Here is a 114,937-nt window from a genome sequence, read left to right as displayed (position 1 = left end):
TGGACGTCGCCCGCGGGGACGAGGGTGGCGGCCGAGTAGCCGCCGAGCAGCAGCGGCAGGTTGCCGGAGTCGCTGGCGATGATGCGGCGTCCGCAGATGACGGCCTGCGCGACGGAGAGCGAGAAGGGCTCGCCGTGCGCGCCCCGGTCGATGGTCGGATGGATGATGATGTCGCTTGCGCGGATCGCGGCCCAGCTCTGCTGGGGACGGTAGTGGGTGAAATGCACGCGTCCCTTCTCCTGCCAGGCACCGGCCCGTTCCAGAAGGTCCTCGGGGATGCCGGGCGGCCAGATGAGGTGCTGGGTTCCCGCGTGGACGAAGTGCAGATCGGCGCCTTCGTCCAGCAGGGTCAAGGACGCCTCCAGGCTCAGGTGGGAGCCCTTCCAGCGGGTCATCCTGCTGGGTTGCAGCACGGTGGTGCCACCCGCGGCGGGAAGCCGGAAGGAGGCTTCTTCCAGGGGCAGGGCAAGAGCGAGGACGGTGACGTCGGCATCGGGCAGCCTGCGCCTGACCTCGTCGGCGACGAAGGCGGAGTGCGCGACCAGGGGGCCGGGGAGGGTGGCGAGGAACGTCCACTGCTCGGGCCGCTCGTCGATGTTGTGCAGGTCGAAGACGAGGCGGCCGCGCCACCGGCGCTCCCGCAGCCGCTCCACGACGGCGGTCACGGCCTCGGGCCTGTGCCACTGCGGGTTGTGCCAGTGCACGATGTCGGCGTCCAGACACCGTGCGGCGAGTGCGGCGGCACGGCCGGGGGCGAAGGGCTCGCCGATGTCGAGGACCGGGTCGTAGTCGCAGCCGGGTGAGTGCGGTGTGCCCACGACGGCATGGACCTCGCACGCCAGGGCGCCGAGCTGGCCGACGACCGCGCTCAGATGGCTCTCTACCCCACCGGTGACCGGCAGCCCGGTCCAGTGGACGTGGACGATACGCACCGCTCGTCAGTCCTCCCCGGACGCCGGAACGTCCTCGGCCAGCCGGAAGCCCATCGCATACAGCGAGCGCGGGTAGGGGCCGTGCCGGCGCTGGCACCTGGCCAGATCACGGAACCGGTTGAAGGCTCCGCCCCGGGCGATCCGGTAGGCGCCGAGCCTCACGTACAGGTCGTCGTGCACCACTTCCCCGCCCGGGTACGGTCCATAGGTGCTGCTGGTGTACTCCTCGACGTTGCCCGCCATGTCCAGTGCCCCGCACCATGACCGGCCCTCGGGGAAGGCCCCGACCGGGCTGGTCATGAGCAGGCCGGTCTCCAGTGTGTTGGCCGCCCGGGCGCTCCAGGTGTCGCCCCAGGGGTGGCGCAGTCCCTTCGGCCCTGCTGCGGCGTACTCCCATTCCTGCTCGGTGGGCAGACGGAAGCGGCGGCCGGTGCGCTCGCTGAGCCAGTTCGCGTAGGCGTCGGCGCAGTGTGCGGTGACCGTGTACACGGGATGGTTGGCGGCGGCGGGATCGAAGCGGCCGTAGTTCCAGTTGCTCGGGATCTCGGACCGGCCGGTGTCCTTGAGGAAGACCGCGAACTCCGCATTGGTCACCGGGTACTTGGCGATGCCGAAGGCCGGGATCGGCAGTGTGTGGCGGGGGCATTCCTTCTCCACCCAGGAGCGCTGCACGCCGAACTGAGCGGCGTCGGCGTGCAGTGCGTCGACCTCGCTGTCCGGCGTTCCGAGGAGTGCTCGGCCTGCGGGGACGTGCAGCATGTCCGGGGCGTCCCAGCAGATCCGGGGGTCGCCCGCGAGAGCCAGGACGGTGCCGGCCGCCAGACGGTGTTCGAGGGTGAGTGAGGCGTCCTCGACCAGCTCGGCCAGCCGGGCCGGCGGATGACCGGCCACCTGCGCGAAGTGCGAAAGACGCTCCGCTCTGGGTTCCACGTACCCTTCGGGCAGACCCATGGCCGCTCTGTCGGTCAGGGAGTTGATATCGGCGTCGACCAGGTTCGTGTGCGCCATGTGGGACGTCACGGTGCCCCCTGCGGTGAGACACCGACGGGGAGGGAGGTGAGCGGACGTGCCGTGCCCAGTGCGTCGAGGTGGCCCATCAACCGGTCCTTGACTTCGAGGTACGCCTCGTTGAAGGGGGTGCGGAAGCCTCCGAGCGGGACCCGGTCCTCGACCACGATCCCCTGGGCGGCGAGCTGTCCGACCTTCTCCGGATTGTTGGTCATGAGGCGGACCCGGGTGATGCCCAGATGCCGCAGGCAGTCGGCGGCCATCCGGAAGTCACGGCCCTCCGCCGGGAAGCCGAGGGCGAGGTTCGCGCTGATGGTGTCGTGCCCCGCCGCTTGCAGCGCGTAGGCGCGGATCTTGTTCGCCAGGCCGATGCCCCGCCCTTCCTGGCGGAGCATGTAGACGAGAACCCCGTTGTACGACTGGACGATGGCGGCCAGGGACGCGGACAGCTGGGGACCGCAGTCGCACTTCTCGGAGCCGAGGACGTCTCCGGTGAAGCAGGCGCTGTGGATGCGCGCGATCGGCGGGGCGGCGGATTCGCTCCACGGCGCGAGCGTCCGCAGGGTGACCACTTCCTCCGTCTCCTGGCCGTTCGCGCCGACCTGCCCGAAGACGGTCAGCTGCATGAGGGTGGAGCCGACCGGGACGGGAGCACTCGCCAGGCGTGCCACCACGATCTCATCGGATGTCGTCATCAGGCAGCTCCTACTTGCTCCGGCCGGCGGATCCCACGGCCGCAGGCGCCTCGATCTCATACACACGGCCGTCATAGGAGGAGGCCAGGAACCGCCCCGGCGCGCCGGCGGCGGCCAGTGCCGAGATGCCGGCGGTCGTCGGCCGCGCGTCGCGCACCCACTCACCGGCATCGGGGTCGTAGACAGCGACCCGGCCGTGGTAGCCGCCCGTCGCGATCAGACCGGTGTGCGGGTCGACCGCGACGCACTTGATGCTGTTGCGGTGCGGAGTCGGCACGACTTTCTGCTGCTCCCCGCCGGCGCTCCAGATCCTCAGGGTCAGGTCGCGGCTCACACTCACGAAACGTCCGTCCGGAAGACCCGCCGCACCGTTGGCTATGCGCGCGTGCGCCTCGTCGTCGCCGGCGACGGGTTTCAGGTCCGGCAGGGAATGCCACCTCGCGGCACCGGTGGCGCACACGCTGAAGAGCACGTCGCCCTGGACGGCCACGCCCTTGATGGCGTTCTCCTGGATGCGGTGCTCGCCGACCAGTTGCAGTCCGGTCCCCGCCTCGTCACGCAGGACGAGCGCCTCACCGGTGTAGGTGCCGACGACCAGCACCTCGCCGTCCGGTGTCGTGTGCACGGCCGCGCAGTTGAGCGGGGAGCGGTGCTGGTGCAGCACCTCCCCGGTGATCGCGTCGTACAGGGCGCCGAGCTGACCGCCGCTGACGACCGTACCCGCGACCGGGGTGACGAAGTTGCAGCAGCTGCCGAGTTCGGCCGACACCTCGTCATCGCGCCGGACCGTGCCGCTGTCACCGACCGTGAACCGCCCGAGGGGGGTACTCGCGACCGCGTTCAGGCCCGGCGTGGGCTCGACGCCGGTCAGGTCCCAGCTCCCGGTGTCCCGGTCGAAGACGGCGTAACTCGATCCGAAGGTCCCGAAGACCCAGCGGGTGGCGTCCAGTCGGGCGCACGACCGCAGCCAGACGTCGGCCGGCACCTCGCTCGTCAGGAGGTGGACGGGGTCCGTCTCCCGGTCCAGGCGCCACAGCCGCACCGTGCGGTCGTAGCTGGAACTGAGCAGAATGCCGCCCTCGGCGTCGTAGGCGAGCCGCTTGATCCCGGCGTCGTGCACACGGTGGCGTCTGGTGCCCGACGGGCCGGTCAGGATCAGCTCTCCCTCGTCATTGCCGAGCGCGAAGCGGTCCACGCCGAGCACCGCGACCGTGTCCGTCTCGGCGTCCCCGAGGTCGATGGCGCTCAACAGAGATCCGCCGGCTGCGTCCCAGCGGCGTACGGTGCCGTCGTCGCTGGTGGTCACCAACTCGGTGCCGTCCCGCACCCATTCGACCGACAGGACGTCGGCCTCGTGCCCCTCCAGGCGGTGGATCAGGCGTCCGTCCAGGTCGTAGATCCGGGCGAGGCGGTCGCGTGAGGCCGTGGCCACGCGTGTCTCGTCGGGCGAGACCACGGTCATCTCCACGTCGTCCTTCTGGTCCGTGAGGACCGTGATGAGACGCAGGTCGGGCACGGACCACAATCGGGCCGAATAGTCGCTGCTCGAGGTCACGACGATGCGGCCGGAGGCGGAGAACCGGCACTGATTGGCGAGGTGGTCGTGGCGTGCCTCGGTGAGGGCGGTACGGGTCGACGCATTCCAGAGAATGACCCGGTTGTCGTAGCCGGCGGTCACCACAAGTCCGCCGTGGGCATCGATTCCGCTGATCGGCGATGTGTGCTTGATCATGAATTCCTCTTGTCGTCACGTGTCAGCCCCTGCAAAGGGGCACAGGTGTGTCCCGTACGGAGCGATGACGCCACATGGGTGGTGCGGATGAATTCCGCTGACTGCATGGACAGAGAAAGGCGTTAGACGAAACGCGGATCGGCTTCGAGCCGGGCGTGGGCGAGGAGCCGCATTGTGGCCGAGGCAGGACTGTAGTTTTGGCAAATGCCCAAGTCAACGCCGTTCGGACAACTGTCTCGTTTTGACATATTTCCGCCAGCCTGAAAAGCCCTCTGGATTGAGCCAAGATCGTATGAGCGCGCCCCGCACGGCTCCTGCCGCTGCCTGCACGGGCCCGCGTAGATGCATGATCGCCGCTCTTCGTGTCCGCTGCCGAAACCCACCCGTCGGTGCCGGGCGGACGCCGGCCACGAGCCTGCCGACAGCCCAGGAATGAGCCAATGTGTATCCACCGTGTTGCCGAAGGGGGCGGCGCGGCCTTCCATGGAGGGCAGCGATCTCAGGGGGAACAGTGGACGATCTGGACGGCGCACTGCAGTACCTCAGCGGCTCCGGGCCTGAGTTCGGCCCCGGTGTGAGCAATCACGGCCCCATGGCTGCCGAAGCCCTGGGACAACTCGGGCACACCGACGCGATCGGCGCCTGGGTGTCCTCGTACCGGAAGATCCTCTACGAGGACACGTACGGGCGCTTCCACGAGATCACCCACGACAACTGGCGCCCCGCCCTCGGCAACATGCGACTCCTCGGGGACTGGACCGCATTCTTCCGGCGGGAACTCGAGGGCGCCGCCTGGACCGACGTCCTCGCCCGCTGGTGGCCGCGCCTGCTGCCGGGCTTCGCCGCAGGAGGAGGCCACGGCGTCATCCGCACCGGGCACGCGGTGCGGATGCTGACGGAGGCCCACACGCCGTGGCGCCTCGAAGAACTCGCCCGCGGACTGGGCTACTGGGCCGCCCGGTACCAGGAGCTCCCCGAGGAGCCGTCGACACCGCGCAAGCGGGACCTGACGCAGGCGTGGGAGGCGGTACCGAAGCTGCGCAGCGACCAGGGCATGGGCATGATCTTCAGGATCCGGCTCGAAACGGTATGGCTCGAACCGGACTTCGCGCCGGCCGTGGACTCCCTCCGCCCCGAGAACGACGCCGACGGGGTGCTGAGCCGGCTCACCCGGGCCGCCGCCGGGAGCTATCTCACGGATGATCACAAGACCCCCATGGCCTTCGTCCACGCGCTCACCACGCCTGCCGCGGTACGTCTGGTCCTGCCGAGTCTGCCCACCGAACTCCACTGGCCCAGCGTCGCCGCCGCGGTCCGCTTCTCAGCGGCCATCCGCAGCGCCTACGGCACCGGGCAACGCGAGCACCACCCCGAGGAGCCGGCCCAGGACTACGCCACACTCGCCGAACGCGCCCTGGCGACCGAGGACCCGCACGCCATCAAGTACGTGGAAGCCTGCCGGCGCGAAGACAAACTGAACCCCGCTCCGGCCTACGCCATCGCGGCGACCGACTGGGTCCGCCGCTGCGAGACCGGCTCCTTCTGAACGCGGCCCAGAAGCCCGGTCACGCGGGTGTAGTGGCCTGCTCCTGCCGTGGCCTGGCGCGCTGGTGCTGATCCGCCGGTCGTGCGTTCAGTGCGGGAATGACGGCATCGGCGTACGCGTCGATCACTGCTTCCTTCGCGTCGTGCATGGCGTACAGGGCGAACTGGTCGACGCCCAGCTGTCGCAGCCTGCGCAGCTTTTCGACATGTGCCGACGCCGGGCCGACGAGGCAGAAGCGGTCCACGATCCCGTCCGGGACGAATGCGGTGTCGGGGTTGCCGGCGCGGCCGTGGTGGGCGTAGTCGTAGCCCTCGCGGGCCGCGATGTAGTCCGTCAGCTCCTGCGGGACCATGCCGGAGTCCCTGCCGTACGTGGACACCAGGTCGGCCACGTGATTGCCGACCATGCCCCCGAACCAGCGGCATTGTTCGCGCGCCTGCGCGAGCGCCCCGGGTGAGTCGTCCTCGGTGACGTAGGCGGGGGCCGCGACGCAGATCTTGACATCGGACGGAGCACGGCCTGCCGCCGCTGCGGCCGCGCGCACCGCCTTCACCATCCACTCCGTGAGGAACGGGTCGGCAAGCTGCAGGATGAAGCCGTCCGCCTCCTCGCCCGCCATCTTGAGCGCCTTCGGCCCGTACGCGGCCATCCAGACCGGCAGTTGGGCGCCGTCCCGCACCCAGGGGAACTTCACCGTCGTGCCGCCGCCGAGGTCCGCCTCGTCGCCGCGGCCGAGCGCACGGATGACCTTCATGGCCTCACTGATCCGCGCGAGTGTATGGGGCCTGCGGCCCGCCACCCGCATCGCGGAGTCGCCGCGGCCGATCCCGCACACGGTGCGGTTGCCGTACATGTCGTTGAGCGTGGCGAAAGTGGAGGCGGTGACCTCCCAGGTGCGGGTGCCCGGGTTCGTGACCATGGGGCCGACCATGAGGCGGCTCGTCTCGGCCAGGATGCGGCTGTAGATGACGAACGGTTCCTGCCACAGCACGCACGAGTCGAAGGTCCAGCCGTAGGTGAACCCTCCGGCCTCCGCGCGTTTCATGAGGCTGACGACCTCGGAAGCCGGCGGATCGGTCTGCAGAACGAGTCCGAAGTCCATGGTGTTCCCCTCCTTGGTTCCTCAGTTCAGGTACTGGCAGGTGCCACGCGGGATGTACTGGCCGTGCCCCGCGTGGCCGGTGAACTTCCTCCCGTCGATGACGAGTTCGCCCCGTGAGAGGACCGTTTCGACCTGGCCGGTGAGCTGTTTGCCCTCGTACGCCGAATAGTCGACGTTCATGTGGTGGGTCTCGGCCGAGAGGGTCTGCCGGACGGTGGGGTCGTAGATGACGAGGTCGGCGTCGGCGCCGGGGGCGATGGTGCCCTTCTTCGGGTAGAGGCCGAACATCCGGGCCGGGGTGGCGCAGGCGATCTCGATCCAGCGGCGGCGGCTGATCCGGCCCTCCACGACGGCCTGGTGGAGGAGGTCCATCCGGTTCTCCACGCCGGGCATCCCGTTGGGGATCTTGGAGAAGTCGCCGCGCCCGAGCTCCTTCTGCCCCTGGAAGCAGAAGGGGCAGTGGTCGGTGGAGACCACCTGGAGGTCGTTGGTGCGCAGCCCGCGCCACAACGCCTCCTGATGCTCCCGCGGCCGCAGCGGCGTGGAGCAGACGTACTTGGCTCCCCCGAAGTCCGGCTCGGCGAGGTTGTCCGTGGACAGGAACAGATACTGCGGACAGGTCTCGCCGAAGACGTTCAGCCCCTTGTCGCGGGCCTGGGCGATCTCGGCCAGGGCCTCCTCGGCGGAGACATGGACGACGTAGAGCGGTGCGCCGGCCACCCGCGCCAGCTGGATGGTGCGGTGGGTGGCCTCGGCCTCCAGGAGGACCTTGCGGACCTCGCCGTGGTAGCGGGGATCGGTCTTCCCCTCGGCCAGCGCCTGTTCGACCAGGACGTCGATGGCGATGCCGTTCTCGGCGTGCATCATCACCAGGCCGCCGTTGTCGGCGGAGCGCTGCATCGCGCGCAGGATCTGTCCGTCGTCGCTGTAGAAGACGCCGGGGTAGGCGGTGAACAGCTTGAAGGAGGTGACGCCCTCCGACACCAGGAGGTCCATCTCCTTGAGGGTGTGCTCGTTGACGTCCGAGAGGATCATGTGGAACGCGTAGTCGATGGCGCACTGGGCGTCGGACTTGGCGTGCCAGGTGTCCAGGCCGGCCCGGAGGGACTTGCCGCGGGACTGGACCGCGAAGTCGATGAGGGTGGTGGTGCCGCCCCAGGCCGCGGCGCGGGTCCCGGTCTCGAAGGTGTCGGAGGAGAAGGTCCCGCCGAAGGGGAAGTCCAGGTGGGTGTGGGCGTCGACGCCACCCGGGATGACGTATCTGCCGGTGGCGTCGAGGATGCGGTCCGCCGCCTCTGCCCAGCGTTCGGCGGTGGGGTTGCCGTGTGCGGCGAGGGCGGCGATCCGCCCGTCCTCCACCAGGACATCGGCGTGGATCTCATCGGCGGCTGTGATCACCAGTCCGCCCCGGACGACCGTACGGCTCACCATCCTGCTCCTTCCACACCAGCGACATCGGCGGCACGGGAAGGCGGAGCCGACGCGCACCATCCCCTCGGCAGGTCCGCTCCGCTGACGCCACGCCACAACCGGTCTACACCCGTAGATCGCGGTCGAGAAGGAGACCGTAGAAGCATGTCACCCACGGTGGCAATACCGTGACCGTTAATCAGCGGAGACGTTCGTGTTGCACCGACGATCATCTGGACGGTTCAACGCGGGGCCTGCCGCGGCGGCCGCGGCGGCCGCGGGAGGGGTGCGGGGGCGGCCCGTTGGGCAGGTATGCGCCGACGCCGGCGGGCATTCCTCGCGAGCGCCACAGCATCCTGGCGGACGATGCAGAGAGGCGAGAGGGCATGGAGCACAGCACACCGTGGGAGTTCTCCGACGACCGGGGGCGCCTTGCGGTGGCCGGGGACCGGCCGTTGCGGATCGTGGCGTACATACAGGCGGGGGCGACGCTGTGGGACCACGGCATACGTCCCGTGGGGCTCTTCGGGTCCCAGCACGACGGCGCCGCCCCCGACCCGGCGAAGGGCGGTGAGCTGCCGCTCGCGGAGATCCCCTACCTGGGTTCGGGCGGCGCGCTGCACCCGGACACCCTGCTGGAGGCGGAGCCGGACCTCGTCGTGGCCGTGACGTACGACGGTGAGCAGGTCTACGGCCTGGAGCGGAAGACCGCGCTGGAGCTGGAGGCGCATGTCCCGGTGGCCACGGTCGCGGTGGGCCCGGGGCGGAGCCTGGCCGGGGTGCGCGAACGGTTCGCGGCGCTCGCCGGTTCGCTGGGGCGGGGCGAACCCCTCGGCGCCGCCCGCGAGTTGGACGCCGCGGAGGACGCCCTGCGGCAGGCGACCGGCGGCGCGGTGCGGCCGCGGGTGCTGGCGCTGTCGCCCGCGGGGCCGGAGCGGGTGCACCTGGCCCGGCCCGGTTCCTGGCCGGATCTGCGGGCGCTGGCCGAACACGGCGTCGGACTGCTGGCGCCGGCCGCGGGCGCCGGGGTGAACTGGTCCACCGTCGGCTGGGCGGAGGCCGCGGCGATGGACCCGGACATCGTGCTCGGGGACGTACGGGCCAATGCCGCCCGGCCGCAGGAGCTCCGGGCCGACGAGCACTGGCGCGCGATCGAGGCCCGGGCGCGGCTGCTGCCGTGGAACCCGGAGGCCCCGTGCAGCCGGCGCGCGCACACCCGGTTCTTCACCCTGCTGGCCGACACGGTGCGCGCGTTCGCCGGGACGGCGTGAGGCTGCCCCCGCCCGGGCCACCGCGGCGCCCGCTACGAGGCGGCCGTCATCCCCTGCACCGACCGCAGTGCGTCCGCGAGCAGTTCCGCGCCCTCTTCCGCCTCGGCGACCGTCAGCGTCATCGGGGGTGCGATCCGCAGCGAGGCACCGCCCTGGCCGCCCTTGCCGACCAGCAGACCGCGTTCCCTGGCGGCCTCCACGACCAGTGTGGCGGCCTCGGGTGAGCGCTCGTCGGTGCCGGGCCGGACCAGTTCGATGCCGATCATCAGGCCGCGGCCGCGCACCTCCCGTACGAGATCGATGCCGGCCGAGACCGCCCGCAGCCGCTCGATGAGCAGGCCGCCGACCCGCCGGGCGTTGCCCTGGAGGTCGTGTTCGAGGAGGTAGTTGAGGTTGGCGAGGCCCGCGGCCATGGTGACGGGGCTGCCGCCGAAGGTGGAGATGGAGTTCGCGGAGAGCGAGTTCATCACCTGGGCCCGGGCCACCACCCCGCCGACGGACATGCCGTTGCCGATGCCCTTGGCGAAGGTGAGCAGGTCGGGCGGGCCGTTGCCGTCGTGCGCCTGCCAGCCCCAGAAGTGGTCTCCGGTGCGGCCCCAGCCGGTCTGCACCTCGTCGCTGATCCAGAGGATGCCGTGCCGGGCCAGCACCTCGCGGAACGCGGCGTAGAGGCCGTCCGGCGGCATGGTGAACCCGCCGACGCCCTGGACCGGTTCGGCGATCAGCGCGGCGACGCCGCCCGCGGTCTGCTGGAGCATGTCCTCCAGGTCGGCGACGCAGGCGGCGATGTACGCGGCGTCGCTCAGCCCGGCGTACGGGCCGCGGCTGCGTACCCCGCCGTGCACATAGAGCGTCTGCAGCGGCGAGAGGCTGGTCGGGGACCAGCTCTGGTTGCCGGTGATGCCGACGGTGGAGAAGGAGCGGCCGTGGTAGCTGTTGCGCATCGCCAGGACCTGGTTGGAGCGGCGGTGCGTGGTGGCCAGCAGCAGGGCCGCGTCATTGGCCTCCGTACCGGAGGTGGTGAAGAAGACCCGGGCATCGGGGATGCCGGAGAGCGCCACGATCCGCTCCGCCAGCTCGACCATGGGGCGGGAGAGGTAGAGCGTGGAGGTGTGGAGGATGCGGCCGGCCTGCTCGCTGACGGCCTTGGTCACCTCGGGCAGCGCATGGGCCGTCATGGTGGTGAGGATGCCGCCGAAGAAGTCGAGGTAGCGGTTACCCTCGGCGTCCCAGACGTGGCGGCCCTCGCCGTGGGTGAGTTCGAGGGGCCGCTCGTAGTAGAGGCTGAGCCAGGAGGGCAGGACGGCCTGGTGGCGGGCGTGCAGGTCCGCGGGGTCATGGCTCATGGCTGCACCAGCCCGTCGTACGCGTCGGGGCGGCGGTCGCGGTAGAACGCCCACTGCTGGCGGACCTCGTCGATCAGGGCGAAGTCGAGGTCGCGGATGACCAGTTCCTCCTTGGAGTCGCTGGCCACGTCGCCGACGAACTGACCGCGTGGGTCGACGAAGTAGCTGGTGCCGTAGAAGTCGTTGTCGCCGTACTCCTCGACGCCGACCCGGTTGATCGCCGCGATGAAGTACTCGTTGGCGACGGCCGCCGCGGGCTGTTCCAGCTGCCAGAGGTAGGCGGACAGTCCGCGGGAGGTGGCGGAGGGGTTGTAGACGAGCTGGGCGCCGTTGAGGCCCAACTGCCGCCAGCCCTCGGGGAAGTGGCGGTCGTAGCAGATGTAGACGCCGACCTTGCCGACCGCGGTGTCGAAGACCGGCCAGCCGGCGTTCCCCGGCTTGAAGTAGTACTTCTCCCAGAAGCCCTTGACCTGCGGGATGTGGTGCTTGCGGTAGGTGCCCAGGACCGTGCCGTCGGCGTCGATGACGGCCGCGGTGTTGTAGTAGAAGCCGGACTGTTCGACCTCGAAGACCGGGACGACGATGACCATGCCGGTCTCGCGGGCGAGGTCCTGCATCCGGCGTACGGTCGGCCCGTCGGGCACCGGCTCGGCCCAGCGGTAGTGCTCGGGCTCCTGGACCTGGCAGAAGTACGGAGCGTTGAAGACTTCCTGGAAGCCGATCACTTTCGCGCCCTGCGCGGCCGCCGCTCTGGCGTACTCCTCATGCTTCGCGATCATCGATTCGGTGTCGCCGGTCCAGGTCGCCTGGACCAGTGCGGCACGCACAACATCGGCCATGAGCTGCTCCTTTGTCGATGCGTCAGCCTGCAGCCCGCGCGGGGTCTACGCGTGTGGAGGTGACCGTAAGCCCCGTCACGCACCGTGGCAAGACCATCTCCGCATGGCGCGTCCGGGATATCGACAGGAAAACTTGCAAGTTTGCCTGTCGATATTTACTGGAGATATGCCGGAAAAGGACCAGGAACGCCTGGCGACGGAGCTGGGCGCCACCGCCTCCCTGCTCATGCGACAGCTGCGCGCCGCCTCGCCGAAGGGGGAGCTCACCCCGCCCCAGCGCGCGGTGATCGGCCGGATCGACACCGACGGCGAGGCCACCATCGCCGCCCTGGCCCGCGCCGAGCCGGTCCGCCCGCAGTCGATGCGGCTGACCGTCGGGGCGCTAGAGGAGCGCGGCGCCCTCGCCCGCAGCCCGCATCCGACGGACGGCCGGCAGGTGGTCCTCTCGCTCACCGAGGAGGGCCGCCGGATGCTCGCCGTCGTACGGCAGGCCAAGCACAACTGGCTGGCCGAGGCCATCGCCGACCGGCTGACCCCGGAGGAGCAGCAGACCCTGGAGTCGGCGACCGCGCTGATACGGCGGCTGATGCCGGAATGAAGGCCGGGAGGTACGCCGGGATGGACGCCGGGATGGACGCCGGGACGAACGGCTCCTCCGCTTCCGGGCAGGGCGGCACGCCCACGACGGCGACGGCCCCGGCGGCCGTCACCACGCCGCGGGACACGACTTCACGGGGGCAAGGCTCGACCCGGACTTCATGGTTCCGCGCCTCACCGCGTCCATGGCAGATACCTCAGGTGCTGAGGCCGGCGCAGGTCAGCCAGATGTGTTCGCATGTCGCCGACGCCTCTTGGAGCGCCTCACGGGATTCCTGTGAGGCGTGGTAGAAGGTCCGCTCGATCATCCAGCACAGGGCGCGGGCCATCGCTGAGGCCTGGTCCGGTGCGGCGCCGGCCTGGATGCCGGCGCATTCAAGGACGGCGGTGATGGCCGCGATGAACAGGTCAGCCGTGTGGTTCCACAGCTCGCCGATCTCCGGCACGGTCAACGACAGGTCGATCGCCGTGCGCATGACCAGGCCGTGCTCATTCCACAGCTCGACCGTGCGCTGCATGGCCGCCGCGATGGCCTGACGCGGCTCGTCCGTCTGCGCGGTGACCCGGGACCGTTCCCACAGATGCGCGACGGTCCGGGCCACGAGTGCCGTGACCACTTCTTGCTTGGAGCCGAAGTAGAAGTACAGGGCGCCGCGTGTGATACCGGCGCCCTGGGCTACGTCGCCGACGGTCATGGCGTCGTAGCCCTTGTGCGCCAGCAGGGCCTCGCAGGTGTCGAGGATCGCCCGCTCCCGGATATCCCCTTTGCGCTCGGTGGTGCGACGGCCGCGCGCGGGGTGGTGGCCGGGCATCAGAGCTGAGCGCCCTCGGTGAAGTCGGTCGTACGGGAGAGTGCTTCCCATGCGTGGATGTCCTCGTCCACGGCCGTGCGGGCGGCGGTGACCAGCCGTAGCGCGTCCGAGCCCAGGACGAGGTGGGCCGGCGGCTGCTCGACCGAGGTGATGTGCACGAGGGCCTCCCCGGCCTTGGCGGGATTGCCCAGCTGGTTGCCGCTGGCCTTTTGCCGTGCTTCGCGGATGGGGGTGAACAGCTCGTCGTAGTCGCCGACGGTCCGCGCGGCGCGTGTCATGGACCGTCCGGCCCAGTCGGTGCGGAAGGAGCCGGGCTCGATCGCCGTCACATGGATTCCGAACTGCGCGACTTCCTTGCCCAGCGCCTCCAGGATTCCCTCCAGGGCGAACTTGCTGCCGCAGTAGGCGGACATGCCGGGCACGGCCATGAGCCCGCCCATGGAGGTGACGGCCATCAGGTGTCCGCGGCGGCGCCGGCGCATGTGAGGCAGCGCCGCCTGCAGGGTGGCCACCGCCCCGAACACGTTCACCTCGAACTGCCGGCGCACCTCGGCCAGTGGGGTTTCCTCGAAGGTTCCCTCCAGGCCGTAGCCGGCGTTGGCGACGACGACGTCCAGAGGGCCGACGCTCCGCTCGACCTCCGCGACCGCGCCGGAGACGGCGTCACCGTCCGTCACGTCCAGGATGCGGCCGTGAGCGTGCCCGGGCCTGAGCTCTTCGAAGGCCCGCAGATCCTTCTCGGAGCGGACGGTGCCGATGACGGTGTGCCCGGCGGCCAGGGCGGCTTGGGCGAAAGCGCGCCCCAGGCCCGTGCTGACGCCGGTGATGAGCCAGTTCCGCTTCTCCATTGTTCCTCCAGAGAGGTCTCGCGAGGAGCCGGGTCGCCCCCTTCAGCAAAAGTCTACACGGCGTCGATTTTTATCGTTACCGCGTCGATTCTGGTGGTGCTCACGGATTGGAGCCCGCAAGGTCATCCGTGTGCCGCGCACCGCCCGGACCGGCGCCGTCAAGGCCCAGCAGCCAGGCCGTCAACCAGAACCGCGTCAACTCCCTCACCCCTGCGCGGTTTCCTCGGGATCAGCCGGTCGTGGGACCGGCTCCGGCAGCGCGCACGATCAGCCGAACAGCTGGGAGCCGAGGGGGTGTTGCCCGTCGAAGCCGGGGAGGATCAGGAAGGTCGCGCTGGCGGTCGTGGTGGTGAAGGACAGCAGCGCGTCGGAGGTTTCCATGTGAGTGAGGGTGGCCGTGAAGGCCCGCAGGTCGTTCTGGAAGCTGAGGAAGAGCAGGCCGGGGGCGGGCTCGTCGGTGCCGTAGGAGCGGCGGAGCATGAGGCCGGCGCCGACGACGGCGGGGTTCGCCCTGCGCACGTGAGCATCCGCGGGGACGAGGTAGCGGCCGTCCGGTGTCTTGGCGCCGAGATCCGGGCCTGAGGCGACGGGGCCGCCGGAGAGGGGGACGCCGCTGGCCCGGCGCCGTCCGAAGACCGCCTCCTGCTGGGCCACGGACAGGGCGGCGAACCGCGGCAGGTCGAGTTCCATGCGCCGCAGTACGGCAAGGGTGCCGCCGGCAACCGCGGGGGGACCGGCCAGCCACAGGTCGCGTTGTTGTTCGGCGGTCGTGTGCGGGCCCACGATGCCGTCGATGAATCCGAGCGGATTTCGTGGCGCGGTGAGGCCGTTGCCGAGGGGCACGTTCGTACCGCGGCGTGCGGACTGCCGCCAGCGTTCGTGGATGCGGTCACCGGCCTGGTCCAGGAGCGCGGCGCCCACGACCGGCAGGAGCAGCGGGTCGCCGGCGCAGATCTGGATCAGCAGGTCTCCGCCGCGTGCCCGTGGGGCGATCCGCTCGCGGGAGAACCGCGGGAGGTCCGCCGCGCCGGGCAGCGTGGCACCGGCCGTGCGTACCAGCCGGGGGCCCACGCCGACGGTCACGGTGAGGTCGCCCGGCGGCAGGCCCAGCAGCCGGGGGTCGGTCCCCGCGGTGAGTGTGCCGATCGCCTGGCCGAGTTCGGCCAGTAACGGGCCGGCGTGCACGGTGGCGCCGAGGTCGGCCACCACGGCCAGCAGGTGGGGCTGGGCCGGCTGAGGGAGCGTGATGCCTGCCTGATGCCGGCCCGTTGCCACCACCGGCGCCGGCGTGGCCGCCGTGGTAGGGGCGGGCCGGTCTGGCCGGGCGGAGTCCGATGTGCACCCGGCGGTCAGACCGGCGGCCACCATGGCTCCGGTGACATCGAGGAACGCACGCCGCGACGGATGGTGATCGGCTCGGTGCATGGTGTGCAGAGTGCCACACCCGCCTCGCGCCTGCGGTCAACCTCCCGATTCCGGCGCGGAATTGGGCGTCATGCTGCCAAACTGGGATCATGCCTCGATCAGCTCTTCGCGTGTTGGCGGCGGTACTGGGCACGCTGACACTTGTGGTCGGCTGCGGCGGCGGTGACGGCGGAGCGGGCAGAGGCCGGCGACCGGCCGGTGCGCAGGTGACGATCCGTGTGCCCGCCGATGCGCCGACGATCTCGGACGCGGTGTCGTTGGCCCGGCCCGGTGATCTGGTGCTGGTCGCTCCGGGCGTGTACCACGAGTCGGTGAAGATCGACACGGCTCGCCTCACTCTTCGCGGCGCGTCCCGGGACAAGGTCGTCATCGACGGGCGGCTGCGGCAGCCGAACGGTGTCGTCGTCGCGGCGCCCGGGGTGGCCGTGGAGAACCTGACCGTGAAGAACAACACGCAGAACGGGGTCCTGGTCACCGGTTCGGCGAAAGCGGTCGCCGGGCTACCGGGGCGAAGCGGCGGCTACGACACCGGCGACGAGCCCGTCACCTTCCTGAAGTCGTTCCTGGTCTCGTATGTGACCGCGACCCGCAACGGGCTGTACGGCATCTATGCGTTCTCCGCACAGAACGGTGTCATCGAGCACTCGTACGCGTCAGGAGGGGCCGACTCGGGGATCTACGTCGGACAGTGCAAGCCCTGTCGCGTCGTGGTGCGGGACAACATCGCCGAACTCAACGCGGTCGGCTACGAAGGCACCAACGCCGGCGGAGACATGTACGTGGTCGGCAACCGCCTGGTCGGCAACCGGGTCGGCCTGACCACCGACTCCGACCACCAGGAGAAACTGCTCCCGCAGCAGAGCGCCGTCATCGCGGGCAATCTGATCGCCGCCAACCAGCAGCGGGCCACCCCCGTGCAGGCCGACGGCGGGTGGGGGCTCGGCATCGGCATCGACGGCGGCAGCGACAACCGGTTCGTCCGCAACCGCATCGCCGGCAACAGCAACGCCGGGCTCGTGATCACCGCAACCGCCGACCTGCCTCCGGTGGGCAACCAGATCGTGGACAACACGTTCACCGGTAACGGCATCGACGTCGGCTGGGCGTTCCCCACCGCCACGCGGGGACGGGGCAACTGCCTGCGCGGCAACGATCTGCGCACCACCGTGCCCGCCCGGCTCGCGACCACCGCGTCCTGCCCGCTTCCGGCCGAGTCGCCCTCGCCGGCCGGCCGGTGGGCGGTGCCGACGGCGCCCGGTGGCATCCCGTTCACCGAGGTCGCGGTGCCGGATCCGCAGCCGCAGTTCCCCCGTGCCACCACTACGGGCGCCACCGCTGTCCCGGCCGTTCCGGCCCTTCCGAAGACGGCAGGCGTCCCCCTGCCGCCGGCGTCCCTGCTCGCCGCGCACGCGCGGGTGCAGACGTCCTGAGCAGCTACCGGCTCGGGGTGACTCCGGGTACCGGCTCGACCGGAGCGTACTTCTGGGTGTCGAAATCGATGACCACCGGCTGCGGCTCGGAACCCACGCTGACGCGGACCCGGTACATGGTGCCGTCCGGGCCGACCCAGTAGCGCACGTTGCCCGCCGTACCGGAGCGGCCGGGGGAGGACGGCCCGGTCATGACGTCCACCCGATGCCCGGCCACCTGGTCTTGTCCCCACCAGGCGGCGCCGTTCTGCGGCAGCAGTTCGGCGTTGTCAGGCCGGTCGCTGCCGAGACCGAGCGCGATGGTCAGCGAACTGTCCAGCGCGCTGCCGGACGCCAGCAGCGGGCGACGGTACCAGGCCGAGCGGGGCGGCGACGCGGGTGCGTGCGCCGGGGCGTTCGCCATCGGATGGACGAACACTGAGGTGGCCGTCCACTCGATCAGCCCGTCGCTGGAGGTGTCGCGCCCGGTGCCGTGCACCACGCCGTAACCGAGCTTGGCCCGGTAGTCGACGGACCCGGTGACGGTCAGCCCGCCGGCGGTACCCGGCACAGTGATCGTCACCGCGCGGCCGTGCGCCTCGTAGTTACGGAACCGCGTGATCGCCAGCCGGTTCGCCTCCTCCGACGTCAGTGCGCGCGGACCGCTGGGGCCAAAGACGCCGTCGGCGAGAAGGAACGCGGCCACCGCGGCGGCCGCGGCGGCGATGACGGCTGCCGCCCGGCGTGGCCGCAGCCATCGGCGCCGGTCAGCCGCACGGTCCGGTGGAGCTTGCCGGGTTCTCACGCTCCGCACGCGGCTCGACGCTGACACTCTTCTGATCCACCTCTCGGTCACCACGCTGCTCGGCCACCGTTCGGTCGCGGCGGCACTCGGCAGTTTGGTGACAGACGACGCCGAGGCCGGCCCTCGTGGACCGGCCGGGAGGTGATCTGCCTGCCTGCGTCATCCGGACCGCGGGCAGGCAGATCGCTGTGGTGCGTTTCGTTCAGCGCTTCCGGGCGCGGCGCTTCCGGCTCATCAACGCGATGACCAGGCCCGCACCCACCAGCAGACCGGCGAGGGCGATCATCGTTGGCAGCCCGGACGTACCGGTGTGTGCCAACGAACCCGTGCTCCCACCGCCCGGGCCCGGGTTGTGGGCAGGCGGTGCGGGTGCCGGTGGCGTAGCGGCCGGTGGTGAGGCCGGGTTCGGCGTCGGGGGCAGGCTCGGCGCCGGGGAGCTCGGAGGCGACGTCGGGTTCGGGCTCGGCGTCGGGGAAGAGCTCGGGGGCACCGTCGGGGTCGGAGTCGGGGACGGCGTCGGGGTTGCCTTCGGGATGTACACCCCGGCGTCGATCGTGTGATCGACCCCGCCCGGCTTGTCCGGCGCCGTGACCGGCGCACGGCCGTTGCACAACGGACCGGTGGTCGGCGGAGTCACATTGGAGTCATGCGCACGGTGGGCACCGGCCCGCGGGAGCGTGAACCGCAGCGCGCTCGCCGGGGGCCGGCCGGGCACCTTGCCGGTGTCCGCGGTGCACACGTCGAACTGCACCGTGTATTTCGCCCCCGGTGTGAGCTGGTACTCGGCGCCGACACCACCGAAGTAGTACTCGCCGGCGGCATTGGTCCTGGTCGTGGCGACCTGTTTGCCGTCCGCGTCCAGCAGGTTGATCGTCGCCCCCGGCAGCAGCACGTGCCCCGGGTCCTGGATCCCGTTGTGGTCGCCGTCGAACCACACGACGTTGCCGATCTGGATCGGCGCGTTCGCCGCCGCGTACGCGATGTCGCCGAGCCCGCCGGCCTTGCCGAAACCGCCTTGTTGCTGGCTGACGAACTGGAACCCGTTGGCGGTCGGGTTGTTGCCCGGGCCCTGACCGGTCGTGATGTGGTGGTACCCGGTCCCTGAGGTCGCGACGTTGACGACCGGGTCGAACTCCGTGCTGACGACCCATTCCTGCTGCGGGATATAGGCCACCGACCCCAGCGCGGTCTCCTGGTGCGCGTTGGCGTAGAAGTCGCCCGGGAAGTATTCGACGACATCGGCGCCCTGGCCGCCACTGTTGGCGGGGGTGGCGTGGTTGGGACAGCTCCCGGTGCCTTCCCACTGGTATTCACCGGTGGGAGTGGCGCAGACCATGGTGATGTCACCACCGGACATGCCGAGTTCCGCCGTGTCGTTCCCCGGGCGGGGGTCCAGCCCTCCCCAACTGACCGCGTCCATGAACCGGTCGCGGAAACCCAGGATCATCGAGCCGTCCCGGGCGAAGGCGAGGGAGGCCAGCTCCGGTTGCGGATCGATGAAGACGCCGCCCGCCTTCCGGTCGTCCCACGTGTCCAGGCCGGTGTTCCACGGGTTCCAGTGGGTGGCCTTGTCGCCGGAACCGAAGACGCTGCCGCGTACACCCGTGAGCGGGTGGCTCAGCACCGTGGTGAACCGCTTGCCGTCGTAGGTGGAGACGAAGGCTTTCAGGTCCGCGCGCTGCCGCGTGCTCTCCGCGCTGCACACACCGCCGACGTACAGCGTGTTGTTGTGGACCTGGAGACCGAACGGCCGCCAGTCGCCGGGGCTCGCGCACCCCGGGTCCGGGATCGCGACCGTCGACTTGGGCGCCGCGGCGGTCGCCCCGGTCGCGTCGAAGCTCACCAGGCTGCGGGTCCGTAGGTTCACCGCGTACAGCGTGGCGCCGTCCTCCGACAGGGCCAGGCCACCGATGCTCTCCTTGCCCGGTGCGTCGGTGAACCCGGGATCCTTGATCATGTTGGCGGTGTCGTGCTGCGTCACCGCGGCGCCCGGCACCTGCGCGAACAGCTCCGGCGCACCCGAACCGCCGACCGGCACCGTGTAGATCGCGCCACTGCCCTTCGGCCCGTACGGGGCGTACCGGCGGGCGAACGCGCTCTGGAACAGCCGGGTCCGGTCCTTGTCGTAGGCCAACCCGAACGTCGTGCCCACCTGGTCCTGCGTGGCCAGCGTGGCCGGGCACGCCACATCGGTGGGACACGTGCCCCGGGTCTTCGTCCCGAACGCCACCAAGGCCCGGTTGTCGGTCCCGTTGGCGCCGTTGTGGACCGGCACGAAGTACCGCGAGTCCGGGAGCGTGTAGTCGGCCGGGTCCCACACCCCCGTCACCACCGAGTCGTTCTTTCCGTCCGACACCTCCACGAACGACGTGAAGCTGTCGAAGTGGTTCTCCGCCGTCGACGCGGGCGCCGCCCGCAGGTAGTCGCGGTACGGTGCCGGGATGCTGACGTCGACGCGGTACTGGCCGCCGCTCAGCACGGTCGACCGCGAGACCACGACCTTGCCCGTGGCATCCGTGACGCCGGTGACATGGTGCCCGGCGGGGTCGGAGACCTCCACCTTCATGCCCCGCTGCGGTACGTCCATCGCCGCGTTGATCACGCCGGTGCCGAAGAAGTCGCGCAGCACCTGCACCGTCAACGTGCCGTCGGCCGTCGAAGCGGCGGCCGGTCCAGCCGTCGCTCCCACGGCGCCGCCCGCCAGCAAAAGAACGGATAACGCCATGCGCGCCAGCGCCTCCACAAGCCTCCAGGCCGACCGGCGAGATTCTCTGCCGACTCGGTTCATGGCATCACACTCCACATTTTTCTTGTCGGGAAAACGAAGCACCCGCTTCTCGCTACCCGTCCGCTTCATGGTCCCGGAAGCGAACACCGAGGCGAACACCAGGCAAAAGAAAGACGGTCCACGCTGTTGCGTGGACCGTTTTGCGGTGATCGCTCGAGGATATTGCGGGCGAGCGGTAAGCGTCGCAGGCCAGAAATAGCGAACGCATGTTCAGGGCTTCGGGCAGGGCGGCTCTGGCTTGCGTGTTCCGGCAACTCCGTCACGGCGCCCTCGCCCCCCACCGCCGACCTCACCGACCGCCATCGCGAGCAGCGCGCGACATTCTATCCACCGGAGTCTCGCCGATACCGCAGAATTCCTGATGTCCCCTCGGGATCCGCGATAATCCCCGATTGCCCAGAAGACGGCGACCGGAAGAATGTGCGAGAGGGGTGTAAGGCCGGACCCGGTCGTATGGAGTGCGGGACACCCGAATGACGCGCGACGTAGCGCCATATCCGCTCCGCGGAAAGGGAATCCGGACCGACTGATCCGGATGACTCCCTAGCGGCGCGCCCCGTTGAGCGACGCCGGATGCTCCGCAGGCCGCCGCTCGTGCCAGCGCAGATCGTCCTGGAGCTGGGCGGCCAGCGAGATCAGCCGTGGCTCGCTGTGGGCCGGGCCGAGCAGTTGGGCGCCCAGCGGCAGGCCGCCGGCGCTGAATCCGGCGGGGACGCTCACGCCCGGCCAGCCGAGGACGTTCCACGGCCAGGCGTACGGACAGGCGGCGATCATGGCCTGGTCCGTACGCCAGCCGCTGAGCTTGGCGAGGGTGCCGATCCGCGGGGGCGGGGTGGCGGTGGTCGGGGTCAGCAGGACGTCGTAGGGGCCGAACAGCGCGCCGATCCGGCGCTGTTGACGCCTTTCGACGGCGCGCGCCCGGCGCAGTACCGGCCCGCCGAGCAGCCGTCCCATCCGCGCCGCCTCCCGCGTACGGCGGTCCAGGAGGGAGGGGTCGGGGACCCGGCCCGCCCACTCCCCCACCCCGGCCGTGGCGCGCGGGACGAAGGCCAGTCCGACCAGCCCGTAGTCCGGCTCCGCCTCCTCCACGAAGTGCCCCAGCCGGGCCAGGGTGCGGGCCACGCCCGTCACCGCCTCCCGGACATCGGGGTGCAGCGGCTTGGGGGTGAAGGTGAAGGCGGCCTTCCACGACAGCGCGATCCGCAACCGGCCCGGGTCGCGGCCGGCCGCCTCGCGCGCCGCGATGGCGGGCGGCCGGTGCAGATCGCCGTCGTGGTTGCCGCTGGCCACGTCCAGCAGCAGCGCCGCGTCCTCGACCGTACGGGCCAGCGGTCCGATACCGGTGATGCCCTGGAAGGACTCCGGGTCCGGCCAGGTGGAGATGCGGCCGCGCTGGGGTTTGATGCCGACGAGATGGGACCAGGCGGCGGGGATGCGGACCGAACCGGCGCCGTCGGTGCCGAGCGCGGCGGGTACCAGCCCGGCCGCGACCGCGGCGGCCGAGCCGCCGGAGGAACCGCCCGGGGTGTGGGCGAGGTTCCAGGGGTTGCAGGTGTTGCCGAAGGCCGGGCCCTCGGTGAACGGCCACTGGCCCAGTTCGCAGGCGTTGGTCTTGCCGACGATGATCGCCCCGGCCGCGCGCAGCCGCCGGACGACCTCGGCATCGCGCTCCTTGGGCGGGAACTCGCCGGCGCAGCCGAACGCGGTGGGCTCGCCCGCCACATCGGTGTCGTCCTTGACGGCGACCGGCACTCCGAGCAACGGCAGCCGCTCGCCGTGCGCCAGCCTGCGGTCGGCCTGTGCGGCCTCCGCCATCGCGGCCTCGGCCCGTACCCGGCGGAAGGCGTTGACGCCGGCCTGGGTGGCCTCGATGCGTTCCAGCGACCGCCGTACCAGCGCGGTCGAGGTCACCCGCCCCTCGGCCAGCGCCCGCGCCTGCTCGGCGAGGCCTTCCCACTCCCCGGTCTCGGCACCGATGTGCCGAGCCGGGGCCGGACCGGTCCCGCTGTCCTGACTCTCGTCAACGCTCACGCTGCGTGCCCTCCCTGGAACCGCTCATTCGAACGAACGGTCCCAGGAGGCTAATCCTCGCGGGGAGGGCCATCAACGATGCCGCGCGGTGCGCCACATAGACGACACACGGACGGCACACAGCGGCTCGCCGTGTTCCGGTGCTGTGACGCCCGGTCACGTACCCGGGGCGCGACGGGCGGTGCACACCGTGGCGGGACGAGCGGTGCACGCCGTGACGACGGGACGCTCGGTGCGCGCCGTTACGACGGGTGGACGACCCTTGCCGAGCCGCCGCCGCGCCGTACCTTCTCCGCCGCGGCCAGCCAGCGGCCGTCCGGCAGCCGCTGGACGCCGGTCGCCGCGCCGATCTCCGGGTTCTGCTTGAACGCATGTCCGATCGCCTCGAGTTGCCCGCGGACCGGGCTGTTCCACAGGCCGGGTTCGAGTTCGGTCGTCGCCGCGTTGCGCTGGCTGGCGCGCGGCGCGGCGATGGCGTCGACCAGCGGCATTCCGCGGTCGAGGTGGTTGACCAGGCTCTGCAGCACGGTCGTGATGATGGTCGCGCCGCCGGGCGACCCGAGCGCCACCACCGGCCGGCCGTGGCGCAGCACGACCGTCGGCGAGGTGGACGAGCGCGGCCGCTTGCCGGGCCCGGGAAGGTTGGGGTCATGCACCGCCGGATCCACGGGCGTGAAGGAGAAGTCCGTGAGCTCGTTGTTGAGCAGGAAGCCGCGGTGCGGGACGACGATGCCGCTGCCGCCGGTCTGCTCGATGGTCAGGGTGTAGGCAACGACGTTGCCCCACTTGTCGGCGACGGTCAGATGGGTGGTGTTCTCCCCCTCGTACGTCGTCGGGACGCCCTTGCCGCCGGTGGCGCAGCGCCGCGGATGGCGGGGGTCGCCGGGTGCGAGGGGGCTGGTCAGCGCCTTGTCGTCGCGGATCAGGCAGGCCCGGGAGTCGGCGAAGCGCTGGGAGGTGAGGGCCTTGGCCGGTACGTCCTCCTGCGACGGGTCGCCGACCCAGCGGCCGCGGTCGGCGAAGGCGATCCGGCTCGCCTCCAGGTACCGGTGGAGGTACTGCTTCTCGCTCAGCCGGGAGACGTCGCTCCGCTCCAGGATGTTGAGCGCCTCGGCGATGGTGGTGCCGCCCGAGGAGGACGGCCCGATGCCGTAGACGTCGAGGCCCCGGTAGCGGGTGTGGGTCGGCGCCTGGCCGAGCACCCGGTAGGCGCGCAGATCGGCTGCGGTCAGCTTGCCGGGCCGCACCCTGCGGGTGGCTCCGGAGCGCACCGGTGGCTTGCCGACGGTACGGACGATGTCCCGGCCCAGTGCGCCGTCGTAGAGCGCCCGTATGCCCTTCGTCGCCAACTCCCCGTAGGTGCGGGCCAGATCGGGATTCTTGAGCGTCGAGCCGACCGCCGGCGGCTTGCCGCCGGGCAGGAAGAGGTCTGCGGTCGCCGGGAAGTCCTTGAAGCGCGCCTCGTTTTCCGCGGTCTGCTGGCGGAAGGTCGCATCGACCGTGAAGCCGTCCGCGGCCAGCTGCCGGGCGGGCCGCAGCACCTGCCCCAGCGACCGGCTGCCCCAGGTGCGCAGGGCGGTGTCCCAGGTGGCGGGGGTCCCCGGGGTGCCGACGCTCAGGCCGCTGGTGACGGCGTCGGCGAACGGGATCGGGGTGCCGTTCTCCAGGAAGAGGTCCCGGCCGGCGGAGTGCGGGGCGGTCTCCCGGCCGTCGAGGGTGCGTACGGTCCGGGTCTTGGCGTCGTAGAAGACGAAGTAGCCGCCGCCACCGATGCCCGAGGAGTAGGGCTCGGTGACGCCGAGGGCGGCGGCGGTGGCGACCGCTGCGTCCACGGCGTTGCCGCCCTGTGCGAGCACCGCGATCCCGGCGGCCGAGGCATCCGCGTCGACGCTGGCGACGGCCCCGCCGGAGCCGACGGCGACCGGTGTCTTCTCCGGTGTGGCGGTGGGAGCGCGGTCCTGGGCCGCGGGAGCCGGCCGGACGGGTGCGGCAGGTGGTGCGGCGGGCGCGGCGGCGGCCGGGACCGCCACGAGGGAGCCGGCCAGCGCGGCGGCCGCTCCCAGGACGGTGAGGCGTCGGGCTCTGCTCATACCGGATATTCCTCCTGAGCGTGCGCACGGGGCAGCAGGGGGCGGAGCCTACTCGGCCCAACAGCCCGCGGACAGAGGGCTTTTGGCCTGCCGCCGCCCTGATGACGGCGGGGATCAGCTGCCCCCTTTTCCGTACGGAACAGGTAGGCCGGTACGGACCGGGGCAAGCCGCCCCGGGCCCCCGCCCCGCCCTCGAACACCCAGCCGGTGAGCCGCTACGCTCCCCGGCCATGGACGACACCCTGCTGCTCCTGACCGCGGCGGCCGTAGCCCTGATCGTGGGCCTGGCGGCCGGCTGGGCCGTGCACTCGGCGACGGTCCGGCGGAAGCTGACCCGCGAACAAGGCTTCTTCGGGCTGCCGGACGGTTCGGAGTGTGTGCTGGTCACCCACCGGGACAGCACCTCGGCGCACTGGAGCATCCCCCGTCATGACGCGCTGGCGCTGCTCGGGCTGGCCGCGGTGATCGAGAACTGTGGTGCGCACCCCGAGGTGGCCCCGCACGACACCGGCCTGCAGGGCTTCGGGGCGCGCACCGAGTTCTGTGTCGGTGACCCGACCGCGCACCGGCGGCTGGCGGCCCATCTGGCCAATCTGCTGCCGGGTGTCATGGTGCACCCGGGCGACTTGTCCGGCGCGGGCCGCGGCACCTTCACGATCGGCGGCACGGCGTACCGGATGGAGCCCGGCGCGGTCGAATATGTCCTGCTGGCGCGGCTGACCGCAGGTGAGGGCGGCGACCGCCCGGTGTTCCTGGCGGCCGGCCAGCGCCCGGTCACCCACCGGGCCGCGGTCCGTCATCTGGTCCGCAACCGGGCCCGGCTGGCCCGTAAGCACGGCGCCGACGGCCAGTTCTGTCTGCTGCTGAAGGTGGTCAACTCACAGGCGTACGGGCCCGATGTCGTCGAACTGGTCGCCGATGTCACCAAGTCCGCGCTCACGGCCGCGGAACCGAAGGGCCACCGGGCGGCGGCCTGAGACCGGCAGCGCGACAGCCCGGCGGGCCGGTCTCGGGCGCGGGGGGGGATGCCTCCCCCCCGCTACTGGGCCCGGTTGTCGCGTCCCCTCGACGGGAGCCGGTAGGGCACGTCGACCACCGTCACCCCCGGCGTGAACAGCAGCCGCGCCTTGAGCCGCAGGGCGCTCTGGTTGTGCAGCGGCTGTTCCCACCAGCGCCCGACGAGGTATTCGGGGAGGATGACCGTGACGGCGCCGCCCGGATGCCGTGCGCTGACGCCCAGGACGTAGTCGATCACCGGCCGGGTGAAGTCCCGGTAGGGGGAGCTGAGCACCTGCAGGGGGACGTCGATGTCATGGGCGTCCCACTGCTCGCGCAGCCCCCGCACATCGGCGGGATCGATCGCGACGATCAGCGCGTCCAGCGAGGTGGGCCGCATCGCGCGGGCGTAGCCGAGGGCCTTGAGCGTGGGCGCGTTCAACGCGTTGACCAGCACCAGGACATAGTTTCCTGCCGGCTCCCAGGGTCGCGCGTCCGGGGCGATGGCGACCTCCCGTGACACCCGCGCGTAGTGCTGGTGCACGGCGCGCATCCCCATGAAGAGCAGCGGCATGGCGATCACCACGATCCATGCGCCGTGCGTGAACTTGGTGATCAGGACGACGACCAGGACCACGCCGGTGAGGACCGCGCCGAGCGCGTTGATCGCCTGGGAGCGCCGGTGCCGGACCCGTTCCCTGGCCGGCAGGCCGCGTTCGGCGAGGACGGTCCGCCAGTGCCGGACCATGCCGGTCTGGGAGAGCGTGAAGGAGACGAAGACGCCGATGATGTAGAGCTGGATGAGGTGGGTGAGTTCCGCCTTGAACAGGATGATCAGCCCGATGGCGGCCAGCGCGAGCAGGATGATGCCGTTGGAGAACACCAGCCGGTCACCGCGGTTGTGCAGCTGCCGGGGGACGTAGCGGTCCTCGGCGAGGATCGACGCGAGCATCGGGAAGCCGTTGAAGGCGGTGTTGGCGGCGAGGATCAGCACCCCGGCCGTGAACGCCTGCAGCAGGTAGAAGAGCACGGTGACCTCGCCGAAGGTGGCGCGGGCGATCTGGGCGAGGGCGGTGGAGGTCGGGGTGTTCGGCGGCAGCCCCAGTTCGGTGGGCTCCACCGCGACATGCACGTCGTAGAGCATGGCCAGGGCCGTGATCCCGGCGAACATGGTGACGGAGAAGAACCCCATGATCAGCAGCGTGGTGGCGGCGTTGCGGCTCTTCGGTCTGCGGAAGGCGGGCACTCCGTTGCTGATCGCTTCGACACCGGTCAGGGCGGTGCAGCCGGAGGCGAAGGCCCGCATCCCCAGCAGGACCAGCGCGAGACCTGTGTAGTGCGAGACGGCGTGCAGCGGCAGCCCGGCGGATTCGGCGCGGGGGGTCGCGCCGGTGGCGATCCGCACGGCGGCGAACACGAACATCAGATAGATGAAGAAGACGAACCCGTAGGTGGGGACGGCGAAGACCCGCCCCGATTCGCGGACCCCGCGCAGGTTCATCATCGCCAGCAGCGCCACGAACCCGACGGACAGCGCCAGGTCATGGCCGCCGAGGGACGGAATCGCGGAGGTGATCGCGGCGACACCGGAGACCACGGACACCGCCACGGTGAGCACATAGTCCACGAGCAGTGCGCTGGCGGCGGTGAGCGCCGCGTTCCGCCCGAGATTCTGCGCGCTGACGATGTAGGCCCCGCCGCCACCGGGGTACGCGTAACAGGTCTGCCGGTAGGACGCCACCACGACGACCAGCACCAGCACGATGGCGGCCGCGGCGTACCAGGTCAGATGGAGCAGCGCGACCCCGCCCAGGCCGACGACCAGCAGGATCTCCTCGGTGGCGTAGGCGACCGAGGAGAGCGGGTCGCTGCAGAAGATCGGCAGCGCCAGTCGCTTGGGCAGCAGCGTCTCGCCGAGCCGCGCACTGTCCAGCGGACGGCCCACCATCATCCGCTTCGGCCTGAAGAAGGGACTCATAGGCGGACAAACTAAGGGCCGCTCGGCGGGGGCGGAGGGAGGCTCGCGGGGCCGCCGCGCCGCACGGCCGCGGGCCGCCGGCCCCCTCCTGCGGGCAGTGCCGCCGGCCCCTTCCGCGCGCTCCGTGCGAGCCGATCGGGTGCGGAACGCGGCCTGGCCGGTGTCGTTCCCGCTTCCGCCGCGGACCGCATGAGAGCACCTGGAGGATGGCATCCGATCAGCGCGCGAAGACGCGGCGGAGGTTCGTGCAGGCCGCGGTCGTGGTCGGGGTGCTCTCCGCCGGCCGCGCGCTGCTCCCGGCCGGCAGCGACGCTCCGGAGACCGGCGGGCCGCCACGGGCCCGGCCCCGGCCGCCCGCCCCGCACGCCGTGCCGACCGGTCCTGTCCCGGGCGGCGGTCCGGCCGGTGCGGCGCACGACCCGCACTCCTACCGGCTTCGCCCGATGGCCGGCGAGACCTCCCGGTCAGGGCCGGGCGCCTCGCCGCCGCATCCCGAGGTTGCCTTCCACCTCTCCACCGACCGCCGCGAGGTCTTCCTCACCTTCGACGACGGACCCCACCCCTTCCACACCCCCCATGTCCTGCGGATCCTGCGCCGGCACGGCGTCCGGGCCACGTTCTTCGTCATCGGCGAGAACGCCATCGAATTCCCGGGGCTGCTGTGCGACATCGCCGACGAGGGGCATGCCGTCGGCAATCACACCTGGACGCATCCGCAGCTGACCGCACTGCCGCCGGGCGCCGTCCGCAGCGAACTCGGCCGCACCAGCAGCCTGATCGAGGACGTTCTCGGCACCGCCCCCGACCTGGCCCGCGCCCCGTACGGCGAGTGGGACGACCCCTCCCTGAGCATCTGCAATGACCTGGGCATGTCCCCCGTCGGCTGGGCGGTCGACTCACAGGACTGGACCGTCCCCGGGGCCCGGACCATCGCGCACACCGTCCTGGACGCGATGCACCCGGGCGCGATCGTCCTGTCGCACGACGGGGGCGGTGACCGCCGGCAGACCGTCGCGGCCCTGGAGTGGTATCTGCCACGCCTGCTGGACGAGGGGTACCGTCCGATCCGCATCGAGCCCTGAGGGCCCGCGCCCCGGGGGCGAGGAACGGGCCGCCGGCATCGGGAGGGGAGGCCGTCGACGGCAGTCATCGGGAGGGGCGAGACCGGCGACGGCGGGCATCGGGTGAGAGCGGTCACCCGATGCCCCGGAAACTCACCCTATGGTTTATCGTTCAATTGGAAGCGGGCGCCGGCACGACGACGTCCGAGGGCCCTCCCCCAGGGAAGCCGGCCCACCGCCGCACGGCAGCAGGCCCGTAGGCCACCGCCGTCACCGCCCGCGCCCCCACAAGCCGCCCCGGCCGAATTCCCCCGTTCGGCCGGGGCTTCCCCTTTGCCCCGTCCCCTTGCCCCGTCCCGTCGTCCCGATGCCGAGGCGGAGCTCAGCGCAGATACGACGCCCCGTTGACGTCGAGCACCGTCCCGGAGGTCCAGACCGCCTCCGGTGAAGCGAGATAGTGGACGGCGGACGCCACCTCCTGCGGCGTGGCGACCCGGCCGAACGGGCTCTGCTGCCGGACGTCCTCCGTGAGGCGGTCCGCGACCCGCTCGGTTGCCACGAAACCAGGGGCCACGGATGCCACGCCGATCCCGTACGGCGCCAGATGGACCGCCAGCGACTGACCCATCGCCTGCAGCGCCGCCTTGGACGCGCCGTAGGCCGGATGATCCGGCTCACCGCGGAACGCCCCACGCGACCCGATACTGACGATCCGTCCCTCCACCTCCCGCTCGATCATGCTCCGCGCCGCGTGGTAGGTGACGTCCGCCGCCCCCAGCAGGTTCACGTCCACGATCTGCCGCCAGGCGCTCCGCCAGTCGTCGAACGACGTACGGTCCAGCGGATGCGCCCGGTTCGCGGCCGCGTTGTTGACGAGCACATCGACGCCGCCCAGCCCGTCCACGGCCGCCTCGACGATCGCCGCCGCCCCCTCCGGCGTGCTCACATCCCCCTGCACCAGCACATGCCCGCTCCCCGCCAGCCCCTCGAACGCCTCCCGCGCCGCCGCTCGCCGCGACGCGTAATGCAGGGCGACCCGGTCGCCGTGCGCGGCGAAGATCTCGGCAACCGCCCGGCCGATCCCCCGCGAAGCCCCGGTCACCAGCACCGCCCGGCTCATCGGCCCCCTCCGCTCCGGCGCGCGGACGGCTCACACCGGCATCAGCGCTACGGGAGCGCGACCGCTCAGCAAACGACCAGGAATGGTTCATCAACAGCTCAATCCTTACCTCGTGCCAGGTCACCCACGTGCATAAGGAATCGTAGGGAGCCGCACCGGACACGGGCACGGCCGGCCGTACGGTGGACCCGTCGGCGGAGGTCCGTGCGCGCGCCCGCGCCACCGCCGGGGAGGCGGCGGACGGCTCCCCGCTTCCGCGCTTCGAGCACGCGGATGTCACCCGGCTCCAACGCCCCGCAGGACACTACGAGTTCATCGGTGCCGGAGGCCGCGGGCCGCTCTTCCGGCGCTCTCTGCCGGTGTTCCGCGCGGACGGGCTCCCGCCGGGCGGGTGACGGGCACACGGGGACGGGCACAGAGCGACGGGGAGGTACGCGGTGACGCACCCGTTCGGACGGCGCCCGTCTCCCCCTGTGGGCATGCCGCGGCGACGGAACCGCCGTTGAATGCTGGGTGTCCGCCTGTGCCAGGAGCGCCGGCCCGCACCGGGAGCACGCATGTCGTTGCCGAAGACCCCGAGCGCTCCCGCCGCGCCGGGCGCCCGCCGCTCCCAGGGGGCGCTGCGCCGCACCGGCGAGTGGTGTGCCCGGCACTGCGTCCTCGTCATCGTGCTGTGGCTGGTCGCCCTGGCCGCACTCCAGGTGCTGCAGCGCGCGTACGGCGGTGACTACTCCGACAACTTCTCGCTGCCCGGCGTCCAGTCCACCCAGGGCCGCGAGGTGCTGCAGCAGCACGAGCCGAAGGCCGGTGGCTACAGCAGCCAGGTCGTCCTGCACGACACGGCTCACCCCCTCACCGTCTTCCGCAGCCGGATCGACAGTGCCGTCACCGCGCTGGGCAAGCTGCCGAAGGTGCTCTCCGTGCAGAACCCACTGCCCCCGCCCGGCGCACCTCCCGCCACACCGCCGCCCGGCACACCGAACGTCGGTCCGCTCTCCAGCGACGGCCACACCGCGTACCTCACCGTGCGGTTCAGCGTGCAGCCGTCCACCCTCGCCCCGGACTATCTGAGCGGTGTCGACGCGGCGGTGCGGCCGCTGCGCTCCGCCGGCGTGGACGTGGAGTACGGCGGACCGCTGGGCGAGCTGGCCAGGCCCGCGCCCAATGACCTGGTCAGCGAGGTGATCGGCTTCGCCGTGGCGATCCTGGTGCTGCTGGTCGGCTTCGGCAGTGTGCCGGCGGCCGGGGTGCCGCTGCTGACCGCGCTGGTCGGTGCCTTCTGCGGACTGGCCTGCCTGGGACTGCTCGCCGCCGTCTTCGTCTTCGCCACCGTCTCCCCCACTCTGGCCACCATGATCGGCCTCGGTGTCGGCATCGACTACGCGCTCTTCCTGATCACCCGGCACCGGCAGAACCTCATGGACGGCGCGGACCCGGTCACCGGTGCGGGCAAGGCCGTGGCCACCAGCGGCCGGGTGGTCCTGGTGTCCGGCTGCACGGTCATCATCGCGCTGATGGGGCTCTGGGTCTCGGGCCTCTCCTTCATCGGCAAACTGGGGGTGGCGGCCGCCATCACCGTGGTCTCCGCGGTGCTCGGCGCGCTCACCCTGGTACCAGCGCTGCTCGGGCTGACCGGCCGCCGCATCGACCGGCTCCGCGTCCGCCGGCCCATCGCCGAGACGGACGCCGCACCGGGCGAGGAGGCCCGCGGCACCTGGCACCGCTACGCACAGCGGGTGGAGCGCCGCCCCTGGTGGTACCTGGCGGGCGGGGTGCTCATCGTCGTCGTGCTGGCCCTGCCGGTCTTCTCGATCCAGCTGGGTCATATCGGCGACGGCGCCGACCCGAAGTCCTTCACCGACCGGCGTGCCTACGACCTGATGTCCTCGGCGTTCGGACCGGGCTCCAACGGCCCGCTGACGCTCGTCATCGACCAGTCCGCCGTGCCGCAGGCGGACCGCCCGATGCTGGCGGCGCAGGCGCAGAAGGTGCTCACGAAGGTGCCGGGCGCCGCCTTCGTCACCCCGCTGAAGGCCACCCCGGACGGCGCGGTGCTGACCGGTACCGCGTACTCCGCCCAGACCCCGCAGAACGCGGCCACCACGGACCTGGTCAACCGCTTCAAACACGACCTCCTGCCGCAGGCCGTGCGGGGAACCGAGGCGCACGGCTATGTGACGGGCACGACCGCCGGCCAGGTGGACTTCCTCGACCTCGTCGCCGGCCGGCTCCCGCTGATCATCGCCGTGGTCGTCGCCCTCGCCTTCCTCATCATCCTGATCGTCTTCCGCGGCGTGCTGGTCGCCCTGAAGGCCGCGGTGCTCAACGTGCTGTCGATCGCCGCCTCGTACGGGGTGGTGGTGGCGGTCTTCCAGTGGGGCTGGGGCGGCCCGGCGCTCGGGGTCTCGGGCAGGGTGCCGATCGAGAGCTATGTGCCGATGATGATGTTCGCGATCGTCTTCGGGCTGAGCATGGACTACGAGATCTTCCTGCTGTCACGGGTGCACGAGGCGTGGCTGCGCACCTGTGATGCGAAGGCGAGCGTGGCGCACGCGCTGGAGATCACCGCCCGGGTGATCACCTGTGCCGCGCTGATCATGGTGAGCGTGTTCGCGGCCTTCATCGTCAGCGACAACGTCGTGGTGAAGATGCTGGGCCTCGGCCTGGCCGTGAGCGTACTGATCGACGCCACCGTGGTCCGGTTGCTGCTGGTCCCCGCGGTGATGACGCTGCTGGGCCGGGCGGCCTGGTGGACGCCGCGGTGGCTGGACCGGATCCTGCCGCAGGTACGGACGGAGGGCGAGGTACAGCTCCCCACGGCCGGTTCGGCCCGACCGGCTGACCGGCTGACCGGCTGACCGCTCGGCCGCTGCCCCGCCTGACCGGCCGGCCGACCGGACCGGCCGCCCGGCCCCACCCGATCTGCGCGCGCCCCCGGATCCGACGATCATCGACATATGGCCCCGTTCGCCGAGCCCGGCTCGGCTTCGTACCCCGTGATCCGGCCGATGCTGGCCACGGTCGGCCCGTTGCCCGCCGAGCACGAGGAGGCGGCCTGGGCGTTCGAGGCCAAATGGGACGGTGCGCGCTGCATCGTCAACACCCCCGGCGACGGCACGATCCGGCTGGTCACCCGGGCGGGCAACGACGCGACCACCACCTACCCGGAACTGGGGCCGCTGGGCGAACAGCTGCGGGGCCGGCCCGCGGTGCTCGACGGTGAAGTGGTGGTGCTGGACGCGCGCGGGCGGCCGGATTTCGGGTTGTTGCAGCGCCGGATGGGCGTGGTGAACCCGCGCCGCACGGCCCGGCTCGCCATGGAGTACCCCGTACAGCTCGTCCTCTTCGACGTCATGTACCTGGACGGATCGCTGCTCGGTGCGCCGTACTACGAGCGTCGCCGGCTGCTGTCCGCGCTGCGCCTGCGCGGCCCGAACTGGTCGGCGCCCGAGTATGTGGAGGGCCATGGGCAGCAGGCCTGGGAGGCCTCGCTGCAGGGCGGCCTCGAAGGTGTGGTGGCGAAGCGGCTGACCTCCGCGTATCTGCCGGGCGTCCGGTCACCCGAGTGGCGCAAGACGAAGCATCTGCTGACCCTCGATGTGATCATCGGGGGCTGGACCGAGGGCCATGGCGGGCTGGCCGGCCTGCCCGGTTCCGTCCTGGCGGGTATCGCCGAACCCGCGGGGCTGCGGTACGTCGGCTCCGTCGGCTCGGGGCTGTCCGGCCGGGAGCGCCAGGAGCTGGCGCACTACCTGGGAGTGATCCCGCTCGACCGCTCCCCGTTCATCAACCCCGTGGACACGCCGGGCGCGCACTGGGCCGAGCCCCGGCTCGTCGCCGAGATCACGCTGAGCGGCTGGACCTCGGCGGGCCGGCTGCGGCATCCGATCTGGCACCGGCTGCGCCCCGATCTCACCCACCTCGGCTGAGTTCGGGGATACCGGCGCCGCGCCGGGAAGGCTCGCCCTGAGGACTCCGCACCACGGCAGACGGAAGGAGCCGGTGATGAACCGCCCCACCAAGAGCACCACCGACGGCAACGCGGGCAGCGACGCGGGCAGCGACGCGGGCAGCAACGCGGGCAGTCATACCGACGGCGCCACAGCCAGCGCCTCGGACGGCACCCCGCCCGCCACCACCGAGGGCAACACGGCCTACGGCAAGAAGCCCTTCAAGCGCTCCAAGAGCCACTTCGCGGACCGCATCACGGCGGACGGCCGCGACGGCTGGCCGGTCGAGGCCGGCCGCTACCGCCTGGTGGTCAGCCGCGCCTGCCCCTGGGCGAGCCGCGCCGTCATCTCCCGACGGCTGCTCGGTCTGGAGGACGCGATCTCGCTCGCCCTCACCGACCCGATCCAGGACGACCGCAGCTGGCGCTTCACCCTGGAGCCGGACGGCCGCGACCCCGTCCTCGGCATCCGCTTCCTCAGCGAGGCCTACGACGCCCGCGAGAAGGACTACCCGGGCGGCGTCAGCGTCCCCGCCATCGTGGACGTACCCAGCGGGCAGCTCGTCACCAACGACTACCAGCGGATCACCCTGGACTTCGCGACCCAGTGGCAGGCGCTGCACCGGCCCGGCGCACCCGATCTCTACCCCGAGCCGCTGCGCGAGGAGATCGATGTGGTCATGGCGGGCATCTACCGGGATGTCAACAACGGGGTGTACCGGGCCGGTTTCGCCACCGGGCAGAGCGATTACGAGGCCGCCTTCCATGATCTGTTCCGGCGCCTGGACCTGCTGTCCGCGCGGCTGGCCGACCGGCGCTACCTCGTGGGCGACACCCTCACGGAGGCCGACATCCGGCTGTTCACCACGCTGGTCCGCTTCGACGCCGTCTACCACGGGCACTTCAAGTGCAACCGGTTCAAGCTGGCCGAGGACCCGGTGCTGTGGGCCTACGCCAAGGACCTCTACCAGACCCCCGGCTTCGGCGACACCGTCGACTTCCACCACATCAAGCAGCACTACTACCGGGTGCACACGGGCATCAACCCGACCGGCATCGTCCCGCTCGGGCCGGACCTCTCCGGCTGGCTGACCCCGCACCACCGCGAGGAGTTGGGCGGACGGCCGTTCGGCGACGGCACGCCGCCCGGCCCGGTACCGCCGGCCGAGGAGGTCCCGCCCAGCGGCCGCCCCGACGCTGCGCCGAACAGCTTCTGAAGCGGTCCCGGCCGGCTTCCGGGCGGCCCCGACGGCTTCGCCGGCCCCCGGCCGCCGGACCGGGCCCCGGCTCCCGGAGCGTGAGACCCTGAAAACAGAGAACGATCCCCTCCCCTTGCCCCTCCGCACCACCACTCCCACCCCCTACCCCCACGATCCACACACTCCAGCGAGGAGTGAGCCCGATGAGGATGGTCCTGACGGCCCGGATACCTACCCGGACCGGCAACGAACTGATCCAGAGCGGCCAGTTGTCGAAGATCATGGAGTCGGCCTTCGCCGCTCTGCAGCCGGAGGCCGCCTACTTCACCCTCGACGACGGCGAGCGCACCGCCTTCTTCTACTTCGACATGAGGGAGTCCTCGCAGATGCCGACTCTCCTCGAATCCTTCTTCATGGACCTGAACGCGAAGGTCTCGCTGCGGCCGGTGATGAACGCCGCCGAATGGCGCACCGGACTCTCGGAGCTGATGAGCGGCACCTGAACCGGGCACTCGCACCAAGCACCCGAGCCGGGCCCCTGGACCGGGCACCCGCGCGGCCCCGCGGCGAACCCCACACCGGTGCATGGCACCGCGGTGCCATGCACCGGGGCGAATTGCTCCGCGGTGAACGGCGCCCCTCCGTCACTCCGGCACGCTGTCCTCCGGCATCCCCCGCGCCAGCCCGGCCAGCACATCGAGCGCCCCGGCCAGCGTGTCGACGGGCGGCGAGGCGAGGGCCAGGCGTACGGCGTCCGGGGCGTGGCCCGGACCGACGGCGAACGCCCCGGACGGAGTGACCGCGATGCCGCGGCGGGCAGCGGCGGCGACGAAGGTATCGGCCCGCCAGGGATCCGGCAGCTCCCACCAGCAGTGATACGCCCGCGGATCGGCCCGGACCCGGAAGCCGGCGAGCCTATCGGCAACGATCAGCTGGCGCGCGGCGGCGTCGCTGCGCTTCTCCTCCTCGACGGCCGCCGCGGTGCCGTCGGCCATCCAGCGGGTGGCGGCGTCGAGCGCGAAGCGGGAGGCCGCCCAGGTCCCCGACCTCAGTGCGGTCGCGAAGTCCTGGGTGGTGTCCGTGGGCACCGTGAGGAACCCCAGCGACAGGCCGGGCGCGAGCCGCTTGGAGAGGCTGTCGACGACCACGGTGCGCTCCGGCGCGAGGGCCGCGAGCGGCGGCAGGTCGTCGCGGAGGAAGCCGTAGATGGCGTCCTCGATGACGCTGATGCCCAACTCCCGTACAGCGGCGGCGAGTTCCGCACGCCGCGGGCCGGGCATGGTGGTGCCGAGCGGATTGTGCAGGGCCGGCTGGACGTAGACGGCGCGCAGCGGAGCGGCGGCCCGCAGCGCTTCGGGGGTCAGGCCGTGCTCGTCCATGGCGAGCGGGACGAGCGTGACCCCGAGGCGGGCCGCGATGCCCTTGACGACGGGGTAGGTGAGCGCTTCGACGCCGAGGCGTTCACCGGCCGGGACCAGTGCGGCGACCGCCGCGGCCACCGCCTGCCGGCCGTTGCCCGCGAAGAGCAGCTGTCCGGGGTCCGGAGCCCAGTCGGCGCGGGCGAGGTGGGCGGCCGCGGTCCGGCGGGCCACGGCCGTGCCGGCGGCGCCCACCGGGCGGAGCGCGTCGGCCAGCGCGTCGGGGCGCACCAGATGCTCCAGGCTCTTGGCCAGGAGCGCGGGGTGGTGCGGCAGGACGGGGAAGTTCATCTCCAGGTCGACCCTGGCCCCGCCCGGTTCGGCCAGGGCGGGCTCGGCCGCGGGCGCGGCGGTGCGCACGAAAGTACCGCGCCCGACCTCCCCCACCGTCAGCCCGCGCCGGCTCAATTCCCGGTACACCCGGGCCGCCGTGGAGCTGGCGATGCGCCGGTTCCTGGCGAACCTGCGCAGCGGCAGCAGCCGGTCCCCGGGGCGGAGCCGGCCGGCGGCGATGTCGGCCGCGAGCTCATCGGCGATCACGCGATAGTCGTCCATCGATCACTTCCATATTGCACCGAGTACATTATTTACATTGTGCCGAGAGATTGCCCTCTATAGCATCGAGGAGTCAAGCCACAGCAGAGGAGACGCCTTTCATGGGACCGGTCTTTCGCCGAGAGATCACCGTCGGGTACGAGGACGAGGGCAGCGGCGAGCCACTGGTGCTCGTACACGGGCACCCCTTCAACCGTTCGATGTGGCGCCCGCAGACCGAGTACTTCAGCCGGGCCGGCCATCGGGTGATCGCCCCGGACCTCCGGGGCTACGGGGACAGCACGATGACCACCGGTACCACCACGGCCCCCGGCAAAACCCCGCTGGCGACGTTCGCCCGGGACCTCGTCGACCTGCTCGACCACCTCGGGATCGAGCGCTGCACCCTCGGCGGCCTCTCCATGGGAGGTCAGATCGTCATGGAGTGCTACCGGCTCTTTCCTGAACGGATCAGCGCCCTGCTGCTCGCCGACACCTTCGCCGCGGCGGAGACCCCGGACGGCAAGACCGCGCGGTACGACATGGCGGAGCGGCTGCTCCGCGAGGGCATGGCCGACTACGCGCACGAGGTGCTGGACAAGATGGTCTCCCCGGACACCATCGCCGCCCGGCCGGACGTCGCCGCGCACGTCCTGGAGATGATGACCACCACGCCCCCCGAAGGCGCGGCCGCCGCCCTGCGCGGCCGCGCCGAACGCCCCGACTACACCGAACTGCTGCCCCGCATCACGGTGCCGGCCCTGGTGGTGGTCGGCACCGAGGACACCTACACCCCGGTGAGCGACGCCCGCCACCTCCACGAACGCATCCCGGATTCCCGTCTGACGATCATCGAACAGGCGGCCCACATGCCGAACCTGGAGCAGCCGCATACCTTCAACGCGGCACTGCACGACTTCCTCAACTCACTGCCGAAGGCCTCGGCAACGACCGCGACAACGACCGCACCGCAAGGCTGAGCACCACCGCGGTCGCGCACCCCGCCCAGATCTGACGCTCACTCTCATCGAACGGTGCCCCGGGCGCCACTCCCCCCGCCCCTCGCCCTCGCCGGTCGCCAACGCCCATCCTCGCCGCCCCCACCCCCGACTCCCCCTGGCCGCAAGGGCGTTACCCACCCGTAACCTACCGATGGGTTACCTCAGGTAAGGAGTGGACCTTACTCTCCAGTCAAAATCGGGTCACCGTGCGCCCCACCTGTCCCTCTCGGACAGCGTTGCGGCCGGCCCGCATCGAGATCTGGAGCAGAAGATGAGGCCCTCCCGTACGACACTGCGCGCCGCGGTCAGCACCGTCTCCGCGGCGGTGCTGGCCACCACGGTCCTCGCCGGCGCGCCGGCCACCGCCGAGGCGGCAACGCCGCAATCCGCTCCCACGGCAGCGGTGTCGGGCACCCCCTCCGTGCGGTTCGTCGACATCCAGGGCGACGGCGGCACCACCCTCAAGGCGAATGTCTTCACTCCGGCCGGTGCCGACGGAACCCGGCGTTACCCCGTCATCGTGCTGCCCACCAGCTGGTCGATGCCGCAGATCGAGTACATGGCACAGGCCAAGAAGCTGGCCGAGGCGGGCTATGTCGTCGTCGGATACAACTCACGCGGCTTCTGGCAGTCCGGCGGAGAGATCGATACGGCCGGTCCGAAGGACGTCGCCGACGCCTCGAAGGTCATCGACTGGACACTGGCCCACACGCCGGCCGATCCGCAAAAGGTCGGGATGGGCGGGGTCTCCTACGGTGCCGGGATCAGCCTGCTGGCCTCCGCGTTCGACAAACGGATCAAGGTCGTTGCGGCCCTCAGCGGCTGGGGCGATCTCGTCGGCTCGATCTACAGCGGCCGCACGGAGCACCGGCAGGCCGCGTCGTTCCTGGGCGGCACGGGCGAGCTGACCGGACGCCCCAGCCCCGAATTCCGCACCATCATGAAGGACTTCCTCGCCTCGAACCTGGACAAGGAGAAGGACCTGATCGCGTGGGGCCGCAAGCGCTCCCCCGCCACCTACCTCGACAGGATCAACGCCAACGGCACCGCCATCATGCTGGGCAACGCCTGGGGCGATTCCATCTTCCCGCCCAACCAGACCGCCGACTTCTACGAGAAGCTGACCGGCCCCAAGCGGCTCGAATTCCGTCCCGGTGATCACGCCACGGCCGAAGGGCTCGGCCTGTTCGGGCTGCCCAACGACACCTGGACCGACACCCAGCGGTGGTTCGATCATTACCTCAAGGGCGCGGACAACGGCATCGACCGGGAGTCGCCGGTGCTGCTCAAGTCCCGTTCCACCGGCGCGTACGAGGGCTACAAGAGCTGGCAGGACGTCCCGTCCGCGCAGCGCCGGATCGAGCTGGGCGGCAGCAAGCAGCTCCACACCAACTGGGACTCCGGCGCCAACGGCGGGCTGGTCATTCTCTCCAGCATGCTGGACCAGTTCCTCCGGCTGCCGCCGATGGCCTCGATCCCGCTGCTGCCGCGCTCCCTGGCCGCCGTCTGGCAGTCCGAGCGCTACGACACCGGGCAGCGGGTCAGGGGAACCACTCGGCTGCACACCACCCTGACCAGCACCGCGGAGAGCGGCACCGCCATCGCCTACCTCTACGACGTGGGCCCGCTCGGCATCGGCAAGCTGGTCACCCACGCGCCGTACACCTTCCACGACAAGACACCGAACCAGCCCTTCGGCGTCGACCTGGATCTGTTCTCCACGGCCTACGACGTCCCGGCCGGCCACCGTCTCGCGGTGGTCGTGGACACCGTCGACCCGCTGTACAACGAGCACAACCCGAGCGGCGCCCGGCTGACCTTCTCCTCCCCGGCGAACGATCCGTCGTATGTGTCGGTGCCCGTGCGCGATTAGCGGTTCCCCGGCACGTGCCCCAGCGGCTCACCCCGCCGGTCGTCGGCCCCCCGGCAGCAAGGTGCCCGGCTCCGGGGCGGCCACCTCGGTGGCCTCCACCTTGGGGTTGCGCCGCTGGCGCCGGGAAACCCAGTGGGCCAGCCAGGACAGCAGCATGCACATCCCGATGTAGATCGGCGAGATGATCATGACGACGGGGATGAACGGCAGGTCGTAGTCGAGGTTGGAGGCGATCAGCTTGCCCGCGTGCAGGAACTCCTCGTAGGTGATGAGGTAGCCGAGCGAGGTGTCCTTCAGGGCGACCACCAGCTGGCTGATGATCGCCGGGAGCATCGCCCGGACCGCCTGCGGCACCAGGACCTGCGTCATCACCTGCGTTTTGTGCATGCCCAGTGCGTAGGCGGCCTCCCGCTGTCCTCGGTCGACGGAGTGGACGCCGGTACGGAAGACCTCGGCGAGCACCGAGCCGTTGTAGAGCGTCAGTCCGGTGACCAGGGCGACCAGCGGCTCCGCCTTCACCGCCACATAGATGAAGAAGATCATGACCAGTACGGGCATGGCGCGGAAGAACTCCACCAGCAGCGTGCACAGCCAGCGCACGGTCCGGTGCTCGGAGAGCCGGCCGGTCGCCAGCACTCCGCCCAGCGCCAGCGACAGCACCGCCGCGAGGGCGAAGGCCTTCAGGGTGTTGCCGAGGCCCCGCAGCAGGAGCTCCTGAATTCCCTTGTAGGTGAAGGGATTCCACTTCGCCGCGGTGAACTGGCCGGTGGCGAAGAGGAGGTAGAGGATCCAGCCGATCAGGGCGAGGATCAGTACCGTGGAGACCAGGCCGTAGAGCCGGTGGCGCTGCCTGGTCCGCGGGCCCGCGACGTCGTAGAGGGCGGTGGTCATCGGGCGACTCCGAAGCGCTTCTCCAGCACGTTGAAGAGCGCGCTGATGGTCAGGGTCACGATCAGATAGCCGACGGCGATCCAGACGAAGGTCCAGATGATGGCGTAACCCATCTCGCTGAGCGGTTTGTAGACCCCCAGCAGTTCGGTGACGCTGAAGGCGCCGGCGATCGCGGAGTTCTTGGCGAGCGCGATCAGGGTGGAGCCGATGGGCGGGATGACGGACCGGAAGGCCTGCGGCAGGACGATGTCACCGAGCGTCTGCGGGAAGGTCATGCCCAGGCTGCGGGCCGCCTCGCCCTGGCCGACCGGCACGGTGTTGATGCCGGAGCGCACCGCCTCGCAGATGAAGGCGGAGGTGTAGCAGCCCAGTGCCAGGATGGCGAAGAGGTTGAAGGGCAGGACGAAGCCGAAGCGTGGCAGGCCCAGCACCACCGCGAAGAACAGCAGCGTAAGCGGCGTGTTGCGCAGCACCGTCACCCAGGCCGTGCCGAAGGCCCGCAGGGAGCCGACCGGCGCCACCCGGAACGCGGCCATCAGGAAACCGAGGACGAGCGCGAGCAGCGAGGCGAAGACGGTGAGTTCGACGGTGCCCAGCAGGCCCTTCCCGTAGAGGGAGAGGTTGTCGAGGAGAACGTTCATCGGTCAGTCCTTGGCGGCTCAGGTCGCCGGGTAGCGGTCGATCGGGGGCGGCTTGGGGGCGGGGGCTCCGGACAGGCCGAGGGTCGCTTCGTACGCCTTCTTCCAGTTGCCGTTCTTCTCGTTCGCGGCGAGGGCGTCGTCGAGCGCGAACCGCAGCGCGTTGTCGCCGCGGGGCACGCCGATGCCGTACGGCTCCAGGGAGAACGGCTTGCCGACCACCTTCAGCTCGTCGCGCGCCTTGGCCGCGTAGCCCAGCAGGATCGCGTCGTCGGTGGTGACCGCGGCGACCTGGTAGGTGAGCAGGTTGTCGACGCACACCGAGTAGGTGTCGTAGGCGACCAGCACGGCCTTGGGGTACTCGGCCTGGATGCGCTGGAAGGGGGTCGAGCCGGCCGCCGAGCAGACCCGTTTGCCGGCCAGGTCCTGCGGCCCCTTGATGTCGTGCTCGTCGGTGCGCACCAGCAGCGACTGGCCGGCCATGTAGTACGGGCCGGCGAAGCCCACCAGCTTCTTGCGCTTGGCGTTGATGGTGTAGGTGCCGACGTAGAGGTCGATCTGGCCGTTCTGCAGGGCCGTCTCGCGGTTGGCGGAGGCGATCGTCTGGAACTGGATGGTGTGCGGCGGGAAGCCGAGGGCGGCGGACATCATCTTGGCGATCTCGATGTCGAAGCCGGTGTACTGGCCGGTGGCCGGGTCCTTCTCGCCGAGATAGGGCTGGTCCTCCTTGACGCCGATGATGAGGTGGCCGCGGCGCTTGGCCCGTACCCAGGTCGGGGAGGCGGGCAGCGAGAAGTTCTTGGCGACCGGATAGTGCGGCAACTCGCTGCCCTTGGGGCCCTTGACCGGCGGGCTTCCTTCCCGGCCGCAGCCGGCGAGGGCCAGCGCGAGCACGGCGAACACGACGAGCACGCAGCCCACGAGGACGCGGCGCAGGGGCGAGGAGTGGCAGTGCGGCATCACGGCACCCCCGTTCAGTGCTTGAGGATCTTGGAGAGGAAGTCCTTCGCCCGTTCGCTGCGCGGCGCGGTGAAGAAGTCCTCGGGGGTGCGGTCCTCGACGATGCGGCCGTCGTCCATGAACACCACACGGTTGGCGGCAGAGCGGGCGAAGCCCATCTCATGGGTGACCACGACCATCGTCATGCCGTCCCGGGCGAGCTGCCGCATGACCTCCAGCACCTCGTTGATCATCTCCGGGTCGAGGGCGGAGGTCGGTTCGTCGAAGAGCAGCGCCTTGGGGTCCATGGCCAGTGCGCGGGCGATGGCGACGCGCTGCTGCTGGCCGCCGGAGAGCTGTGCCGGATACTTTTCGGCCTGGGAGGCGAGCCCCACCCGGTCCAGGAGTTCACGGGCGCGCCGCGCGGCCTCGTCCTTCTTTTTCTTCCGGACCTTTATCGGCGCCAGCATCACATTGTCCAGCACCGTCTTGTGGGCGAAGAGGTTGAAGGACTGGAAGACCATGCCGACCTCGGCCCGCAACTGGGCCAGTGCGCGGCCCTCTTCGGGCAGCGGCCGGCCGTCCAGCTCGATGGTGCCCGACTCGACGGTCTCCAGGCGGTTGATGGCCCGGCACAGGGTGGACTTCCCGGACCCGGAGGGCCCGATGACCACGACCACCTCCCCGCGGCCGACGGTGAGGTCGATGTCCCGCAGGACATGCAGTTTTCCGTAGTGCTTGTTGACCCCGCGCAGTTCAATCAGCGCATCACCGGCCATATGCAGACCTGCCCACTCTCATCCGTACAGCGGAGAACTCGCAACCTACCGGGGCGAATAGGGCGCTTCTCCCTTGACACGCACGTATGCGGAGAGATGGGCGGGTGAATCAGGGTGACGGAGGAACCCGGCGCGAGGCCGGCGCGGGCCGTTGCCGCGGCATCCCGGGCGGAGGAGGTCAGCTCTCCGAGACCTCGGCGTAGACCTGCGACAGCTCCGGCGCGCCGATATCGGCCCACCCATGACCCATGGCCACCACGTCGATCTCCCGCCCGGACTCCAGCCGGACCACCGGCTGCCCGTCCGGCCGGACGTGCCACGTGGCGCCGGGTACCGTGCGGACGACGACCGTGCCGAGGTAGAGACCGGCGTCGTTGCCGAGCCAGGGCAGCACCTCCGGGTCGTCCCGCCAGACCGGCCGCAGCTGGTCCAGCGCCTCCAACGACCTTGCGGAGTCGTCCAGTTCCACGCCCTCCGTGGCGGCCTGGGCCCTCAGCAGTTCGCACTCGGACAGCAGCTCGACGACGCTTTCGGGATCGGCCCGCACCGACTCCGCGAGCGGCACGGACCGGTGCGCATGCTGCCGCTTGCGCCACTTGTCCAGAAAAGACATGTTCATGGTCTGCAGGGTCCCACCCACCCTGTGGCCGCGGCCACAGGCGCGCGGCACACCCGTACCCCGTTCGTCACCTTGACGCTTCCCCCGCACCTCCCTACCTTCATGGCGCTCGGATCGGATCTGACCGGCCCCCAGGAGTCCCCCGCCTCTCGCAGGACCGGCCTGGAACACCCGCTCATGCCTGCCCGCCCGCGCCCACGGAGGGATACGGACCGATGCGTGTACGACGATGGGGCACCGCCCTGGTCCTGCTGCTCACCGCGACCGCACCGCCGGTCACCGCTGCCGAAACCGCGACGGCCGTCGCGGCGCACCCGTCGCCGGCCGGAGCACCGCCCGGCCCGCTGCCCCTGGCCAGGCTCTTCGACAACCGGGCGGTCAGTGACAACTCCCGGCCCGAGGCGGCCGATTTCGACGGGGCGGGCCGTTCGCTGTCCGCTCAGGACCTGGCGGCGGCCGGCTGGTCGCCCGGGAGCGCCCTGACGCTCGACGGGGCCCGGCTCGCACTGCCGCGCACCGCGCCCGGGACGCCGGACAACGTCCTGGCGGACGGCCAGCCGGTGGCGGTACGCGGCCGGGGCGAGGCGCTGACCTTCCTGGTCGCCGGGACCGGCGGTACGGCCACCGGCACCGGGACCGTGCGCTACCGGGACGGGTCGCACAGCACCTACGAACTCACCGCGCCCGACTGGCGGTCGGGGCCGGCGGCCACCAAGGCGGTGACGCTGCCGCACCTGAACGCTCCGGGCGGGCAGCTGCCCGGGACGGCACGGCTGTATGCGGTGACCGTGCCGCTGCGAGCGGGGCGGGAGGTGGGCTCGGTGGTGCTGCCGGAGGCGTCCGGGCCGTCCGGTGCGCTGCATGTGTTCGCGGTGTCCGTACGGGACACCGGGCGCGGCAGGACCGGGAGTTGGGCGGCGAGCACGGCGGGCTACCGTACGGTCGGGCCCTGGACCGACCGTACGCTGCGGCTGGTGGTGCACAGCGGTGCGGGCGGGCCGCGGGCGCGCATACGGATCGCCAACACCTTCGCCGCCGCACCGGTGGACATCGGGGCGGCAAGCATCGCGGTGCGGGGCGCGGGGGCGGCGGCGAAGCGCACACCGGTGCCGCTGACGTTCGGCAAGGGGCACACCGGCGTCCGCATACCGGCCGGGGCCGAGGCGTTCAGCGATCCCGTCGACTTCACCGTTCCGGCCGGCACCGATCTGCTGGTGAGCCTCCATCTGCCGGGAACGGTGACGGCGGCGCCGGTGCACCAGGAGGCGGCCCAGCAGTCGTATCTGAGCACCACGGGCAGCGGGGACCGCACCGCGGACGCCGGGGGCGCTGCCTACACCGGGACGATGACCTTCTGGCCGTTCCTGACCGGCGTCGATGTCGCGGGCGGGCCCGGCTCGATCGTGGCACTGGGCGACTCGATCACCGACGGGGTGAAGTCGACGAGCGGCACCAACCGGCGCTGGCCAGATGTGCTGGCCCGCCGCTTCCAGGCGCAGCACGCGCTGCCCCGCTACGGCGTGCTGGGCCAGGGCATCTCGGCGAACCGGATCGTCACCGACCGCTATCCGGGCGACGGGGTCAGCACGGACACCGGCGGGGTGAGCGCCCAGCACCGGCTGGAGCGCGATGTGCTGGCGCAGCCCTCGGCGCGGACGGTGGTGGTGTTCGAGGGCATCAACGATGTGCGCTGGGGGACCTCGGCCGACGAGGTCATCGCCGGTCTGCGGGCCCTCGCGGGGCGGGCGCACGAGCGGGGGCTGCGGGTGGTGGTGGCGACCATCGCGCCCTGTGAGGGCTACCCCGACTGCACCCCGGACGTGGAGGCCCGCCGCCAGGCCGTCAACGCCTTCGTACGCGGCCACGCCGGCACCGTCTTCGAGGCGACGCTGGATTTCGACGCCGTACTCCGCGATCCGCAGCGGCCCGCACGGCTGCTGCCTGCCTACGACAGCGGCGACCACCTCCACCCCGGCGACGCGGGCCTTGCGGCGCTCGGCAACGCGGTGGACCTGCGGGCGCTGGTCCCGGGACGGAGCTGAGGCCGTTCCCGGGGCCTGCCACCCGGCGCCCCGCAGCCCCCGGCCGGCCCGCGGCGGGCTCCCGGCCGGGGCCGTCACACCCTCCTAGACATCGAGGTCCACCACGACCGGGGCATGGTCCGAGGCGCCCTTGCCCTTGCGCTCCTCGCGGTCCACATACGCGTCCGACACGGCCTTGGCGAACGGCCCGTTGCCGTAGACGAGGTCGATGCGCATCCCGCGGTTCTTGGGGAAGGCGAGCTGGCGGTAGTCCCAGTAGGTGTAGGGCCGGTCGTACTTGAGGGGGCGCGGCACGACGTCCGACAGGCCCGCCTCGCGCAGGGCGGTCAGGGCGGCGCGCTCGGCGGGCGTGACATGGGTGGCGCCCTCGAAGACGGCCGGGTCCCAGACGTCCTCGTCGGCCGGGGCGACGTTGTAGTCGCCGAGGACCGCGAACGGGCGGGAGCCCGCCGCGTCCTCGGCGACGGCCGTCTTCAGCGCCTCGAACCAGCCGAGCTTGTAGGTGTAGTGCGCATGACCTACCTCGCGGCCGTTGGGCACGTACACCGACCACACCCGGGCCGGGCCGCAGGTCGCCGAGACGGCCCGCGGCTCCTGAACCCCGTCGTAGTCCGGGCCGCCGGGCAGGCCCTTGACCACGTCGTCGAGCCCCACCTTGGACAGCACGGCCACGCCGTTCCACCTGCCGTCGGCGTTGACCGCGGCTTCATAGCCGAGCTCGCGCAGTTCGTCGTACGGGAACTGCTCGGCGGTGCACTTGGTCTCCTGGAGGCACAGCACGTCCGTGCCGGTGCGCTCCAGCCAGGCCAGCAGCCTCGGAAGGCGGGCGGTGATCGAATTGACGTTCCAGGTCGCGATGCGCATGCCGGTAAACCTACCGCGCGGCACTGACAGCCGGCCCTCAGCCGAGGGCGGTCCGGTGCCCCGGGGTGAGCCGGCCGTGCTCGGCCCCGCCGCCCAAATTTTCGATCATGGAGTCGTAGACCGGGCGGGCGCGGTCCTGGAGCAGGCTGTCGTGGATGTCGATGGCCCGTCGCGGCGCGACCTCGCGCACATAGTCGATGACCTCGGCGACCTTGTTCCAGGGGGCGTGGACGGGCAGCAGCAGGGTGTCGACCGTACGGCCCTCCGGGACGGTGAGGGCGTCGCCCGGGTGGAAGACCGTGCCGCCGTCGATCAGGAAGCCGACGTTGGTGATGCGCGGGATGTCGGGGTGGATGACGGCGTGCAGCTGGCCGTGCACCTCCACCTCGAAGCCGGCGGCGGTGAAGGTGTCCCCGTCGCCGACCGTGTGCACCCGGCCGGGGAACGCTCCGGCGAGCTGGTCGGCGACGCTGGCCGGCGTCCAGATCTCGGCCGCCGGGTTGGCCTCCATACCCGCCCGCAGCCGGTCCTCGTTGAAGTGGTCCATGTGCTCATGGGTGACCAGGATCGCGTCCGCGCCGACGGCCGCGTCCTCCTCGCTGAAGACACCGGGGTCGATGACGAGCGTCCGCCCGTCCTTCTCCAGCCGGACACAGGCGTGGGTCTTCTTGGTGAGTTCCATGGGCCCATCTTGCCGTGACGGGCCGCGGTGCGTGTGCTCCCGCCCCCCGGCTGCGGGCACGCTGGGCGCGCCCTTCCCGTGCACATGTCTCCCGAGCGTGCCCCTCACCCTGGACGCGCTCCTCGCGGGCCGTGTGCTCCCCGGCCCTCAGGCCTCGGGCGTCGTCTCCTCCCGTATCACCCGCTGGGCGACCGCGAAGGCGGAGTTCGCTGCCGGGACACCGCAGTAGACGGCGGTGTGCAGCAGGACTTCCTTGATCTCCGTGGGGGTGAGGCCGTTGCGCAGGGCCGCGCGGGTGTGCAGCGCCAGCTCGTCGTGGTGGCCGCGGGCGACCAGCGCGGTGAGCGTGATGACGCTGCGGGTACGGCGGTCCAGGCCCGGCCGGGTCCAGGTCTCGCCCCAGGCGTAGCGGGTGATGAAGTCGTGGAAGTCGCCGGTGAAGTCGTCGGCGGCGGCCTCGACCCGGTCGACATGGGCGTCGCCCAGGACCTCACGGCGGACCTTGATGCCCGCTTCATAGGTGGCGCCGCGGGCCTGTTCCGGCTGGGCGAGGCCGGACTCTATGGCGGCGGGCGGCGCCATCGGGGGCGGCGGGGGCGCGATCTGCGGCTTGGGTGCCGAGGCGCCGAGGGCGGTCTGGCCACCAGGGCCGGGCTTGTCGTGCCAGGCGGTGGAGAAGTGCCGGATGAGGAGTTCGGTGACGGCCGAGGGCTGCTCGACGGGCGCGAGGTGGGAGGTGCCTGGCACCAGCGCCAGGCTCGCGTCGGGTATTCCGGCGACGAGGGTGCGGGCGTCGGTGGTCGGGGTGACCTGGTCCTCGGAGCCGACCACGGCGAGGGTGGGGACGCCGATCCGGCCGAGGGAGGACCGCACGTCGAAGGATGCCAGCGCCTCGCAGGCGGCGATGTAGCAGCCGGGGTCGGTGGTCCGCACCATCTGGACGGCCCATTCGACGATCGCGGGCTGGGCACCGGCGAAGCCCTGGGTGAACCAGTGCTCGGGCGCGGTGCGGGCGATCGGTTCCAGCCCGTTCGTGCGGATGACCACACCGCGCTGACGCCAGGCGTCGGCGGTGCCGTACCGCGGCGAGGTGGACACCAGGGCGAGCGAGGTGACCTGGTGCGGGCGGGTGAGCGCCAGCTGGATGCCGATGGCTCCGCCGATGTCGCAGCCGGCATAGCCGAAGCGGTCCACACCCAGGGCGTCGAGGGTGGCGATCAGCCGGTCGCCCAGCTCCGCGATGGAGGCCGCCGCGTGGGCGGGCGAGCCGCCGTGTCCGGGAAGGTCGAAACGGATCACACGCCAGTGGCGGGTCAGCTCGGGGATCTGCCGGTCCCACATGTGCCATGTGGTACCCAGCGCGGCGCCGAGGACGAGTACGGGGGCGTCGTCGGGACCATCAATCCGGTGTTGCAGGGTCTTCTCACTCACCCGGCCACGCTACCGGCTCTTTGACGGAGTCCTGACGCCCGGGTCAGGAAGAGCCGTCGGAGTGTGCCCGCCGGCCACGACCGAAGCGGAGTTTGCGCAGGTCAGGGCCTCTACCGCCTAGACGACGTGGACAATCGGATGACTCGGCTCGTCGTAGCTCACCATGCTCCGCCGGTACGGACGCCGGTGCCTTGCTCGTGATCAGGACCGGGGCGTCTTCTGTCCCATCAAGGCAGCCTTGCAGGGTGTGCAGATGTCTCACTTACCCCCTACGCGCTCTCAGATCTCACAATTTCTCACGTGCTGGGGTCGGAACCCCGTGCAAGCCATCCCACGCTGTGGCGGCTTCGCGAAGATCTTCCACGTCCGGCTTGACGTACCACCGCTTGGTGGTCTTCGCGTTCGTGTGTCCGGCCCACCGCGCAAGGATGTGGTCCGGCACGCCCTTGTTCGCCAGGTACGTGAAGCACGACGCACGAGCGTCGTATACCCGAACGCGACGGAGGCCAAGGAGATCCATGAGCCGGTACGCGCGTCGACGGAACTGCTTGATCGTGAACGCCACGCCCGTCTCGTGCACCAGGACGTAGCCGGAGGCTACGTAAGCCTCGCCCAGAGCCAGCTTCTCCTTGGCCTGGAGAGCCTTGAACGACGTGAGGGCAGCCAGCACCGGAGCGGGCAACGGGAGTGCCGGTTCGCCGGCCATCGATTTGGTGTCCTTCTCCACCACGTACCGATTTCCCATCATCGTGCGCGTGTTGGCGATGGTGATACTGGCGGCATCCAGGTCGACATCTGTCCACCGAAGTCCGCAGACCTCAGCCGGGCGTAGGCCCATGAGAGACAGTAGAAGCGGAGCGTAGAGCCGCTCTTCCAAGATCCCATGAACGAACGTCTGCACCTCCTGAACGTTCCAGGGCATCACCTCCTGCTTGTTCTTACGCTCTTCCTTGCGTGCCTTACGCGGAATGCTCACGTGCTCGGCCGCGTTCACGGACACCAGCCGACGCGTCACTGCCCGACCAAGAGCCTCCTTCAGCCGGGCGAGGCTCATGTCCACGCTGGTCACGCCGAGCGGGGTGCCAGCCTTACCTCCACGTAGGCGCCCATGTTTCAGAGCCCAGTTCATCCACTCTTCCACATCCTCTTCCCGGAGTTCCTGAAGGCGGATATGGCCCAACTTTCCCCGTGTGCGGTCGAGGGTGATCCGGTAGTTGTAGATAGTGGTTTCTTCCAGGTCTTCAGCCCGCATGGCTAGCCACTCGTCAAGCCACTCATTCACGGTGATCTTATTAGGCGGTACGAACGTCCCTTCGTGGCGACGGCTAGTGATGCGTGCGTACTCAGCCCTCGCTTCCTTCATCGTGTCGAACGTACGCGTTAGCTGCTTGCGCTTCCCGGTGGCGGGATCGATCCCTACATCGACCACGAACCGGTACCGGACCTGCCCCTTGGCGTTGGGCGGGAGCTTCTTTATCGGAACGGACAGGATTACTCACTCTCCTTCAGCGCCTAGAGACGCCACGTTGGCTAGGCTCAGTGGTATTTGCGAAGTGCACGCGGCCATCCGGGCATCACCAGATGGTGCCGTTCTCTTCCTCTTCTGGGTTTAGAGAGCCGTCTATTGCGTCTGCTACGGCTCCCCCGCCGCGCGCAGTCGAATGCGAACACCCTCAATGGTCGTCACGATCGCCGGATTGGCTAACCGGCGATCGTGGTCTATGTTGCGCATCGCATCGGAGGAATCCGACAGCTCCTCAGGCTGGCCACAGTCAGGAAGCCAGCCGGTATGAGCGCAGGGCTGGGGTTGCGCCGTCCGATACAAGCGCCAGATGACCGTCATCCATGAGGCGGTCAAGACTTCGCGCCGCAACGCGCTCAGTGACCCCGACCGCACGGGCTACGTACCGAGTATCAGCTCCGGGGTGTGCCGCAACGTGTGCGAGGACAGCTCGGTCAACGCGATAGCCGCGTTGCAGCAGATCCTCGCCGAACAGCCCGGCCGCGCAGACTCAGAGGCACAGGCCGGTGGAGACGGCTCCGTAGTCGCCCGCCGCCTGGCCAGACCAGGCGTTCAGCGCACCAAGCGCGAGGAGAACGGGAGAGGTGAAGCGGACAGATCGAATAGGGGAAACAGACAGACGTGCCTCCAAAAAAGGGAGCGTTCCAGCAAGGCTGCAGTAGCCCGGCGCAGGATTCCGAATTGGTCACAACCCTGGCCGCACCGGAACAACTGCACCTCAGGCTTGGTGTCATCCGAGGCGTTATACCTTGACATGATCTCGGCGAAGGCTTCCAGTCCTTTGGAGTCTTTTCTTGTCTGCTGTGGGCGAATGCCTCTCCGAGAGCCTGTGTGGAGCCCCCCATGCTGCTGGAAAAACTCGTTAGGAAGGGCCTAGTACTCCAGTTGTAGATCGCGATCTTCATGCCTGAGCGGCTTGTCGCTGGTAGTGGCTGGCCTGGGACCGGACCTGGTGGTGGCGTCGCCAGTGGGACCAGTCGAGCCTGTGGGACGTGTCGTGGACAAGCCGAACGATGAGTGCGTTGAACAGGCGCTGGATCTCGTTGCAGGTGAGCGGTATCAGCCCGTCCGTCCTGGGGCGGCGGGCGTCTTCGTCGGCGCGGACGACGGCGAGAAAGGCATGGGCGAGCATCGCGAGGGTGACCCAGCGATGCCAGGACGTCCAGCGTCTGACCTGGTGTTCGTCCAGTCCGGCCAGGCCCTTGCCGGACTGGAAGGTCTCTTCGACGGTCCATCTGCGCCCGGCGACCTGCACCAGGGTGGACAGCGGCCTTTGAGTCGCTGAGTAGCAGCGGTAGAAGGCGAGTTCGCCGATGCGCCGGTTGCGGCGCATGAGCAGATGATGGTGGCCAGGCCGGTCGTCGACGATGTCGGCCAGGGCCCAGTCGTAGAAGCGGTGCCCTTTTGCTCCGACGCCGGCGGAGAGCTTCTGCCAGGCCCGCTTCGGCAGCTTCTTGACCAGGGCGTCGGCCCTGAACTTGCCCGCGTGGGTGGCGATCTGGTGGTCGCGGCCGACGGCGAGTACGTAGCCGGTCCCGCGTCTTTCCAGCTCGGTTCGCAGGTGTGGGTTGCCTCCGTAGACCTCATCGCCGGCCACCCATGATGCGGGGACGCCGGCGTCCAGCGCGCGGCTGATCATGCGGGCGGCGAGGGCGGGTTTCGTGGTGAAGCGGACGGTGTCGGGTATCCCGGCCGCACGGCAGCGGGCCGTGTTCTCGGTCCAGGAACGCGGGACATATAGCTCTCGGTCGATCGCCGCATGCCCGAGCGGGGTGGAGAAGGCGAGGTAGACGGCGACCTGACTGTTCTCGATGCGTCCGGCGGTGCCGGTGTACTGGCGCTGCACACCCACCGTGTGCGTGCCCTTCTTCAGGTCGCCGGTCTCATCCACCACCAGCACCGTGTCTTCGTGGCGCAGATGCTCGACGACAAAGCTGCGGATATCGTCACGTACCGCATCGGCATCCCATTTGGCCCTCGACAGCAGGTGCTGCAGACCGTAGGGGGTCGCATCCCCGGCATGCTCAGCGAGCGTCCAGCAGTTCTTGCGTGGCAGCTCCGACAACAGCCCCAGCACGAACGCCCGTGCCCGGCGCCGTGGTTCCACCCGCACGAACCGCCCCACGATACGGCCCATCAGGACCTCGAACGTCTCCTGCCAGCGGCCGGAATCTATGCTGTGCCCCGCGGCCACCGACTGATCTTCTGTCTTCACACACCGATGATCACCGGTGGCCGCGGCCGCTCCCGGACCGGTCCACCGGCATGATCACGGCCTGACCGCGGAGTGCTGCCCGATCCAGCCGGTGGCGGCCATCACCTCGCGCGCGATGTCCGCGACAGCACGTCCGTCCGTCGCGACCCTCACCGCATCGGCAGGAATCCGCTGATCCAGCAACCGCGCCTTACGCGTACTGCTTTCCCACTCCGTCTCCAGCTCCGAGCCAAGTTCCCGGCGCTCCAGCCGTGCACGTGTAGTGGCGTCGGTGGCCGTGAGCAGAACCCTAACGATCCGCACCCGGCTACCCATGGCCCGCTCGAACATGCCGGACGCCTCAGGCATCACGCTCAGCGTGTTCGTGTAGATCAAACGCCGGTAACCCCGCCGGGCGTAGTTCGCCCACACCGCAGTCAGATTGCTCTCAGTGATCTCCGCGCGGTGAGGGTCTCCCTCCGGAGCCGGATGCACCTGCCCCATGAAGTCACCATCGATGACCGCGTGAGGAACCGCAGCGCCCCGCAGCAACGCCGAAACCTCCCACCCCACACTCGTCTTGCCAACCCCGGCCCGTCCTCCGATGAGCAGCGCTTCTGCATGATCCATGTCCGCAGCCTGGCAGCCCACCTCTGTCTGATGCGATCGAATATTGATCAGCCAAGATCGCGATCTACAGCTGGAGTACTAGGCCGCGGCATAGCTGAGGCGGAACTGTTCCTGGGCGCCTTCCACCACATCGCGTTCGCTAGGCAGTTGCACCTCCAGGGGCTCTGCGGTTCCTGAGGCGTCTCGACCTGGGATCGAAGCAGCGGAGGCCCTGGCAACGCGGTGTCGTCCGCCAGAACTACGGCCTCGCCATCGGCGTCAACCTCCTCGGCCTGATCGCCGGCGCCGGCGGCTCGATGGACCCGGTCCTCGCCGCCCTCCTCCACAACACCAGCAGCATCGCCGTCGTCGGCAACTCGGCCCGCCTGGTAAACCACACCCCGCACCTCCCGCACACCGCCGACGAGGTACTGATGGCGGCGCCGCTGGAGGACCGGCGGGTGCGCTGAGGCGGCTGCCGCGCGTGCCACTCATACAGCCGCTCCCCCCAAGTCCCTTAGCACGCGGCCGGGTTGAGCCCGGCGGATTCGACAGACGAGCCGACCCCCCGGACTCTAATTAGCACTGACATTCATCGGGCCCCTGATGCACACAGCGCAGATCGCTGAGGATGCAGTCGGGATCCACCCGAGCGGCTTACCGGCCCGAGGTCGTAATGATGCGCCGTGGGTGTGCGACCCAGCGGGGTTTGCCACAGTGCCGCCAGAAAGAGCTCCGCGTCGAGTTCCGCCGGAGCGCGAGCACGACATGGGGCCGCGTCGCATGGCGAGCGATGGCATCGAGATCCTGACGGTCGATCACAACGGGATCGCTGGTTGCCGATAGGGCCTGTCCGGCGGATCTTGCCGGACAGGCCCCTGATCCCGAGGGGGGCTCAGCGCTTGAGCGTGAAGGTGAAGTCGCCGGAGAGCTTGCCGCTCAGCCGGGCTACCGAAACGAGTTTCCCCTCCGTGATCAGTCTCTCGACCTCGGCCCGCGAAAGACCGCAACCTTCAGCGATCAGCCGCACCGGCCGGACAGGGATCCGCGCTGCAAAGCGGACCGAGACGTCGATCACCTCGCGGTCCAGGTGATCCGATCCGCCGGTGTCGAGGCGCCAGGCGTTGTCCCAGTCGAGGGCGATGCGATTACGGCGCCGCACGACCGGATCCTGGAGCAACTCAGCTGCCAGACCAGGGTCGTTGTCATGCATCCGGTCCAGCAGCTCAGGTCGTACGGAGCGCACGTTCATCCGCTCCAGGACCGTGAGCTTTACCGTGTCCCCGCAAGCGGTACAGAGCACGAGGAGCCAGGCGTCGAGGAGCTTGTGGTTTGCATTGACGCGAAATTTACCGTTTGCCCGGAAGCGCTCGGACGCGCACGCGTGGCAACGGCGGAGAACGGTCGGCAGGCAGGTGGGCATGACCACCCAGCTATTGAGCACAGAAGTACACCGGTTTCAGTGAGAAGTCCGCAGCAAAAAGGAGCGCAGGCGCACATGCGCGACGCGCGACACATCAGCTCTTGGGAGGTCTCACAGGGTGTACAACGGCACGTCCTTGACTAGACGACTTGGCTCGGCAACACGGTAATGGCGCTCAGCGGCGCTGTTCCACTGGTTTTCGAGCGCCCCACGCCAGGTGCTGTCCAGCGGATCATGGACTGCCGGTTTCCCACATCCGCACACCTCTGTCCACGGACAGTAGCCCGTCCGTCTACAAGGATCTTGCGCTGTCCGCTCTCAACCTCTGACACTTCGGTGCTGCGGCGGCATGAAGCCGCCAAGCCCGCATCCGGAGGCTCACCGAGGAGGAGCAATTTCGCGCCCAACTCGCCCGCGTGCTCGGGGGAATGCATCGCGACGACTCGCACGGGCCCGCCGCGAACGGGCGCGAGCAATCCCAGGTCGGTAACGATCGGCCCGTGCTGAAAGGACTAAGTGTATTGATCACGAGCGTTGTTAACAGCCGCTGGGTCTTGATCAATGGCGAAGACCTCCGGTGTGGTGGAGGTGTCTACGCTTCACCGCACGGAGGTCTTCGTGTCCCACCGTAATGCCCGGCTGACCGTCTTCGGCAGGCGACTGCTGGTCGATCGTGTCTACGCCGGCCGCCCCGTCGCCCATGCCGCAGCCGAGATGGGCGTCTCCCGCGTCACGGCCCACAAATGGGTCCGCCGCTGGCGAACTGAAGGCGAAGCAGGCCTGCACGACCGCTCCAGCCGGCCCCGGACAACACCGCACCGCACTGCGGCCCGAACCGAGTCACAGGTGTGCCGCCTGCGGCAGGACCGCAAACTCGGCCCGGCCCGCATCGGTCCGATCCTGGGCCTGCCCACCACAACCGTCCACCGGATCCTGACCCGGCACGGTCTGAACCGGCTGGCGTTCATCGACCGGCCCACCGGCCAGATCATCCGCCGCTACGAACGCCAACGCCCAGGAGAACTGGTCCACGTCGATGTCAAGAAACTCGGCCGGATCCCCGACGGCGGCGGCCACAAAGTCCACGGCCGCGACGCAGGCCGGCCCATCCGCGGCATGGGCTTCGACTACCTGCACTCCGCCGTCGACGACCACTCCCGCCTGGCCTACACCGAGATCCACACGGACGAGAAGGTCGCCACCTGCGCAGCCTTCCTCGCCCGGGCCGCCGCGTTCTTCCGCCGCCACGGCATCAACCGCATCGAACGTGTCCTGACCGATAACGCCTGGTCCTACCGAAACCAGCAACACCGAGCGCACCGAAGCCCTGACAGACTTCCTCCACACCTACAACCACCACAGCTGCCACACCGCACTCAAAGGGCAACCGCCTATCAGCCGTGTGAACAACGCTACGGGTCAATACACCTAGGGCGTAGGCACGCACAGGGGAGCGCCCCGAGCAATTGTCAAAAGCCGTGGATCAGTAGCTGTTCACATGGTCTCGTGGTTCAGGTGAATGAGCCCTTCGACGGAGCCCAGGCGGGCCTGCATGGCGGGGTCCGCAACCGGCGTGGTGGTGAGCAACAGCGTCTGGGCCCACGGGTGTTCCGGAGCGTAGAGGTTGTCTTCACCGCCGTCGCCGGGGATCGGGTTGGGCTGGATCTCGACCCGTCCGTTGGGGCTGCTGGCGAGGTGGTAGACACCCCGGTAGTCGCTCTCGTGCTCGGTGAAGACCAGCCCGAGACAGTCACTGACGAGCCAGACCAGGTCGTCGGCGGTGTGGGTGCTGGTGCCGTAGGTGTGATGGTCGGTCATGGTGCATCAGACCCTATGCCGCGACGGTGACGGGACGCTCGACCAGTTGGCCGCGTTCGAAGCCAGCCCCGGCTCGGACGAAGGTGACGAGGTGGGGTGCGTTCACGGCCCGCCACCGCTGATGGTCGGACTCGACGAGCTTGAAGGCCATGGCCAGGGTGGCGGTGCGGAAGCGGCACCCGAGTGACCTTGGTGCGCAGGCGGACGGTGGCGCCTGGCTCTCCCTGTGACGCTTGCGGCACCGCGCCCAGCTCGTCTGACTGCTCCACTCCGGCGACGCCCAGTAGCCCGCCGCACGCAGAAGCCCCGCAGGAGCATGAGCACCATTCCGGCGGGGCAGCTCGTCGCACGCGCTCTCACACGCGTCTCACAGACTGTGTGGACGCCCCCAGGCTCAGGGGCTCCGACATGGTCTTGAGGGCCACTCCCGGCTTCGGCTGGACGCCCCAGGACACGGGTTACGACCTGTGCCATGTGGTACCCAGCGCGGCGCCGAGGACGAGTACGGGGGCGTCGTCGGGACCATCAATCCGGTGCTGCAGGGTCTTCTCACTCACCCGGCCACGCTACCGGCTCTTTGACGCGGTCCTGACGCCCGGGTCAGGAAGAGCCGCCGGGTGTGCCCGCCGGGCGCGCCCGCCGGGCGCGCCCGAGGCGGGGTTTGCACAGGTCAGGGCCTCCCTGTGGAGATGGTGTGGACGACCGGGTGACCCGGCTCGTCGTAGCTCACCCATGAGTCGCCGGTACGGACGCGGGTGCCTTGCGCGTGACCAGGACCGGGGCGTCTACCGGCCCATCAAAGCAGCCTTGCAGGGTGTGTCGATATCTCACTCACCCCCTTCACGCTCTCAGATCTCACCAAGCTCACCTGGCCATGCGGTGGAGCCCGGAACAGATCCGTCACGCTCTTCGCAGACGGTTCCCCGACCGGCCGGAGATGCACGTGGTCCACGAGACGATCTATCAGGCCCTCTACGTCCAAGGCCGCGGGGAACTACGCCGTGTGCTGGCCAGAGCCCTGCGCACCGGGCGAACCCGGCGCAAGCCGCACCGATACGCCGCCTCCCGACAGCCGCGTTTCTCCCGTCCCATCGTCATGATCAGCGAACGGCCCGCCGAAGCGGACGACCGCGCCGTCCCCGGCCATTGGGAAGGCGACCTGATCATCGGTAAGGACGGCGCCTGCGCCATCGGCACCCTGGTCGAGCGGGCCACCCGCTACGTCCTGCTCGTCCACCTGCCGGGCGGCCGCGGCGCCGAAGACGTCAGCACGGCCCTGCAGACCACCGTTCAGACGCTGCCGCGGCACCTGGTCTCGGGTCGGTCAGCGATGCCAGCTCCACCGGGGCCGCAACGCGTTCGTCAAGGCTGAGGCTCAGCTCCGAGAGGACCGAGACCACGCCCACCACCCGGCATCGGCCGGCGTCAGCGGTCACCGCAGCCACTGTTCATGGACCCGTCGGCGGTCCTCTCGGATCCGTTGCTGGTCGTCGCGGGGGCGGAACAAGGAGCCGGGCCCCAGGTCACCGTCCATGAGCCGCCCGACCATGAGTCCGACGCCGCCCAGCGCCGCCACGAGCAGGAAAGCTCCGAAGCCGCCGAAAAACCCGGCGAAGCCCAAAGCCATTCCCGCAATCAAGCCGGCCATAGCCCTACTCATCATGTACTCCTTCGCCGCGATGTCGACTTCCACTACGTCCAGGCTCGTCATCCGCTCCACTGCGGAGATCACGTTCTCCCGCACGACTCGCGACCTCGGCGATCGCGACGCCGTAGTCGACGACGAGCTCCAGGTCGATGGCGGTCTGCACCTCGCCGACCTCTACCTTGACCCCACGTGTGGCGGATCTGCCGCTGCCGGCTCCGGGCACCCGTTCCCGGACGCCCCCCATGGAGCGGGAAAGTCCGCCGCCCAGCGCATGCACACCGATCACCTCGCGGGCCGCAATCCCGGCGATCTTCAGACCACGACGTCCTCGATGGTGGTCCGGCCGCGGGAGCCCGGGGCAGCACGCCTCCCTCCCGCGGCTCTCGTTGTGCCTCCGCCTGCGGACTCCCTGTCGGAGGCCGCGGGCCGATTCCGTCCTCCAGATTCACCCATAATCGAAAATTCCCCCTCAAGAGGGCATACTCGATTTATCTCGCTTTTCGATTCATTTTAGATGCCCTTTGTTTTGTTCGCCTCCGCGATGCGGCCGACCTGGGACGGGGCTGCCGGACGAGGGCGCAAGCGGCGGTACCGGGCAGCCTGGGCGCAGCGTGTCTGAGGAAGTGCGGCGGTAGATGAGGCCGGCGCCGGTGGCGGCTGACGCAGGATGCCGGCTGCACTGGCAGCAGCTCGCTCTCGGCCGACTGCTGCCGGCTTGGCGGACCCGAGGACGGGGCCTGGAACACGAACACCCGGCGTGCCAGGTGCTGAGCCGCGCGGCCTCCGGTATCCGGGGCCGCCTGGCACGGCGTGCATCCGTCTGGCCGGTCGGTCTTTTCAACGGTGGCGGCGCTGCAGCACAAGCCGGCCCACCAGCGCTCCGCCGAACACCACCACGCCCACACCGACCAGCCAAGACTGGATGACCAGGACGGTTCCGATGGCGCCGTAGATGACAGCACTGGATGCAATCAACGGCGAGAAGACGAGCCGGGAGAAGACCCGGAGACCGATCAGCCCGGTCACCGTAGCCACCGCACCGGGCAGCAGGGCGCCCCAGCCGACCCGTCCACCGAGCAGCATCCGCTGCGACCACCAGAAGAACAGGACAGCGCTCAGCAGTGCGGCCAACGTGAGAGTCAAAGACTGTCGCCACAGCGTGGTGGTGGCGGACATGAAGAGGTACCCGACGAGTACGACGAGCCACAGCACATGCCGCCACCGGGCATACCAGCGCGCCGGCGAGAGCTCCCAGACCCTCTCGTAACCGGTCTGCACCGCCGACCCCAACGACAGACCGAAGACCGCGAGGGTGGCAACGCCGAAAGCGGTAGTCGTCCGTGCTGCCTGGCCGGGCCGGGTGAACAGCTGCCCGATCTGCTCCCGGGACGTCGTCGACACGCCGATCCCGTCCCCCAGCCACTGCGCGAACCCCCGCCCGTGTGTCGGATCAGCCGCGGAGACCACGATCAGCAGTGGCACCAGCGTGAGGAACCCGAGCGCCGCAAAACCCAGTGACCGCGACCCCAGCTCCAGCTCACGGCCCCGTCTCCATCCGCGCCCGACCGGCGAATGCCGGATCACCCGGCGCAGCCGTCCGAACAAAGAGGGACGGCTCTCGGCATCGGAAGGCTTCATCGGCATGCCTGTCGACTACACGGTCGACGACGTCGCCGCAGTCTCACGGACTGTCAGGGGTCACGCTGCGCGCCCCGGGGGAGAAGACCGCCGCCGCTGCCGTGAGGCGCAGCGTCTCCGGCGTGTCGATCTGGTCGCGCGCCCGGCCCAGCAGATGGTGCAGCTGGGATTCACCCAGGCGGGGCTCCTCCGCAGCCACGACGAGCAGCGTGCGCCGGATCAGGGTCTTCCTCTCGCCCCCCAGCCGCAGGGTCTCAAGCTCGATCAAGGTGCTCAGCCCGGAGCGCCGGTACAGGACGCCGTTGGGCTTCACAGACGCCCAGCCTCTCGGCCGCCCAGCCACTTCCCGAGCTTGTCGCGATGCATCCTGGGCCCCTCTTCGCCTGACCTCTGCGATCTCGTCGACGGTGCGACCGCGTACACAAGCAGACTGGGTACATCAGCATCGGATCCCCGCACCACGACAGCAAACCGCGAGAGAGCGCGGCCGACGCGGCGAAATGCCGGGAACGGACCCGAACGGCTCAGGGCCCGGGCACTGGAGTGCCGCATCGGAATTCTCTCATCAGATAGCCCGTGAGCGGTTGAGTTGGCCCGGCTGTGCATCAGAGGTGGTCCGCTGGGTAGCGGAGGCTGACTTGAAGATCAATGCGGGAGCCTCACTCGCTGAGTGTGGCAGCGCGCCCATCACTGTGCGGTACCTGTCTGCATCGCCCAGTGATGAGCTACTCCGAGGAGGCCGATCAGCTCTGGAGGACGGCGCCTCTAGCCGCTCCCGCATCCGTTGTGGGGACTGTCCCCGACAGGACGGGCTCGTCGTTTCCTACGGCGTGGTGAGGTTCAGCGTGTACGTGGGCTTACCGTCGACCCAGGTGTCGACGTCACCGCTCGACGACTGGCCTTTGACTTGCAGGTGCACAGTGAAGCGGTAGGTGCCAGGTCCCGCGTAGCGCAGCTCCTTTACATCCAACGGGACGCCGTCCTTGGACGCGCTGAGTAGATACGACGACATCACGCTGCACTCGGGGAGCTCACTCCACGGAGAGAACGGGTTTGAGATGAAGCACCTCGCCGATGCCAGCCCCCACTGCAACTTCTCACCGTCAGAGAACGCGCACAACTCAACCTTTGAGCTCATCTGCTTCATACCGTCATACGTGCGGAAGTCCTCGATGGAACAGACTTTCGCCGCCCCCGGCACCGGCGCCGCGCTGGCCGTAGTGGCCGACGTCGATAGCGCACCGGCGACCAGCAACGAAGCGCCCAAGAGCATGGGAAGAGACGACTTTCGGACCGACATGAGGGATCCTCTCGCGGAGTCGACGAACACAAACGATGGGCCTGGACGCGCGCCACGACCGCCGGAAAGTCCACCCCCGGCGCGACAGCCTGCCCAAGCAGCCCACCCTGTGAAGGGCCGCCGGCGACCGCGCGGCGGACGGGCAACGGGCGCCCGCAGGAACAACCTGTCCGCAGCCGCGTCCGCCCTCACTCGAACACCACCCGATGGCCGGAAACCCACCAAGGCAGCGAAAAGATCGCCTCATCGCTTCCGTCCAGCACAAAAGCCAGGGGGCCGGCGCAGCAGCCACCAGGCGTCACCCCCGTCCCGCGTTCCACCTGTCTGACGCCTTTTCCCTCTCAGCCAGCCCACCGGAGGCAGCGGACCCCGGGGCACCTGCCCCAGAGCCACGGCTCATTCCCCATCACTCACCCGAGTGTTTACCCCCCGATCTCAGCCACGACGTAGCCAACACCGCGCGAAGGCGGCGTCCCTGGCCGTGTCGGCCCCCAGCCGGGCCAGGCACTGGGGCCGCTAACCCCACCATCGAGAGCACCCGAGCCTCCACAGGCGAGCGCTGACACCGTCCTGAGCCCGAGGATCGGAAACAGCTTCTCAGCGCGGCCCGGCAGCACCTGCCCCGAGTCCGCGCAGCAGCTACGGCCGACGCTACTGGGACCACGCCCCCTCACCGGCGTCCGGCGACCCACTGAGCGCCAGCTTCTCCTCGACAACTGCCAGCCGTAGGGGGAGTTGGGCGTGCTTGGCCGCCTTGGGGCGCCGAGCCCGCCGGTATGCCTCGTGGTCCGCGACGGTGGCCTGGTAGTGCTCATGACCGCCCTTGCGAGCCATCCCGCGCGAGATACTCGACGGCGGCCTGCCCAGGCGCCCGACGATACGTCGAGCGGACTCACCCGCTGCGATGCCACGTGAACTCTCCTCCCGGTCGGGGACCGTCAGATGCCGCGCCGAGTGTTTGGACGGTGGTTGGCGAACCCCTCCGATCTGGGCGAGGAAGCTGCGAACGCGGCGCATCGGAGCGCCAAGGCCACATAGCTGTGACCATCGAGACGGCTGGCCATGCGCGATCTGAACGTGGCGCGGCGGTGCCGTCTGGGGTCGTTTCGGGTTTCGTGTGGAGGATGTCGCGGACTTCGCCGCCACGGCCGAAGCGTTCCAGAAGGCGCAGCAGAGGCTCGTCAACGAGGTGTTTGCGGCGGGCAGGCCAAAACGGCTGACGAGGCGGCCGATCCGACTCAGCCGACGGGCTGAGCGCCTCAGACCCGTATGCCTTGAAGGTGGACTCCTTGCGGCCGTGCAGCAGGCAGAGAGCGAACCGGGCCACATGAGCGGACGCCGGCCGCGCTCTCACACATGCCCCTATCGTCCCGATCTGGGACAATCTCAACACCCACCGGGCCGCCGGGATGCGTGGCTGAGCGACCGAACAGGACTGGCTCACCATCGCGTGCAACTGCCCCCGTATGCATCGGACTTGAACCGGTGGAGGGCGTCTGGTCGCTGTTATGGCGTGGCCCGCCGGCCAACACCGCCTTCACCGACGACGACCACCTTGAACGCACCCTCCGCCGGGGCCTGCGTCATATTCAGCTCCGCCCCGATCTCATCGACGGCCACCTCGCCGGCACCGGACTCACACTCACCCATCGACCGACAACAATCCGAAGAGCTCAGCAGGGGTGATCCCGCAGGCCATCCCGGCTGGCACCGCCACATGCCCCCCCCTTGGCCGCTCACGCCTACCTGACCGCCCTGTGCGCCCGCCATGACGACCCGAAGGGCGCACCTTCCGCGGGTTGCCGACTCCGAGCGCTCCACCGTTCGGGTGAGGTGACGTCAATATGGTTGTCAACGACGTAGTGCAAATGGATTACTTTACGCATCCGAACAGGTGGGCCACCCATCCCTCCACAGGAGAGTGGCAGCTGGCCCACCGTCGGCCCCAGGGACGGCGTTCCAGGCCGCTGTGCCGGGCCGGGGTTCGGCTGCCGTCCTGACCGTTTTCCTGCGTGCCCGCAGAGGCAGCGGTTTCGGGCCGGCGTGTTCCCTCACCACTGTTTCGATCGGCCTGAGCGGGAGGGCCGTCCGCGTTCTCGGCGACAGAGCGCTGGCCCCTTACCAGGCCCATAGGCCGATGTGGCCACGTCGGCCGCTCGGGCTCCCAGGCGGCTGTGAGCCGCCGGCTCCAGGCCCCGCAGGAAAATCCACGGCAGCGCCCAGTGATCACTGACGGCACGGGCCGCCGAGGACGGACCGTTCCTGCGCACATCCAGTCCGTCTGAGCAGGAGGCACATCATGGCTTTCATCCAGCAGAGCACATCGGGCCCGGTGACAGGCTCCGCCGAGAAATTCGCCCCCATCACGGTCACCGGCGGGCAAACCGCCCCACTGCTGCCCGGTGAAACCGCAGACGTCACCCTCACCTTCACCAACCCGAACAGCAATGTAAGGGCCCAACTGACCTCCATTGCCGCCGGCGATGTCGTGATCGACACCGTTGCGAACGCCGACGACATGACGTACTGCCACGATCAGATCGAACTGTCCACAGCCGGCGTGGGCCCCCTGCCCACACTTGACCTCAGCCAGGCCAACCTGCCATTCGTGCTGGCTGACGCTGTGAAGCTGAAGGAAGACGCCGACATCCGCTGTCAGGGGATGACGTTTCACACCACGTGGACGGTCCAGGCCCAGGCCGTCCGCTGAGCGCGGTCCTCATCACCTACGCCATCGAATGAGCCGCGCGATGGACTGCGTCCCGGCGTAAACCGAAGGCGTAGCACACGGCGTCCCTCCCAGTAATCAGCTACAGGCCTGTTGGTCGTCCTCACGAGATACGTGCCTGAGCCCGGTTCAACCGCCGCCGACAGGGGTGCGGAAGGCCCCCCAGACGCCACCGGCAAGGACCAGCCGTGGGCCGCAGCACGCCGCTGGTGACCGCCGTCGCGCTGCGCGGGCGGCTGCGTCCACGGCACCAGATCGCGGCCGCCCTCACGTCGCCGTCAGCCTCAGCGCCAGGCCCAGGCATGCTCCCCTCCCCCACAGGCCGCCAGGCGGCCGCTTCCATCTCCGTCCCCGACACCATGCTCGGCCGGTACGCCTTCCAGCTCCCGGACCTGCCCGGCGGCCTGCGGCCCCTGCGCGCCCGGGAGACTACGAACGAGGGGCGGCACCGGTTACCACAGCGGAAGGGGAGGAGCTGCTGGCCCGGCCATATGCGGAGCGCCGTGCGCGGCTGAAGGAGCTGGTCGCAGGGCACCGGCTGGCGGAGTCGTGGGCGCGCTCCCCCCAGCACGGCCGACCGGAGGTGGTCACCCGGTAGTTGGGCGCAAGCGGACCCGCCTGCTGCGTCTGCTGGACGTTCTCGGTCCACTTCACCTCGTTGCCCTCCTTGAACACCCGCAAGTGGACACTCCATTCGGCCTCGGTGCCACGTTTATGGAAACCATCCACTCGCCGGCTGGGCTCCATACGGGACGGGCTCTGCGGGCACCCATATGACGCGGAAACTTGTGTCTGACCGGCCACCTGGCGGCTCCACGCGGGGCCTTGGGGCTGTGAGAACCGCTCGCCTGTTCCGGGGCCAGTGCAGGAGGGAAACACCGGCCCCGGTCCTCACCGGCGATCCGTCCACGTACCACCGGCACTCGGGGGTGTTTCGCCCCGTCTCCGTTTTGCCGACGGGTGTGGTGGCTAATGGCTCACCGGTAAGTTTGAGTCGGGCTGTCCCCCGTCCTTCCACGACGGGGGTGACGCCGAAGACATAGGCCCTCAGGGGCGTGCACTTCCATAACGAACAGCGCATAGGGGCTCGCCGGCCGATGGTGTCCAGATGGAGGAGGAGATCAGGGTGTAGGCGAGGCTGGTGAAGCCCAGAAGGTGCTCGGTTTCCCGTCCGCAGGATGGTGGAGGGCATCGGAGAAGGCACGAGCCGTCGTTGCTGTACTTGCCCGGTAGCTCAGATTCCGGGTTCCGACAGCGCTGGACTGCCAAGACGCCGTGACGCCGTGACGCCGTGACGCCGAAGAACTCTTCAATTCGCTCACCATGGCGGCCGTAGCCGCCATTGACGTTGCGGTCGGCCAGCTGGGGACAGGCGCTCAGCTGTGAGGATGCCTGCCCCGCGCCACCGCGGCGGTACGTCGAGCACCGGCTGCAGGATTTCCTGCCTACCCTCACCAGCATTCTGCTGCGGCGCCTCACCCGAGCCGAACCAGCTGCCCCGCTCCCCGGTTCCTGGCTCAGACGTAGATGTAGGCGCTGGTGAGCGTGCTCGTACCGGAGTCGGTAGTGACGGTGATGTCCACCGTTCCGGCGGCTGGGCTCGGGGGCACGACGACGGTCAGGACGGTGTCGGACTGGACGCTGTACTGAACAGGCGCATCGTTGAACGTGACCAGGCTGGTCGTCGACAGGTTCAGGCCGTAGAGGTTGATGACGTTCCCGCCGGGGACCGGGCCGGTGTTCGGGCTCACGGCGCTGAGGAGGGGCGGATCGATGTACGCGTAGGTGATGGGTTGAGGGGTGATACCGCCAGCCGTGGTGACGGTGACGGGAACCAGGCCGGGTGTGGCGGCAGGTGGGACGGTGACGGTGATCAACTGGTCACTGACCACGGTGGGCACGGCGGGCACCGAGCCGAACCGCACCTGCGTGGCGGTGCTCAACCTGTTCCCCTTGATGCTGATGATGTTCCTGCCGGCGGTCCTGCCGGTTCCCGGGACCAGACTGTCCAGCTCGCTGCCCGGAGCGTAGACGTACGGTTTGGGATTGCTGGTGCCTCCCGGAGTGGTGACGGTCAGCTGGGCGACACCGACGCCGGGTGGGGGGACCACGAGAATCTGGTTGGGCGTGTTGGCCATGATGGTGCCGGGCACCTGGCCGAATTTCACCGCGGTGGCACCGGCCAGGTTGGTGCCGGTGACGGTCACGATGTTGCCGCCGGCCTCCGGCCCCGCCGGGGGACTGATCATGTTGATGAGCGCGAGGATGGTGACGGTGTTCGCGCCGTTGTTGGACACGTACGCGGTCAGCCCACTGGCGGCGACCCCGACGCCGGTCGGCTGATGGCCGACAGCGACGGTGCTGCTCACGGTGTTGGTGGCGGTGTCGATATAGCTGACCGTGTCGGAGCCGTTGTTCGCCACGTAGACGTGCCTGTTGTCCGGGGTGACCGTCACGCCCCACGGCGTGGTGCCCACGGGGATCGTGGCGATGATTGTCCGGCTGACGGTGTCAATGACGCTGATGGTGTTCGCGGTGCTGTTGGCCACGTACAGGTACCGGCTGTCGTTGGTGATCGCTGCGCCATAGGGAGCCGACAGGCCAGTGATGGTCGCCACGACCGTGTTGGTGGCCGTGCTGATCACGCTGAGCGAGTTACCGCCCTGGTTGGTCACATACACCTCCAGGTCGTTGGGGGCGGCTACCACCCATGTGGGCTTGATCCCGACCGGGATGGTCGCGACGACGGCGCGGGTGACGGTGCTGATGACACTGAGGGTGTTCGAGTTCTGGTTGGCGACGTAGGCGAACAGGCCGTCGGGGCTCACCTGGATACCGAAGGGGCTTTTCCCCACCCCGATCGTGTTGGTGACCGCAAAGAGATTGCGCTGCACCACACTGACAGTGTTCCCACCACTGTTGGCCACGTAGAGGTAGACATTGTCCGGGGTGAGCGCGACCCCTGCGGGGGCGATCAACGGGGCCGCAGGGGTGGAGATCGTGAGCGTTCCGGTATCGAGAATGCTGACGGTCCCCGAGGCGTTACTGGCCGCGTAAGCGAGCGGCGGCCCCAGAGGGCTGGTCGCCACTCCCAGCGGCTTGGTCCCCGCCGGGAGTGTCGCGATGACTTGCGGGGACGGGGCGGCAAGAGTTGCCGAGGCGTCGTGAATCGACGGTCTTGGGGGCGTGGTTGTTTCCTGTGCCTTCATCGTGCACCCATTTCCTGAGCAGGATGTAGCAGGCGATTGCTCGTCTGCCGAGTCCGGATACTCGACGCCTAGCGGAAAGACGTTGCGCGGGGCGGCCTTTGAAGGCGAGCCCATATACGTCGAGTTCCCCGGCCCGAAGCAGTAAACCGAAGAAGTGGGCACACGGGCAGGCGGATTGGAGGCACTTCACACCGTATGAATAACGCCCTGTACTCCCTTTCGCGCCCCTTTAACTCGATATCACCACCGCCGCAGGAACCGCTCCCCATCTGCGCATCAAACCCGAGCAGAGCATCCATCCTTGTGTACCCGAGGCTAATGCCGCCCCGGGGCGGCTGCTGCGGCCCGCCCGCCAACTTCGGCCTCGAACACGACAACTACGACGTGTCGATGGCCTGCGCCGAGGACCAGCTCCTGTCCGCGGCATGAGAATCCCGTGGAGGCTGAAGATCCTCGCCGACGACTTCTCCTGCCGTACCCTAAATGTGCGACTGACGGACGCCTATGACAGTGGGTCTTGGGGCTTTCTGGCGTAGGCGTTCGTAGGGAGTCTGGCCGGTGAGGGCTCCGTGGGGGCAATGGTAGTTGTAGTAGTTCTCCCGCTCCTGCAGCTTGATGTTGAAGAGGTTGACGTCGTCGATGGCCTGAGGCTGGCCGAATTCCTGACCGTTGTCGGTCTGGACCTGCTCGACGGCGAAGGGGAGCTTGGCCAGCACGTAGTCGATGAACTGGACTGCGGTCCTCTGGTCGTTGCGGGGGTAGGCGCGCAGGATGCGCAGCCTGGCCGCAGCATCTGGCGGAGGTATTGGCCAGGCGCTTGGGGAGCGAAGCGGAACCGGGATAGTCACATGCCGGAAGAGCCGGGAAGAGCGGCGAGATCCCCGGCTCCTTATACGGTAATCATATTCACCACATATGATTCATCGAGTGTGAACTCACTCCTTCCCCTCGTATGGACAGGTTCAGTTCAATCGGTTGAGGCCGCTTCGCAATCGATCGCATTCCGCCTCCATCTGACGGCCTGTTGCCTCGCGGTACCGATGCGGCTGGCTTCTTTGCGCAGGTCAGCTGACCTGCGCGCGAACTGATCGCCTACGAAGGAAAGAAGGCTGTGGCATGTCTGCCCACATCACCGCTCTCCACCCGAGCACGGGCCCAGCCGCAGGCGGCAATACCGTCGCCATCAGCGGCTGCGGGCTCGCCGCTACCAGCGATGTCACCTTCGGCGCCGCTTCGGCCCCAAGCTTCACCGTCACCTCCGACACCACGATCACGGCGGTTGCGCCGCCCGGAAGTGGAAGCGTTCGGGTCAGCGTTGTCACTGCCGGACGCCCCAGCAACAGCCTCACGTACTCCTACGCCGGATCAGCGGAATCACCGGTCCTCAAGGCGATTGCGCCGCAGGCGGGGGATCCGGCCGGTGGCAGCAACATCATCGCTGTGGGCTCCGGTTTCACCGGCGCGACGGCGGTTGACTTCGGTGGTACCGCGGCGGCCGACTTCACGGTTGCCTCCGACACCATCATCGGGATCACCACTCCGCCCGGGACCGGGACGGTGCCGGTAAGGGTCACCACGCCCGGTGGTACCAGCAATGGTGAGTCGTTCACCTACAGCGCCTCACTGCCACCCAAGCTCGTGGCAGTGACGCCGAGGAGTGGCCGTCCTGGCCGCACCGTCGTCATCTTCGGCTGCAAGGTCAACCGCGCGAGGAGCGTCGCCTTCGGTGGCCACCCGGCGGAAAGCTTCACCGTCCTGTCCGACAACGTCATCCTCGCTGTCGTCCCGTCCGGAACCGGAACGGTGCCCGTCACCGTCACCACCCCGGCCGGCACCAGCAACCCCGTGCGCTTCACCTATGTCTCGGCACCGGTCCTCAAGGCGATTGCGCCGCAGGCGGGCGATCCGGCCGGTGGCAGCGACATCATCGCTGTGGGCTCCGGTTTCACCGGCGCGACGGCGGTTGACTTCGGTGGTACCGCGGCGGCCGACTTCACGGTTGCCTCCGACACCATCATCGGGATCACCACTCCGCCCGGGACCGGGACGGTGCCGGTAAGGGTCACCACGCCCGGTGGTACCAGCAATGGTGAGTCGTTCACCTACAGCGCCTCACTGCCACCCAAGCTCGTGGCAGTGACGCCGCAGAGCGCCCGCACCGGCGACACCATCGTCATCTTCGGCTGCAAGGTCAACCGCGCGAGGAGCGTCGCCTTCGGTGACCACCCGGCGGAAAGCTTCACCGTCCTGTCCGACAACGTCATCCTCGCTGTCGTCCCGTCCGGAACCGGAACGGTGCCCGTCACCGTCACCACCCCCGCCGGCACCAGCAACCCCGTGCGCTTCACCTACACCTGATGGCGAATTCCCAATGAGCCGTTTCCGACCTGAAGTTGCCACTTCGTTGGCGCGGGCTGGGGGCGGGGTGCTCGGGCCGGTCGACGCGTGATCGTCAAGGGGCGATCGTCTGCCATGTGGCCGGTTCCGGGTACAACGCGGCGGTGCCGCACGACGATCACACTCCGCCCCGGCACTACTACGGAACTCGATGGACATCGCCTCGTCGTTCACGTCCACCGACTGCACGGCCGCTGCGCATCGTCCGCATCAACGAAGAGCCAAGCCCTACGAGATCCCGTTGGCCTTCGGCACACTTCGGCGAGGAACCCGACAACCTTGCCGGCGACACCCCGCTTGACTCGGCCATTGATGAAGAGCCGTGTCCGGAAGCCGCTCCCGTTGCAGCCGCCCTGCAGTACAGGGAGTGGGGCAGGTGCTCCGGCGTCGTACCGTGGAACCGGCCTGGTGCCCACCCCACGAGGTGTGTCGACCATTGAATGCCTGCCGCCCAGTCACACTCTAGGCGGCAGTGCAAACGTCGCGATTTGGGGTCTCTTGGGTGTGGAGGCTTGGCTCGATCAGCTGGCGCGATGGGTGATTTGGTGCCGGCTGATCGGCACGTCTTCCTCTCTCGCAGAACCCCGCAGCGTGGCAAGGCATCGCTGACAACCGGTCCACCGTCCCGCTCGAGAGTGGTGTACGGCAGGTGGCCGTCGTCATTGGCCCCGTCCAACGCGCTGCAGGTCCGGAGGTGCGAAGCCCGACGTCCTTCCTTCCCGCGAGGTGAGCTGGATCATCGGGCCGAGTCCGGGCACCTGGTCCGCGACCGACTCGAGGCCGGGGTCGCGTCCCAGGTCCTGCGGAGCGCACCCTCGCTTTGCGAAAGGTGCCACGCAACGTCGACAGGACGCGGTGTGGGCGGAGTTGGCCGGCGGTGTCGACGAGGTAGCCGTGACGCGGCCGATACGACTGCGAGCGGCCGGGATATGGACTTTAGGTTCGTTACCCGGCCCTCTGCGACGAGTGGCTGATCGATACCGGTAGTCGTCGGCACCGGATGTTCAGTCGCCGGGCAGGCCGACTCGGCCAGGAAGGCACGTCGACCGACGACGTGTTCGCACTCGCCTGGTGCCGACCCTCGTTGTCATTCGGCAAGGTCTGTCCGCCAGCGACAAACTCGGGTCTTCCGTCATGGGCTGCTGGGCGTATCGCTCTCGGCAGACGGGGAAGGGCGGCCGGGCCACGTATCACCGCCGACGTTGCGTCTCTCGACCGGTGCGAGCTCTGCCATCTGGGTGATGGTCCGTCAAGGGCATTGCAGGTGTGCTCACTCGGGTGGATTACTGATGTCCATCCAATCCGGTGGGCCGCCCATCCTCTCGGGGGAGGGCAGCTTGGCCTACCTTTGCTGATCCCACTTGAGAGCGTAGGCGGCGGTACAGACCCGGTGCCGCGGCGGGTGTCCTCCCGCGCAGAGGAAGTGAATGCATCATCCGGTGCCGTTCATCGACATCGGCTGGTGCGGCGGCTCACGTCACCTCTCCCTGGGGACGCCATGCGAACTGTCCGTACTTTACGCTCCATCCTCGGTGTCTGCGCCCTGACCGTGGCCCTGACCGCGGGGCTGGCCGCAGTCCCGAACACGGCACACGCTCAGACGCCTGTGCTGTGCAGTGAAACCTCGCTGGTGAACGCGATCACCGCGGCCAACGCGGCCGGCGGCGACACCCTGGCGCTCGTTCCGTTCTGCACCTACCAACTCACCAGCGCACACGGCAGCACCCCCACCGGTCCGGTGGGACTACCGCCCATCACCACCCCGATCACCCTGCTGGGGATGGGCGTCACCATCACCCGCGACCCGAGCGCGCCGGCCTTCCGGGTCCTGCAGGTCCAAGGTGCCGCGAACGTGCCAGGCACCAAAGGCCAGTTGAGCCTGGTCGGGGTCACCGTCCGAGGCGGCAGTGCCGTGCCCCCCTTCCCCGGGGGCGGCATCTCGAACCTGGGTGGCACGGTCTCCCTGCTCACCAGTTCCGTGACCGGCAACACCGCTGTCGCCGGAGGCGGGATCTACAACGACAACGGCGCCGTATCGCTGACAGCCAGCTCCGTCACCGGTAACACCGCCACCTCCGGCGGGGGCGGCGGCATCTACGTCAACTCCGGGGGCGTGAACTTGCTGGCCACCACGGTGAGCGGCAACACCCCGGACAACTGTGCTCCGTCAGGCAGCGTCATCGGCTGCACCTGACGGCCCGGCCGGCCTGTCGGCCGAATGCTCCACCGGACAACCCACATCACCGCGACGGCGAACACAGCCGTCCGGTCACGGTTCGTCATTCCCACTCGCACACCGCAACAAAGGAGCAACACCATGCCTATCTCCCCCAACCAGGGATCGACCGGAGGCGGAACCGTCGTCACCATCACGGGGACCAACCTCGGCGGCGCCACCTCGGTGCACTTCGGCACCAAGACAGCCACCATCACGGCCAACACCCCCACATCGGTCACCGTCATCAGCCCGTCCGGCACCGGCACGGTTCCGGTGACCGTGACCACCCCCGGCGGCACCAGCAACCCGCTGTCGTTCTTCTACGTCGGCGCACCGTTCAAGTCCAGCATCTCCCCGGTATCCGGCATCACCGGCGGCGGGAATACCGTCACCATCAACGGCACCGGCCTGACCACCGCCACCGCGGTGCACTTCGGTGCCGCCACGGCGACCCCGACCGTGGTCAACGACGGCCAGCTGACCGTCACCGTACCGGCGGGCGCGGCGGCCGGGCCGGTGAGCGTCAGTGTCACCACCGCGGGCGGCACCAACAACGGTCTGACCTACACCTACGTCGACGGCCCCACCCTGGGCACGCTCAGCCCCGCCTCCGGCCCGGCGTCCGGCGGAACTGCGGTGACCATCCCCGGCACGAACTTCACCACCACCCAGTCGGTCACCTTCGGATCCACGCCCGCACCGTTCTCCGTCATCGACGACAGCACCCTTTCCGTCGTGACCCCGCCCGGGGCTGTGGGTGCCACCGACGTCACCGTGACCACCAGCGGTGGTAGCGCCACCGCCACTGGTGGCTACACCTACCTGGCCGGGCCCGGCATCTGACCCACCATCTGAGCCGCTGACGGCCTGGTCCTGGCCACCAGGCGTGCGGACATCAGGCCCGGACAGGGTGCGCCCTTCCCCTGCCCGGGCCCACCTCACTTTTCTGACGAGCCTCGGCCCGGCGCATCTCTTCTGCGGCCGGTCGGGGCTCACGCTCTCGAAGGATCACGGCCGTGAATAGCTCAGCACATTCGCCAACCGCTTCCGCCGCGCAGGCCCTTGCCGCAGCCACGCCCGCCGTCATTTCCGTCTCACCCACCTCGGGTTCCACCGCGGGTGGTACCACCGTGACGGTCACCGGCACCGGCTTCACCGGCGCCACAGCAGTCCGATTCGGCGCCACACAGGCGCCCTCGTTCACCGTCGTCTCCGACACACAGATCACCGCCACCACCCCACTCGGGACCGGCACAGTGCAGGTCACCGTCACCACCCCGATCGGCACCAGCAACCAATTCGTCACCTACACCTACGTCACCACGCCCGCGCCGGTCCTCTCATCGGTGACCCCCACATCGGGCCCGACGGCCGGCGGCACAGCAGTCACACTCACCGGCACGGGGTTCACAGGCGCGACCGCGGTACGGTTCGGCACCACGCCGGCATCGTTCGTGGTCAACTCCGCCACACAGATCACGGCGACAGCTCCTGCAGGATCCGGCACGGTGCAGGTCACCGTGACGGGACCCGGAGGAACGAGTAACGGTGTGCCATTCACCTACACGACAGCTCCCGTGCCCACCCTGACCTCGGTGACCCCCACATCGGGCCCGACAGCCGGCGGCACAGCAGTCACACTCACCGGCACGGGGTTCACAGGCGCGACCGCGGTACGGTTCGGCACCACACCGGCGTCGTTTGTGGTCAACTCCGCCACACAGATCACGGCGACAGCTCCTGCAGGATCCGGCACGGTGCAGGTCACCGTGACGGGACCCGGAGGAACGAGTAACGGTGTGCCATTCACCTACACGACAGCTCCCGTGCCCACCCTGACCTCGGTGACCCCCACATCGGGCCCGACAGCCGGCGGCACAGCAGTCACACTCACCGGCACGGGGTTCACAGGCGCGACCGCGGTACAGTTCGGCACCACACCGGCGTCGTTCGTGGTCAACTCCGCCACACAGATCACAGCGACAGCTCCTGCAGGATCCGGCACGGTGCAGGTCACCGTGACGGGACCCGGAGGAACGAGTAACGGTGTGCCATTCACCTACACGACAGCTCCCGTGCCCACCCTGACCTCGGTGACCCCCACATCGGGCCCGACAGCCGGCGGCACAACAGTCACCCTCACCGGCACGGGGCTGGCCACTGCCAGCGCGGTGCGGTTCGGTGCCACGCCCGCAGCCTCCTTCACCGTGGTCTCCGACACCCACATCACTGCCGTCGCCCCTGCCGGGACCGGCACCGTACCGGTCACCGTCACGACCTCGGGCGGCACCAGCAACGGGATCTCCTACACCTACTCCGCGGCTCCCATCCTGAGCGGCGTCAGCCCCACCCAGGGCCCCACCTCGGGCGGGAACACCGTCACCCTCACCGGCGCCAACCTCACCGGAGCCACCGCGGTCACCTTCGGCGCCACCCCGGCAACTTCCTTCACGGTCGTCTCCCCGACCCAGATCACCGCCGTGGTCCCTGCGGCCACCGCAGGTCCGATCGGTGTCACCGTCACCACCCCGGGCGGCACCAGCACCCTCCCGAGCGCCTACTTCTACGTCAGCACCCCGGTCCTCACCGGCGTCGCCCCGCCCTCGGGCCCGCTCTCGGGCGGGAACACCGTTACCCTCACCGGTGTCCACCTCATCGAGGCCACCGCGGTGCGCTTCGGTACCACCGCAGCGTCAGCGTTCACGGTGGTCTCGGACACCCAGATCACGGCTGTGGTTCCTGCGGGAGCCGCGGGTCTGACCGATGTCACCGTCAGTACCGCCGGCGGGACGAGCAACGCGGCCTCCTACACCTACCTGCCGGCACCCGTTGTCACGACTCTGATCCCAAGTCAGGGGCCCGCCTCCGGTGGCATCACCTTCACCCTCACCGGCACCAACCTCGCCCAGGCGACCACGGTGCTCGTTGGCGGCGCGCCTGCCGGGTTCACGGTCGTCTCCGACAGCCACATTGTCGTCGACACCCTGCCCGGAGCCGCCGGGTCGGTCACTGTCACCGTCACCACGCCCGGCGGCACCAGCGCCCCGAAGACCTACACGCGAGTCGGCTCACCAGGGATCTGATGCGCCGCGTCAGCTTATGGTTATGGACTGGCGGGGAGGCATGGGCCTCATTCTGAGGCCATCAGTTAGCCGCTTCGGACCAAGCACTCTGGTGTCAGAGCACCCGGTAAACGGCCCCAGAGCATTCCGTCACAACGGCACGTTCCGCGTGTCCACCTGAGGGGTCGCGTAGCCGCGCGGCCCCTTTGAGCTGTCGCTGGACCATGACGAAACTCCATAATCCGTGCCGAAGTTGTCCCATCGCGGTGGGTCGCAGCGCTTCGCGGCCGCATTGATCGTCCCGTCGCCCAGACTCTTCGATCGATGACTGTCAGCCTTGAACGGGCGATGTGCGCGAAGTGCTGTGGGAGCCACTTGTGTTCGGGGTCATCGATCGAGGCGAGACGCTCGGCCGGCCACCGTTCGAAGAGCACCGGTGCGCGGTCGATGCGCGGGATGTTGCCGGTGTCCATCAGGAGGTAGCGCAGGTAGGCCGCGGCTCGCAGTTCGGGAGGTCCTGGATGGCCTCGAGGGTGAGCGGGACACGTCCGGATACGGGCGCGAAACGGGTGCACGCCCCGGTCCCGCGGCGTGTGGCTCCTTCACCACGGGCGAGTGATTCTGTTGGTGTCGAGAGTTACAGAGCCGTTGATGGCCAGGACCTGGCCGTTGACCGTCACGCCGGCGTTCACGGTGATCGAAATCTGGGCCAGGACCCTTCCTGCAAAGTCGGTGTCAGTGCCCAGAGTGGCTGAACTACCGATCAGCCAGATGACGTTCCTGGCCGTGGCGCCGTTGATGAGGAGCACGTGGCTCGCGGTTGCCGTCGTCAGGGTCGATCCGATTTGGAAGATCCATTCGGCGTTGCGGTCGCCCTGGGCATCCAGCGTGAGCGTGCCGGTAAGCCCGATGGAAGAGGCGGCGTTGTAGACGCCGGGGGGCAGTGTCTGGCCGCCGAGGTCTCCGGTGATGCCGGCGTCCGGGATCTGGCCGACGGCGTCATTGTACGTCGTGATCAGGTCGGCATGAGCTGCGACGGCGGCGGCGTCCGAGTTATGGATACTTCCGTTGACCTGGCCGGGCGGGAATCCGGTGATGGAAACTCCCGGGCTTACCCCGAGATCTCCGGTGACGATCGAGAGACCGGTGTTGGTGACCGACGCTCCGCCCAGGACCGCGAAGCGTCCCAGATACGTGTAGGCGTCCGCAGCGGTGGTGGTGCCACCAAGGGTGGTGACGGTGACGTCCGCCGAGCCGAGCGTTCCGGCCGGTACCACGGCGTCGATCTCGGTGTCGGAGGCGACCCGGAAGGAGAGGGCGGGTGTGCCGTCGAAGGTGACGCCGGTGGTGTAGGAGAAGGCGGTCCCGGTGATGACGACGAGATTGCCGCCGTCCACCGGTCCCGAGTCGAGGGTGACGGCCGTGAGGGAAGGCGGGTTGAGATAGGTATAGGTGACTCCGCTGGCGATTCCGCCCCTGGTGGTCACGGTGACCCCTACCGGCCCCGCGGAGGCCGCCGCTGGGACGGTCACGGTGAGCTGGCCGTCCGAGTCGACGGTGAACACGGCGGCCTGTGTACCGAATCTGACCTCGCTCGTGGTGTAGAGGCCGAGGCCGGTGAAGACCACCGTATTGCCCCCTCCCAGAGGGCCCGCGGGAGGCGGTTCGATGCGGAAGGAGGGCGGCGGCAGGTAGTAGAAGGTGCCGACAACCCCCGTTCCGCCGGCGGTTGTTACGGAGACCGGAACGGCGCCGTGACCGGAGGGGGTGATGGTGTCAGTCGTGGTGTCGCTGACGACCGTGAAGCTCGTAGCCTGGCGGGAGCCGTAGCGCACGGCGGTGGTGCCGGTGAAGTGGCTGCCGGTGAGGGTCACTGCGTCGCCCCCACCGGTGGATCCTTGGTTCGGCGAGACTGGCATAGGGGCTCCCTGAGTGCATCGCCGACGGACGGGGCGTGTATCGAATCAGCGCCTCCTTCGACGACACAGCGGCGCGAATACACCAAGTAGCTCACTGGTGACACCCAGCGTCAATGCCCAAGGCCCCCATCCGGCCCGCAATGGAGGCGCTTTCAGTGCCTCGCGCCAAACGGCCACCACCGGCGCACCACCCGCGGGCCCAGCAGCATCGTAGGCTCGCGAGGTAAGGCCCGTCAGGCGCAGCCAACGATCACGGGTGCGTCCACTGGTTCCCTGGCCTGCCGTTCGCCGAGCCGGCAGCCCGCCGCTCCTGGTCCAAGCGGCGCACCAGGCCGTCTCTGCGCCGGACACGTTGCCAGGCCTGGGTGCTTCCGTGCGAACCCTGGGGGGCGAATCCGCGAGGTCGCCCGCACAGCAGCAGCCGATGCCGAGCCGGCGGCCGCCCGCGGCATCGGCTTGCACAACCCGTTCCTCGACCCCACGGTGTTGGCCACCGTGCTGAGGACGCCGCTCGACCAGCGCCCGCCTCTCTTCGCCTACAAGCCACTGCTGAGCCAGACCATGACGAGTCTGCTCCCGCCCGCCGCGGCAGCCCGCACCACCAAGGGCAGCTTCGACGCCGATCACTACGTCGGCCTGCGCGCCAACCTGCCCGACCCTCAAACGCTGGCCGACGGCCACCTCGCTGGCCTCGGGATGGTCAACCCGACCTCGCTGGGCCGCACACTGCGCGGGGCCGCTGCCGACCTGGACAAGCGAGCCCGAGTGCCTCTTCCGGCTGGGTGAGGTGGCCGGTCAAGGCCCGGTGGTCAGAGGGTGTGAGTGCGGTGTTGCGACGGGCTAGGGGCTGGCAGTCGGCCATGACCGGCTGGTCGGCATGGTAGGCCGAATTCCGGCACAGGGCGCGGTCGGGGTGTAGACGCAGATGAGGAAAGCCCCCGGGTACAGGTGCGGGTCGTGGCGAGCGCGACGATGCGGCGCAGCCGGGCTTCGTCGGTGACGGCCTGGGCCGTCGAAGGCGCCGTGGCGGGCGAACCCGGCGCGGCGGGCTTCCGCCTCCGCTCCGGCCGGTCCGGTGAGGGCCGGGCGGTTGCCACCTACTTCGGCGCCTGGAAGCCGCCGATCTTCTGCTCGAGCAGTCGGCCTCAGCGCGCGATGAGAACGCAGTTCGGGAGTTTCCCACCGTCTCGACTGGCACAAGCAGAACTGCCTTAGACCGTGTCCTACATGGTCAGTTCGAGGAGTCGTTTGTAGCAGCAGAGGGCGGCCGCCAAAGCGAGAAAGGCCAGGTGGTTTGCCTGGTTCCCGCAGCTTGTGGCTGCGCGAGGATCGCGACACGTGGAAGAAGACCGTTCAGGCCGCCGGCGGGCGCCCGCTGCTGGTGTACCTGCCCGTTGAGAAGTCCGAGCTGCTGCGGCGGCTTGACCAACGCAATCAGCCCGTCGGCGAGGCCAACGCGCTGACCGTCCCCCCCCGAGGCCCTGGACGACTTCTTCGCCCGCTTCGAGCCCCGGGCCGACGACGAGAACACGGTGGACGCGGCCCTGGCAGGCCGCTGACATGGCCGTACGCTCCAGGTGCCCGGGCGGGGAGCGTGACGACCCCCGCCCGGGCACCTGGCCTGTTCACCGCCCCAGTCGTACGCCTCGGTGGGTCAGATATCGGGTGCGGAGACGTAGGTGAACGATCCGGTGGCGTTGCCGCCGGGGCCGGTGACGGTGACGTCGAAGGTGCCTTCGGTGCCGCTGGGCGGGGAGGTGGCGGTCACGGTGGTGTCGGAGAGGACCGCGAAGGGTGCCGGGGTGCCGTTGAAGGTGACCTGGTCGGTGGCGGCCAGGCCGGTGCCGGTGATGGTCACCGAGGTGCCACCGGTGGTCGGTCCCGAGGTGGGGCTGACGCCGGTGACGGTAGGCGGGTCGACGTAGGTGTAGGACAGGCCTTCGGCACGGCCGCCGGGGGTGACCACGGTGACGGTGACCCCGCCTGCCGCCGCAGCCGCCGCGGCCCTGACGGTGAGTTGGGTGTCGGAGACCCTTTGGATGACGGCTCGGGTGGGACCGAAGTACACATCGATGGCTCCGTCGAGGTTGCGGCCGGTGATGACGATCTCCTGGTCGCTGCCTGCGAGGGGACCCGCGGCGGGGCTGATACCGGTGAGGACGGGGACCGGCCGGTGGTAGAACTGTCCGAGGGTGCCGGTGCCGCCCGCGGTGGTGACCGTCACGGGGACGGCGCCGGACCCCGCGGGGGTGATGGCGGTCAGCGAGGTGTCCGTGTTGGCGGTGATGACGCCCTGAGCGGTGCCGAAGCGCACGGCGGTGGCGTTGGCCAGGTGGTGGCCGGTGAGCGTCACGGTGGCGCCGCCGGCTGTGGAGCCCTGGTCGGGAATCACGGTCGTGGCCAGGACACCGACGGTGCCCGCGACGGAGTTGGTCACGTAGGCGTGTGTGCCGTCGGGGGCGAACGCAATGACGGTGGGTCCGTCCCCGAAGTCGATGTTCTCGACGACGGCGTTCGTGGCGGTGTCGATCACACTCACCGTGTCCGGCTCGGCATTCGCCACGTAGGCATGCTTGCCGTCCGGGCTCACCGTCGTCAAACGTGGCTGGGCGCTGACGCCGATGGTGGCGGTGACGGTGTTGGCAGCGGTGTCGATCACACTCACCGTGGAGTCGCCGACGTTCGTGACGTAGACATGCGCCCCGTCGGGGGCGACCGTCAGCAGGATGGGGAGGATACCGACGGGGATCGTGTCATTGGTGGTGTTCGTGGCGGTGTCGATCACGCTCACCGCGTTCGAGGCGAGACACGCGACGTAGACGCGCGTCCCGTCCGGGGTGATGCACGCCGATCGGCGCATCCCCCACGGGGACGGTGGCGGTGACGGTGTTCGTGGCGGTGTCGATCACACTGACCGTGTTCGAGCCCCGGTTGGCTACATATGCGCGGGCCCCACTCGGCGTCAGGGCGATTCCCTGGGGCGTGTCACCCACGGGAATGGAGACCCCCGCCGCGAACGAGGCGGCGAACCCGGCAGCGCGCGCCTGAGCGGCCTGCGGCGATGGCGATGTCAAGGTGAACATGACACTCCCTCAGGTCGGCGGAGGACCTTTCCCCCGCACACGGAAATGTCTGCTCCACCGCATGGGCCAACAGCGAGCAGGCGACCGGCCCCAGACCGGCACCGGTCAAATACACACCCGAATGGGCGGCCCGAAACGCGGATAACAGCAGTAACCCACCACCGCACGTTGCGCCACAAGAGATCGACAGAATTTCACCCGTTAGACCTATCGCCGTGCTGCCGCTGTCTCTCTTGCAGCCTCACCTTGGCCGGCGACAGCAACGGACATGCGATCTCCCACAGCCCACCCCACCGTCCACTCTCCATAGCAAACCATCGGACACCTCGCCACGTCAGAAGGCCCTTAGACCGTGTCCTACATGGTCAGTTCGAGGAGCCGCTTGTAGCAGCAGAATGCTGCTACAAGCCCGAGAAAGGCCAGGTAGTTGCCTGGTTTGCGCTCGTATCGGTGGTTGAGGCGGCGGTAGCCGGTCAGCCAGGACATGGTGCGTTCGATGACCCATCGGCGGCGGCCGAGTCGTTCACTTGAGTCGATGCCCTTGCGGGCGATGCGGACGCCAATGCGTTTGCCCCAGGGCCATCGCCGCGGGTGAGGAATGTCGTAGGCCTTGTCGGCATGAAGACGCATGGGCTTGGAATCGGCTGCATGGAATTCGTGTCCAATGTGGAAGTGGGACAACATCGGCTTCAACGCGAGGCTGTCGTGGGTGTTGGCTGCGGAGAGGCCGACGCGTAGGGGCAGTCCGTCCGCATCGGACAGAACGTGCATCTTGGAACCGGGCTTACCCCGGTCCACGGGGCTCGGACCTGCACGTTCGCCCCCGTTACCGTTTTCGTGGCCCCGCAATGGGGTTCCCGGTCTCCGGGTCCGGCATGACTTCCGCCCCTTGTCGATCATGGTCGAAAAAGTGGTGTCACCGGCTCCGGAGGCATCGGCAGACCGCTGATCAGGGGCATGACCGCTCGCCGAGTTTTTCGGGGTGAAGCAGGCCTTCGTAACGTGGATGCCGGCACGCTGGTGCCGCAGATGAGGCCGGGAAGGAATCTGCTGGGGAGGGGTGCGTGGGCAGCGAGGACAGGATCGATGTCTACCTCGGTCTGGACGTCGGCAAGGGCGAGCATCACGGCACCGCCCTGACTCCGGCGGGCAAGAAAGTGCTCGACAAGCCGCTGCCCAACAGTGAACCGCGATTGCGTGAGCTGTTCGAGAAACTGCAGGCCAGGCATGGAACGGTGCTGGTCGTGGTGGACCAGCCGGCCTCGATCGGGGCCCTACCGCTGGCTGTTGCCCGCGACGTCGGCTGCCGTGTCGCCTATCTGCCAGGGCTGACCATGCGGCGGATCGCCGACCTGTACCCCGGTGAGGCCAAGACCGACGCTCGCGACGCAGCCATCATCGCCGATGCCGCCCGAACCATGCCGCACACCCTTCGGGACTTGGCCCCAGACGACGAGACCGTCGCCGAGCTGCACATGCTCGTCGGGTTCGATGACGACCTGGCCGGCGAGGTCACCCGCACCAAGAACCGCCTGCGCGGACTGCTAACCCAGATCCATCCCTCGCTCGAGCGAGTTCTGGGCCCCCGCCTGGATCACCCAGCCGTCCTGTTCCTGCTCGAACGCTATGGCTCACCAGCCCAGATACGAAGGCCGGCAGGCGACGACTGGTATCCATATTGCGGCCGAAGGCACCGCGCGTGGCCGAACGGCTCGTCGAGGACATCTTCGACGCACTCGACGAACAAACCGTCCTCGTTCCCGGCACCGACGCTGCGGCGTTGATCGTCCCCAGCCTGGCCGCCTCACTCACCGCCGTGCTCGACCAGCGCAAACTCCTCGCCACCAGGATCGAACAACTGCTGGAGGCGCACCCTCTTTCACCGGTCCTGACCTCCATGCCAGGCATCGGGGTCAGGACCGCAGCCCGTATCCTCATCGACGTCGGTGACGGCAGCGGCTTCGCCACCGCAGGCCACCTGGCCGCCTACGCCGGACTCGCACCCGCCACCCGCCGATCCGGCTCCTCCATCCGCAGCGAGCACCCAGCCCGGCGTGGCAACAAGCAGCTCAAGCGAGCCTTTTACCTTGCCGCGTTCGCCTCTCTCTCGCAGCCGGACTCACGTGCCTACTACGACAAGAAGCGACGCGAGGGAAAGCACCACGTCGCCGCCCTCGTCTGTCTCGCCGCCGTCGCATCGACGTCCTCTTCGCCATGCTCCGCGACGGCACCTTCTACGAACCACCCTCATCGTCACAGGCAGCACTTTCCCGAGGCGACCAAGAGCACCACAGTGCGAGCCGGGGAACTGCAGCGCCGCACCATCACTCTCACTCCCGCTGAGTCCGCGATGGCCTGGCTGCACAGTCGCCTGGCGAGGGTCCCCTTCGCCGACGTGCCCATCGGGCCTACTCCTTCACTGCCCACACGAGGAGCGCGGTCCGGACGACTTCGACTCCATGGTGGATACCGAACTGGCCCGTCACGGAATGCCGGTACTGGGCAGGCTTCCGCACCCGCCTCGACGCAGCCCGCACCGGACGGTGCTGGACCATCTCCCCGCAGAGCAGCGAGCGTTCGTGATCGAGCAGAGCACCCGGGTCCGTCGGGGACTTGGCCCGGCACGAGCGGACACAACCGTGTTCCTCACGGCCATGCGTGAGTACACCGAGTTCTGACACGGCCGCCGCCCCCGGCCCCCGATCCGGTCCATAACCGCGTCGGGGGCGTTCTCAAGAGTCCCGGCCCGTTCGGCGCCGGCGCGAGCATCCTCTCCAACGCGCGCGAGGCCGTATCGCGCCTGTCACCCAGGGGCGCGGGTAAGACGGTCCCCGGAATGCTGCTGAAGCATGTGTCTGACCGGCCACCTGGCGGCTCCACGCGCGGCCTTGGGGCTGCGAGAGCAGCACGGCTGTTCCGGGGCCGCTGCCGGAGCCAAACACCGGCCCCGGTCCTCACCTGTGAGTCGTCCACGCACCACCGGCATCCGGGGTGTTCCGCCCCCCTCTCCGTCCTGCCGACGGGCGTGGTCCCATGGTTCACCGGTGAGTTCGAGTCGGGTTGTCCCCCGTCCTTGCACGACGGGGGACAGCCCTTGAGCGACAGCCCTTGGGGGCAGGCCGCTTACCGGAAGGCCGTCAGGCCAGGGTCTGCACTGCGTGGATCAGACCTTCCTTCGCGAGTACCGCGACAGGACCCGTCACGCTGCCCCGGCGGATCGGGCACCGGCGGTTCACACTGGCGGGAAGCAGGGCTTCAGGGTGTTGGTCGCCTGGACCGGGACGCCGCCGACGGTGGCGGTCGCCGTGTAGCTGCTGGCGCTGATCTGCAGGATGGACAGGCCGGCGTTGAGCGTGGCGATGCCGTTGGCGTTGGTCACCGCGGTGCCCACCGGCAGGCCGGAGACGTAGAAGGTGACCGTGACTCCCGCTTGCGCCGGCGTGAGGGTGGCCGTCAGCGTCGCCACGAACAGGCTCGGAATCGGGATGGGCAGGTTGACGTGCCAGCAGGCGGGCGACACGCTCAGCGGGCCCGTCTGCGGGGTGACGGTGATGGGGAGGGGCGCGGAGACGACGCCGGTGCACGTGCAGGCAGTGCCGGCCGCGGTGACGGTGGCAGTGATGGTGGCGGCCCCGGCGGTGTTGAAGGTCAGCGACCCGGTGGCGATACCGGCCGCGTTGGTGGTGGCGGTTACCGGGACCGCACCTCCGTTGAAGGTGACCGAGGCACCCGGGACCGGCAGACCGTTGCAGGTCACCAGAGCGGATACGGAGGTCGGCTGCCCGACGACCACCGGCCCGGCCACCGGCTGGACCACCACCAGGCAGGACGGCTGCGGAGTGACGGTGATGGGGAGGGGCGCGGAGACGACGCCGGTGCAGGCACACCCGGAGCCGGCCGCGGTGACAGTGGCAGTGATGGTGGCGGGCCCGGCGGTGTTGAAGGTCAGCGACCCGGTGGCGATGCCCGCCGCGTTGGTGGTGGCGGTCACCGGGACCGCACCTCCGTTGAAGGTGACCGAGGCACCCGAGACCGGCAGACCGTTGCAGGTCACCAGAGCGGATACGGGGGTCGGCTGCCCGACGACCACCGGCCCGGCCACCGGCTGGACCACCACCGAGCAGGTGGACAGGGGCGGCACGGTGACCGCGTTCGAGTCAAGCGTGACGGCGGCGCCGAGGGCCAGCAGCCGGCCGTCCACGATGGCACCGGTCGTGGCGGTGATCGAGGTGAAGGCGAGGATGCTGCCCCTCAGGGTGGAGCCGGCGCCGAGTGTCGCGGAGCTGCCGACCTGCCAGAAGACGTTGGCGGACTTTGCCTGGTTGATGAGGTTGACGTTGCCGGTGGCTCCCGTGATGAGCGTGGTGGTCGTCTTGAAGATGAAGACGGCGTTGGGGTTGCCCTGAGCGTCCAGGGTCAGTGTCCCGTTGAGGCCGAACGTGCCGGAGGCGGAGTTGTACACGCCGGGGGTCAGGGTGGTCCCGCCGAGTTCCGTCGGGACAGTGGCCGTGACCGGCTGTACCAACGCGTTGGCGTACCCGGTCAGCAGGTCGGCCTGGGCCTGCGCCGCGGCGGCGTCGTTCAGGTGGATGGTTCCGGTGACCGTTCCGGGAGGAAAGCCGGTCACCGCACCGGCGGGGCTCACTCCGAGGTCGCCGGCGACCACGGTGGGGCCGGTGTTGGTGATCGCCGTGTTGGCGAGCACCCCGTAGGTAGCGGCGGTGCCCAGAGGTACGGTTGTTGCCATCGTGGATTTTCCTTTCCAAGGGTTCTGGGGCAGCCCTAATGCCGCCCTGTAACGTTGCGAGAGCAGTGCGCTGCACCGCTGCGACCGGCGCCTGGGGCACGGGTCGATCTGTGCCGTCCGCTGCGCGCCGGGAAGCATCTGAGGGCCTCGATCGAGCGTGGTCTTGACTCGCCACAGCTGCCTGACCAGCACAGTCAGACGTCGGCGGTCCGCGCCGCGTGCTCACAGAGCTATGCCGCAGCGGAGCATGGCGGTTGCCGGACCGTCGCCTGCGGCCGACGCCGAGGCTGTCCGGCCTCAAGGCTTGATGGAGCACGGGGCGCGCCTGGAGGCCGGCGGAGTTGTCGACCGAGCCGGTCACTTGGGCGTGCTGGCGGCCCGTGAAGCCCGGTGTGAGAGGGGATCCACCGGTACGGTCGGATCAGCGGAGTCGACAGCGTGAGCTGATTTCCGCTCCCCGGCTCAGAGCAGTTGATGCCCTTTCAGCTGAAAGCCCTTGCCCATGATGAGCCCTCGCGATCTAAGTCTGCGTGGATCTGGTTCGGGGCCCTAAGGCTGACTGGTAGTCAGCCAACCGCTGCCGGGGGCAACCGGCCAGCCGTCCAAGGAGCACCCATCAGGTAGTGCCGCTGACCGCTACCGGTCAACCGGCGGATCATGAGTCCCCGAAAAAGGATGGGCGACCTCCGGACTCACTACTGCTATTAAGGCGTCACCGGCGAGCCCCGGAAAGAGGGAGGACCCGGATTCGCCCGAATGGCGCAGCGCTTACCCAGGACCGCTGCTGCCGCGGACCAAGCGTGAACTCACGCCTTGACAGCGGCGCAAACCCACGGCCAGCACAGACAAGCGAGGTAGCCGAGGCGTGTGACACCGCTAGCGGTGAGTCCGGCGATGAGCTCGGGCCGAGCCGGTAAGGACGTAGGCGGCCGCCACTCCCGACCTCGGCCGACTGCTGCGTCCGGTCAGGCGGCACTGGACAGGGAAGATCTCGTGGACGTCGGTACCGAGGCGAGCGAGGGCACGCCGAGTCGGCGCACTGCGGCCACCATCGGTGCTCCGCCCTTAGACGCCGTTTCCTTTGGTGTGATCGTTCGTTGAGCCGTGGATGACTGATCTGATTGAGCTGTTGGTGCCGGATGAGTTATGGACGTTGTTCCGGCGAGTGGTTCCGCCGACGGAGGTCATACGTCCGCAGGGCGGCGGCCGACGACGGGCGGGTGACCGCGAATGCCTGGCGGCGATCATCTTCGTAGCCACCTCGGGGTGCACCTGGCGGCAGTTGCCCCCGGTGTTCGGCCCGGCCTGGCCGACGGTCTACCGGCGCTTCGCCCGGTGGAGCCAGGGCCGGGTCTGGGCCCGGCTCCACCGGGTCATCCTCGACGAGCTCGGCGCCCGCGGCGAGCTGGACTGGTCGCGCTGCGCGATCGACTCCGTCAGCCTCAGGGCCGCAAAAGGGGGCCACTGACCGGACCGAATCCGACCGACCGCGGCAAGAACGGATCAAAGATCCACCTGATCACGGACCGGAACGGTCTACCTCTGTCGCTGGGCATCTCCGGCGCCAACATGCACGACAGCCTCGGACTCAAACCGCTTGTGCGCGGCATTCCACCTATCCGCTCCCGACGCGGACCGCGCCGCCGACGTTCGGCCAAGCTCCACGCCGACAAGGGCTACGACTACGACCACCTGCGCCTATGGCTCCGCAAAAGAGGCATCCGTCATCGCATCGCCCGCAAAGGCATCGAGTCCTCCACGCGGCTGGGCCGCCACCGCTGGGTGGTCGAGAGAACGGTGTCCTGGCTCGCCGGCTGCCGCCGCCTCCACCGACGCTACGAACGAAAGGCCGAACACTTCCTCGCCTTCGTCGGCATCGCCGCAGCCCTCATCTGTCACCGTCGACTCATGGCTTGAGGTCGACTGTTGCCACAGCCGTCACTGGGCCGTGCCAGCCAACAGCCACCGACGCACACGGACTTCCAGCAGCACTCGCCTGCTTCCGGGACGCATGGGTGCGGATACATCCCAACCATATTTCCGCTCGAACGCGGTTACGACCTCATGAGGGAACCGATCACGAATCAGTGATGCGTCGCCTTCGGCGACGACCGGGAACCGGCCATCCTCCAAAGCCAGGGAGACGCGGGGCTCCTTGCCGATGTTTTTGACCTTGACGGAGCTGTGATCCGAACCGATCCACCACCGGGAGCTCTGGTAGACGAACCAGACAGGCGTGACGTGGGCAGAGCCATCCGGACGCACGGTGCACAGCCAGACGTTCTTTTCCTCGGCCAAGCGCAGACGGACGGCTGGCCCTGGCTCGTTCACAAGATTACTCACTCCACTACCGGACCAGCAGACGTAACGAAACGCATCGGGCAGTGCGTCAGACCATCGGCGTAGGTCTCTCGAGCCAAAAGAAACGACCTCTTACTGTAGACGTCATTTCACTTGGCTAGTCGGCGGTGACATATGAGGGTCGCGGCGATGGCTGTGAAGGCAAGGAAGTGTTCCGGCTTGCGCTCGTAGCGGCGGTGCAGGCGGCGGCAGCCGGACAGCCAGGACATGGTCCGTTCCACCACCCAGCGGTGCGGGCCCAGCCGCTGGGACGACTCGATGCCCTTGCGGGCAAGGCGGTGCCGGATGCCGCGGGAAGCGAGCCATCGCCGCAGGTGCCGGTAGTCGTAGCCCTTGTCACCGTGCAGCTTGCCGGGCCGCTGGCGTCGAGGGCCCGACGATGAGATGGATTTTCGATCCCTTCTTGCCACGGTCGGTCGGATTCGGTCCCGTCATCTGCCCCCTTTGAGGGCCCGGACGCTGACCGAGTCGATCGCGCACCGCGACCAGTCCAGCTCACCCCGGGAACCGAGTTCATCCAGGACCAGGCGATTAAGTTTGGCTCACACCCTGACCTCGGTCCACTCGGTGAACCGGCGGAAGGCCGTCACGCCCGACAGCCCGAAGCCTGGTGGCAGTTGATTCCAGGTGCAGCCTGAGGTAGCCACGAAGATGATCGCGGCCAGCACCTCGCGGTCCCCTCGCCGCCGGTGCCCCTCCACCCTGAGGGCGGACCGGCGCCGACGGCACCACCCGTTGGAACAACGTCCACAGGTCTTCCGGCGCCATCCGCTCGACATGCGCGGCAGTCATCACCCCAGCCTGCCGCAAGATCACGCCAACTGAAATGATGTCTAAGTGTGGCTCCGCGAACGGGGGATGCCGCGGAGCCACCCTCGCACCGTACGGTCCGTCTGCCCCTTCCACAGGGTCTTGCGCCGCGCCGGACTACCACCCCTAAGCGATCTCCAACGACTGGTTCGGGCACTCGACGATTCCGCAGTGCGATTGAGCAGCCGGCGGGGCTTCTCGTCTCACGTGCTCTCACACGCGTCTCACAGACTGTGTGGGCGCCCCCGGACTCAGGGCTCCGACACGGCCTTGGGAGCCATTCCCTGGTTCGGCTGGACGGCCCAGGACACGGGTTACGACCTGTGCCATGTGGTACCCAGCGCGGCGCCGAGGACGAGTACGGGGGCGTCGTCGGGACCATCAATCCGGTGCTGCAGGGTCTTCTCACTCACCCGGCCACGCTACCGGCTCTTTGACGCCGTCCTGACGCCCGGGTCAGGAAGAGCCGTCGGAGTGCGCCCGCCGGCCACGACCGAAGCGAAGTTTGCGCAGGTCAGGGCCTCTACCGCCTAGACGACGTGGACAACCGGATGACTCGGCTCGTCGTAGCTCACCATGATCCGCCGGGCCGGACGCCGGTGCCTTGCTCGTGATCAGGACCGGGGCGCCTTCTGTCCCATCAAGGCAGCCTTGCAGGGTGTGCAGATGTCTCACTTACCCCCTACGCGCTCTCAGATCTCACCGGCCACCCCGTCTACCTCGACGGCGCAAGCGAGGACATCACCACTCTGGCCGACCTGCTGATCACGGAGGGGCTGTGCGAACCGCTGACGGAAGAATCGTCCTCGGGCTACACCGGTCTGGTCACGCCCGTGGCCTACTCGAAGCAGCCGCCGACCTCGGTATAGGACGCATCGACACCGCATCCAACTATCTTCGCCATCGCTCCCACGAGGTCCTGAAGAGATCGGCTGGCGACCTGCTGGCGAACTTCTCGGTCTCCACCAAGGTGGGATTCTTCCCCGAGGGCCACAGCCTCGATCCCGCCCGACTGCAGATCGCCGTCGAGCAGGTAGCCAAGGACCTCGGGCGCGAGCCTGATCTGGTGTTCCTCCACAACCCGGAGCACTCAGCATCCGACATCGGGAGGCTCGGGCCGGCGTGCGCGGCCCTTGCCGACACTGCGCGAGCGGGGCTCTGCGGTTCCTGGGGCGTCTCGACCTGGGATCCGCGCCCGCTCGTGGACCTCGACGTGCCGCGCCCTGATGTCCTCATGGTCCGGGCGGGACTACTGGTCGGGGTCGACGTCCTCGAAGCAGCGGAGGCCCTGGCAAGGCGGTGGCGGCCGTCGCAGGTCTGGGGGATGAGCCCCTTCGGCGGAAGTACGGCCCAGGAGGTGTGGGCGCGGTTCGATCCACGGGTCTTCCTGCAAGGATCCGCTTCAGTCACGAAGGCCCAGGCCGCGTTCCACTCCTCCTACGGCCTGCCCCGGGTTGACGCGGTCGCGGTCGGCACGGACAACGTCGACCACCTGCGCGAGCTGACCGGAGCCCTGTCGTACGAGGTCGACGAGAACGTGGTGAGGGAGTACCGGCAACTCCTCAAAGCCCGTCAGCCTGCCTGAAGCTCCTGCAGCAACTGCTCCGCCGTCTTCCGTGCAGAGACCAGGCGGGGGTCCTCGGGATCAGAGTAGGGGCCGAGGATCTTCGCGGAGACGAACAGCGTCATCAGCTTGCCGTCCCGGCTCGCCAGATCGTTGCACCGCTCTCTGCGGACGCGGTCGGCCAGAGCCGGGACAGCAAGGGAGGACCCCCACAGATTTGCCGCATCCAGACCGCGCGGGGCCATGCCCCAGTCCTCCCAGTCGAACACGCAGAACACCGGCGCCGTCACATTCGCCCAGTTGAGATCCGCATGGGCCGGACGCCAATCGGCCACCGCCGTATCGACGCCGGGAAAGACACGGTGGATCGTTCGCGTGACCAGTTCCTGCGTGAGCGTCTCGGTATCCGGTGTCGCGATCCGGTTCGTGTGCTGCGCGGCGAGGGCCTCCAGCGAAGCATTCAGCGAAGCCCACCACTCCTCGGACAGATGCGGGTCCTGTGCCACCACGGCGCTCCCCACTGGTGCACCCGGCAGCAGTGCCGTCTCGTCCCCCCGCCACATCACCGGCTCCGCCTCGTCCCGCCACACAACACCGGCGATCCAGGCCGGCTTGGCGATCCCTCGCAGGGCCTCCGCGGACGCGGTGCCATCCCCGCCCTGAACCCCGATCCGGTCGAGCCCACGCCGCTCGATGCGCACCCACGTATCGCGGTCCGTACGCGCCCCCACAGACCGCCGCTTACGCACCACAGTCTCGCGATCGAGGCACACCCCCAGCATTCGCTCCGCACGATCCAGTACGACTTCCACAGGCTCTTTGCGCAGATCCACCGAACGCAGCGTCATACGCCAGAACGTACCAAGCCCCAGCCACAGCAGTCCGCCCTTCAGACGTCGTAGGACTGCGTCAACAAGCTGTGCGTTGGCAGCCCCGGCCCTGCAGGTGGGTTACTGCAGTCGCCCGGCGGGGGCTGCATTGGGGCACGGCCCGGTAAGTACCTTCCCTGCTACAGGGGTTCGAGGTGGAAGGCGTGGCATAACCCCTCCACGCGTCGCTCTCACGGCTCCATCCCGCCGACCTCGGCGCCGCGTTCGCCGGCTTCTGCGCCGCGCCCAGCAGCTCGTCGACGCCCGGACGAAGCGGTCTGGTACGGCGCGCGGCGGGTCCACGCCTTCGCCCTAATGATCCGCGACGGGATCGAGCCGCACCTCCGCCCGAGCCTGGCTGACCGTCCCCACACGCCTCCCGGACGTGGCCCCCGAATCCGCCGGTGGTCTGTTGAGGTAGTGGGGTGAGTGAATGCACGTCGTACCCGACCGCCCTCGCAGAGCCAAAGCCCCTTACCCAGCAGTGATTTGCAGAGCGATTCAGCAGGTCTGCGACATCGCCTCGCGTCACAAGGGTGATGTCGCCAATCTGCCAGCCTTCACTGCGCAGGGCCTGTTGAACTGATCGCTCAACGACAGGCTCTTCACAGGACGGAATCATGGCCTCGACAAACGCCACCACCACATACCACTCTGGCAGAGTCGACTTACCGGCTCGATCTCCCCTGATCGGGTGGCTGGCCGTGGTTTCGGTAATGCTGGGAATCTTCTCGATCGTCACGACCGAGATCCTGCCGATCGGCCTGCTCACCAAGATCGGATCCAGCTTCGCCATCTCCGACGGAGTGGCCGGGCTGATGATGACCATGCCCGGAATTCTTGCGGCCATCTCCGCACCCGTGATCACCGTGGCGACCGCACACATCGACCGCCGTCTGATGCTGTGCGTGTTCATGCTCATGCTGGCCGGGGCGAACTTCCTGGCCGCTGCGGCACCGGACTACTGGCTGGTCCTGGTCTCCCGTGTCATCGTCGGCGTCGTCATCGGGGGCTTCTGGTCGATCGGCGCCGGGCTGGCCCAGCGCCTGGTGCCCGCGGCGTCGGTCGGCCGTGCCACGTCGGTGATCTTCTCCGCAGTCCCGCTGGGCTCCGTGCTCGGCGTACCGGCCGGCACGTTCATCGGGGACCTGGCCGGCTGGCGCACGGCTTTCGTCGTCATGGGCGCCCTCACAGTCGGTGTACTGGTCATGCTGCTTCTGGTCATGCCGCCGCTGCCGCCCAACCAGAGGACCCGTCTGAGTGTGCTGCGCGGCATGTGTAAGAGCGTCAACACGCGTTTCGCACTGCTGTTGACCTTTTTGGTCGTGCTGGCGCACTTCGGGACTTACACCTACCTCACTCCGTTCCTGGAGCAAGTCACCGATGCCAGCTCGCAGCTGATCACTGGCTTCCTGTTGGTCTACGGTGCCGCGGGAATCGTCGGCAACTTCCTGGGCGGAGCGGTGGTCACCCGCTACCCCCGAGCCGCCTTCGGTCTCGCCGCAGGCATGATCGCGGCCGTCACCTTGCTGCTGCCCGTACTGGGGCGCTGGCAGATCGGCGCTGTCGCGTTGCTGATCGTCTGGGGCGTCGCCTATGGCGCCGTCCCCGTCTCCTCCCAGACGTGGTTCACCAAGGCAACCCCCCACGCGCCCGAGGCAGCGTCGGTGCTGTTCACTGCCTCCTTCCAGGCCACGATCTCACTCGGCGCGCTGGCCGGTGGCGTCATCGTGGACCGAACATCCCCGTCCACGGTTATGACGCTCGGCGGCCTTGCTGCCGCGCTCATGGTCGTGGCTGCATGGGCGCACTTCGCCCGCCGTCTGACATGGCCGGACAACGCCTGACGGCTCGCGGAGACGTCGAGCGTTTGCTTCAGGGCAGTTCGTGGGTTGATGTTCGTTGTCGCGTGAGGGTGAGGCAGGGGCTGGTGATCATGGTGCTCGGTGGGCTACTGCTTCCTGGTGAAGCTACCGGCCTCGTCCTCGGTGAGGATGTCGAGCTTGACCAGACGCTTCAGTTTGGCGTGGGTGCCTTCGATGTTCTTCGGCAGCAGTTCGTGGTCGAGGGCCTGGCAGACGTCGCGGGCCCGGAGGGGGATGCCGCCGCCTGCACCGCCGCTATGAACGCAAGGCCGAACACTTCCTCGCCTTCGTCGACATAGCAGCGACCCTCATCGGCTACCGCCGCCTCTGGGCCTGTCGGCCTGCGTTCAGGCGCCGCCATCGGGTGCCGAGAGTCCGACCTGCACAGCAGGTTGGGGAGAGACCACCTGCCCAGCCGCTCGTGGCGGCACCGGGCCCTTCGAAGCCGCTTTCCCACCGGGCCCGTCCCGGGGACGACGAACATGCGGCGGCCTGCGGCTACCGCACGCCTCTTGCGGGCCCCGCCCCGTACACTCGTTGGACCCTGGCACACGATCACGGGACCAGTCAGCTCTGGTCCGGTCCCGGGAACGGAGTGGACTGCAGGCGTTGCATCCACAGGGAGCTCAGGTACTGGCCGTTCTTCACGGCGTACTCGTGGAAGGTTCCGATTTCGGCGAAGCCGAACTTGCGGTGCAGGGCCACCGACACGTCGTTCGGCAGGGCGATGCCGGCGAGGGCGACATGCACCGGTTCGTCGGCCAGGAGGCCGAAGAGCGCACGGTAGAGGGCGGTTCCCAGCCCCTGCCCTCTGCTGTCCTCGCCGAGTCCGATGCTCACCTCGACCGTTTCCCGGAAAGCGTCCTGATCGCGGTAGCACTGGCTGCAGGCATAACCGAGAACCTGGTTGCCGCGCCGGGCGACGAGCATCCGGTACGGACCCGTCTCCGCGAACTGAGCGAACCAGTCCCGCCGCTCCTCCATGCGATGCGGTCTGGTGGCGAACCGGGCGTGCGAGGTCGCGGCCGTGTGATTCTGGATGGTGACGATCCCAGGCAGATCATCCGTAATCGCAGGGACGAGTTCAGCAGCGGTCTCGTAAATCTCGTGCAAGAGAGGCTCCTCACCTCACGGGGGATGTCATACCGGCACGCTATGGGCGCCGTCGGCCACACAGAACCCCATGATCCGAGGGGGCTGGCCATAGGCTGCACCTATGGCCCTGGAACTCGCGGACCTGCGCGTCTTCGTCACCGCCGCATCCGTCGGCTCGCTGTCCGCCGCAGCACGTGAGCTGCGCGTTGCGCAACCGTCCGTCAGCGAGCGGCTGCGCCGACTGGAACGGCTCGTCGGTCAGCCACTGCTCGACCGCTCCAGCCGAGGAGTGTCGCTGACGCCCGCGGGGGAACGGCTGCTGCCCCACGCGGAGCGGTGTCTGGATCTGGCGGCTCGGGCTCTGGACATTGCACGGGAGGACGACACCCAGGGCACCCTGCACGTGACCACCCACGCCAGCTACGCACCGCTGGCCGTCCCCTTCGTCATCGGTGCCCTGCAGCCGCTCAGATACGCCATCGTGGTCGACGACCAGCACAGTCAGGACGCACTCCAGCGGGTGGCCGCGGGCGCGACCGACATCGCCATCACACTGCCGATGCCGCACGCTCACGAGGTACGACTGCACACGTTCCACAGTGAGCCGGTCATCGCGGTCTGTCACCCGGACCACCCGCTCACGGCGCGCCCCTGCGACACTGCAGGGCTGAGCGGCCACCCCCTCGCCGTGAACCTCTGGGGCAGCGGTGCGCAGCTCTTTCACGAACTGCTCCTGGACGCCCCCACCCGCGCGCATCAGCTCTACCGCATCAGTTCCGCCGAGACGGCAGCCGATCTCGCGCGCTCCGGGCAGGCCGTCGCCGTCCTCACCCGCGCTACGGTCGAACGCGACCTCGCCGCCCGCACCCTGGTCGAACTCGACGTGAGCGACATGCCCGAATGGCACGTCCACCTCATGGCAGCCCACCACCGCGAACGCGCCGCCGAGCCCGCCATCGCTGCCGTGATCAACGCCCTGGGCCACCTCAAGTCCTGACCCACCGCACCCACGGACACCACCACGCGGGAAACGCCCCGCCCCCACGCATCACCAGCCTCGTCCAAGCCGTCCTCACTCTGCACCTGACCAGCTCTGACTGAAGTTGGAAAAGGCTCAGTGGCCTCATTGCGGACCGCGAGCTGCACTCTCCACACAAGCGGAGGTGGACCGTCGGGCAAGGGCCCGTGGACGGCGGGGATCACGTGCTCTCCGCACGAGCGGAGGTCAGCCGGCGGTGAAGCCGGAGGTCGGGGCGGCGTCATGTGCACTTCGCGCTGACGGTGGTAGGCCCGAGCTGACGGGCAGCCGGCTTACAACTGCCGACGAGCGGATGGGCGGGATCCCGCACACGAGCGGTTCCAGACCGAGGCTGTCGTGCATGTTGGCGCCGGAGATGCCCAGCGACAGCGGTAGACCGTTCCGGTCCGTGACCAGGTGGATTTTCGATCCCGGCTTGCCGCGGTCGGTCGGATTCGGTTGTTCGGGCCCGCGGCATCGGACTCGACCGCCCGCCGCACGCTTGCCGCGCTTGACGAGGCCACCCCTGGCGAAGATCGCCAAGGCGCGGGCGGGGGTGCGCGGGCACGTGTGGGGCCTGCTGCGTCTGCGGCCGGGCGGCTTCCCCTGGCTGAGGGTGGCGGGCAAGCGGCTGACCCGCTGGATCGTCATCGACCTCGATGCGACGGTCATCACCTCCGCCTCGAAGAAGGCCGGGGCAGCGGTCACCTTCAAGAAGACGTTCGGATTTCATCCGCTGGCCGCGTGGTGCGCGAACACCACGGAGTCCCTGACCATGCTGCTGCGGCCGGGGAACGCCGGGGCGAACACGGTGGCCGACCACATCGCCGTGCTCACCGACGCCCTCGCGCAGATCCCCGGATCGTCGGCCGCGAAAATCCTGGTCCGGGTGGACGGGGCCGGGGCCACGCACGGACTGCTCGAACACCTTGAAGCACTGAACACCACACGGCGCACGGTCCGTTACACCGTCGGCTGCACGATCACCGAAGACGACGAAAAGGCCATCGCCCGCCTGCCCGAGGCCGCCTGGGAGACCTCCGTGCACCAGGACGGCAGCCTCCAGGAGGGCTACTTCATCGCCGAGTTGACCGGACTGAACACCCGTGAGGGCTGGCCGGAAGGCATGCGGCTGATCGTGCGCAGGGTCCGTCCGACACGGCGGCACCTGAAGAAACTGACTGCCTTCGAGAAGAAGACCGGCTGCCGGTACTGCATCACCGCCACCAACATCCGTCACATGTGGGGCATCGCCGACTCGGGCCACAGCCAGTTCCTGGACGTGCTGCACCGCTCCCATGCCGGCGTGGAGGACCGGGTGCGCACGAACAAGGCGATGGGACTGGACAACCTGCCCTCCGCCTCCTGGGAAGTGAACCGCGGCTGGATGCTGGCAGCAAACCTCGCGAGTGATCTCGACGCCCGGGTGCGGCTGCTGGCCCTGCACGGCATCGAGGACCTGTCCGACGCCGAGCCGGACACCATGCGCTTCCGCCTCTACCACCTGCCCGCCCGCCTCGCTGACCACGCCCGACGCCGATGGCTGCGCGTCGACGCGACCTGGCCCTGGGCAAATGCGTTCACCACCTGCTGGCGGCGGCTCACCACCCTCGCGGCCGTCACCTGACGGCAGGACAGGACCAGGAAGGAGCAGACCGGCAGCACTCCGGGCCCGTGGAGCCCGGCGCACCCGCGGCGTCACGCGACGGCCCACCTCGAACGGCCCGAGGACATTACGGGCGAACTGCCGAGCAGGTCAGCCACCGAACCCCGCTGACGAATCGAGGCTAAGAACCAGAATGGAGCGGAGCCACACGCAGTGAAGGCCCGGCATCCGCCGGGCCTTCACGTTCGAGTAGCGGGGACAGGATTTGAACCTGCGACCTCTGGGTTATGAGCCCAGCGAGCTACCGAGCTGCTCCACCCCGCGTCGATACGGTGAACTGTACGGCACCGACCCGGCTCAACCGAATCGGTTTTCGCCCGCAGGCACGAACAATGCTTCTGTGGGCACTGCTGGCCGGCGATGAGCGCCATCCGAGCCTCGCCCCACGCCAGGCGACGCAGCGGTGATGCGGGCGTGAGCTCGGGCTCGGGACGGGGAGTCCCTTGACTCGAATGCCCATCATCACCTGACGAGACCGCTGCTCAGTAACCGGAGCCACAATGCTTCGTTTGCCGCATATGGCCAAATATGCGGAGAGCGCGGTCTGGGATCGTCAGCCGGACGAGGAGTACGTCTGCGGAAACGCCGTGCACCACGTCAGCTACGTGCTCACCCTGGCCAGCTATCGGGTCCTGGCGCCCAGTGACGATCACGATGAGTTCGGGCTAGTACTCCGGGGACCGGCCGGCGGCGCCGGGCGCCGTCATCGACCGGGGTACTGAGGGGCCGGTGACGTACGGGGTCGACATCAGGAAAAGCGCCGCCGCTGCGGCCTCCTCCGCCGTTCCGAACCGGCCCAGCGGCACCGATGCACCGGCGGCGGAGATGGCCTCGTCCGTCTCCATGCCGGGCAGCGAGCGCATCAGCGCGGTGTCGATCGCACCGTAGCGGACGGCGTTCACGCGCTGCCGCGCCGGGGCCAGTTCGACGGCGAGCACCCTGGTCAGCGCTTCCACCGCGCCGCCCGCGGCCAGCGTGACGGACAGACCTGGCACGGGGCGGGCCAGCAGGACGCCCGAGCTGAGGGTCAGTGACCCGCCCGCTTCGGCGTTCGTGAGTTATTTTCCGACGGCTCTCTGGGCCGCTCAGGGGGCGACCAGGTCCGGCGCATGCGTTCTCGGCGTTCTCTCAGGCCGAGGCCGGGAGGTAACGCCGCCTCAGATGGTCGGGGTGTCGTCAACAATCGGCCTGTGAATCTCAACGACCGGCTTCCACCCCGCGGAGAACTCGATGAAGTCCGCACGGGTGGGGTAGGTGTCGATCGCGCGACGGTCACGCTTGGGGCTGTCGCTACCCTTGCGCCCCCGGGGAATCTGCTCCTCGAAGATGTCGACCTTCACGTCGGGAACCTCCTTGAGGCCCTGGCGCCAGATCTGCACGACGTCGGCGCCGAAGGCCTGCCGGGCCGCAGCGTAAAGGGCCGTGAGAGCCCCCTTGTCCCCACTAGGGACGAAAAGTGCCAGGTCCAGCACGACACCGGCGGACTGGAGGACCTCGATGGTCACCGAACCGTTCTCGTCGGCCAAGTAGATTCCGGCTTCATTCTCGTCGTCGGGAAGCCAGGAGACCTCTTCCTGAAATACGGTTCTCGCCGTGATCGAGCCGCCCTCGAAATCCTCACCGGACTTGGTCAGAAAAGCAGGGACATAGCAGTCGGGAAGCTTGAGTTCTGCCGTGTCAGCGGAAATGAAGAGCCTGTCTTTCACGCCGAGCTTCGTCACCTCTTCCAGCGAGAGGCGGCGAGCGGCGATCTTCTCCGTGTTCACGATTTCCCTTTCAGGTTGCATTGTCCCTCCGAACAAGAACGCTACCACGAAACCCTGAGGTCAACTGCCCAGCAATCTTTGGGTAAATGGCCTCCGATGACCTGCACGGGAGGATACCGAAGCGAGTGCCACTCGGTCGGGAACACGCATCCGCCAGGTAGTGTCCCTCGTCATGCTGTTGGGGATCAACTGGCGGCTGCATTTCGGTGCGTTGGGTAGCGCGGAGGAACCAAAAGAGAGCTTACGACAGATATCACCCATATCACCTTCGGGGAGGTGGCGGCGCGGTAAGGCGGTCCATTCGTCGTGCATCTCGAAGAGCGCAGCGGAAACCAACCGGATGGTCCGACAACGCAACAACGGAGACCCCCACCGGCAACATCTGGATGAAGCGCGAACCGGAAGTCGCGCACTACCGCGCCCTCTTCGGCCAGGACTTCGGCGTAGTCGGCTAACTACTCCTGCCCGCCGAGGCTGCGGCACGATGCCGGTGCACCATCTGCTGATGGCCGAGGACCCGGCCTACGCCGCGAACCGGGTCCAGATCGAGAACCAAGCCTTCGCCTACGAGACCGGCACCGTGGAGTAGCGACGAGGCGGAGATGGCTTTCATACCCGCCACGTGCAACCTGGCATGGAACGTGCCCTACACATGGAAGGCCACGGGTCAGGGCGAGTGGTACAACAACATGGCCTGTCCGAAGCGCGTGCGAATGTATCAGGGCGCAACTCCCGTCTTCACTACGGGATACGCGCCCGCTTACGACAACTCGGGGGCGGGTTGAAGGTGTCGGCACTCAGAGTGATCTGCTGATTTACCAGCTCCGCTGATACACGACGGGGTCCCCGCCTCGGGATGCTGGGGCGGGGGCCCTCGTCTATCGCCGCCTGATGGACCGGCACCTCACCGTCCAGGAGTCCCGCCGCCTGGCCGGGCGATCTGTCACGGCGGGGGCTTGGCCGCGGCCCGCGTCCGCGGCCCGGCCGGCGGGTGCCCCGGCGTCGCCGCCGAGGAAGTGCTCCGTGCGGTCCGCAACCTGCCCCCCGACCGAACCGCTCCTCTGGCACTTGTCCCTCAAGCGGGAGCGACCTCTTGACAAAGGCAGCCAGCTCCGCTGCCTCGATCGTCCGCATCGGTGAGCCCGACGACCGGTCGCAAAGGGCCTGCGTGCGCCCGAGGGGGCCCACGCAGGCCGCACTTGGCGTGGGTCAGATGAACCCGTTACCCCAGGCGCGTACGAAGTTGTAGTAGGTGCGGGCCCAGTCGAGGCACTTGGCCTTCCTGGAGAAGCGCTGGCCCCGGGGGCCGATGTCGTAGCCCGTGACGGCGGCGCAGATGCGTTCCTTGAGGATGGTGTAGAACACGGCGTCGACGGCGGTGCGCTTGGACGGGGGCAGACCGTTCGTCTCGCCGTTCTTCCGATTGCGGATGAGGCCGTAGCCGTAGTCGTGGGCGTCGCAGGCGGCCTTGAAGCTGACGCCGCTCATGGGGCTGTTGGGTGCGGAGCTGCAGCCGTCGTTGGTGATTCCCATGACCGAGCCACCGGTGAGGGTTCCCTTCCAGAAGGGGTTACGGAAGACCTTCTGGGCGGGATCCTTCTCCACGTCGACCCGGACTTTGCACCTGCCGCGGAGCAGGTAGTCGGAGGCATAGGGACATGACGCGGCGGCGGCCGTGGCGGCGAAAGCTGTGGGAGCGGCGCCGGCGGATGTCATCTTGCCCGGCGCCGAGTAGGTGAGCGTCCAGGTGCCGTCCTCAGTCGTGGTCAGACCCTTGATGTTCCCTTGGGAGTCGTAGGTGTAGGTGGACTGGCGCACGGGATCGCCGTCGACCTGACGCGTGTCCTCGGCCTTGCGCAGACGCTTGGCGGAGTCGTACTGGTACGAGACGGCCGTCACCGGAACGGGGTCGCCCGCGGCGTCGTGGACGATCGCCTTGAGCTGCCCGGCTATGTCACCGAAGATGGAGGAGGTCGCGGTCGTCGTCGTGGCGTACTGGAAGGTTGCCGTGGAGCAGGCGGCAGGCGTGCTCACGCAGTCCTCTGCCGTGAGGGGCGAAAGGATCCGGCTGAACCGCCCGGTGGCGTCGTACTGGATGGCCTGCCTGCCATTGTTCTGGCTGCCGATGGCGGTCACCATGTATTCCTGGCCGATCTTCGACCAGGTGTAGACGATGTCGGCGTCCTCCAGGGTCTGCGTGAACGTGCCGTCGACGTTCTTCACCAGCGCGCCGCCGCCGTCGGTGGAGGCGAAGGTGCCGTCGGGGTTCGCCTGGAACCGGTAGGACTCCGTGCCGACGTTGAGGGCGATCTCGACGTAGCCGTTGGCGCTGTAGTCCTTGAGCCGGTGGCCCAGCACGCCCCCCAGAGGCTCCAGCTGCCAGAGGGGGCCGAGCACCTTCTCGTTGGGACGAGCGACGTCGAGGCGCTGCCCGGCGGTGTGGTTGCGGGTCACCAGGAGGCCGTCGTCGGACAGGTCGATGGCGGACGTCATCCAGTTGCCGGTCGGAGGGTCGACGTACCCGGGTTTGAAGTCCGCCGGCCCCGGGTCGGCGGGATCCTCCCCCTCCCCTGGGGTGATCACCTCGTCCGAGGTCACCTCCAGGACCGGGGCAGCCAGCCCGTCGGTGTTCTCCGTGGCGGCGAAGACGCGGTAGTTGGCCTGTGCGGTCTCGGTCGGGGACTGCAGAACCACGCCGTGATTGGCGGTGCCCGCGGCCCACTTGGCGACCATGGCGGTGACGTCCCAGGTCATGGTGCCGCTGCCGCAGGCACCAAGCTGAGAACCCTCGGTGGAGACGACGGCGTCTTCGGTGGTGCTGGTGGGCTGCGGGGCCCAGGTCTGGGTGGTGGCGTCCCAGTGGCTGGTGACACGGCGGACCTGGATGCCCGCCGATACGGTGGGGCCGCAGGCGGGTGCGTCGAGATTGGTGAGCTTGAGAACGGCCTTGGTGGGGGTTTTCAGACCGCGGGTGTCGAAGCGCAGGTAGGTGCGGGCCTTTTCGCCGTCCGCTTCGGTTCCGGCCTTCAGATAGCCGCCGGAGACGTTGTTGCCGTCGAAGACGCTGTTGACGTCGGTGTCGTTGCTCAGCGGCAGGACAACCGACGGGTCGACGGTCACAGGGTAGGTGGTAGCCGGATCGGCCAGGAAGGCGGCCGAGGGCTTGAGCAGGAGCGTCTTGCCACCGCCGGCGGCATCGGCGACGGTGGCTGTGATGTCACTGGTGCGAGCCCGGCCGGCTTGCCTGCCGGGCTGCTGCTCGCGTTTGCGCTGGGTGCGGGCGTGCGAGGAGTCCGCGTCGTACACCACCGGCGCGGAGGAGGTGGCAAGGACGGTGTCGCCGGCCTGGATGCTCAGCCGTCCCCCCTCGGCCTCACCGAGCGTCAGGCCCTTGGCGGTGACCGGGACCTTCACCTCGACCGGACCAGTCGGCCTGCGGTTGAGCACGACATCGAAGCGCAGCCCGGCGGGCAGGGCGGTGGCGACCAGATCTCCCGCGCCGTCTGCGACGACGCCCCGGTAAACGGCCTTGCTGCCGTTGATCACCGGCCGGGGCAACTCGCCGTCCCAGCCCAGCTCCACGCGCCGGCCGGAATCGAGCCGCAGGCGAGCGAAGGCTCCCTTGCCGCCGGCGGAGAACCGCGTGTCGCCCAGGCCGGCCCTGGGCCGCACAGCGCCGCCCTCTTCGACCAGGACCGTGTCGATGTCGGCCCACGCACCACCGGCCCGCCGGACCCGTATCGGTGCGGAGTGCAGCTCGGTGACCGTCCGGCCGTCAGCCAGCCGGTAGGTCGTCGACGTCTCGGTGCGATCGACGACGGTACGTGCAAAGGCCGGTACCGAAGACGGCCGCGGGGCAGGGCTCGCGTCGGCCGCCGTCGCGGTGACCAGCCCCGCCAGCACGCTCAACGCGAAAGCTGCGGCTAACTGTCTGGAATGTCTCATCTCAAACACCCGATCACTCCTGTTCCTCTGCAATGAGCTGGTGCTGAGCACAAAGCCCCGACCGTCTCCAAACCCATCATGGCTGTGGCCCCACTGGTCGCACCGGTGATGCGACCGGCCGAAAAGCGCCGCTGAACGACAGGTTCGAAACACTTGCGCGGACCGGATGCACGCCCTGCTCGGCCTAATGAGGACCACTGTCCAACTGCCCCTGTGACGGGGGTCTTGACTGTGTGGGCCTGACCAGGTGGAACACCTCGCGGGTGGCGTAGCGCTTGAGGCATCGGACGATCCCTCTTGCTGTCCACGGCGAACCCTGCGCAGGTCCGGAAAAGTACCGCATTACCCAGCACGGCCAACTCTTCGCGCAGGTTCGGGTCGGCACTGACGAGGACAGCCTTGAGCTGGTTGATCGCCTGGGTGCGGGCCTTGACCGCGGAACCCTCGGCGAGCTTGTACATCCGGGCTATCTGCACTCGTCCGTCGCCTGACTTGGCCCGAGCGCGTGCCCGCCCGCTCAGCACCGCCCAGGCCGCGTTCTGGGCGGTGCTGAGCGGATCCGTCTTGCCGCGCCGGCGTCGGTCCGTCCGGTCGGGCCGGTTCACGTCGATCACTTCCACGCCCTGGGCCAGCAGGTAGCGGGACAGGGCCGCTCCGAAGGAACCGGTCCCCTCAACCCCGGCCCGCCGCACCGCGCCCATGCTGCTGGCCCACTGGTGTAGTTCGCGGTATCCGGCCACGGTGGCCGGGAACTCTTCGGTACCGATCACCGCCCCACCGGGGAGAGCACGGCAGCCACATGAGCATCCCGGTGCGTGTCCACTCCGAGGACCACCTACCCCGTAGGCCCGCGTCGGCGAGTACGCGGAGTTAAGGACGTAGCGGTCATGTTCGTTCACCTTCCGGCCCGATGACGCATCCCGTAGCCGGCACCGAACCGCCCGGACGGTCAGAACTGTGACAACGCCTGGCAGGTCGGCAGGCCCCTACCGGGACACACCCGGTCGGCCCGGTGCCAGCAACACACCAGCCCCGGACAGCGGTCGACACAGCGTGAGTAAGACACCCCCGGGCACTGCCGTACGGTGCCGGGTGGGCGCCCGTGGCCGAGCGGCGTCAGCTGCTCGGGTAGCGCCCGGGGGCGAAGAACGACTCGTTGTACGGCTGGTGGGTGAGGGGGTGGAACGCCGCCGAGAAGTCGTCGGCCAGCTCGGTGATCGTGCCACGGCCCTCGACGGCGGTGAGCCAGGACGGGGGGAGGGCGAGGTCGCCGTGGTGGGCGCCGAGGAGGTTGCCGCAGAGGGATCCCGTGGAGTCGCTGTCACCGGAGTGGTTGACGGAGAGCAGGAAGGCTGACTCAACGTGCGTGCGCCGGGGTGCCGGGTCGGCGGGGCGGGCGAGGGCACAGTAGACGGCGATGGCCAGGGCCTCCTCGGCGATCCAGCCTCCGCCGAGGGTTTCGACCTTCTCGGGGGTCGCTGTGCCGTCGGCAGCCAGGTCGACCGCCTTGCGGAGGGCGGCCGTCGTCTCCTCGTGGCCGGGATAGCGGGCGAGGAGTTCCATCGAGCGCAGCACGGCGCCTTCGAGGGAGTCGCCGCCCAGTAGGTGTCCGATCATGGCGGCGAAGGCACCGGCCGCGTAGTAGCCGGTGGGATGGCCATGGGTGATCTGGGCGCAGCGGGCGGCGAATTCGAAGGCTCGGCGAACGGGCATGCCGGTGAGGCCGAAAGGAGCCGAGCGCATGACCGTGCCGCAGCCCTTGGAGTCGGGGTTGACCGGCCCCGGCGCTCCGAGCTCGCCGAGCGTGTCGGGGATGTGCTCGTAGCGGAGGCCGGAGACGCAGGCGTTGCCGGGGGCACGGCGGGCGTAGAGCCAGGTCTGCTGGCGCAGCCAGCCGGTGCGGGCGTGGGCGAGTTCGGCCGGCGGCGGGGGCGCGGGGTGGTTCTGGGTGTCGAGCCAGCGCAGATAGGCGTTCCGCACGAGGACGGGCCCGGCGGAGCTGATGCCGCCCTCGGTGGCGGGGCCGTAGCGGGCGTAGGCGCGGATGAGGCCTTCCGCGGTGAAGAGGGTCATCTGGGTGTCATCGGAGACCTGGCCGAGGACGCCGCCGCCGACCGGCAGGAAGCCGGTGACCCCGGACGGCCCGTAGCCGTTGCGGATCGAGGCCAGCGGCTGGAACTCGATCGGGTATCCCAGGGCGTCGCCTATCGCCCCGCCCAGAAGACAGCCACGGACACGGGCACGGCGGGCGACGATGTCGCCCCACGACTGACTGTTCAATCCGGTTCCCTCACTTGATGGTTGTGCTCATGGTCATTGCGTCGATCGGTCGCGTGGTCGGAGCCTTCCGGCTCAGAAGATCCAGGCCAGGTAGAGGCTGAGCGCCGCACCACCGGCGCCGCCCAGGACCAGCCGCTTCATCCAGGCACTCGCGCGGGTTCCGGCGATCAACCGGCCCACGGCCACGGCCTGTCCCCTGCTCGGCATGATGCCGGTCGCGGCGAACGGGATCCCCAGCGCGGCGACGATCCAGCCGAGGAAGAACAGCGCGCACCAGCGCCAGATCTCGCCGAAGCCGGTGGCGAGGTAGCCGCTCACGGTCTGCTGGACGGGGATGCGGTCGCCCCGTTCGCGGTCTGCCGTGATGGTCGCCTCGTGATCGACGGTCGTTCCGTCGTCTGCGCGGAAGGTGCCGGCGCACACCGTCTTGTCGCTGTGGTGACGGCTTCCGTGGTCGATCCAGCAGCGCTCGACCGTGAGCGTGCCGTGACGACCGACGAGGCCCGCTGCGTGCGTCGAGTTGTACAGCGAGAAGCCGGCGCAGAGGAGCGCCAGAAAGAAGAAGAGGCCGCCGAAGAGACGCCCTTTCACACTCGGCGCGGGCATCGAGACGAACGGACCCGGCGTCCCCAGTCCTGACTCCAGCATGGCGCTACCACCCCCTCCACTCCGGCTGCTCCCGTGATCGCTCACCTTACTCAGACGTCGTTTCACTTGGTGAGGCGGCGGTAGCCGATGAGAGTCGCTGCTATGCCGACGAAGGCGAGGAAGTGTTCGGCCTTGCGTTCATAGCGGCGGTGCAGGCGGCGGCATCCGGCGAGCCAGGAGACCGTCCTTTCGACGACCCAGCGGTGGCGGCCCAGCCGGGTGGAGGACTCGATGCCCTTGCGGGCGATGCGGTGGGCGATGCCTTTCTTACGGAGCCATCGGCGCAGGTGGTCGTAGTCGCAGCCCTTCTCGGCATGGAGCTTGGCTGGATGCCGGCGGCGCGGTCCGCGGCGGGAGCGGATGGGCGGGATCCCGCCCACGAGTGGTTCCAGTCCGAGGCTGTCGTGCATGTTGGCGCCGGAGATGCCCAGGGACAGTGGCAGCCCGTTGCGGTCCGTGATCAGGTGGATTTTCGGTCCGCTCTTGCCTCGATCGGTCGGATTCGGTCCGGTCAGTGGCCCCCTTTTGCCGCCCTGACGCTGACGGAGTCAATCGCACACCGCGACCAGTCCAACGCTCCGCGGGCGCCGAGCTCGTCGAGGATGACGCGGTGCAGCCTGGCCCACACCCGGTCCCGGCTCCACTGAGCGAAGCGCCGGTAGACGGTGGGCCAGGCCGGCCCGAACACCGGCGGCAGTTGCCGCCACGTGCAGCCCGAGATGGCCACGAAGATGATCGCTGCCAGACAGGCGCGGTCACCGGCCCGTCGGCGGCCGCCGCCTTGCGGGCGTATGACCTCCGTCGGCGGAACCACCCGCCGGAACAGCACCCACAACTCGTCCGGCACCAACCGCTCAACCAGATCCGTCATGCACGACTCAACGAGCGATCACACCATCAGAAACGGCGTCTTAGTGGGGAGCTACCTGGCCGCCGTTGGCGACGATCGGTGATCGTGGGCTGTGAGGAGTCGGTGGGGTGGTCACAAGGTAAGCAGGAAGTCCTCGAGGGTCTCATTGAAGACGTCCGGGATTTCCATGTTGGGGTAGTGGGCGGTCCCGTCGATTGAGATCGCGTGACCGTTGGCGACGGTGTTGGTGAGGCGTACAGCCATGCCGAGGTGGTCGGGTGAGTCGACGGCGCCATTGATGGCCAGCATGGGCACGTCGATCTTGGCGGCACGATCCCAGGTGTCGCGGACGGGGATGCGCAGGTCGGGCTCGTCGGCGGTGTGCTTGGACAGGGTGCTGAGGGTCATCTCGCGCAGGCGGTCGACGACTTTGGGATCGAGATCGTCGAGGCTGCGGTGCGGGCCCGCAGCGAAGAGCGTGAACGCCTCGACGGCGGCATCCAGGTCGCCGTCGGCCATTGCCGCGTGCCATGCGGTCCAGGTTCGGGTGGTCCAGGGGTCGATGAAAGACGGCTCGCTGGTCCCGGCACCGCTGACGACCACGGCGCTGACCAGTTCTGGATGCTCCAGCGCGGTGTCGACCGCGATGCTGCCCCCCATGGAGACGCCTACCAGGACCGCGGGGCCGGTGTCCAAGTGTCGTAGCAGCGCGGCGAGGTCGTCGGTGTGCCGGAACGATTCGGTGGCGTTGGGCGACCGGCCGTGGCCGCGGGCATCGGGCGCGATGACGCGGTACCGCGCGGCGAGGGTGGGTATCTGATCGCCCCACATGCGGTGGTCCAGGAATCCGCCGTGCAGCAGGACGAGGGGTTGGCCGGTGCCGGTGTCGAGCCAGAACAGATCACTCATGACAACCAAGGTGTCATCATTGGAGGCGAATGGCAACCTAGGTGTCATCATGGTGAGGTGAATGAAACAGACCGTGGCCTGGCGTCCGAAGAACTGACCGACCGACTCACCGAGGTGTTCGACCTCGTGGGGCCGCTGTACCGACGCACACAGCGCAAGGTGGAGCAGGACGTGTCCGTCGAGGGGCTGTCGGTGGGAGTGCGGGCCGTGCTCAACTTGCTCCGCGAGCAGGGACCCATGACCGTCCCTCAGATGGGTCGGGCACAGGCGTTGAGCCGCCAGTTCGTGCAGCGCATGGTCAATGACGCCACTGCGCACGGTTTGGTCGAGTCCGCCCCCAATCCGGCCCACAAGAGGTCATCCCTCATCCAGCTGACCGAACAGGGCCGGTTCGCCATCACCACCGTGATCGACCGCGAACGTGCAGTGCTGCGCCAGGTCGGCGGTGACCTTACCGACGCAGAGGTCGACGCCTGCCTCCGAGTTCTCTCCCGCCTCCTCGAACTCCTGGGCAACGTCGACGTCGACTGAGACGCCGTTTCTAATGGCGTGATGGTTCGTTGAGCCGTGCATGACGGATCTGGTGGAACGGTTGGTACCGGAGGAGTTGTGGACTCTGTTCCGGCGAGTGGTCCCGCCAACGGAAGTCATACGCCCGCAAGGCGGCGGCCGTCGCCGAGCCGGTGACCGTGAATGCCTGGCAGCGATCATCTTCGTGGCCACCTCGGGGTGTACCTGGCGGCAGCTGCCGCCGGTGTTCGGGCCAGCTTGGCCCACCGTCTACCGGCGCTTCGCCCGATGGAGCCGGGACCGGGTCTGGGCCAGGCTCCACCGGGTCGTCCTCGACGAACTCGGTGCGCGAGGTGAGCTGGACTGGTCGCGGTGTGCGATCGATTCCGTCAGCGTCCGGGCGGCAAAACGGGGCCTATGACCGGACCGAATCCGACCGACCGCGCCAAGTTGGGATCGAAGATCCACCTGATCACCGATCGGAACGGCCTGCCACTGTCCCTGGGCATCTCCGGCGCCAACATGCACGACAGTCTCGGCCTGGCGCCGCTTGTGCGTGGAATCCCGCCCATCCGGTCCCGCCGCGGCCCTCGTCGCAGACGTCCGGCGAAGCTGCACGCCGACAAGGGCTACGACTACGACCACCTGCGGCGATGGCTCCGCGAGCGCGGCATCGCCCACCGCATCGCCCGCAAAGGTGTCGAGCCCTCGCAACGGCTCGGCCGCCACCGCTGGGTGGTCGAGAGAACGGTGGCCTGGCTGAGCGGCTGCCGACGACTCCACCGACGCTACGAACGCAAGGCGGAACACTTTCTTGCTTTCGTCGGCATAGCCGCAGCCCTCATCGGCCATCGCCGACTCGCACAACGTCTTAATGCCAAACGCCATCAAGCCGAGGAACTCGCCGAGACGTGACGACCCTCGACATCCTCGACGCCGCCTTGCCGGCATGAGCCCCGAGGACTCGAGTAGTGGCTGGCAACCGCTTGTTAAGAAGCCGTCGAGGCCATCCACCCGCCAGACAGCGCTACCGTGAAGAGGCAACCGGCCTCCCCGAGGCCCCCGATCGCCAACCTCACGGCACCTTGATAACGAAACAGCAAAGCCCTCACAAACGGCCAGGTCACGAAGGGTCCGCTCCGCGCACGCGGAGATGTTCCCGGAGTTCTACCGCGAGGGCCGTGTGCCCCTGCGTCCGCTCCGCGCACGCGGAGATGGGCGCCCGGTGTAGCCCTATGAGCATCCGCACCGCCTGGGACGGAACAGGGAGCTTGGAGGATCCTTCCAGGGCGTTGGGGTTCTCGCGTGCGAAGGGGTACGGCCTGGCTCGTCGCGGGGAGTTCTTGTGCCGTGTGCTGCGTATCCGCCGTGGTACACGTGTCGTCACCGCGTCCCTGCTCGGTGTGCTCGAAGCGGAGAGCCGGAGTGCAGCAGTGCAGCAGTGCAGCAGTGCCCGAGCCTGACACTGCGCCCGCCTAGTCCGCCGCACGCAGAAGCCCCGCCGGAGCATGAGCACATTCCGGCGGGGCAGCTCGTCGCACGCGCTCTCACACAGCCCCTATGAGCGGGGTCTGGCTGTAGCTGTTTGACCAGGTGGAAGACCTCGCGGGCCGCATAGCGTTTGAGTCCTCCGAGTCACGTCAGGTGGCTGTGACGTTGGGCGGCGGGATGGCTGTCGGGGGCGTAAGGAGTGGCGTTGTGCCAGCAGGCCCATATGACGCGGAGCCATGCGCGGGCGACGAGCCAGGTGGCGTGAGGGTTGCGTTTTCCACGTGCCCGGGCCTTTGCACAGAGGCTGGCGGCTCAGTCTGCCGTTCGGTGTCTGAGGTGTAGAGCCGCTGGTAGGCCCATTCCTCCAGCAGGGCGCGGTGGAAGCGTGCGGCCTTGCCGTTGGTGTGGGGCCGCCAGGGTCGTGTCCAGCGTGGGCTGATGCCCAGCCGGCAGCAGATGTTGCGCCAGGTGTTCTTGGTGCAAGCCCAGGCGTTGTCGGTCAGGACGCGTTCGGTGGTGATGCCGTGGGCGGCGAACCAGGCGGTGGCCCGCAGGAAGGCGGCATATTTGAGGGGCGCGTCGGGGAGGTCTTCGGCGTAAGCGAGGCGGGAGTGGTGGTCCAGGGCGGTGTGCAGGTAGGCGTGGCCGGCGGGTGGGCTCGTCGAGCGGCGTTCAGCGGCACAGGGTGCGCAGGGTGGTGAGGCAGTCCGCGGCCCGGCGCTGCGGGACGGTGTCGGTGCTGGCCCAGGCGATCCGGGCGTCCGGCCGGATCAGGACGGCGGTGACGTCCCGCCAGATCGCTTGCGCAGCCTCGGAGTTGCCGGTTCCTGCCCGCTGCTCCAAACCCTCCGCGGGGCACGGTGTCCGCGTCCCGCCGAGGTCCAGCAACAGTGGTCGGCCGTGGTGCATCAACGGGTGGGCGGTGGGTGCATCGGCCGCGTCGAGGGCAAGGCCGGCCAGTCGGGTGCCGTTCAGCGGGTGCGCGCCGGGTGTGGTGTCGTCGGGGAGCGGGTCGTCGAAGCCGGCGATCCGGCGGGCCCACTGGCGGTTGGTCTGCGGTTCGGCGAGCGCGGCGGACCAGACCTCGCGCAGGGCGATCTGCTCCGGGCTCGCCGCGGCGAACAGGGCGAGCTGCGCGCGGGTGTTGTCGATGACGGCGCGGGCGGCCGGTCGGCGCTCCGTGTCGTAGCTGTCGAGCAGTCCGTCGGGCGCCCGGTGCTGGAGGGTGGCGGCCAGCTTCCAGCCCAGGTTGGTGGCGTCCTGGATGCCGAGGTTCATGCCCTGCCCACCGGCCGGGAAGAACATGTGCGCCGCGTCCCCGGCCACCAGCACCCGTCCGGCCCGGTACCGCGTGGCCTGGCGGGTGGCGTTGCCGTAGCGCGACAGCCACCGGGGGTTGCGGATGCCGAGGTCCCGTCCCAGCAGCGTGCGGGTCTGCTCGCGCACCTCCTCCAGGGTCAGCGGTTCGCGGGTCCCGCGGTGCATGGTGGCCGTGGAGAGTCCCGCCAGCCGGTGGACGCCGTCGCCGATCGGGGCCGCCAGGAACGAACCGGCCGGCCCGGTGGCGGCGAGCGGCGCGGTGGGCGGATCGTCGAGTTCTACGTCGGCGAGCCACCCGGTCAGCGTGGTGTCCTGGCCGGGGAAGTCGATGCCGGCGGCCTGTCGTACCGCGCTGCGGGTGCCGTCGCAGCCCACCACCCAGCGGACCTGCACCGTCCGGTGGGTGCCGCCGGCCCGGATCACCACCTCGACGGCGTCCGGCCCCTGGGTGAGCGAGACGACCTCCTGCCCGCGCAGCACCCGGGCGCCCACGGCGACCGCGTGCTCTTCCAGGAGTTGCTCGGTGACGGACTGGCCGAGCGCAAGCATGAAGGGGTGGATCGCCCCGACGGTGGAGAAGTCCAGCCGGGTGGTCGCCGCCCCGAAGTGACCGGTCGGCACCGGGGTTCCGCGTTCGATGAACCGCTGCGCGAGACCGCGGGTGGCGAAGGTGTCCAGCGTGCCGGCCTGCATGCCGACCGCGCGCGACCGCCCGTCCGGTGCCGCCCGGCGCTCCACCACGGCCACCTCCACCCCCCGCAGGCGCAGCTCCGCGGCGAGCCAGAGCCCCACCGGACCGGCCCCGGCGATGAGCACGTCAAGCATGGCGACCACTTCCTTTCACTCTTCTCCGACTGCGTGTTCCCCGCCTCGAGCGCCGTCGGATGAGACAGACGCCGACGCACTGTGCAGCAGCGGGGAGTTCGGGCATCGCTCGGTTTCACATGCTCCGACCAGCGGAGCTGACAGCCGCCTCCTTCGCGGCGGGGCGGCGTCAGGGCGATCGCAGGCCACGTGGGGAAAGCCCGACGGGACAGCCCCGGCCGGGAAGCCGCGATGAACCGGATCGCCACCGACCCGCGCACCGCCCGACGATTCGACGCCCGGCGCGTGCGCCTGTTCGCTCCCCCGGGTGCCGGACAGCCGCCGGCAGCACACGCCGCGTTACGCGGCATCGGCGAGGATCCGCTCCACTGCCGGGGAGCGGGGCCGGAAGACGTCGTTGAGGCCGATGGCGCGCAGGGCGGGAGCGAGTTCCCGCATTTGCGCGACAAGGGCCGCGTACTCGGGAGTGCCCTCGGTGAGCTGGTCCAGTCGTAGGGCGTTGGCGACGAATGCGGCCACCGAACCCTTGCGGACGGTCAGCCCGTTCATCGCGGTCGAGTCGATGCCCTCGGGCAGGACATCTTCCGGGCGCACGGCGGGCTGGTGCTGGTGCGAAGACGAATGCGTCATGACTATCCTTTGCGTGCTTGATGTACGTGCTTTCTGCACGCAGATTACGTTAGCAGGACTCCGTGCTTCTTGCACGTATCCTCAAGGGGTGAGTAAAACGACACGTGACAGCACGTCCGCCGCCCGCGTGGCCTCAGCCATCGGGGCACTGACCCTGCGCGCCACCCGTGCCGGGCTCTACGGCCGGCTGACCTCCGGGGTGGAGGGCGTGGACGCCACGACCTACCCCGTGCTGTCCGGGCTCGCCCGCGTGGGGCCCGTCACCGCCACCAAGCTCGCCGAGGCGATCGGGATGGAGCGCACCGTCACCACCCGGTACGCGACCAGGCTGCAGGAGGCCGGGCTGATCGCCCGCCGTCCCGACCCTGCTGACGCCCGTGCGACCAGGCTGGCCCTCACCGTCGAGGGCGAGAGGGCAGTCACGGCGTTGCGTGGGGCGATGGAGTCCTTCGTGGCGGAGGAGATGGCGACGTGGCCGCCGGATGAGGCCGCCGCCTTCGCCACGCGCCTGGAGCGTCTGACACAGTCGCTCGCCCAGGGCGAGGCGGACCGTTCGCGTTGATGCGGGCTCAGCTGGAACGAGCGCCCCAGACAGATCGGCCGGCTAGAAGATCACTGAAGATGTTGGGAGTTCTGGCTCCGGATCTTGTGGTCCGGAGCCAGTCCGGTGGGCATGCGGGGTGATTGGGCCGGGGAGGCGATCGGGCCCGATGTGCGGGAGACCTGCCGGGAGTTGATCCTGCCGGGCAGCGTCTTCGCATTCCTGGCCGAGCACCGCGAAATGCTGTTCTCGGCGGTGATGTTCGCCGATATGTATCCGTCGTCCAACGGGCGGCCGTCCATGCCGCCCCAGGTGCTGACCGCCGCCGTGGTGCCGCAGAGTCTGCATGGCCGCCTGGGTCGCCAAGCCCGCTGCCCTAGGTCTGCTGTTCGGGGAGGTTGGCGACGCGGCTCATTTCTGCCAGGAAGGCCCGCACGCGCGGCGTTTCGGTCTCGGTGCCCGTGGCCACGAGCACGCTGCGGGACACGGTCGGCCGGCAGCGAACGAAGCGCACGCTGCTGGGAGCCGAGGCACGGACCACGCGCGGCACCAATGTCACTGCGAGTCCAGCCGCGACCAGGCGGAGTTGCGTGGCGTAGTCGGACACGCAGTAGCGCACCTCCGCTTCCACCTCGTGTGCGCGCAGCAGTTGCCGCAGTGCTTCGTGCGCGTCGCTCCCCGCAGGACAGCTGGTCCAGAGTTCTCCGTGGAGTTCATCGAGTGCCACGAACTCCCGGCCGGCCAGTGGGTGTCCCTCCGGAACCGCCAACTGCGCGTCCTCGTGCATCAGGAGGGTGGTGCGTACTCCGGGCGGCAGGTGCGCCGGGTGGTGGTCCCAGCTCTCCGTGACGACGGCGTCGAGCTGGCGTGCTTGGAGCATCGGGATCATGTCGACCGCTTCGCCGTCGCGCAGTGAGGGTTCGAGGCGGGGGTGGCGTTCGATGAGGCGGTGCAGCACGTCAGGGACCAGCGTGCGGAGAACACTGGCGACACCACCTATGCGCAGGGGTCCGGCGACGAGACCGTGCAAGTTGGCGAGGTCTCGTTCGGCGTCCGCGAGCGTGGACACCATGGTGTGTGCCGAACCGGCGAGGATGTGGCCGGCGCTGGTCAGCCGGATGCCACGGCCGTCCCGCTCAACGAGTTGGCATTGGACCTCCTTCTCCAGTTTTCGCACGTGCTGGGACACTGCGGGCCCTGTGATGTGCAGAGCGGCGGCTGCTTCGCTCACGGAGCCGAAGCGTGCGACGGCCGCGAAAACCCGTAGCCTCTCCCAAGTGATCACGTAAGCCAGGCTAATGCTTTTGGCTAATGAATCTTGAATAGTGCTACCCGGCTCACGCTGGGACCGTGGATGTTGTGGATGCGACCTCAACGCTCTCCGTGGCGACTTCCGATGACACCGAGCGGGCTCCCCGGCGCAGTTCAACAGCCCCAGCGGGGTTGGTCATCGGTGGAGCCGCCTGTTTGTCCGTTTCGGCAATGTTCGTCAAGCTCGCCGACATCACCGCAGGCACCGCGGCATTCCTGCGCTGCGCCCTTGCCCTGGGCATTCTTGTGCCACTGCTTGTTCACGAGATACGGCGCAATGGGCGGCTGGCGCGGAAACTTCAGGGATATGCGGCGCTCGCAGGCGTCTTCCTCGGCATTGATTACGTCATGTGGACCATGAGCATCCTGGATGTGGGGGCTGCAGTCGCCACGGTGCTCATCAACGTACAGGTCATCGCCTTCCCGTTGCTGGCGCGGCTCATCGGCGGCACGGTCATGTCTCGTCGTTTCCTGTGCACCACACCCGTGATGTTGGGTGGCATCACTCTGGCCAGCGGCGCTCTGCAGGGCGGTGCGGAAGACGGCAGCCCGGTGCGCGGCACGCTGCTGGGCGTGGGCGCCGGTGTTGCCTATGCCGCCTATCTGTATCTCAACCGGCTGTCAGGTGAGCGCAGCCCCGTGCACGTGGTGACGCCGGTCTGCATTTCCACCGCGGCCGCTGCGGTGACCGCGGGGGTGGTCGGTCTGTTCACCACCGGCATCACCCTGTCGATGTCGCCGGCCTCGTGGGGCTGGATCATCGCGCTCGCTCTGCTGGGACAGGTGGCGGCCTGGCTGTTGATCAGTACCGGGACACCCCAGCTCGCGCCGAACACTTCTGCCGCCTTGTTGCTGCTGCAGCCGGTCATGGCCATGGGATGTGGCCTGTTCATCCTCAGGGAGAAGGCGACTGCGTGGCAGCTCGCCGGCTGCGTGGTGGTGATCGCCGCGGTGTGGTTCTCGCACCGCACACCGCGCAAGGGCGCAGACAGCGGGCCCTGACGGAAGTACCGGTACGCGCCACTGCGCCGGATGGCTGCCGGCCACCTCCGCCTGGACACGGCCCACCCGCTGGACCTCCCCGGCCCTCCGCACAGGTTCGAACACCCCGTCCAACGTCGCCTCGTCCGGATGGGACCAGGGCCTCGCCTTGGTCCCGGTGGTGATCAGCTGGCGGTCGTAGGGGACTGCCGGAGTTTGTGGCGTCGTTGCCGGGCGAGTCGCCGTTGCGGGGGAAGTACGGGGAACCGGCGGAGTACGTCGTCCAGTGGCTGCTGCCGGTCGGTGCGGCCGTGCTGGGCATCGTGCTGCTGGTGGCCGGCGAGGTAGCAGCCGACGTCCTACTGCTGGCCGGCGCCGGCGCGGTGGGTTTCTGGTTTCCCCGTCTGGCGGCGGCTGCGGAGGAGGCGCGGGCCGTGTGGGCGCGGTCGTTGGTCTGTCGGCAGTGCCCGGCCGTGTTTCCGCGGGAGGATGCGGTGACGGTCTGAGTGTTTGGTCAGGGCTCATGAGGCTCTTGGTGAAGCTGACCCAAGAGCGTTTTAGAGCAGATCGCTGGGATACCCAGGATCGCTTCGTCGGCCAGCGCGGCAGCCAGTTCGGTGAGGTTGTGCCGTACGCTGCGCAGCGGTTCGAGTTCGGAGTAACGGTCGACGCCGATGAGGACACAGGCCGAGCGCGCGGCGTCGATCCCAAGTGCGTCCTCGGTGTCCGCGCCCTCCGTCGCCGCGTCGACGGTCACCTCCCCGCCTCCTGCTCCGTATCTGGACCCGGCTCCGGCTCCGGCTCTTGACCGTCCCCGGCGATCGGCCGCACCGAGACGCCCGGGAAGGCCTCCCGAAGGGCTTCCAGTTCCCCGGGCATGGCACCCACGACCTGGATAACGACTTGGGACCGAGGCCTGCGCCCGTCCCGCCAAGCAGCGTAGGAGAACGGCAGCTGCGCCAGCGTCGCGAGCGTGGACACCAGCGCGAGCACGGCCTCCAGGTCGCCGCCCATCTCGTCCGGCCTGGCCGGTCCGCGCACCGGCTCGATCGGGATCCGGCCGCGCAGCGAACGGTCATCGCGCAGCCAGGTGTAAAGCGACCGCAGCTCCTGCCGACTGTCCGGACCGATCAGCTCGAACCTGATGTCCATCGCACTCCCCCGGGCTCACACGTCAGCTCGCTCTCAGTGTGCCCCCTGTCACTGACATAACTTCCCTGTCTTCACGGGATGTTCCTCGTCCGGACACTTTCCGGCCCCCGGAGCGGAACCAGCCGGGAACGCCACGTCGTGGCGACACTCCGGCCCCGTGACGGACGAAAACACGTTGGCCGGCCGCCGACGAGCTGCCACGATTCCCCTGATTCCCAAGCGGAGGGCATTTGTTCGTGTTCGTGTGTGCGGGGTGCGGCGCCAGACTGACCACTCCGCTCCCCCAGGTCGCCCTGCCGGCCCACGCCCGTCAGA

88 protein-coding genes, 1 tRNA gene and 14 pseudogenes (1 of these 103 cut by a window edge) are annotated in these 114,937 nt (G+C 69.1%); 35 read left to right on the top strand and 68 right to left on the bottom strand.

Annotation, left to right across the window (positions count from 1 at the left end; genetic code table 11):
- The 4 genes in view from CFW40_RS29860 to CFW40_RS29845 are tightly spaced (at most 10 nt apart) and all read right to left on the bottom strand, a layout consistent with a single transcriptional unit that may run on beyond the window.
- Window positions 1-932: the 5' portion of a glycosyltransferase family 4 protein gene (locus tag CFW40_RS29860; protein WP_088800902.1), read on the bottom strand. Its footprint begins 154 nt before the window's first position; 932 of the gene's 1,086 nt are visible here — the first part of the coding sequence; its start codon is at window positions 930-932; its stop codon lies off the left edge, out of view.
- 6 nt (window positions 933-938) lie between these two features.
- Entirely contained in the window at window positions 939-1,940 is a 1,002-nt protein-coding gene (locus CFW40_RS29855) for an SUMF1/EgtB/PvdO family nonheme iron enzyme (protein WP_176956346.1), read from the bottom strand.
- A gap of 8 nt (window positions 1,941-1,948) precedes the next feature.
- The gene (gene ribA, locus CFW40_RS29850) at window positions 1,949-2,635 is read right to left on the bottom strand and encodes a GTP cyclohydrolase II RibA (protein WP_256331207.1); all 687 of its coding nucleotides are present in this window, start codon (window positions 2,633-2,635) and stop codon (window positions 1,949-1,951) included.
- Between the two features lie 10 nt (window positions 2,636-2,645).
- Window positions 2,646-4,367, bottom strand: a complete 1,722-nt coding sequence (locus CFW40_RS29845; protein ID WP_088800900.1) for a WD40 repeat domain-containing protein — start codon at window positions 4,365-4,367, stop codon at window positions 2,646-2,648.
- A gap of 511 nt (window positions 4,368-4,878) precedes the next feature.
- On the opposite strand from CFW40_RS29845, the gene CFW40_RS29840 reads away from it, so the two are divergent.
- Complete coding sequence (locus CFW40_RS29840; protein WP_088800899.1) at window positions 4,879-5,913, top strand: questin oxidase family protein; 1,035 nt, start codon at window positions 4,879-4,881, stop codon at window positions 5,911-5,913.
- Window positions 5,914-5,932: 19 nt separating this feature from the next.
- On the opposite strand, the gene CFW40_RS29835 is transcribed toward CFW40_RS29840, so the two are convergent.
- Window positions 5,933-7,015, bottom strand: a complete 1,083-nt coding sequence (locus CFW40_RS29835; RefSeq protein WP_088800898.1) for a TIGR03842 family LLM class F420-dependent oxidoreductase — start codon at window positions 7,013-7,015, stop codon at window positions 5,933-5,935.
- 21 nt (window positions 7,016-7,036) lie between these two features.
- A complete protein-coding gene (gene hydA / locus CFW40_RS29830) occupies window positions 7,037-8,446 on the bottom strand; it encodes a dihydropyrimidinase (protein WP_088800897.1) in 1,410 nt (469 codons plus the stop codon).
- Window positions 8,447-8,811: 365 nt separating this feature from the next.
- Between hydA and CFW40_RS29825 the strand changes: the two genes are divergently transcribed.
- Entirely contained in the window at window positions 8,812-9,696 is an 885-nt protein-coding gene (locus CFW40_RS29825; protein WP_088800896.1) for an ABC transporter substrate-binding protein, read from the top strand.
- 32 nt (window positions 9,697-9,728) lie between these two features.
- Here CFW40_RS29825 and CFW40_RS29820 read toward each other — a convergent pair whose 3' ends face one another.
- Both CFW40_RS29820 and CFW40_RS29815 read right to left on the bottom strand, forming a co-directional pair.
- The gene (locus tag CFW40_RS29820; RefSeq protein ID WP_088800895.1) at window positions 9,729-11,042 is read right to left on the bottom strand and encodes an aspartate aminotransferase family protein; all 1,314 of its coding nucleotides are present in this window, start codon (window positions 11,040-11,042) and stop codon (window positions 9,729-9,731) included.
- The gene (locus CFW40_RS29815) at window positions 11,039-11,881 is read right to left on the bottom strand and encodes a nitrilase-related carbon-nitrogen hydrolase (RefSeq protein WP_088800894.1); all 843 of its coding nucleotides are present in this window, start codon (window positions 11,879-11,881) and stop codon (window positions 11,039-11,041) included. The genes CFW40_RS29820 and CFW40_RS29815 overlap by 4 nt, the downstream gene beginning before the upstream one ends.
- A 166-nt stretch (window positions 11,882-12,047) precedes the next feature.
- Here CFW40_RS29815 and CFW40_RS29810 point away from each other — a divergent pair, with 166 nt between their 5' ends.
- Window positions 12,048-12,479, top strand: a complete 432-nt coding sequence (locus tag CFW40_RS29810) for a MarR family winged helix-turn-helix transcriptional regulator (RefSeq protein WP_088800893.1) — start codon at window positions 12,048-12,050, stop codon at window positions 12,477-12,479.
- Window positions 12,480-12,675: 196 nt separating this feature from the next.
- Here the strand turns inward: CFW40_RS29810 and CFW40_RS29805 are convergent, their stop codons facing one another.
- The 3 genes from CFW40_RS29805 to CFW40_RS29795 all read right to left on the bottom strand — a co-directional run bounded on the left by CFW40_RS29805 (window position 12,676) and on the right by CFW40_RS29795 (window position 15,563).
- The gene (locus CFW40_RS29805) at window positions 12,676-13,290 is read right to left on the bottom strand and encodes a TetR/AcrR family transcriptional regulator (protein ID WP_088800892.1); all 615 of its coding nucleotides are present in this window, start codon (window positions 13,288-13,290) and stop codon (window positions 12,676-12,678) included.
- Window positions 13,290-14,138 carry an oxidoreductase gene (locus CFW40_RS29800; protein WP_088800891.1) on the bottom strand — a complete coding sequence of 283 codons (849 nt, stop codon included), beginning with the start codon at window positions 14,136-14,138 and terminating at the stop codon, window positions 13,290-13,292. The genes CFW40_RS29805 and CFW40_RS29800 overlap by 1 nt, the downstream gene beginning before the upstream one ends.
- Window positions 14,139-14,405: 267 nt before the next feature.
- On the bottom strand, window positions 14,406-15,563 hold the full coding sequence (locus CFW40_RS29795; RefSeq protein ID WP_088800890.1) for a Dyp-type peroxidase: 1,158 nt from the start codon (window positions 15,561-15,563) through the stop codon (window positions 14,406-14,408).
- Between the two features lie 89 nt (window positions 15,564-15,652).
- On the opposite strand from CFW40_RS29795, the gene CFW40_RS29790 reads away from it, so the two are divergent.
- Complete coding sequence (locus tag CFW40_RS29790; protein WP_176956347.1) at window positions 15,653-16,993, top strand: nitrous oxide reductase family maturation protein NosD; 1,341 nt, start codon at window positions 15,653-15,655, stop codon at window positions 16,991-16,993.
- Window positions 16,994-16,997: 4 nt separating this feature from the next.
- On the opposite strand, the gene CFW40_RS29785 is transcribed toward CFW40_RS29790, so the two are convergent.
- The 4 genes from CFW40_RS29785 to ggt form a co-directional block, all read right to left on the bottom strand.
- Window positions 16,998-17,678 (bottom strand): hypothetical protein, encoded by a 681-nt coding sequence (locus tag CFW40_RS29785; RefSeq protein WP_088800889.1) that lies wholly within the window; start codon window positions 17,676-17,678, stop codon window positions 16,998-17,000.
- A 301-nt stretch (window positions 17,679-17,979) separates the two neighbouring features.
- Window positions 17,980-20,502 carry an SdrD B-like domain-containing protein gene (locus CFW40_RS29780; RefSeq protein WP_176956348.1) on the bottom strand — a complete coding sequence of 841 codons (2,523 nt, stop codon included), beginning with the start codon at window positions 20,500-20,502 and terminating at the stop codon, window positions 17,980-17,982.
- A gap of 606 nt (window positions 20,503-21,108) precedes the next feature.
- Entirely contained in the window at window positions 21,109-22,596 is a 1,488-nt protein-coding gene (locus CFW40_RS29775) for an amidase (protein WP_088800888.1), read from the bottom strand.
- A gap of 242 nt (window positions 22,597-22,838) precedes the next feature.
- The gene (gene ggt, locus CFW40_RS29770) at window positions 22,839-24,686 is read right to left on the bottom strand and encodes a gamma-glutamyltransferase (RefSeq protein ID WP_088800887.1); all 1,848 of its coding nucleotides are present in this window, start codon (window positions 24,684-24,686) and stop codon (window positions 22,839-22,841) included.
- A gap of 230 nt (window positions 24,687-24,916) precedes the next feature.
- Here ggt and CFW40_RS29765 point away from each other — a divergent pair, with 230 nt between their 5' ends.
- A complete protein-coding gene (locus CFW40_RS29765; RefSeq protein WP_088800886.1) occupies window positions 24,917-25,663 on the top strand; it encodes a hypothetical protein in 747 nt (248 codons plus the stop codon).
- 62 nt (window positions 25,664-25,725) lie between these two features.
- Here CFW40_RS29765 and CFW40_RS29760 read toward each other — a convergent pair whose 3' ends face one another.
- Window positions 25,726-27,660, bottom strand: coding sequence for an APC family permease (locus CFW40_RS29760; RefSeq protein WP_256331208.1), 1,935 nt, complete (start codon window positions 27,658-27,660; stop codon window positions 25,726-25,728).
- A 206-nt stretch (window positions 27,661-27,866) separates the two neighbouring features.
- On the opposite strand from CFW40_RS29760, the gene CFW40_RS29755 reads away from it, so the two are divergent.
- The gene (locus CFW40_RS29755) at window positions 27,867-28,742 is read left to right on the top strand and encodes a polysaccharide deacetylase family protein (protein WP_088800884.1); all 876 of its coding nucleotides are present in this window, start codon (window positions 27,867-27,869) and stop codon (window positions 28,740-28,742) included.
- Window positions 28,743-29,103: 361 nt separating this feature from the next.
- Here CFW40_RS29755 and CFW40_RS29750 read toward each other — a convergent pair whose 3' ends face one another.
- Window positions 29,104-29,841, bottom strand: a complete 738-nt coding sequence (locus CFW40_RS29750) for an SDR family NAD(P)-dependent oxidoreductase (protein WP_088800883.1) — start codon at window positions 29,839-29,841, stop codon at window positions 29,104-29,106.
- Between the two features lie 557 nt (window positions 29,842-30,398).
- Here CFW40_RS29750 and CFW40_RS29740 point away from each other — a divergent pair.
- From CFW40_RS29740 to CFW40_RS29725, 4 genes are all read left to right on the top strand, one after another.
- Window positions 30,399-32,699 (top strand): MMPL family transporter, encoded by a 2,301-nt coding sequence (locus CFW40_RS29740; RefSeq protein ID WP_088802441.1) that lies wholly within the window; start codon window positions 30,399-30,401, stop codon window positions 32,697-32,699.
- 99 nt (window positions 32,700-32,798) lie between these two features.
- Window positions 32,799-33,770: a non-homologous end-joining DNA ligase gene (ligD, locus tag CFW40_RS29735; protein WP_088800882.1), complete on the top strand. Its 972-nt coding sequence runs from the start codon at window positions 32,799-32,801 to the stop codon at window positions 33,768-33,770.
- Between the two features lie 76 nt (window positions 33,771-33,846).
- Window positions 33,847-35,007 carry a glutathione S-transferase family protein gene (locus CFW40_RS29730; protein WP_256331209.1) on the top strand — a complete coding sequence of 387 codons (1,161 nt, stop codon included), beginning with the start codon at window positions 33,847-33,849 and terminating at the stop codon, window positions 35,005-35,007.
- Between the two features lie 185 nt (window positions 35,008-35,192).
- Window positions 35,193-35,492 (top strand): hypothetical protein, encoded by a 300-nt coding sequence (locus CFW40_RS29725; RefSeq protein WP_176956349.1) that lies wholly within the window; start codon window positions 35,193-35,195, stop codon window positions 35,490-35,492.
- 141 nt (window positions 35,493-35,633) lie between these two features.
- Here CFW40_RS29725 and CFW40_RS29720 read toward each other — a convergent pair whose 3' ends face one another.
- Complete coding sequence (locus tag CFW40_RS29720) at window positions 35,634-36,962, bottom strand: PLP-dependent aminotransferase family protein (RefSeq protein ID WP_088800881.1); 1,329 nt, start codon at window positions 36,960-36,962, stop codon at window positions 35,634-35,636.
- A gap of 101 nt (window positions 36,963-37,063) precedes the next feature.
- On the opposite strand from CFW40_RS29720, the gene CFW40_RS29715 reads away from it, so the two are divergent.
- Window positions 37,064-37,921 (top strand): alpha/beta fold hydrolase, encoded by an 858-nt coding sequence (locus tag CFW40_RS29715; RefSeq protein WP_088800880.1) that lies wholly within the window; start codon window positions 37,064-37,066, stop codon window positions 37,919-37,921.
- Between the two features lie 292 nt (window positions 37,922-38,213).
- Window positions 38,214-39,815 carry an alpha/beta fold hydrolase gene (locus tag CFW40_RS29710; protein ID WP_088800879.1) on the top strand — a complete coding sequence of 534 codons (1,602 nt, stop codon included), beginning with the start codon at window positions 38,214-38,216 and terminating at the stop codon, window positions 39,813-39,815.
- A 27-nt stretch (window positions 39,816-39,842) separates the two neighbouring features.
- Here CFW40_RS29710 and CFW40_RS29705 read toward each other — a convergent pair whose 3' ends face one another.
- The 5 genes from CFW40_RS29705 to CFW40_RS29685 all read right to left on the bottom strand — a co-directional run bounded on the left by CFW40_RS29705 (window position 39,843) and on the right by CFW40_RS29685 (window position 43,681).
- Window positions 39,843-40,706, bottom strand: a complete 864-nt coding sequence (locus CFW40_RS29705) for an amino acid ABC transporter permease (RefSeq protein ID WP_088800878.1) — start codon at window positions 40,704-40,706, stop codon at window positions 39,843-39,845.
- Window positions 40,703-41,347: an amino acid ABC transporter permease gene (locus CFW40_RS29700; protein WP_088800877.1), complete on the bottom strand. Its 645-nt coding sequence runs from the start codon at window positions 41,345-41,347 to the stop codon at window positions 40,703-40,705. Before CFW40_RS29700 ends, CFW40_RS29705 begins: the two co-directional genes overlap by 4 nt.
- Before the next feature lie 18 nt (window positions 41,348-41,365).
- Window positions 41,366-42,304 carry a glutamate ABC transporter substrate-binding protein gene (locus CFW40_RS29695; RefSeq protein ID WP_088802439.1) on the bottom strand — a complete coding sequence of 313 codons (939 nt, stop codon included), beginning with the start codon at window positions 42,302-42,304 and terminating at the stop codon, window positions 41,366-41,368.
- A gap of 14 nt (window positions 42,305-42,318) precedes the next feature.
- Entirely contained in the window at window positions 42,319-43,062 is a 744-nt protein-coding gene (locus tag CFW40_RS29690) for an amino acid ABC transporter ATP-binding protein (RefSeq protein ID WP_088800876.1), read from the bottom strand.
- A 178-nt stretch (window positions 43,063-43,240) separates the two neighbouring features.
- Window positions 43,241-43,681 carry a DUF6278 family protein gene (locus tag CFW40_RS29685; protein WP_088800875.1) on the bottom strand — a complete coding sequence of 147 codons (441 nt, stop codon included), beginning with the start codon at window positions 43,679-43,681 and terminating at the stop codon, window positions 43,241-43,243.
- Between the two features lie 215 nt (window positions 43,682-43,896).
- On the opposite strand from CFW40_RS29685, the gene CFW40_RS29680 reads away from it, so the two are divergent.
- A complete protein-coding gene (locus CFW40_RS29680) occupies window positions 43,897-45,723 on the top strand; it encodes an SGNH/GDSL hydrolase family protein (RefSeq protein WP_088800874.1) in 1,827 nt (608 codons plus the stop codon).
- 84 nt (window positions 45,724-45,807) lie between these two features.
- On the opposite strand, the gene CFW40_RS29675 is transcribed toward CFW40_RS29680, so the two are convergent.
- The 6 genes from CFW40_RS29675 to CFW40_RS29645 form a co-directional block, all read right to left on the bottom strand.
- On the bottom strand, window positions 45,808-46,587 hold the full coding sequence (locus CFW40_RS29675; RefSeq protein WP_088800873.1) for an exodeoxyribonuclease III: 780 nt from the start codon (window positions 46,585-46,587) through the stop codon (window positions 45,808-45,810).
- Between the two features lie 37 nt (window positions 46,588-46,624).
- The gene (locus CFW40_RS29670; protein ID WP_088800872.1) at window positions 46,625-47,269 is read right to left on the bottom strand and encodes an MBL fold metallo-hydrolase; all 645 of its coding nucleotides are present in this window, start codon (window positions 47,267-47,269) and stop codon (window positions 46,625-46,627) included.
- A gap of 147 nt (window positions 47,270-47,416) precedes the next feature.
- Window positions 47,417-48,700: a 4-carboxymuconolactone decarboxylase gene (pcaC, locus tag CFW40_RS29665; RefSeq protein WP_088800871.1), complete on the bottom strand. Its 1,284-nt coding sequence runs from the start codon at window positions 48,698-48,700 to the stop codon at window positions 47,417-47,419.
- A 286-nt stretch (window positions 48,701-48,986) separates the two neighbouring features.
- Window positions 48,987-50,129, bottom strand: coding sequence for a site-specific integrase (locus tag CFW40_RS29660; RefSeq protein WP_088800870.1), 1,143 nt, complete (start codon window positions 50,127-50,129; stop codon window positions 48,987-48,989).
- 994 nt (window positions 50,130-51,123) lie between these two features.
- Window positions 51,124-52,359: an IS701 family transposase gene (locus CFW40_RS29650; RefSeq protein WP_088800869.1), complete on the bottom strand. Its 1,236-nt coding sequence runs from the start codon at window positions 52,357-52,359 to the stop codon at window positions 51,124-51,126.
- 132 nt (window positions 52,360-52,491) lie between these two features.
- Window positions 52,492-53,046: a hypothetical protein gene (locus CFW40_RS29645; protein WP_088800868.1), complete on the bottom strand. Its 555-nt coding sequence runs from the start codon at window positions 53,044-53,046 to the stop codon at window positions 52,492-52,494.
- A gap of 296 nt (window positions 53,047-53,342) precedes the next feature.
- On the opposite strand from CFW40_RS29645, the gene CFW40_RS29640 reads away from it, so the two are divergent.
- A complete protein-coding gene (locus CFW40_RS29640; protein WP_305524056.1) occupies window positions 53,343-53,495 on the top strand; it encodes a hypothetical protein in 153 nt (50 codons plus the stop codon).
- Window positions 53,496-53,920: 425 nt separating this feature from the next.
- Here the strand turns inward: CFW40_RS29640 and CFW40_RS29635 are convergent, their stop codons facing one another.
- Complete coding sequence (locus tag CFW40_RS29635; RefSeq protein ID WP_088800867.1) at window positions 53,921-54,469, bottom strand: DUF1062 domain-containing protein; 549 nt, start codon at window positions 54,467-54,469, stop codon at window positions 53,921-53,923.
- Window positions 54,470-55,066: 597 nt separating this feature from the next.
- On the opposite strand from CFW40_RS29635, the pseudogene CFW40_RS29630 reads away from it, so the two are divergent.
- Window positions 55,067-55,880: pseudogene (locus CFW40_RS29630) on the top strand (leucine zipper domain-containing protein).
- Between the two features lie 62 nt (window positions 55,881-55,942).
- Here CFW40_RS29630 and CFW40_RS29625 read toward each other — a convergent pair.
- From CFW40_RS29625 to CFW40_RS29620, 3 genes and pseudogenes are all read right to left on the bottom strand, one after another.
- A complete protein-coding gene (locus CFW40_RS29625) occupies window positions 55,943-56,266 on the bottom strand; it encodes a hypothetical protein (RefSeq protein WP_088800866.1) in 324 nt (107 codons plus the stop codon).
- Window positions 56,267-56,279: 13 nt separating this feature from the next.
- A pseudogene (locus CFW40_RS38415) lies at window positions 56,280-56,478 on the bottom strand (IS256 family transposase); the annotation flags it as partial.
- A 255-nt stretch (window positions 56,479-56,733) separates the two neighbouring features.
- Window positions 56,734-56,823, bottom strand: a pseudogene (locus tag CFW40_RS29620) (3-oxoadipate enol-lactone hydrolase); the annotation flags it as partial.
- Between the two features lie 215 nt (window positions 56,824-57,038).
- Between CFW40_RS29620 and CFW40_RS29615 the strand changes: the two are divergent.
- Window positions 57,039-57,578: pseudogene (locus CFW40_RS29615) on the top strand (IS30 family transposase); the annotation flags it as partial.
- Window positions 57,579-57,698: 120 nt separating this feature from the next.
- Here the strand turns inward: CFW40_RS29615 and CFW40_RS29610 are convergent.
- From CFW40_RS29610 to CFW40_RS39025, 7 genes and pseudogenes are all read right to left on the bottom strand, one after another.
- Window positions 57,699-57,926 carry a hypothetical protein gene (locus CFW40_RS29610; protein WP_088802438.1) on the bottom strand — a complete coding sequence of 76 codons (228 nt, stop codon included), beginning with the start codon at window positions 57,924-57,926 and terminating at the stop codon, window positions 57,699-57,701.
- Between the two features lie 6 nt (window positions 57,927-57,932).
- A pseudogene (locus tag CFW40_RS29605) lies at window positions 57,933-58,367 on the bottom strand (Asp23/Gls24 family envelope stress response protein); the annotation flags it as partial.
- A gap of 384 nt (window positions 58,368-58,751) precedes the next feature.
- The gene (locus tag CFW40_RS29600) at window positions 58,752-59,552 is read right to left on the bottom strand and encodes a YhjD/YihY/BrkB family envelope integrity protein (protein ID WP_256331720.1); all 801 of its coding nucleotides are present in this window, start codon (window positions 59,550-59,552) and stop codon (window positions 58,752-58,754) included.
- A 43-nt stretch (window positions 59,553-59,595) separates the two neighbouring features.
- On the bottom strand, window positions 59,596-59,865 hold the full coding sequence (locus tag CFW40_RS29595) for a hypothetical protein (protein WP_088800864.1): 270 nt from the start codon (window positions 59,863-59,865) through the stop codon (window positions 59,596-59,598).
- 510 nt (window positions 59,866-60,375) lie between these two features.
- Entirely contained in the window at window positions 60,376-60,852 is a 477-nt protein-coding gene (locus CFW40_RS29590) for a hypothetical protein (RefSeq protein WP_143034524.1), read from the bottom strand.
- Between the two features lie 651 nt (window positions 60,853-61,503).
- Complete coding sequence (locus CFW40_RS38410) at window positions 61,504-61,686, bottom strand: hypothetical protein (protein WP_256331211.1); 183 nt, start codon at window positions 61,684-61,686, stop codon at window positions 61,504-61,506.
- Between the two features lie 3 nt (window positions 61,687-61,689).
- Window positions 61,690-61,869: pseudogene (locus CFW40_RS39025) on the bottom strand (helix-turn-helix domain-containing protein); the annotation flags it as partial.
- 341 nt (window positions 61,870-62,210) lie between these two features.
- Here CFW40_RS39025 and CFW40_RS39020 point away from each other — a divergent pair.
- Window positions 62,211-62,538: pseudogene (locus CFW40_RS39020) on the top strand (transposase); the annotation flags it as partial.
- A 613-nt stretch (window positions 62,539-63,151) separates the two neighbouring features.
- The gene (locus CFW40_RS29580; protein ID WP_088800861.1) at window positions 63,152-63,562 is read left to right on the top strand and encodes a hypothetical protein; all 411 of its coding nucleotides are present in this window, start codon (window positions 63,152-63,154) and stop codon (window positions 63,560-63,562) included.
- A 1,535-nt stretch (window positions 63,563-65,097) separates the two neighbouring features.
- Here the strand turns inward: CFW40_RS29580 and CFW40_RS29570 are convergent.
- Together CFW40_RS29570 and CFW40_RS29565 are read right to left on the bottom strand one after the other, a co-directional pair.
- Window positions 65,098-66,669 (bottom strand): IPT/TIG domain-containing protein, encoded by a 1,572-nt coding sequence (locus tag CFW40_RS29570; RefSeq protein WP_256331212.1) that lies wholly within the window; start codon window positions 66,667-66,669, stop codon window positions 65,098-65,100.
- A gap of 599 nt (window positions 66,670-67,268) precedes the next feature.
- Complete coding sequence (locus CFW40_RS29565; protein WP_088800858.1) at window positions 67,269-67,505, bottom strand: hypothetical protein; 237 nt, start codon at window positions 67,503-67,505, stop codon at window positions 67,269-67,271.
- A 400-nt stretch (window positions 67,506-67,905) separates the two neighbouring features.
- Here CFW40_RS29565 and CFW40_RS29560 point away from each other — a divergent pair, with 400 nt between their 5' ends.
- The 4 genes from CFW40_RS29560 (at window position 67,906) to CFW40_RS29545 (ending at window position 74,487) form a co-directional block, all read left to right on the top strand.
- Window positions 67,906-69,147 carry an IPT/TIG domain-containing protein gene (locus tag CFW40_RS29560; RefSeq protein ID WP_088800857.1) on the top strand — a complete coding sequence of 414 codons (1,242 nt, stop codon included), beginning with the start codon at window positions 67,906-67,908 and terminating at the stop codon, window positions 69,145-69,147.
- Window positions 69,148-70,684: 1,537 nt separating this feature from the next.
- Window positions 70,685-71,380 carry a hypothetical protein gene (locus CFW40_RS29555; RefSeq protein ID WP_256331213.1) on the top strand — a complete coding sequence of 232 codons (696 nt, stop codon included), beginning with the start codon at window positions 70,685-70,687 and terminating at the stop codon, window positions 71,378-71,380.
- A 123-nt stretch (window positions 71,381-71,503) separates the two neighbouring features.
- Window positions 71,504-72,247, top strand: a complete 744-nt coding sequence (locus CFW40_RS29550) for an IPT/TIG domain-containing protein (RefSeq protein WP_088800856.1) — start codon at window positions 71,504-71,506, stop codon at window positions 72,245-72,247.
- Window positions 72,248-72,534: 287 nt separating this feature from the next.
- Window positions 72,535-74,487, top strand: coding sequence for an IPT/TIG domain-containing protein (locus CFW40_RS29545; protein WP_256332131.1), 1,953 nt, complete (start codon window positions 72,535-72,537; stop codon window positions 74,485-74,487).
- Between the two features lie 581 nt (window positions 74,488-75,068).
- Here CFW40_RS29545 and CFW40_RS38760 read toward each other — a convergent pair.
- On the bottom strand, window positions 75,069-76,385 hold the full coding sequence (locus CFW40_RS38760) for an ice-binding family protein (RefSeq protein WP_306427444.1): 1,317 nt from the start codon (window positions 76,383-76,385) through the stop codon (window positions 75,069-75,071).
- Between the two features lie 207 nt (window positions 76,386-76,592).
- On the opposite strand from CFW40_RS38760, the gene CFW40_RS39015 reads away from it, so the two are divergent.
- Window positions 76,593-77,171 carry an asparagine synthase-related protein gene (locus CFW40_RS39015; protein ID WP_371127996.1) on the top strand — a complete coding sequence of 193 codons (579 nt, stop codon included), beginning with the start codon at window positions 76,593-76,595 and terminating at the stop codon, window positions 77,169-77,171.
- Window positions 77,172-78,039: 868 nt separating this feature from the next.
- Here CFW40_RS39015 and CFW40_RS29530 read toward each other — a convergent pair.
- From CFW40_RS29530 to CFW40_RS29525, 3 genes and pseudogenes are all read right to left on the bottom strand, one after another.
- Window positions 78,040-79,176: an IPT/TIG domain-containing protein gene (locus CFW40_RS29530; protein WP_256331215.1), complete on the bottom strand. Its 1,137-nt coding sequence runs from the start codon at window positions 79,174-79,176 to the stop codon at window positions 78,040-78,042.
- Window positions 79,139-79,468 (bottom strand): YncE family protein, encoded by a 330-nt coding sequence (locus CFW40_RS38395; protein ID WP_256332130.1) that lies wholly within the window; start codon window positions 79,466-79,468, stop codon window positions 79,139-79,141. Before CFW40_RS38395 ends, CFW40_RS29530 begins: the two co-directional genes overlap by 38 nt.
- Window positions 79,469-79,825: 357 nt before the next feature.
- A pseudogene (locus CFW40_RS29525) lies at window positions 79,826-80,293 on the bottom strand (IS5 family transposase); the annotation flags it as partial.
- Window positions 80,294-80,532: 239 nt separating this feature from the next.
- Here CFW40_RS29525 and CFW40_RS29520 point away from each other — a divergent pair.
- Window positions 80,533-81,730 (top strand): annotated as a pseudogene (locus CFW40_RS29520) (IS110 family transposase); the annotation flags it as partial.
- A gap of 970 nt (window positions 81,731-82,700) precedes the next feature.
- Here CFW40_RS29520 and CFW40_RS38755 read toward each other — a convergent pair.
- Window positions 82,701-84,215, bottom strand: a complete 1,515-nt coding sequence (locus CFW40_RS38755) for an ice-binding family protein (protein WP_088798484.1) — start codon at window positions 84,213-84,215, stop codon at window positions 82,701-82,703.
- 1,108 nt (window positions 84,216-85,323) lie between these two features.
- Here CFW40_RS38755 and CFW40_RS29505 point away from each other — a divergent pair.
- Window positions 85,324-86,132, top strand: a protein-coding gene (locus tag CFW40_RS29505; protein ID WP_088800852.1) for an IS5 family transposase whose coding sequence is annotated in 2 segments (ribosomal slippage) — window positions 85,324-85,671 and window positions 85,674-86,132 — 807 coding nt in all. Because the reading frame shifts where the segments join, the coding sequence is not laid out codon by codon here.
- Between the two features lie 21 nt (window positions 86,133-86,153).
- Here the strand turns inward: CFW40_RS29505 and CFW40_RS29500 are convergent.
- The 3 genes and pseudogenes from CFW40_RS29500 to CFW40_RS29490 form a co-directional block, all read right to left on the bottom strand.
- Window positions 86,154-86,546, bottom strand: a complete 393-nt coding sequence (locus CFW40_RS29500; protein WP_218136819.1) for a pyridoxamine 5'-phosphate oxidase family protein — start codon at window positions 86,544-86,546, stop codon at window positions 86,154-86,156.
- Window positions 86,547-86,665: 119 nt separating this feature from the next.
- A pseudogene (locus CFW40_RS29495) lies at window positions 86,666-87,368 on the bottom strand (transposase).
- Window positions 87,369-87,709: 341 nt separating this feature from the next.
- Window positions 87,710-87,799: pseudogene (locus CFW40_RS29490) on the bottom strand (3-oxoadipate enol-lactone hydrolase); the annotation flags it as partial.
- 365 nt (window positions 87,800-88,164) lie between these two features.
- Here CFW40_RS29490 and CFW40_RS29480 point away from each other — a divergent pair.
- On the top strand, window positions 88,165-88,971 hold the full coding sequence (locus CFW40_RS29480; protein ID WP_088800850.1) for an aldo/keto reductase: 807 nt from the start codon (window positions 88,165-88,167) through the stop codon (window positions 88,969-88,971).
- Here CFW40_RS29480 and CFW40_RS29475 read toward each other — a convergent pair.
- Window positions 88,959-89,798 (bottom strand): hypothetical protein, encoded by an 840-nt coding sequence (locus CFW40_RS29475; RefSeq protein WP_176956352.1) that lies wholly within the window; start codon window positions 89,796-89,798, stop codon window positions 88,959-88,961. The two genes, CFW40_RS29480 and CFW40_RS29475, sit on opposite strands and share 13 nt — an antisense overlap.
- 641 nt (window positions 89,799-90,439) lie before the next feature.
- Here CFW40_RS29475 and CFW40_RS29470 point away from each other — a divergent pair.
- Window positions 90,440-91,666, top strand: a complete 1,227-nt coding sequence (locus CFW40_RS29470) for an MFS transporter (RefSeq protein WP_088800849.1) — start codon at window positions 90,440-90,442, stop codon at window positions 91,664-91,666.
- Between the two features lie 250 nt (window positions 91,667-91,916).
- Window positions 91,917-92,012 (top strand): annotated as a pseudogene (locus CFW40_RS36365) (IS5/IS1182 family transposase); the annotation flags it as partial.
- A 239-nt stretch (window positions 92,013-92,251) separates the two neighbouring features.
- Here the strand turns inward: CFW40_RS36365 and CFW40_RS29460 are convergent.
- Window positions 92,252-92,797 (bottom strand): GNAT family N-acetyltransferase, encoded by a 546-nt coding sequence (locus CFW40_RS29460; protein WP_088800847.1) that lies wholly within the window; start codon window positions 92,795-92,797, stop codon window positions 92,252-92,254.
- A 103-nt stretch (window positions 92,798-92,900) separates the two neighbouring features.
- Between CFW40_RS29460 and CFW40_RS29455 the strand changes: the two genes are divergently transcribed.
- Window positions 92,901-93,776, top strand: coding sequence for a LysR family transcriptional regulator (locus tag CFW40_RS29455; protein WP_088800846.1), 876 nt, complete (start codon window positions 92,901-92,903; stop codon window positions 93,774-93,776).
- Between the two features lie 327 nt (window positions 93,777-94,103).
- On the opposite strand, the pseudogene CFW40_RS36360 reads toward CFW40_RS29455, so the two are convergent.
- Window positions 94,104-94,256 (bottom strand): annotated as a pseudogene (locus tag CFW40_RS36360) (IS5/IS1182 family transposase); the annotation flags it as partial.
- A gap of 52 nt (window positions 94,257-94,308) precedes the next feature.
- Here CFW40_RS36360 and CFW40_RS29450 point away from each other — a divergent pair.
- The gene (locus tag CFW40_RS29450; protein WP_256331217.1) at window positions 94,309-95,424 is read left to right on the top strand and encodes an IS1380 family transposase; all 1,116 of its coding nucleotides are present in this window, start codon (window positions 94,309-94,311) and stop codon (window positions 95,422-95,424) included.
- Between the two features lie 229 nt (window positions 95,425-95,653).
- Here the strand turns inward: CFW40_RS29450 and CFW40_RS29445 are convergent.
- The 9 genes from CFW40_RS29445 to CFW40_RS29405 form a co-directional block, all read right to left on the bottom strand.
- Window positions 95,654-95,727: transfer RNA gene (locus tag CFW40_RS29445), tRNA-Met, on the bottom strand.
- 401 nt (window positions 95,728-96,128) lie between these two features.
- Window positions 96,129-96,494 (bottom strand): SDR family oxidoreductase, encoded by a 366-nt coding sequence (locus CFW40_RS29440; RefSeq protein WP_088800845.1) that lies wholly within the window; start codon window positions 96,492-96,494, stop codon window positions 96,129-96,131.
- Between the two features lie 126 nt (window positions 96,495-96,620).
- Window positions 96,621-97,229, bottom strand: coding sequence for a hypothetical protein (locus CFW40_RS29435; protein ID WP_088800844.1), 609 nt, complete (start codon window positions 97,227-97,229; stop codon window positions 96,621-96,623).
- A gap of 1,209 nt (window positions 97,230-98,438) precedes the next feature.
- Window positions 98,439-101,174 (bottom strand): phospholipase A2, encoded by a 2,736-nt coding sequence (locus tag CFW40_RS29430; RefSeq protein ID WP_088800843.1) that lies wholly within the window; start codon window positions 101,172-101,174, stop codon window positions 98,439-98,441.
- On the bottom strand, window positions 101,171-101,944 hold the full coding sequence (locus tag CFW40_RS38385) for a transposase (RefSeq protein WP_256331218.1): 774 nt from the start codon (window positions 101,942-101,944) through the stop codon (window positions 101,171-101,173). The genes CFW40_RS29430 and CFW40_RS38385 overlap by 4 nt, the downstream gene beginning before the upstream one ends.
- A 346-nt stretch (window positions 101,945-102,290) precedes the next feature.
- Entirely contained in the window at window positions 102,291-103,454 is a 1,164-nt protein-coding gene (locus tag CFW40_RS29420) for an ADP-ribosylglycohydrolase family protein (RefSeq protein ID WP_088800842.1), read from the bottom strand.
- Between the two features lie 72 nt (window positions 103,455-103,526).
- Entirely contained in the window at window positions 103,527-104,102 is a 576-nt protein-coding gene (locus CFW40_RS29415) for a hypothetical protein (RefSeq protein ID WP_088800841.1), read from the bottom strand.
- A gap of 62 nt (window positions 104,103-104,164) precedes the next feature.
- Window positions 104,165-104,973, bottom strand: a protein-coding gene (locus CFW40_RS29410; protein ID WP_371127251.1) for an IS5 family transposase whose coding sequence is annotated in 2 segments (ribosomal slippage) — window positions 104,165-104,631 and window positions 104,631-104,973 — 810 coding nt in all. Because the reading frame shifts where the segments join, the coding sequence is not laid out codon by codon here.
- Window positions 104,974-105,084: 111 nt separating this feature from the next.
- A complete protein-coding gene (locus CFW40_RS29405) occupies window positions 105,085-105,861 on the bottom strand; it encodes an alpha/beta fold hydrolase (protein ID WP_088800839.1) in 777 nt (258 codons plus the stop codon).
- A 57-nt stretch (window positions 105,862-105,918) separates the two neighbouring features.
- Here CFW40_RS29405 and CFW40_RS29400 point away from each other — a divergent pair, with 57 nt between their 5' ends.
- Together CFW40_RS29400 and CFW40_RS29395 are read left to right on the top strand one after the other, a co-directional pair.
- A complete protein-coding gene (locus CFW40_RS29400) occupies window positions 105,919-106,392 on the top strand; it encodes a MarR family winged helix-turn-helix transcriptional regulator (RefSeq protein WP_088800838.1) in 474 nt (157 codons plus the stop codon).
- A 40-nt stretch (window positions 106,393-106,432) separates the two neighbouring features.
- Window positions 106,433-107,286, top strand: a protein-coding gene (locus tag CFW40_RS29395) for an IS5 family transposase (protein WP_107452707.1) whose coding sequence is annotated in 2 segments (ribosomal slippage) — window positions 106,433-106,780 and window positions 106,783-107,286 — 852 coding nt in all. Because the reading frame shifts where the segments join, the coding sequence is not laid out codon by codon here.
- A gap of 893 nt (window positions 107,287-108,179) precedes the next feature.
- On the opposite strand, the pseudogene CFW40_RS29385 reads toward CFW40_RS29395, so the two are convergent.
- The 3 genes and pseudogenes from CFW40_RS29385 to CFW40_RS29375 form a co-directional block, all read right to left on the bottom strand.
- Window positions 108,180-108,542 (bottom strand): annotated as a pseudogene (locus CFW40_RS29385) (DDE-type integrase/transposase/recombinase); the annotation flags it as partial.
- Entirely contained in the window at window positions 108,535-110,007 is a 1,473-nt protein-coding gene (locus CFW40_RS29380; protein WP_088800835.1) for an FAD-dependent monooxygenase, read from the bottom strand. The gene CFW40_RS29380 and the pseudogene CFW40_RS29385, both read right to left, overlap by 8 nt.
- A 339-nt stretch (window positions 110,008-110,346) precedes the next feature.
- Window positions 110,347-110,637 carry a hypothetical protein gene (locus CFW40_RS29375; protein ID WP_088800834.1) on the bottom strand — a complete coding sequence of 97 codons (291 nt, stop codon included), beginning with the start codon at window positions 110,635-110,637 and terminating at the stop codon, window positions 110,347-110,349.
- A gap of 88 nt (window positions 110,638-110,725) precedes the next feature.
- On the opposite strand from CFW40_RS29375, the gene CFW40_RS29370 reads away from it, so the two are divergent.
- Window positions 110,726-111,199 (top strand): MarR family winged helix-turn-helix transcriptional regulator, encoded by a 474-nt coding sequence (locus tag CFW40_RS29370; RefSeq protein ID WP_256331219.1) that lies wholly within the window; start codon window positions 110,726-110,728, stop codon window positions 111,197-111,199.
- Window positions 111,200-111,554: 355 nt separating this feature from the next.
- On the opposite strand, the gene CFW40_RS29360 is transcribed toward CFW40_RS29370, so the two are convergent.
- Window positions 111,555-112,463 carry a LysR family transcriptional regulator gene (locus CFW40_RS29360; RefSeq protein ID WP_176956353.1) on the bottom strand — a complete coding sequence of 303 codons (909 nt, stop codon included), beginning with the start codon at window positions 112,461-112,463 and terminating at the stop codon, window positions 111,555-111,557.
- 65 nt (window positions 112,464-112,528) lie between these two features.
- Between CFW40_RS29360 and CFW40_RS29355 the strand changes: the two genes are divergently transcribed.
- Both CFW40_RS29355 and CFW40_RS29350 read left to right on the top strand, forming a co-directional pair.
- Window positions 112,529-113,491, top strand: a complete 963-nt coding sequence (locus CFW40_RS29355; protein ID WP_371127991.1) for a DMT family transporter — start codon at window positions 112,529-112,531, stop codon at window positions 113,489-113,491.
- A 197-nt stretch (window positions 113,492-113,688) separates the two neighbouring features.
- Window positions 113,689-113,976 (top strand): hypothetical protein, encoded by a 288-nt coding sequence (locus CFW40_RS29350; RefSeq protein ID WP_088800829.1) that lies wholly within the window; start codon window positions 113,689-113,691, stop codon window positions 113,974-113,976.
- 8 nt (window positions 113,977-113,984) lie between these two features.
- Here CFW40_RS29350 and CFW40_RS29345 read toward each other — a convergent pair whose 3' ends face one another.
- A complete protein-coding gene (locus tag CFW40_RS29345; RefSeq protein WP_088800828.1) occupies window positions 113,985-114,227 on the bottom strand; it encodes a hypothetical protein in 243 nt (80 codons plus the stop codon).
- A complete protein-coding gene (locus tag CFW40_RS29340) occupies window positions 114,224-114,622 on the bottom strand; it encodes a hypothetical protein (RefSeq protein ID WP_088800827.1) in 399 nt (132 codons plus the stop codon). Before CFW40_RS29340 ends, CFW40_RS29345 begins: the two co-directional genes overlap by 4 nt.
- Between the last annotated feature and the right edge of the window lie 315 nt (window positions 114,623-114,937).

Source organism: Streptomyces sp. 2114.4 (assembly GCF_900187385.1).
Lineage (GTDB): Bacteria > Actinomycetota > Actinomycetes > Streptomycetales > Streptomycetaceae > Streptomyces > Streptomyces mooreae.
This window is presented reverse-complemented; position numbering and strand designations above follow the sequence as displayed.

What these genes read in the sequence shown, in the direction of transcription:
- CFW40_RS29855 (WP_176956346.1), bottom strand. Translation starts at nt 1,940, where the DNA reads ATGGCGCACACGAACCTGGTCGACGCCGATATCAACTCCCTGACCGAC.
- ribA (WP_256331207.1), bottom strand. Translation starts at nt 2,635, where the DNA reads ATGACGACATCCGATGAGATCGTGGTGGCACGCCTGGCGAGTGCTCCC.
- CFW40_RS29845 (WP_088800900.1), bottom strand. Translation starts at nt 4,367, where the DNA reads ATGATCAAGCACACATCGCCGATCAGCGGAATCGATGCCCACGGCGGA.
- CFW40_RS29835 (WP_088800898.1), bottom strand. Translation starts at nt 7,015, where the DNA reads ATGGACTTCGGACTCGTTCTGCAGACCGATCCGCCGGCTTCCGAGGTC.
- hydA (WP_088800897.1), bottom strand. Translation starts at nt 8,446, where the DNA reads ATGGTGAGCCGTACGGTCGTCCGGGGCGGACTGGTGATCACAGCCGCC.
- CFW40_RS29825 (WP_088800896.1), top strand. Translation starts at nt 8,812, where the DNA reads ATGGAGCACAGCACACCGTGGGAGTTCTCCGACGACCGGGGGCGCCTT.
- CFW40_RS29820 (WP_088800895.1), bottom strand. Translation starts at nt 11,042, where the DNA reads ATGAGCCATGACCCCGCGGACCTGCACGCCCGCCACCAGGCCGTCCTG.
- CFW40_RS29815 (WP_088800894.1), bottom strand. Translation starts at nt 11,881, where the DNA reads ATGGCCGATGTTGTGCGTGCCGCACTGGTCCAGGCGACCTGGACCGGC.
- CFW40_RS29810 (WP_088800893.1), top strand. Translation starts at nt 12,048, where the DNA reads ATGCCGGAAAAGGACCAGGAACGCCTGGCGACGGAGCTGGGCGCCACC.
- CFW40_RS29805 (WP_088800892.1), bottom strand. Translation starts at nt 13,290, where the DNA reads ATGCCCGGCCACCACCCCGCGCGCGGCCGTCGCACCACCGAGCGCAAA.
- CFW40_RS29800 (WP_088800891.1), bottom strand. Translation starts at nt 14,138, where the DNA reads ATGGAGAAGCGGAACTGGCTCATCACCGGCGTCAGCACGGGCCTGGGG.
- CFW40_RS29795 (WP_088800890.1), bottom strand. Translation starts at nt 15,563, where the DNA reads ATGCACCGAGCCGATCACCATCCGTCGCGGCGTGCGTTCCTCGATGTC.
- CFW40_RS29790 (WP_176956347.1), top strand. Translation starts at nt 15,653, where the DNA reads ATGCCTCGATCAGCTCTTCGCGTGTTGGCGGCGGTACTGGGCACGCTG.
- CFW40_RS29780 (WP_176956348.1), bottom strand. Translation starts at nt 20,502, where the DNA reads ATGGCGTTATCCGTTCTTTTGCTGGCGGGCGGCGCCGTGGGAGCGACG.
- ggt (WP_088800887.1), bottom strand. Translation starts at nt 24,686, where the DNA reads ATGAGCAGAGCCCGACGCCTCACCGTCCTGGGAGCGGCCGCCGCGCTG.
- CFW40_RS29765 (WP_088800886.1), top strand. Translation starts at nt 24,917, where the DNA reads ATGGACGACACCCTGCTGCTCCTGACCGCGGCGGCCGTAGCCCTGATC.
- CFW40_RS29760 (WP_256331208.1), bottom strand. Translation starts at nt 27,660, where the DNA reads ATGAGTCCCTTCTTCAGGCCGAAGCGGATGATGGTGGGCCGTCCGCTG.
- CFW40_RS29755 (WP_088800884.1), top strand. Translation starts at nt 27,867, where the DNA reads ATGGCATCCGATCAGCGCGCGAAGACGCGGCGGAGGTTCGTGCAGGCC.
- CFW40_RS29750 (WP_088800883.1), bottom strand. Translation starts at nt 29,841, where the DNA reads ATGAGCCGGGCGGTGCTGGTGACCGGGGCTTCGCGGGGGATCGGCCGG.
- CFW40_RS29740 (WP_088802441.1), top strand. Translation starts at nt 30,399, where the DNA reads ATGTCGTTGCCGAAGACCCCGAGCGCTCCCGCCGCGCCGGGCGCCCGC.
- ligD (WP_088800882.1), top strand. Translation starts at nt 32,799, where the DNA reads ATGGCCCCGTTCGCCGAGCCCGGCTCGGCTTCGTACCCCGTGATCCGG.
- CFW40_RS29730 (WP_256331209.1), top strand. Translation starts at nt 33,847, where the DNA reads ATGAACCGCCCCACCAAGAGCACCACCGACGGCAACGCGGGCAGCGAC.
- CFW40_RS29725 (WP_176956349.1), top strand. Translation starts at nt 35,193, where the DNA reads ATGAGGATGGTCCTGACGGCCCGGATACCTACCCGGACCGGCAACGAA.
- CFW40_RS29720 (WP_088800881.1), bottom strand. Translation starts at nt 36,962, where the DNA reads ATGGACGACTATCGCGTGATCGCCGATGAGCTCGCGGCCGACATCGCC.
- CFW40_RS29715 (WP_088800880.1), top strand. Translation starts at nt 37,064, where the DNA reads ATGGGACCGGTCTTTCGCCGAGAGATCACCGTCGGGTACGAGGACGAG.
- CFW40_RS29710 (WP_088800879.1), top strand. Translation starts at nt 38,214, where the DNA reads ATGAGGCCCTCCCGTACGACACTGCGCGCCGCGGTCAGCACCGTCTCC.
- CFW40_RS29705 (WP_088800878.1), bottom strand. Translation starts at nt 40,706, where the DNA reads ATGACCACCGCCCTCTACGACGTCGCGGGCCCGCGGACCAGGCAGCGC.
- CFW40_RS29700 (WP_088800877.1), bottom strand. Translation starts at nt 41,347, where the DNA reads ATGAACGTTCTCCTCGACAACCTCTCCCTCTACGGGAAGGGCCTGCTG.
- CFW40_RS29695 (WP_088802439.1), bottom strand. Translation starts at nt 42,304, where the DNA reads ATGCCGCACTGCCACTCCTCGCCCCTGCGCCGCGTCCTCGTGGGCTGC.
- CFW40_RS29690 (WP_088800876.1), bottom strand. Translation starts at nt 43,062, where the DNA reads ATGGCCGGTGATGCGCTGATTGAACTGCGCGGGGTCAACAAGCACTAC.
- CFW40_RS29685 (WP_088800875.1), bottom strand. Translation starts at nt 43,681, where the DNA reads ATGAACATGTCTTTTCTGGACAAGTGGCGCAAGCGGCAGCATGCGCAC.
- CFW40_RS29680 (WP_088800874.1), top strand. Translation starts at nt 43,897, where the DNA reads ATGCGTGTACGACGATGGGGCACCGCCCTGGTCCTGCTGCTCACCGCG.
- CFW40_RS29675 (WP_088800873.1), bottom strand. Translation starts at nt 46,587, where the DNA reads ATGCGCATCGCGACCTGGAACGTCAATTCGATCACCGCCCGCCTTCCG.
- CFW40_RS29670 (WP_088800872.1), bottom strand. Translation starts at nt 47,269, where the DNA reads ATGGAACTCACCAAGAAGACCCACGCCTGTGTCCGGCTGGAGAAGGAC.
- CFW40_RS29650 (WP_088800869.1), bottom strand. Translation starts at nt 52,359, where the DNA reads ATGGGCCGTATCGTGGGGCGGTTCGTGCGGGTGGAACCACGGCGCCGG.
- CFW40_RS29645 (WP_088800868.1), bottom strand. Translation starts at nt 53,046, where the DNA reads ATGGATCATGCAGAAGCGCTGCTCATCGGAGGACGGGCCGGGGTTGGC.
- CFW40_RS29640 (WP_305524056.1), top strand. Translation starts at nt 53,343, where the DNA reads ATGGACCCGGTCCTCGCCGCCCTCCTCCACAACACCAGCAGCATCGCC.
- CFW40_RS29625 (WP_088800866.1), bottom strand. Translation starts at nt 56,266, where the DNA reads ATGACCGACCATCACACCTACGGCACCAGCACCCACACCGCCGACGAC.
- CFW40_RS29610 (WP_088802438.1), bottom strand. Translation starts at nt 57,926, where the DNA reads ATGAGTAGGGCTATGGCCGGCTTGATTGCGGGAATGGCTTTGGGCTTC.
- CFW40_RS29600 (WP_256331720.1), bottom strand. Translation starts at nt 59,552, where the DNA reads ATGAAGCCTTCCGATGCCGAGAGCCGTCCCTCTTTGTTCGGACGGCTG.
- CFW40_RS29590 (WP_143034524.1), bottom strand. Translation starts at nt 60,852, where the DNA reads ATGTCGGTCCGAAAGTCGTCTCTTCCCATGCTCTTGGGCGCTTCGTTG.
- CFW40_RS38410 (WP_256331211.1), bottom strand. Translation starts at nt 61,686, where the DNA reads ATGGCTCGCAAGGGCGGTCATGAGCACTACCAGGCCACCGTCGCGGAC.
- CFW40_RS29580 (WP_088800861.1), top strand. Translation starts at nt 63,152, where the DNA reads ATGGCTTTCATCCAGCAGAGCACATCGGGCCCGGTGACAGGCTCCGCC.
- CFW40_RS29560 (WP_088800857.1), top strand. Translation starts at nt 67,906, where the DNA reads ATGTCTGCCCACATCACCGCTCTCCACCCGAGCACGGGCCCAGCCGCA.
- CFW40_RS29555 (WP_256331213.1), top strand. Translation starts at nt 70,685, where the DNA reads ATGCGAACTGTCCGTACTTTACGCTCCATCCTCGGTGTCTGCGCCCTG.
- CFW40_RS29550 (WP_088800856.1), top strand. Translation starts at nt 71,504, where the DNA reads ATGCCTATCTCCCCCAACCAGGGATCGACCGGAGGCGGAACCGTCGTC.
- CFW40_RS38760 (WP_306427444.1), bottom strand. Translation starts at nt 76,385, where the DNA reads ATGCCAGTCTCGCCGAACCAAGGATCCACCGGTGGGGGCGACGCAGTG.
- CFW40_RS38395 (WP_256332130.1), bottom strand. Translation starts at nt 79,468, where the DNA reads ATGTTCACCTTGACATCGCCATCGCCGCAGGCCGCTCAGGCGCGCGCT.
- CFW40_RS38755 (WP_088798484.1), bottom strand. Translation starts at nt 84,215, where the DNA reads ATGGCAACAACCGTACCTCTGGGCACCGCCGCTACCTACGGGGTGCTC.
- CFW40_RS29475 (WP_176956352.1), bottom strand. Translation starts at nt 89,798, where the DNA reads ATGACGCTGCGTTCGGTGGATCTGCGCAAAGAGCCTGTGGAAGTCGTA.
- CFW40_RS29470 (WP_088800849.1), top strand. Translation starts at nt 90,440, where the DNA reads ATGGCCTCGACAAACGCCACCACCACATACCACTCTGGCAGAGTCGAC.
- CFW40_RS29455 (WP_088800846.1), top strand. Translation starts at nt 92,901, where the DNA reads ATGGCCCTGGAACTCGCGGACCTGCGCGTCTTCGTCACCGCCGCATCC.
- CFW40_RS29430 (WP_088800843.1), bottom strand. Translation starts at nt 101,174, where the DNA reads ATGAGACATTCCAGACAGTTAGCCGCAGCTTTCGCGTTGAGCGTGCTG.
- CFW40_RS29415 (WP_088800841.1), bottom strand. Translation starts at nt 104,102, where the DNA reads ATGCTGGAGTCAGGACTGGGGACGCCGGGTCCGTTCGTCTCGATGCCC.
- CFW40_RS29405 (WP_088800839.1), bottom strand. Translation starts at nt 105,861, where the DNA reads ATGAGTGATCTGTTCTGGCTCGACACCGGCACCGGCCAACCCCTCGTC.
- CFW40_RS29380 (WP_088800835.1), bottom strand. Translation starts at nt 110,007, where the DNA reads ATGCTTGACGTGCTCATCGCCGGGGCCGGTCCGGTGGGGCTCTGGCTC.
- CFW40_RS29375 (WP_088800834.1), bottom strand. Translation starts at nt 110,637, where the DNA reads ATGACGCATTCGTCTTCGCACCAGCACCAGCCCGCCGTGCGCCCGGAA.
- CFW40_RS29340 (WP_088800827.1), bottom strand. Translation starts at nt 114,622, where the DNA reads ATGGACATCAGGTTCGAGCTGATCGGTCCGGACAGTCGGCAGGAGCTG.